At 72.3% G+C, this 83,525-nt stretch carries 78 protein-coding genes and 3 pseudogenes; 39 read left to right on the top strand and 42 right to left on the bottom strand.

The window, feature by feature from the left end; translation table 11 throughout:
• Both AB0A95_RS25800 and AB0A95_RS25795 read right to left on the bottom strand, forming a co-directional pair.
• Window positions 1-329: pseudogene (locus AB0A95_RS25800) on the bottom strand (hypothetical protein); the annotation flags it as partial.
• 745 nt (window positions 330-1,074) lie between these two features.
• A complete protein-coding gene (locus tag AB0A95_RS25795; protein ID WP_357558333.1) occupies window positions 1,075-1,386 on the bottom strand; it encodes a MazG-like family protein in 312 nt (103 codons plus the stop codon).
• Between the two features lie 291 nt (window positions 1,387-1,677).
• Here AB0A95_RS25795 and AB0A95_RS25790 point away from each other — a divergent pair, with 291 nt between their 5' ends.
• Window positions 1,678-3,048, top strand: coding sequence for a hypothetical protein (locus tag AB0A95_RS25790; RefSeq protein ID WP_357558332.1), 1,371 nt, complete (start codon window positions 1,678-1,680; stop codon window positions 3,046-3,048).
• Between the two features lie 58 nt (window positions 3,049-3,106).
• Here AB0A95_RS25790 and AB0A95_RS25785 read toward each other — a convergent pair whose 3' ends face one another.
• Together AB0A95_RS25785 and AB0A95_RS25780 are read right to left on the bottom strand one after the other, a co-directional pair.
• The gene (locus AB0A95_RS25785) at window positions 3,107-3,892 is read right to left on the bottom strand and encodes a hypothetical protein (RefSeq protein WP_357558331.1); all 786 of its coding nucleotides are present in this window, start codon (window positions 3,890-3,892) and stop codon (window positions 3,107-3,109) included.
• 611 nt (window positions 3,893-4,503) lie between these two features.
• A complete protein-coding gene (locus AB0A95_RS25780; protein ID WP_357558330.1) occupies window positions 4,504-4,992 on the bottom strand; it encodes a VOC family protein in 489 nt (162 codons plus the stop codon).
• Between the two features lie 66 nt (window positions 4,993-5,058).
• Here AB0A95_RS25780 and tsaA point away from each other — a divergent pair, with 66 nt between their 5' ends.
• Window positions 5,059-5,481, top strand: coding sequence for a tRNA (N6-threonylcarbamoyladenosine(37)-N6)-methyltransferase TrmO (gene tsaA / locus AB0A95_RS25775; protein WP_357558329.1), 423 nt, complete (start codon window positions 5,059-5,061; stop codon window positions 5,479-5,481).
• Between the two features lie 59 nt (window positions 5,482-5,540).
• Here the strand turns inward: tsaA and AB0A95_RS25770 are convergent, their stop codons facing one another.
• Both AB0A95_RS25770 and AB0A95_RS25765 read right to left on the bottom strand, forming a co-directional pair.
• Window positions 5,541-6,170 carry an MBL fold metallo-hydrolase gene (locus AB0A95_RS25770; protein WP_357558328.1) on the bottom strand — a complete coding sequence of 210 codons (630 nt, stop codon included), beginning with the start codon at window positions 6,168-6,170 and terminating at the stop codon, window positions 5,541-5,543.
• On the bottom strand, window positions 6,170-7,255 hold the full coding sequence (locus tag AB0A95_RS25765; protein ID WP_357558327.1) for an S-(hydroxymethyl)mycothiol dehydrogenase: 1,086 nt from the start codon (window positions 7,253-7,255) through the stop codon (window positions 6,170-6,172). The genes AB0A95_RS25770 and AB0A95_RS25765 overlap by 1 nt, the downstream gene beginning before the upstream one ends.
• A gap of 184 nt (window positions 7,256-7,439) precedes the next feature.
• Here AB0A95_RS25765 and AB0A95_RS25760 point away from each other — a divergent pair, with 184 nt between their 5' ends.
• The 3 genes from AB0A95_RS25760 (at window position 7,440) to AB0A95_RS25750 (ending at window position 10,599) form a co-directional block, all read left to right on the top strand.
• Complete coding sequence (locus AB0A95_RS25760; protein ID WP_357558326.1) at window positions 7,440-7,859, top strand: hypothetical protein; 420 nt, start codon at window positions 7,440-7,442, stop codon at window positions 7,857-7,859.
• Window positions 7,860-7,879: 20 nt separating this feature from the next.
• Window positions 7,880-9,067, top strand: coding sequence for a low temperature requirement protein A (locus tag AB0A95_RS25755; protein WP_357558325.1), 1,188 nt, complete (start codon window positions 7,880-7,882; stop codon window positions 9,065-9,067).
• Between the two features lie 80 nt (window positions 9,068-9,147).
• Window positions 9,148-10,599: a cryptochrome/photolyase family protein gene (locus tag AB0A95_RS25750; RefSeq protein WP_357558324.1), complete on the top strand. Its 1,452-nt coding sequence runs from the start codon at window positions 9,148-9,150 to the stop codon at window positions 10,597-10,599.
• Window positions 10,600-10,611: 12 nt separating this feature from the next.
• On the opposite strand, the gene AB0A95_RS25745 is transcribed toward AB0A95_RS25750, so the two are convergent.
• The 4 genes from AB0A95_RS25745 to AB0A95_RS25730 form a co-directional block, all read right to left on the bottom strand.
• A complete protein-coding gene (locus AB0A95_RS25745) occupies window positions 10,612-11,517 on the bottom strand; it encodes an SDR family NAD(P)-dependent oxidoreductase (protein ID WP_357558323.1) in 906 nt (301 codons plus the stop codon).
• A gap of 23 nt (window positions 11,518-11,540) precedes the next feature.
• On the bottom strand, window positions 11,541-13,046 hold the full coding sequence (locus AB0A95_RS25740) for an NAD(P)/FAD-dependent oxidoreductase (RefSeq protein WP_357558322.1): 1,506 nt from the start codon (window positions 13,044-13,046) through the stop codon (window positions 11,541-11,543).
• 63 nt (window positions 13,047-13,109) lie between these two features.
• Complete coding sequence (locus AB0A95_RS25735; protein ID WP_357558321.1) at window positions 13,110-13,568, bottom strand: hypothetical protein; 459 nt, start codon at window positions 13,566-13,568, stop codon at window positions 13,110-13,112.
• Complete coding sequence (locus AB0A95_RS25730; RefSeq protein WP_357558320.1) at window positions 13,568-14,047, bottom strand: hypothetical protein; 480 nt, start codon at window positions 14,045-14,047, stop codon at window positions 13,568-13,570. Before AB0A95_RS25730 ends, AB0A95_RS25735 begins: the two co-directional genes overlap by 1 nt.
• A gap of 44 nt (window positions 14,048-14,091) precedes the next feature.
• Between AB0A95_RS25730 and AB0A95_RS25725 the strand changes: the two genes are divergently transcribed.
• The 3 genes from AB0A95_RS25725 to AB0A95_RS25715 are packed head-to-tail and all read left to right on the top strand — an operon-like array spanning window position 14,092 to window position 17,163.
• Window positions 14,092-15,081, top strand: coding sequence for a WYL domain-containing protein (locus AB0A95_RS25725; protein ID WP_357558319.1), 990 nt, complete (start codon window positions 14,092-14,094; stop codon window positions 15,079-15,081).
• A 40-nt stretch (window positions 15,082-15,121) separates the two neighbouring features.
• On the top strand, window positions 15,122-15,745 hold the full coding sequence (gene ccmA, locus AB0A95_RS25720) for a heme ABC exporter ATP-binding protein CcmA (protein ID WP_357558318.1): 624 nt from the start codon (window positions 15,122-15,124) through the stop codon (window positions 15,743-15,745).
• Window positions 15,742-17,163: a DUF6297 family protein gene (locus AB0A95_RS25715; protein ID WP_357558317.1), complete on the top strand. Its 1,422-nt coding sequence runs from the start codon at window positions 15,742-15,744 to the stop codon at window positions 17,161-17,163. Before ccmA ends, AB0A95_RS25715 begins: the two co-directional genes overlap by 4 nt.
• 55 nt (window positions 17,164-17,218) lie before the next feature.
• Here AB0A95_RS25715 and AB0A95_RS25710 read toward each other — a convergent pair whose 3' ends face one another.
• The gene (locus tag AB0A95_RS25710; protein ID WP_357558316.1) at window positions 17,219-18,703 is read right to left on the bottom strand and encodes a PLP-dependent aminotransferase family protein; all 1,485 of its coding nucleotides are present in this window, start codon (window positions 18,701-18,703) and stop codon (window positions 17,219-17,221) included.
• Window positions 18,704-18,765: 62 nt separating this feature from the next.
• Here AB0A95_RS25710 and AB0A95_RS25705 point away from each other — a divergent pair, with 62 nt between their 5' ends.
• Window positions 18,766-19,245 carry a LysE family translocator gene (locus AB0A95_RS25705; RefSeq protein WP_357558315.1) on the top strand — a complete coding sequence of 160 codons (480 nt, stop codon included), beginning with the start codon at window positions 18,766-18,768 and terminating at the stop codon, window positions 19,243-19,245.
• Between the two features lie 7 nt (window positions 19,246-19,252).
• Complete coding sequence (locus AB0A95_RS25700) at window positions 19,253-19,993, top strand: phenylalanine--tRNA ligase beta subunit-related protein (protein ID WP_357558314.1); 741 nt, start codon at window positions 19,253-19,255, stop codon at window positions 19,991-19,993.
• A gap of 18 nt (window positions 19,994-20,011) precedes the next feature.
• On the opposite strand, the gene AB0A95_RS25695 is transcribed toward AB0A95_RS25700, so the two are convergent.
• The gene (locus tag AB0A95_RS25695) at window positions 20,012-21,538 is read right to left on the bottom strand and encodes a multicopper oxidase domain-containing protein (RefSeq protein ID WP_357558313.1); all 1,527 of its coding nucleotides are present in this window, start codon (window positions 21,536-21,538) and stop codon (window positions 20,012-20,014) included.
• Between the two features lie 461 nt (window positions 21,539-21,999).
• Here AB0A95_RS25695 and AB0A95_RS25690 point away from each other — a divergent pair, with 461 nt between their 5' ends.
• From AB0A95_RS25690 to AB0A95_RS25680, 3 genes are all read left to right on the top strand, one after another.
• The gene (locus AB0A95_RS25690) at window positions 22,000-23,031 is read left to right on the top strand and encodes a DUF5919 domain-containing protein (protein WP_357558312.1); all 1,032 of its coding nucleotides are present in this window, start codon (window positions 22,000-22,002) and stop codon (window positions 23,029-23,031) included.
• Between the two features lie 74 nt (window positions 23,032-23,105).
• On the top strand, window positions 23,106-23,984 hold the full coding sequence (locus AB0A95_RS25685; RefSeq protein WP_357558311.1) for a pentapeptide repeat-containing protein: 879 nt from the start codon (window positions 23,106-23,108) through the stop codon (window positions 23,982-23,984).
• 149 nt (window positions 23,985-24,133) lie between these two features.
• Complete coding sequence (locus tag AB0A95_RS25680; RefSeq protein ID WP_238648548.1) at window positions 24,134-24,370, top strand: preprotein translocase YidC; 237 nt, start codon at window positions 24,134-24,136, stop codon at window positions 24,368-24,370.
• A gap of 7 nt (window positions 24,371-24,377) precedes the next feature.
• Here AB0A95_RS25680 and rnhA read toward each other — a convergent pair whose 3' ends face one another.
• A complete protein-coding gene (rnhA, locus tag AB0A95_RS25675) occupies window positions 24,378-24,851 on the bottom strand; it encodes a ribonuclease HI (protein ID WP_357078479.1) in 474 nt (157 codons plus the stop codon).
• 172 nt (window positions 24,852-25,023) lie between these two features.
• Entirely contained in the window at window positions 25,024-26,292 is a 1,269-nt protein-coding gene (locus AB0A95_RS25670; RefSeq protein ID WP_357558310.1) for a lycopene cyclase family protein, read from the bottom strand.
• A 398-nt stretch (window positions 26,293-26,690) separates the two neighbouring features.
• On the opposite strand from AB0A95_RS25670, the gene AB0A95_RS25665 reads away from it, so the two are divergent.
• From AB0A95_RS25665 to AB0A95_RS25650, 4 genes are all read left to right on the top strand, one after another.
• Complete coding sequence (locus tag AB0A95_RS25665) at window positions 26,691-27,176, top strand: hypothetical protein (RefSeq protein WP_357558309.1); 486 nt, start codon at window positions 26,691-26,693, stop codon at window positions 27,174-27,176.
• 88 nt (window positions 27,177-27,264) lie between these two features.
• Window positions 27,265-27,876, top strand: coding sequence for a class F sortase (locus AB0A95_RS25660; protein WP_357558308.1), 612 nt, complete (start codon window positions 27,265-27,267; stop codon window positions 27,874-27,876).
• A 111-nt stretch (window positions 27,877-27,987) separates the two neighbouring features.
• Window positions 27,988-29,088 (top strand): magnesium and cobalt transport protein CorA, encoded by a 1,101-nt coding sequence (locus tag AB0A95_RS25655; protein WP_357558307.1) that lies wholly within the window; start codon window positions 27,988-27,990, stop codon window positions 29,086-29,088.
• Between the two features lie 72 nt (window positions 29,089-29,160).
• Window positions 29,161-29,580 (top strand): YchJ family protein, encoded by a 420-nt coding sequence (locus AB0A95_RS25650; RefSeq protein WP_357558306.1) that lies wholly within the window; start codon window positions 29,161-29,163, stop codon window positions 29,578-29,580.
• Between the two features lie 243 nt (window positions 29,581-29,823).
• Here the strand turns inward: AB0A95_RS25650 and AB0A95_RS25645 are convergent, their stop codons facing one another.
• Both AB0A95_RS25645 and AB0A95_RS25640 read right to left on the bottom strand, forming a co-directional pair.
• Entirely contained in the window at window positions 29,824-31,134 is a 1,311-nt protein-coding gene (locus AB0A95_RS25645; RefSeq protein ID WP_357558305.1) for an MFS transporter, read from the bottom strand.
• A 211-nt stretch (window positions 31,135-31,345) separates the two neighbouring features.
• Window positions 31,346-32,389: a hypothetical protein gene (locus AB0A95_RS25640; RefSeq protein WP_357558304.1), complete on the bottom strand. Its 1,044-nt coding sequence runs from the start codon at window positions 32,387-32,389 to the stop codon at window positions 31,346-31,348.
• Window positions 32,390-32,859: 470 nt separating this feature from the next.
• Between AB0A95_RS25640 and AB0A95_RS25635 the strand changes: the two genes are divergently transcribed.
• The 4 genes from AB0A95_RS25635 (at window position 32,860) to AB0A95_RS25620 (ending at window position 37,161) form a co-directional block, all read left to right on the top strand.
• Complete coding sequence (locus AB0A95_RS25635) at window positions 32,860-33,990, top strand: N-acetylmuramoyl-L-alanine amidase (RefSeq protein ID WP_357558303.1); 1,131 nt, start codon at window positions 32,860-32,862, stop codon at window positions 33,988-33,990.
• An 85-nt stretch (window positions 33,991-34,075) separates the two neighbouring features.
• On the top strand, window positions 34,076-35,647 hold the full coding sequence (locus AB0A95_RS25630) for an FMN-binding glutamate synthase family protein (protein WP_357558302.1): 1,572 nt from the start codon (window positions 34,076-34,078) through the stop codon (window positions 35,645-35,647).
• A gap of 315 nt (window positions 35,648-35,962) precedes the next feature.
• Window positions 35,963-36,544 carry an N-acetyltransferase gene (locus AB0A95_RS25625; RefSeq protein ID WP_357558301.1) on the top strand — a complete coding sequence of 194 codons (582 nt, stop codon included), beginning with the start codon at window positions 35,963-35,965 and terminating at the stop codon, window positions 36,542-36,544.
• Window positions 36,541-37,161, top strand: coding sequence for a GNAT family N-acetyltransferase (locus AB0A95_RS25620; RefSeq protein ID WP_357558300.1), 621 nt, complete (start codon window positions 36,541-36,543; stop codon window positions 37,159-37,161). Before AB0A95_RS25625 ends, AB0A95_RS25620 begins: the two co-directional genes overlap by 4 nt.
• Here AB0A95_RS25620 and AB0A95_RS25615 read toward each other — a convergent pair.
• Window positions 37,056-38,030: a WYL domain-containing protein gene (locus AB0A95_RS25615; RefSeq protein ID WP_357558299.1), complete on the bottom strand. Its 975-nt coding sequence runs from the start codon at window positions 38,028-38,030 to the stop codon at window positions 37,056-37,058. The genes AB0A95_RS25620 and AB0A95_RS25615 overlap by 106 nt on opposite strands.
• An 86-nt stretch (window positions 38,031-38,116) precedes the next feature.
• Here AB0A95_RS25615 and AB0A95_RS25610 point away from each other — a divergent pair, with 86 nt between their 5' ends.
• The 3 genes and pseudogenes from AB0A95_RS25610 to AB0A95_RS25600 all read left to right on the top strand — a co-directional run bounded on the left by AB0A95_RS25610 (window position 38,117) and on the right by AB0A95_RS25600 (window position 39,466).
• Window positions 38,117-38,554, top strand: a complete 438-nt coding sequence (locus AB0A95_RS25610; protein WP_357558298.1) for a VOC family protein — start codon at window positions 38,117-38,119, stop codon at window positions 38,552-38,554.
• Between the two features lie 57 nt (window positions 38,555-38,611).
• A pseudogene (locus AB0A95_RS25605) lies at window positions 38,612-38,908 on the top strand (DNA polymerase IV); the annotation flags it as partial.
• Window positions 38,909-39,103: 195 nt separating this feature from the next.
• Window positions 39,104-39,466 (top strand): hypothetical protein, encoded by a 363-nt coding sequence (locus tag AB0A95_RS25600; RefSeq protein WP_357558297.1) that lies wholly within the window; start codon window positions 39,104-39,106, stop codon window positions 39,464-39,466.
• A 40-nt stretch (window positions 39,467-39,506) separates the two neighbouring features.
• Here the strand turns inward: AB0A95_RS25600 and AB0A95_RS25595 are convergent, their stop codons facing one another.
• Window positions 39,507-40,952, bottom strand: coding sequence for a nitrilase-related carbon-nitrogen hydrolase (locus tag AB0A95_RS25595; protein WP_357558296.1), 1,446 nt, complete (start codon window positions 40,950-40,952; stop codon window positions 39,507-39,509).
• A gap of 109 nt (window positions 40,953-41,061) precedes the next feature.
• Here AB0A95_RS25595 and AB0A95_RS25590 point away from each other — a divergent pair, with 109 nt between their 5' ends.
• Together AB0A95_RS25590 and AB0A95_RS25585 are read left to right on the top strand one after the other, a co-directional pair.
• Window positions 41,062-42,213, top strand: coding sequence for a sensor histidine kinase (locus AB0A95_RS25590; protein ID WP_357558295.1), 1,152 nt, complete (start codon window positions 41,062-41,064; stop codon window positions 42,211-42,213).
• The gene (locus AB0A95_RS25585) at window positions 42,213-42,866 is read left to right on the top strand and encodes a response regulator transcription factor (protein WP_357558294.1); all 654 of its coding nucleotides are present in this window, start codon (window positions 42,213-42,215) and stop codon (window positions 42,864-42,866) included. The genes AB0A95_RS25590 and AB0A95_RS25585 overlap by 1 nt, the downstream gene beginning before the upstream one ends.
• Before the next feature lie 59 nt (window positions 42,867-42,925).
• On the opposite strand, the gene htpG is transcribed toward AB0A95_RS25585, so the two are convergent.
• A complete protein-coding gene (gene htpG / locus AB0A95_RS25580; protein ID WP_357558293.1) occupies window positions 42,926-44,854 on the bottom strand; it encodes a molecular chaperone HtpG in 1,929 nt (642 codons plus the stop codon).
• Between the two features lie 149 nt (window positions 44,855-45,003).
• Between htpG and AB0A95_RS25575 the strand changes: the two genes are divergently transcribed.
• On the top strand, window positions 45,004-45,702 hold the full coding sequence (locus tag AB0A95_RS25575; protein ID WP_357558292.1) for an SDR family oxidoreductase: 699 nt from the start codon (window positions 45,004-45,006) through the stop codon (window positions 45,700-45,702).
• A 113-nt stretch (window positions 45,703-45,815) separates the two neighbouring features.
• On the opposite strand, the gene AB0A95_RS25570 is transcribed toward AB0A95_RS25575, so the two are convergent.
• Window positions 45,816-46,322: a hypothetical protein gene (locus tag AB0A95_RS25570; protein ID WP_357558291.1), complete on the bottom strand. Its 507-nt coding sequence runs from the start codon at window positions 46,320-46,322 to the stop codon at window positions 45,816-45,818.
• 135 nt (window positions 46,323-46,457) lie between these two features.
• Complete coding sequence (locus AB0A95_RS25565) at window positions 46,458-47,906, bottom strand: M28 family peptidase (protein WP_357558290.1); 1,449 nt, start codon at window positions 47,904-47,906, stop codon at window positions 46,458-46,460.
• Between the two features lie 203 nt (window positions 47,907-48,109).
• Here AB0A95_RS25565 and AB0A95_RS25560 point away from each other — a divergent pair, with 203 nt between their 5' ends.
• A complete protein-coding gene (locus AB0A95_RS25560) occupies window positions 48,110-50,881 on the top strand; it encodes an ATP-binding protein (protein WP_357558289.1) in 2,772 nt (923 codons plus the stop codon).
• 43 nt (window positions 50,882-50,924) lie between these two features.
• Here AB0A95_RS25560 and AB0A95_RS25555 read toward each other — a convergent pair whose 3' ends face one another.
• Both AB0A95_RS25555 and AB0A95_RS25550 read right to left on the bottom strand, forming a co-directional pair.
• Window positions 50,925-51,680 carry a hypothetical protein gene (locus AB0A95_RS25555; protein WP_357558288.1) on the bottom strand — a complete coding sequence of 252 codons (756 nt, stop codon included), beginning with the start codon at window positions 51,678-51,680 and terminating at the stop codon, window positions 50,925-50,927.
• Entirely contained in the window at window positions 51,677-52,177 is a 501-nt protein-coding gene (locus AB0A95_RS25550) for a SigE family RNA polymerase sigma factor (RefSeq protein ID WP_357558287.1), read from the bottom strand. Before AB0A95_RS25550 ends, AB0A95_RS25555 begins: the two co-directional genes overlap by 4 nt.
• 136 nt (window positions 52,178-52,313) lie before the next feature.
• On the opposite strand from AB0A95_RS25550, the gene AB0A95_RS25545 reads away from it, so the two are divergent.
• Window positions 52,314-53,147, top strand: coding sequence for a DUF3152 domain-containing protein (locus AB0A95_RS25545; protein WP_357558286.1), 834 nt, complete (start codon window positions 52,314-52,316; stop codon window positions 53,145-53,147).
• 25 nt (window positions 53,148-53,172) lie between these two features.
• On the opposite strand, the gene AB0A95_RS25540 is transcribed toward AB0A95_RS25545, so the two are convergent.
• Window positions 53,173-53,901 carry a hypothetical protein gene (locus AB0A95_RS25540; protein WP_357558285.1) on the bottom strand — a complete coding sequence of 243 codons (729 nt, stop codon included), beginning with the start codon at window positions 53,899-53,901 and terminating at the stop codon, window positions 53,173-53,175.
• Between the two features lie 178 nt (window positions 53,902-54,079).
• Window positions 54,080-54,613: pseudogene (locus tag AB0A95_RS25535) on the bottom strand (snapalysin family zinc-dependent metalloprotease); the annotation flags it as partial.
• A 242-nt stretch (window positions 54,614-54,855) separates the two neighbouring features.
• Between AB0A95_RS25535 and AB0A95_RS25530 the strand changes: the two are divergent.
• Window positions 54,856-55,575, top strand: coding sequence for a VOC family protein (locus tag AB0A95_RS25530; protein ID WP_357558284.1), 720 nt, complete (start codon window positions 54,856-54,858; stop codon window positions 55,573-55,575).
• A gap of 14 nt (window positions 55,576-55,589) precedes the next feature.
• Here AB0A95_RS25530 and AB0A95_RS25525 read toward each other — a convergent pair whose 3' ends face one another.
• The 6 genes from AB0A95_RS25525 to AB0A95_RS25500 all read right to left on the bottom strand — a co-directional run bounded on the left by AB0A95_RS25525 (window position 55,590) and on the right by AB0A95_RS25500 (window position 59,210).
• On the bottom strand, window positions 55,590-56,168 hold the full coding sequence (locus AB0A95_RS25525) for a dihydrofolate reductase family protein (RefSeq protein ID WP_357558283.1): 579 nt from the start codon (window positions 56,166-56,168) through the stop codon (window positions 55,590-55,592).
• Window positions 56,165-57,364: an RNA polymerase sigma factor gene (locus AB0A95_RS25520; protein ID WP_357558282.1), complete on the bottom strand. Its 1,200-nt coding sequence runs from the start codon at window positions 57,362-57,364 to the stop codon at window positions 56,165-56,167. Before AB0A95_RS25520 ends, AB0A95_RS25525 begins: the two co-directional genes overlap by 4 nt.
• A gap of 20 nt (window positions 57,365-57,384) precedes the next feature.
• Window positions 57,385-57,738: a YciI family protein gene (locus AB0A95_RS25515; protein ID WP_357558281.1), complete on the bottom strand. Its 354-nt coding sequence runs from the start codon at window positions 57,736-57,738 to the stop codon at window positions 57,385-57,387.
• Window positions 57,739-57,778: 40 nt separating this feature from the next.
• The gene (locus AB0A95_RS25510) at window positions 57,779-58,192 is read right to left on the bottom strand and encodes a DUF6069 family protein (RefSeq protein WP_357558280.1); all 414 of its coding nucleotides are present in this window, start codon (window positions 58,190-58,192) and stop codon (window positions 57,779-57,781) included.
• Between the two features lie 119 nt (window positions 58,193-58,311).
• The gene (locus tag AB0A95_RS25505; RefSeq protein WP_357558279.1) at window positions 58,312-58,623 is read right to left on the bottom strand and encodes a hypothetical protein; all 312 of its coding nucleotides are present in this window, start codon (window positions 58,621-58,623) and stop codon (window positions 58,312-58,314) included.
• A gap of 272 nt (window positions 58,624-58,895) precedes the next feature.
• On the bottom strand, window positions 58,896-59,210 hold the full coding sequence (locus AB0A95_RS25500) for an L-rhamnose mutarotase (protein ID WP_357558278.1): 315 nt from the start codon (window positions 59,208-59,210) through the stop codon (window positions 58,896-58,898).
• A 540-nt stretch (window positions 59,211-59,750) separates the two neighbouring features.
• On the opposite strand from AB0A95_RS25500, the gene AB0A95_RS25495 reads away from it, so the two are divergent.
• The gene (locus tag AB0A95_RS25495) at window positions 59,751-60,932 is read left to right on the top strand and encodes a Cmx/CmrA family chloramphenicol efflux MFS transporter (RefSeq protein WP_357558277.1); all 1,182 of its coding nucleotides are present in this window, start codon (window positions 59,751-59,753) and stop codon (window positions 60,930-60,932) included.
• Window positions 60,933-61,468: 536 nt separating this feature from the next.
• Here AB0A95_RS25495 and AB0A95_RS25490 read toward each other — a convergent pair.
• A complete protein-coding gene (locus AB0A95_RS25490; protein ID WP_357558276.1) occupies window positions 61,469-62,128 on the bottom strand; it encodes a DsbA family oxidoreductase in 660 nt (219 codons plus the stop codon).
• 90 nt (window positions 62,129-62,218) lie between these two features.
• A complete protein-coding gene (locus AB0A95_RS25485; protein WP_357558275.1) occupies window positions 62,219-62,581 on the bottom strand; it encodes an antibiotic biosynthesis monooxygenase in 363 nt (120 codons plus the stop codon).
• Window positions 62,582-62,856: 275 nt separating this feature from the next.
• On the opposite strand from AB0A95_RS25485, the gene AB0A95_RS25480 reads away from it, so the two are divergent.
• The 3 genes from AB0A95_RS25480 to AB0A95_RS25470 all read left to right on the top strand — a co-directional run bounded on the left by AB0A95_RS25480 (window position 62,857) and on the right by AB0A95_RS25470 (window position 65,911).
• Window positions 62,857-63,486, top strand: coding sequence for a TetR/AcrR family transcriptional regulator (locus tag AB0A95_RS25480; protein WP_357558274.1), 630 nt, complete (start codon window positions 62,857-62,859; stop codon window positions 63,484-63,486).
• Between the two features lie 33 nt (window positions 63,487-63,519).
• Window positions 63,520-65,013 (top strand): MFS transporter, encoded by a 1,494-nt coding sequence (locus tag AB0A95_RS25475; protein WP_357558273.1) that lies wholly within the window; start codon window positions 63,520-63,522, stop codon window positions 65,011-65,013.
• 106 nt (window positions 65,014-65,119) lie between these two features.
• Window positions 65,120-65,911, top strand: a complete 792-nt coding sequence (locus tag AB0A95_RS25470) for a maleylpyruvate isomerase family mycothiol-dependent enzyme (RefSeq protein WP_357558272.1) — start codon at window positions 65,120-65,122, stop codon at window positions 65,909-65,911.
• 41 nt (window positions 65,912-65,952) lie between these two features.
• Here AB0A95_RS25470 and AB0A95_RS25465 read toward each other — a convergent pair whose 3' ends face one another.
• Window positions 65,953-67,152 carry an RtcB family protein gene (locus AB0A95_RS25465; protein WP_357558271.1) on the bottom strand — a complete coding sequence of 400 codons (1,200 nt, stop codon included), beginning with the start codon at window positions 67,150-67,152 and terminating at the stop codon, window positions 65,953-65,955.
• Window positions 67,153-67,720: 568 nt separating this feature from the next.
• Between AB0A95_RS25465 and AB0A95_RS25460 the strand changes: the two genes are divergently transcribed.
• Together AB0A95_RS25460 and AB0A95_RS25455 are read left to right on the top strand one after the other, a co-directional pair.
• Entirely contained in the window at window positions 67,721-69,154 is a 1,434-nt protein-coding gene (locus tag AB0A95_RS25460; protein WP_357558270.1) for a glycosyltransferase family 39 protein, read from the top strand.
• A gap of 36 nt (window positions 69,155-69,190) precedes the next feature.
• Complete coding sequence (locus AB0A95_RS25455) at window positions 69,191-70,150, top strand: YafY family protein (protein WP_357558269.1); 960 nt, start codon at window positions 69,191-69,193, stop codon at window positions 70,148-70,150.
• 180 nt (window positions 70,151-70,330) lie between these two features.
• On the opposite strand, the gene AB0A95_RS25450 is transcribed toward AB0A95_RS25455, so the two are convergent.
• A complete protein-coding gene (locus tag AB0A95_RS25450) occupies window positions 70,331-71,638 on the bottom strand; it encodes an RICIN domain-containing protein (protein WP_357558268.1) in 1,308 nt (435 codons plus the stop codon).
• A 155-nt stretch (window positions 71,639-71,793) separates the two neighbouring features.
• Here AB0A95_RS25450 and AB0A95_RS25445 point away from each other — a divergent pair, with 155 nt between their 5' ends.
• Window positions 71,794-72,981 carry a spore photoproduct lyase family protein gene (locus AB0A95_RS25445; RefSeq protein ID WP_357558267.1) on the top strand — a complete coding sequence of 396 codons (1,188 nt, stop codon included), beginning with the start codon at window positions 71,794-71,796 and terminating at the stop codon, window positions 72,979-72,981.
• Window positions 72,982-73,078: 97 nt separating this feature from the next.
• Here AB0A95_RS25445 and AB0A95_RS25440 read toward each other — a convergent pair whose 3' ends face one another.
• The 3 genes from AB0A95_RS25440 to AB0A95_RS25430 form a co-directional block, all read right to left on the bottom strand.
• Window positions 73,079-73,585: a DinB family protein gene (locus AB0A95_RS25440; RefSeq protein WP_357558266.1), complete on the bottom strand. Its 507-nt coding sequence runs from the start codon at window positions 73,583-73,585 to the stop codon at window positions 73,079-73,081.
• Window positions 73,586-73,635: 50 nt separating this feature from the next.
• Window positions 73,636-74,490, bottom strand: a complete 855-nt coding sequence (locus tag AB0A95_RS25435; RefSeq protein WP_357558265.1) for a M15 family metallopeptidase — start codon at window positions 74,488-74,490, stop codon at window positions 73,636-73,638.
• Between the two features lie 67 nt (window positions 74,491-74,557).
• Entirely contained in the window at window positions 74,558-75,526 is a 969-nt protein-coding gene (locus tag AB0A95_RS25430) for an acetylxylan esterase (protein ID WP_357558264.1), read from the bottom strand.
• A 184-nt stretch (window positions 75,527-75,710) separates the two neighbouring features.
• Between AB0A95_RS25430 and AB0A95_RS25425 the strand changes: the two genes are divergently transcribed.
• Window positions 75,711-76,745 carry a LacI family DNA-binding transcriptional regulator gene (locus AB0A95_RS25425; protein ID WP_357558263.1) on the top strand — a complete coding sequence of 345 codons (1,035 nt, stop codon included), beginning with the start codon at window positions 75,711-75,713 and terminating at the stop codon, window positions 76,743-76,745.
• A gap of 120 nt (window positions 76,746-76,865) precedes the next feature.
• Here AB0A95_RS25425 and AB0A95_RS25420 read toward each other — a convergent pair whose 3' ends face one another.
• The 3 genes from AB0A95_RS25420 to AB0A95_RS25410 form a co-directional block, all read right to left on the bottom strand.
• Complete coding sequence (locus AB0A95_RS25420; RefSeq protein WP_357558262.1) at window positions 76,866-77,705, bottom strand: peptidylprolyl isomerase; 840 nt, start codon at window positions 77,703-77,705, stop codon at window positions 76,866-76,868.
• Between the two features lie 121 nt (window positions 77,706-77,826).
• A complete protein-coding gene (locus tag AB0A95_RS25415) occupies window positions 77,827-79,038 on the bottom strand; it encodes a D-alanyl-D-alanine carboxypeptidase (RefSeq protein WP_357558261.1) in 1,212 nt (403 codons plus the stop codon).
• 47 nt (window positions 79,039-79,085) lie between these two features.
• Window positions 79,086-79,814 (bottom strand): MerR family transcriptional regulator, encoded by a 729-nt coding sequence (locus tag AB0A95_RS25410; protein ID WP_357558260.1) that lies wholly within the window; start codon window positions 79,812-79,814, stop codon window positions 79,086-79,088.
• Window positions 79,815-79,980: 166 nt separating this feature from the next.
• Here AB0A95_RS25410 and AB0A95_RS25405 point away from each other — a divergent pair, with 166 nt between their 5' ends.
• Entirely contained in the window at window positions 79,981-82,275 is a 2,295-nt protein-coding gene (locus AB0A95_RS25405; RefSeq protein WP_357558259.1) for an excinuclease ABC subunit UvrA, read from the top strand.
• 218 nt (window positions 82,276-82,493) lie between these two features.
• Here the strand turns inward: AB0A95_RS25405 and AB0A95_RS25400 are convergent, their stop codons facing one another.
• A complete protein-coding gene (locus tag AB0A95_RS25400) occupies window positions 82,494-82,913 on the bottom strand; it encodes a protein-tyrosine phosphatase family protein (protein WP_357558258.1) in 420 nt (139 codons plus the stop codon).
• Window positions 82,914-83,525 lie beyond the last annotated feature (612 nt).

The raw sequence follows: 83,525 nt of genomic DNA, 5'->3' as shown, positions 1-83,525 counted from the left end.
TCGTGGTCGTTGGCGTCGCCGAGGTGGCCGAGGTTCTCCAGCTTCGACTCCTGCAGGCTCGTCGCGATCGAGATCACCGCGGCCCGCTCGGGCAGACCGGCCTTCTTCGTCGCGGCGATGATCGCCTTGGCGTTCGCGGTCTGCTCGTCGTTGAGGGTGATGCGGGACTGGTCGCCCTGCGGCTTCGGCGCGGCGCTCTGCACGGCGGCGGCGGCGGCGGGCTTGGCGTCGACGGGGTTGGCGTGCGCGGCGATCGGACCGGCGAACACACCACCGGCGAACGCGAGACCGGCAACGGACAGCACACTCTTACGCATGATCGTGTTCATGGGGGTAGCTCCTTCGGGGGTAGAACACCCGGGGCGCACCGATCGGGGCAACGGCGACCGCGGGTGTGAGCACCTCGTCCGGCGCTGCACAGACACAAGGGGGAAGGCCTTCAGAGTCGGCGGCCTGCGAGCGGGGGGCTCGCGGCGCCGGGATCCGGGTGTAACGGCCCGGGGGGCCGGGGTCATTCCGGGGGGTGGCCCGCCTGCCGGCACCTGCGTGGAGGCGGTCGGGCGGTCGTTCGTGGGGACTGCAACGACCGGGCCCGGGTCGGCATTCCAACCTGCCGGGCCTGCATCCCACACCCCTGCGGGTCGGGCGTCGGGCCGGTGGTGCTGCGATCGTCAGGGTGTGTAACGACCCCGACCCGGCCACGATTCCGGCCCACGGGTGCGACCGGTCACACGCCAAACACCCCAGAGCGGACAAGCGCGCCCAGCGGCCCCGCCCGTCCCGTCGATCATGACGCTGGCGGGTCCGACAGAGATCAAATCGCCCGTCAACCTCATGATCGACGAGGGTGCCGGGATGATCGACTCGGCTTTCTGAAAACCGGGGTGTCACACCGAGTTGGAGACCGCAACTTCCTGAAAGTCGAGTGGATCAACCACGTCGTCGCGCGGGCGCGCGGACACGACGGGCGCGCGGACGGGCGTCTCGACCCGCTTCGAGCGGCGGGCGCATGGGCGCGGAGCACGCCAGGCCTCGGGGCGCACCGGCACGTTCGCCGGAAGGACCGGAACGTTTTCAGCCGGTGAGGCGGGAGCGCACCTTGGCGGCGCAGGCGTCCAGGACGGTCCGGGCGTCCAGTCCCAGGCTCTCGATGGCCACCAACGCCGTGAACGCCACGTCGGCCAACTCCGCCGCGACGTCCTCGCGGGTGTGCGTGACGCCTTTGCGAGGATTCTGCCCGAGCACACCGACCCAGGCGGCCGACGCCTCCCCCGCCTCCTCGGTCAGTTTGAGGATGCGGCAGGTCAGTTCGGTCTGCCCGGTGCCGTTCGCCGCGTCCAACCAGTTGCGCGACGCCCGGGCCGCCTCCCAGATCAACTCGTCCACGCCGACCAGTCAACCCGACCGGCCCACCGGCTGGGACAACCGGGTACGCCCGCCGGGCAGCGAGGTACGCGAAGGCCGTCACCGGGGGTGGTGGGCGAGACACCGCAGCACGGACAGGGGACGGGCGGGACGTCCGGCAGGGCCTGACCGACCGGACAGGCACGCTTGACCAGCCGGTCAGCATCGCCATTGACACCTGTCGACGGCCGTCCTAGGTTCAGGACGCTACCGGCCGGTAGGCAACCGTCCCGCCTGGTCGCCCCGGGGCGACGTCCGTGATGGGGAGCATCGATGCTGTCCGCACCCGTTCGTACCCTCCGCCGCCTGCTCGCCGCCACCGTGCCGCTGACCCTGGCCGTCGGGTTGGCCGGTGCCGCCCCGGCAGGCGCCACCGATCGGGACCCGGGCGGCGGCCAGCCACTGCCCGGGTACACCATCGAGATCCCGTCGTTGGCCCCGCTGGTCCTGGGCGGCAAACCGACGACGGTACGCCAGGGCGTGCACCGCCACGCCGGCTACCTGATCGAGGTCCCCGCCCGGTGGAACGGCAACCTGGTGCTGTGGGCGCACGGCTACCGCGGTCAGGGCACTGTGCTCTCGCCGGAGTCGCCGGCCTTCGGGTTGCGCGAGCGTCTCCTGGAGCAGGGGTACGCCTGGGCGTCGTCCTCGTACGACCGCAACGGCTTCGACATCCGCTCCGGGGTGCTGGGCACCAGGGATCTCGCCGACCACTTCGGCCGGACGGTGCGCCGGCCACAGCACACCTACCTGGCGGGGGTGTCGATGGGCGGGTACGTCATCGGGCGCTCGCTGGAGCAGTACCCCGGCTACTACGACGGTGCGCTGCCGATGTGCGGGGTGCTCGGTGACCAGACGCTGCTGGACTTCTACCTGGACTACAACCTGGTCGCGCAGGCGCTCGCCGAGGTGCCGGCCCATCCCACTCCGGCCGACTACCTGACCAACGCGGTGCCCCGCATCCAGGTGGCGCTGGGTCTGGCGGGGCTGACTCCCACCGGGCCGGACACCACCACCGAGCGGGGCAGGCAACTGCGGGCGATCACGGTGAACCGTTCGGGCGGCCCTCGTCCCGGTGCGGACGCCGCGTTCGCGGTGTGGAAGGACTTCCTCTTCTCGATCATTGTGCCCACCGGGAGCGGCAACTCCCCCGCCCAGCGGCCCGGTCAGCTCTCCACCAACCTGCTCACCCGCTACACCCCGAACAGCCCGGTCAACGTCAACGCCACAGTGCGGCGGGTCGCCCCGGAGAACGTCGTGCAGCGGCTCCTGCCGACGCTGACCGAGGTGCCGCGGATCGCCGGTCGGCCCAGCGCGCCGGTGCTCAGCCTGCACGGCCTCGGTGACCTGTTCGTGCCGTTCAGCATGGAGCAGGCGTACGCCGCCGACGTGGCACGGCACGGTCGCGGCGGGCTCGTGGTCCAGCGGGCGATCCGGGCCACGCAGCACTGCGAGTTCACCCCGGCCGAGGCCGGCGCCGCCTGGGACGACCTGGTGTCCTGGGTCCGCACCGGCAAGCGCCCGGCCGGTGACACAGTGACGGATCCGGCGGTGGTGGCCCGCCCCGACTACGGCTGCCGGTTCAGTGACCGGGACGCGTACGCCGCCGGGGTCGGCACCCGCCGCCTCTACCCGGCCTGCTGAGCGACGACGACAACGGCCGGCCCCCTGATCGGGAGCCGGCCGGCGGTCGCATCGGGTGTCACCACATCTGCTGGACGATGTCCGCCGCCTGCTCCTCCCACTGCGCGTACGCGTAGGGGAAGGCGGAGACCTGGACGGTCTGCGCGGCGGCGGTCAGCGGCAGGTCCTGCCAGCCGCCGACGTTCTTGAGGGCGGTGAAGAACGCCGTGGCGGCGTACTCCGGGTCGGTGATCTGGTCGGGCGTGCCCCAGCCGGACGACGGACGCTGCTGGAACAGCCCCTGTGAGTCGTGGTCGTTGTACGCGCCGAGGTGGCCGAGGTTGTACAGCTTCGACTCCTGGAGCGAGGTGGCGACGCCGATCACCGCACCCCTGTCGCCGACACCTGTCTTCTTGGCGGTGTCGACGATCGCCCGCGCGTTGGCGAGCTGCGCGTCGTCGAGCGGGATGCGCGACTGTGCGCCTTCGATGCCGTGTGGGATCAGCTGGTCGCGGCTGGGCTTACCGGCCGGCGGCTTGCCGGTGGCGGAGCCGGTGGTCAGCCCCGACTCGACGGGCTGGTCCTCCTGCCGCGCCGGGGTGGCGGCCTTGGCGGTGGCCTTGCCGGTGGCCAGGTCGATGGCGGCCACGGCGCCCTGGTGCGGTCCGGTGGTGACCGGGGCGGCGGCCACGGTCGGTGCGAGCGCCAGACCGCCGAGGGCGGCCACACCCACCGCGCTGAGCGCGGTCTTGCGGTACGAGTCCTTGGCGATGGCGGGGAGCCATCGGGTGTCCTTGGCGATGGCGGGGAGCCATCGGGTGTCCTTGGCGATGGCGGGAAGCCATCGAGTGAAGTCGACCTTCACGATGGTTGCCCTCTCGATCGGGCGGAGCGTTCCGGGGTGAACGCTCCTCGGGAGATGACCGCGGAAGAGGGTTTGGGCTCCGACGGTACGGGGGACACAACCGGGTTCACGTGTCGGGCATTCCGGAAATGCCAGGCGGTCAGCCCGCTGCGGTGCCGGTCACGGGCGCGGAATCGGACATCGCGGGCTCTGCCCCGCATCGGGCAAGGCGGCCGTGACAGAGGGTGTTTTCGGAATCCGGAGGCAATACCTGACAGTCAGCCTTTGCTCTGCTTACCTATACGCACCGGCTACATCCCGTGACGATGCGAGAAGGCTCCGCAGCGGGCACAATGCGCCCATGCGCAGGTCGCGGGGCATGGTGCGTATAGGTAGGCAGAGCAAAGGGGCCAGGTGAGGGTGCGGGGAGGCAGGCGGTTGGCGGCTTGCCGCTACCGTCAGTGAGCCTCTCGGCCTCCGCACCCTGGGTAGTCGCCGTGCGGCTCCCGTGCCGGACGAGAACGCGACGGTGCCCAGCGCCCGTGGGCCGAGGTGGCTGTCACCGAGCCAGAAGGCCGGCCAGGGCCGCTGTCTGCGCCGGGGCGAGAGTGGCGGCCCGGAAGCTGGCCGACTCAGTTGTCGCCGTCACGTCCGGGCTCCGCGTCCCGCGTCCCGACCCCCTGGTCCGGCCTGACGAGTTCCTGGAACACGGTGATGTGCAGGCCGGCGGGGGCGTCGAGGCGGGAGTTGAGTGACTGCCACGGCGTACGCGTCGGCGGCGCGACCTCGCTCGCCCCGGCGGCCACCAGTCGGGTGGTCGTCGCCGCCGTGTCGTCCACCTCGAAGGCCACCCGGATGCGCGGCGCGACCTGCCGACCCACCTCGACCTCGTCGATCAGGCGTTTCTGGGCGGGGTTGGCGATCTCCAGGGTGGCGCGGCCGGCGTCCAGGATCACCACCCGGGCATCCCCCTCGCCGCTGAACGCCGCCTCCTCCGGCAGGCCCAGCGCGTCCCGGAAGAACGCGACGGCGGCCTCGTGGTCGGCGGCCTCCACCACGAGACGCAGCTGACGGACCACGGGCCCGGACGAGTCGGCGGGCACGGACGAGTCGGCGGCCATGAGCGGGATCCTAGCGCCGTGGCGGGGCTAGGTTGGGACAGTCCAGGAGGGAGGGAGGGAGCGAGGATGATGGAGAGCGATGACGCGTACCTGTTGCACCCGGTCGGGCGGGTCGCCTCGTCGTTGACCGATGCGGCGAGCGCCCCACGGCAGGGCGACGAGGGGGCGCCGTCGGCGTGGCTGGTCTTCGACCCGCAGGTCGAGCAGGCCCTGCGTGACCTGCGGGTCGGCGCGGAGGTGCTGGTGTTGACCTGGCTGGACCGGGCCCGCCGCGACGTGCTGGCGGTGCACCCCCGGGGAGACGAGAGCCGGCCGGAGACCGGGGTGTTCAGCACCCGCTCCCCGCACCGGCCCAACCCGATCGGCCTGCACCGGGTGCGGGTGCTCGCAGTGGATGGGCTGCGCGGCGAGGTGGCCGACCTGGAGGCACTCGACGGCACCCCGGTTCTGGACGTCAAACCGGTGCTGGGCGTGACCGACGAGCGCTGAGTTCGTCGACCACGCCCCAACACCTCGGAACGCCAACCCGACCCGGGTGGCCGCAGGAGTCAGTGGCCGCGGGCCAGCCACTCCTGTAGGTGTGGCGCCTCCGCGCCGATCGTCGTGTCGTCACCGTGGCCGGTGTGCACGACCGTCTCCGCCGGCAGCGTGAGCAGGCGGGTGCGGATCGAGGCGACGATGGTGTCGAAGTCGCTGTACGAGCGGCCGGTCGCACCCGGACCACCCGCGAAGAGCGTATCGCCGGTGAACACCACACCGAGGTCCGGGGCGTGGAAGCTGCACGCGCCGGGGCTGTGCCCGGGGGTGTGCAGGACCCGCAGCGCGGTGCCGGCCACCTCGATGATCTGCCCGTCGTGCAGCTCGCCGTGCGGCGGCAGGTGCGGGTGGACCAGGTCCCAGAGGACCCGGTCGGCGGCGTGCAGCAGCACCGGCGCGCCGGTGGCCTCGGCCAGCTCGGGCGCCACCCGGACGTGGTCGTCGTGGGCGTGGGTGGCCAGGATCGCCCGGACCCGCCGGTCACCCACCAGGGCGAGGATCGCGGCCACGTCGTGCGGGGCGTCCAGGATGACGCACTCGCTGTCGTCACCGATCACCCACACGTTGTTGTCCACGTCGAACGTCTGCCCGTCCAGGGAGAACGTGCCGGCGGTGACCGCGCGGTCGACCCGGGCCGTCATCAGAACACCACCACCGAGCGGAGCACGTCGCCGTGGTGCATCCTGTCGAACGCGGTCTCGACCTGGTCGAGCGTGATCTCCTCGGTGACGAACGCGTCCAGGTCGAGTCGGCCCTGTAGGTACAGCTCGGTGAGCATCGGGAAGTCCCGGCTGGGCAGGCAGTCGCCGTACCAGCTGGACTTGAGGGCACCGCCGCGCCCGAAGACGTCCAGCAGCGGCAGCTCCACCCGCATCTGCGGGGTCGGTACGCCGACCAGCACCACCGTGCCGGCCAGGTCCCGGGCGTAGAACGCCTGCTTCCAGGTCTCCGGTCGACCCACCGCGTCGATCACCACGTCGGCGCCGAAGCCGCCGGTGGCGGCCCGGATCGCCTCGACCGGGTCGGTATCGGAGGCGTTGACGGTGTGCGTGGCCCCGAACTTCCGGGCCCAGTCGAGTTTGCGGCTGTCGGTGTCCACCGCGACGATCGTCGTCGCGCCGGCCAGGGCCGCACCGGCGACCGCCGCGTCTCCGACGCCGCCGCAGCCGATCACCGCTACCGAGTCGCCGCGGGTGACGTTGCCGGTGTTCATCGCGGCGCCCAGCCCGGCCATCACCCCGCAGCCGAGCAGACCCACGGCGGCCGGGCGGGCGGCCGGGTCCACCTTCGTGCACTGCCCGGCGTGCACCAGGGTCTTCTCGGCGAACGCGCCGATGCCCAGCGCCGGGGCCAGCTCGGTGCCGTCGGTCAGGGTCATCCGCTGCTTCGCGTTGTGGGTGTTGAAGCAGTACCAGGGGCGACCCCGGCGGCAGGCGCGGCAGACCCCACAGACCGCACGCCAGTTGAGCACCACGAAGTCGCCCGGAGCGACGTCGGTGACGCCCTCGCCCACCTGCTCGACGATGCCCGCCGCCTCGTGGCCGAGCAGGAACGGGTAGTCGTCGTTGATGCCACCCTCGCGGTAGTGCAGGTCGGTGTGGCAGACCCCGCAGGACTGGATCCGGACGATCGCCTCCCCGGGGCCGGGATCGGGCACCACGATGGTGGTGACCTCGACCGGCGCGCCCTTGCTGCGGGAGATGACTCCCCGGACTTCCTGGCTCACTTCGCCTCCTCCTGCTGGTGGTGTGTCGGCAGGGCCGGACGCCGGTGGGCGGGTGTGCCACGGGCTCGGCGTCGGGCCCCGGGGCGAACCTACCGCGACCACCACGGCCAGCCCAGCCGGCCGGGTTATCGCGGGCGCTGCGGGGTACGCGGGCCGCACTCGACAACGGCCAACGGGAGTAGCCATGAAACTCGCGCACCTGCCGCTACGGCTCAGCATCGGCGCGTACTTTCTCAACTCGGGTCTGGGCAAGCGCAACCTGGAGGGTGCCGCCGCGGAGGGCATGCACGGGATGGCGGTCGCCGCCATGCCGCAACTGCGCCAGCTGGACCCACCGCGCTTCGCGAAGCTGCTGTCGTACTCGGAGATCGCGCTCGGGGCCGCGCTGCTCGCGCCGGTCGTCCCGACCCCGCTCGTCGGGTTGGGCCTGACCGCGTTCGGCGCGGGTCTGGTGCAGCTGTACCTGAAGACGCCGGGCATGCGGGAGCCGGGCAGCATCCGCCCCACCCAGCAGGGCGCCGGGCTCGCCAAGGACGTCTGGTTGGTCGGCGCCGGGCTGACCCTGGTGTTGGAGGGGCTGACCCACGGCCGTCGACGCCGGTGAGCCCAGCCTGAGGAGCGGCGGTGACCCACTCTCGTTCGGTGCGGCCGTTCTACCGGCCGATGCGGCCACGTCGCCGGGACGAACGGCACCGCTCGGCCACCCCGTTGGAACTCTTCTTCGACCTCTGTTTCGTGGTGGCGGTGGCGCAGGCGGCCAGCAGCCTGCACCACGACGTCGTCGAGGGTCACCTCCGGCACGCCGCGACCAGCTACGCCATGGTGTTCTTCGCGATCTGGTGGTCGTGGGTGAACTTCACCTGGTTCGCCTCGGCGTACGACACCGACGACGACCTCTACCGGATCACCACGCTGGTGCAGATCTCCGGAGCGTTGATCCTGGCGGCCGGGGTGCCGCGCGCCTTCGCCGACGGCGACTTCGCCGTCATCACCTACGGCTACGTGGTGATGCGGCTGGCCGCCGTCGTGAACTGGACCCGAGCCGCCGCCGGTGACCCCCGGCACCGCACGACGGCACGCCGCTACGGGATCGGCGTGACGGTGGTGCAGCTCGGCTGGCTGCTGCGGCTGGTGCTGCCCGTCGAGTGGAGCGTCGCGACGTTCGTGCTGCTGGTGCTGGCCGACCTGCTGGTGCCGGCGGTGGCCGAACGCCCCGGCATGACGCCCTGGCATCCCGAGCACATCGCCGAGCGGTACGGCCTGTTCACCCTGATCGTGCTCGGTGAGGCGGTCCTGGCCATCTCGATCGCGATCCAGACCGGGCTCGACGCCGGGGAGCACGGCCTCTGGTCGCTCGCGGCGGCTGGCGCGGTCATCGTGTTCGCGCTGTGGTGGCTCTACTTCGACCGGCCGAGCGAGGCGCCCGACCGGCTGCCGTACTCCCTGATCTGGGGTTACGGGCACTATCTGGTCTTCGCCGCGATCGCCGCGATCGGCGCCGGCCTGGGGGTGTCGGTGGACGTCGAGCGGCACCTCGCACACGTCTCCGGGCGCACCGCCGGGTACGCGGTGGCGATCCCGATCGCCGTCTTCCTGCTCACGGTCTGGGTGCTCCAGGTACGTCGCCAGCAGCACGGCCTGGTGTTTGTCGCCTTTCCCGTCGTCGCGCTGCTGGCGCTGTTCGCGCCGCTCGGCCCGGCCCCGGTGCACGTGCTCGCGGCGCTGCTTGTCGCCCTCGTGACGCTCACCGCGCTGAGACGCCGCCGCGACGTCGGGCCGAGCGCGGCGGTGGCCGGGGTCAACCCGACCTGACTCGCCGTGGCGGCCATCCGGCAACCGGCATCGGGCGCGGCAACCGGGCACGGCGGCCGGAGAGTAGGCAGAATCGTGGCATGCCTCGCCGCCGATGGTTGCTGGCCGATCAGCTCGGGCCGCACTTCCTCGACGACCCCGACCAACCGGTGCTCCTGGTGGAGGTCCGGGAACTGTTCCGGCACCGGCCGACGCACCGGCAGAAGGCGCACCTGATCCTGTCCGCGCTGCGCCACCGCGCCGCCGAGCTGGGTGACCGGGCGCTGCTGCTGCGCACCGACACGTTCCGCGAGGCGCTGGCCCAGGTCGGTGACCCGCTGGAGGTGTGCCATCCGCACTCCCGGGCGGCGCTGCGCTTCGCCCGGTCGGTGCCGGGGCTGACAGTGCTGCCACCCCGCGGCTTCATCACCAGCCAGGCCGACTTCGCCGGCTGGGCGGACCGCCCGCGACGCGGCCCGCTGCGGATGACCGACTTCTATCGGCACGCCCGCCGCCGCCACGAGGTGCTGACCGCCGCGACAGGGCCGGGACGCCGGACCCGGGCCGAGACCCGCTCCGGGCCGGTGGCACCACCCCCGCCCCCACCGATCGTCGAAGACGACATCGACGCCCAGGTCCGCCGCGACCTGGACCGGTGGGCCGCCGACGGGGTGCGGTTCGTCGGCCGGGACGGCCCCCGCCGCTACCCGGCCACCCACGACGAGGCGCAGGCCCGGCTCACCCATTTCCTGACCCACCGCCTGCCCGGGTACGGCCGCTACGCCGACGTGATGAGCGTCGACGATCCGGGGCTCGCGCACTCGATGCTGTCGTCCTCGTTCAACCTTGGGCTGCTGCACCCGGAGCCGGCGGTGCGCGCCGCGGAGCAGGCGTGGCGGGCCGGCACGGCCCCGCGTACGGCGGTGGAGCCGTTCATCCGGGGGCTGCTCGGCTGGCGGGAGTTCCTCTGGCAGCTCTACTGGTACTTCGAGCCGCGCTACCGGGGGGCGAACTGGCTGGCCGCGACCGAGCCGATGCCGCAGTGGTTCGCCGAGTTGGACGCCGACGCGGTGGAGGCCCACTGCCTGGCCGACGTCCTCGCGGCGGTCCGGGACACCGCGTGGACGCACCAGACGCCCCGACTGCTGGTGTTGGCGAACTACGCGCTGCAACGCGGCTGGCGTCCCACCGAGGTGGCGGACTGGTTCCAGCGCTGCTTCGTCGACGGCACCCCCTGGGTGATGAACGCGACGGTGATCGGCATGAGCCAGTACGCCGACCTGGCCCGGGTGGACACCCGCCCGTACGCGGTGGACGGCACCGACATCGACGAGATCAGCGACTACTGCACCGGCTGCCGTTACACGCCGGAGCGAGCGCTCGGCGACCTGGCCTGCCCGTACACCGGGGGGTTCGAGAGTTTCCTGCACCGCAACCGGGCCCGGTTGATGACCGATGCGCGGCTCGCCGCCGAGTTGGACCGCCGCGACGGGCCGGAGCACCGCGAGGCGGTGCTGGCCCAGGAGGAGAAGCGGGGCAGCACACCACCGTGACCGCGCCGCCGCTCAGGCCACCTCGCGGGCCGGGTCGGCGTCGCCGGGGCGTTGCGCCGGCACACCGGGGCTGGGCGACGCCGGGCGGGCGACGCCCCGGTTCAGGCCGGCGACCAGGAGCCGGTTGTACGAGGCGGGCAGGGCCCGGGCCAGCAGGTCCGGCAGCTTCGCCGACCAGCCGATCAGCACCCGGCCCCGACGCCGCTCGACGGCGCGCAGGATCACCTCGGCGGCCCGGCTCGGCGCGATGGTGAGCAGCTTCTCGAACTGGGCCCGGCCCGCCGCGTACTCCTCGGGTGCGACGCCACTGCCGATCCGGGCGTTCGCGGTGATCCGGGTGCGGATCCCGCCGGGGTGCACCGAGGTCACCCCGATGCCGTCGTCGACAAGCTCGTGGCGCAGCGCCTCGGTGAAGCCGCGTACCGCGAACTTGCTCGCCGCGTACGCGGTCTGCCCGGCCGGAGCGATCAACCCGAAGAGGCTGGAGACGTTGACCAGGTGCGCGCCCGGCTCCGCCTTCAGGGCGGGCAGCAGCGCGTGGGTCAGCTGCACCACGGCCCGGAAGTTGACGTCGATCACCCAACTGAACTCGTCGAACGTCACCTGGTCGAACCGACCGCCGAGGCCGACGCCGGCGTTGTTCACCAGCAGTCGTACCCGCGGGTGCCGCTCGCCGATCTCGGCGGCGATCCGGGCGGTGGCGTGCACGTCGGCGAGGTCCACCAGGTAGGTGTGCACCCGACGGGCCGGGTGCGCGGCGCGGATCGCGGCGACGACAGTGTCCAGCCGCTCGGCGTCGCGGTCCAGCAGGACCAGGTCGGTGCCCCGGTCAGCGAGGGCGTGCGCCAGCGCCGCGCCGATGCCGCTGGCCGCCCCGGTGACCACGGCTGTCGCGCCGGTGAAGTCGAATCTCCGCACGATGGGTGCTCCTCGGCTGACGGTTACCGACGCGCGGCCGGACGGGTCGGGACGGGACGCGGTGCGGCCTCCGCGGTGGCGCGGGAGAACCGCACACCCTCGTCGGTGAGCCGGCCGTGCCGCATCAGCAGCACGTCGCGGGCGTAGTTCTGGTGCAGCCGCCAGGGCGCGCGCACCCCCTGTCTGGGCAGCGCGTCGACACCGCGCAGCACGTAGGAGGACCGCAGGTCGATAAGCGGCGCCCGCTCGTCGTCGGTGGGCGGCAGCGGGGTGACGACCTGCTGGCCGGTGCGGTCCAGGTGGCGCAGCAGCCGGCAGACGTACCCGGCGACCAGGTCGGCCTTCAGCGTCCACGACGCGTTGGTGTAGCCGACGGTCAGGGCGAAGTTCGGCACCCCGGACACCATCATGCCCTTGTAGGCAACGGTGTTCGCGAAGTCGACGTCGGTGCCGTCCACGCGCAGGCGCAGGCCACCGAGGGCGAGCAGGTTGAGCCCGGTCGCGGTGACCACGATGTCGGCGGGCACCTGGGCGCCGGAGGTGAGCCGGACACCGTGCGCGGTGAAGGTGTCGATCGTGTCGGTCACCACCGACGCGTGGCCGTCGCCCACGGCGGTGAACAGGTCGCCGTCGGGTGCCACACAGAGCCGCTGGTCCCACGGGTCGTAGCGGGGCACGAAGTGCCTGTCGACGTCGTACCCCGCCGGGAGCCGACGCCGCGTGGCCCGGCGCAGCGCCCGCTTGACCAGGCCGGGGGCACGCCGGCTGAGTTGGAAGGTGACGGTGGACAGCAGCACGTTCTTCCACCGCAGCACCGGGTACGCGGCCGCCGCCGGCAGCCGGCGCCGCAACGCGTCGGCCAGCCGGTCACGCGAGGGCAGCGCCATGACGTACGTCGGCGAGCGCTGGAGCATCGTCACGTGGGCGGCCCGCCGGGCCAGCGCCGGCACCAGGGTGACAGCGGTGGCGCCGCTGCCGATGACGATCACCCGCCTGCCGGTGTGGTCGAGGTCGTCGGGCCAGTGCTGCGGGTGCACCAACCGCCCGGTGTACGTGTCGACGCCGGGCAGGGCCGGGGTGTAACCCTCGTCGTAGCGGTAGTAGCCGGTGCAGGCGAACAGGAACGAGCAGGTCAGCACCACCGTCTCGGCGGTGTCGGTGCGCTGGGCGTGCACCGTCCACCGGGCGGTGCCGCTGTCCCATTCGGCGCGCAGCACCCGGTGCCCGAAGCGGATGTGCCGGGGCACGTCGTACTCCCGGGCGGTCTCCCGCACGTACTCGCGGATCGTCGCACCGTCGGCGATGGCCTTCGGGGCGGTCCACGGCTTGAACGAGTAGCCGAGGGTGAACATGTCCGAGTCCGAGCGGATGCCGGGGTAGCGGAACAGGTCCCAGGTGCCGCCGATGGCGTCGCGTGCCTCCAGCACCGCGTACGTCTTGTCCGGGCAGTCGCGGCGCAGGTGGCAGGCCGCGCCGATGCCGGACAGGCCGGCACCGATGATCAGCACGTCGACGTGGTCGGAGGCCATCGCGTTCCTCCATCCGGGCGCGGTGGTCGGACCCTAACACCGCGCCCGGATGGGGGGAAACGACTAGTCGGACGCCTTGGTGAACGTCATGATCCAGTTGGTTTCCCAGGTCTGCTCACCGTCGACCGAGAACGCCTGCTCCCAGCGGGCGGTGGTCGCGCTGATGTCCGACCAGATGAACCGGCACCGCACCGGCCGCCCCTCGTGCTGGTCGTCGGCGTAGAAGCGGCCCACCCCGTCGACGAAGCGGCCCACCATCGGCGGCTGACCCAGCACGCCGTCGACGCTGCTCATCCAGTAGATCGACCACTCCTGTCGGGCCGGGTCGAAGATCCGGACGGTGGCGCCCGCGGAGCCCTTGGTCGGGAAGGTGATCTCGTCGAAGTGGCCGCCGCCGGCGAAGAAGCCGTGCGCGACAGACACCCCCGGAAACTCCTCCCACTCGTCGGAGCCCACCAGCCGCTTGCGCAGCCGCCGGTTCACGACGTTCCAGGTGCCCACAAAGAAGTCGAAGTCGCCCATCAGCGGCCCACCGGCCCTTCCGCTCGCGTGTCGTCGAGATATCCAGCCAGGTTGGGGGTGTCCGGCGCAAGCAGGTGCCGAACCCAGGCGGCCCGCTCGTGCTCCAGCACCGCCAGCTCCCAGACACAGCCGGCGGGACGTCGCCACAGCTCGACGAAGTGGGCCGGGTCGTGGTCCGGGCAGTCCAGCGCCGGCTGCCCGGCCGCGGCGGCGCGGACCTCCAGCGCGTTGTCCCACACCCAGGTGTAGGCCAGCAGGTAGGCGCCGGTGTCCGCGCCCCGGTGCAGCACCACCCACCCGGCGGCCGGGGTGCCGTCGTCGACGATGTCCACCAACAGCAGGGGCAGTTGGTCGTACGCGGCCTTCTCCACCTCGGGCTCGATCGGTTGCTCCGGCTGGTCTATGTGGTAACGCTTGAACTGCCGGCCGTCCACAGTGATCGGTCCGGGCGTACGGAGTTCCTTCTCGCGAAAAGCCATGCCGGGACGGTAGGACGGGTCCCCTGACAACTAGTGTCAGTGAAGTGCGGGCCTCTCGACTTCTTTCCCTCCTGCTGCTGCTCCAGCAGCACGGCCGGCTGACCGCCACCCAGCTCGCCGAGCGGCTGACCGTCTCCCCCCGCACGATCTACCGGGACGTGGAGTCGTTGCACGCCGCCGGCATTCCCCTCTACGGAGAGGCCGGGCACGCCGGCGGCTACCAGCTTGTCGACGGCTGGCGGACCCGGCTGACCGGGCTGACCACCGAGGAGGCCGACCGGCTGTTCCTGGCCGGGTTGCCCGGCCCCGCCGACGAGCTGGGCTACGGCGACGTGGTGGCCGCGCTGCAACTCAAGCTGCACGCCGCGCTCCCCGCTCCGCTGCGCGACCGGGCGACACAGCTTCAACAACGCTTCCACCTGGACACTCCCGGCTGGTACGCCGACGGCGACGCCTCCCCCGAGCTGGCCCGCACGGCCGAGGCGGTCTGGCGGCAGCACCGCGTCGAGGTGCGCTACCGCGGTTGGAACGGCGAGACGACCCGGGTGCTGGAGCCGTACGGCCTGGTGCTCAAGGGCGGCCGCTGGTATGTGGTGGCCGACCAGCCCGGCCGGGGCGCTCCGGCGACGTACCGGGTCAACCAGATCCTCGCGCTGACCCCGCTGCCGCAGGAGTTCGTCCGACCTGCCGACTTCGACCTGCCCGCCTGGTGGCGGGCGCACGTGGTGCGGTTCCGGGCCCGCCTGCACCGCGACGAGGCCACCGTCCGACTCTCCCCCGCCGGTCGGCAACGGCTGCGCGAGATCGGCAGCGATCCGGTGGTGACCGCGATGGACGCCAGTGCCCAGCCGCCGGACGCGCGGGGCTGGGTGACAGCGGTGTTGCCGATCGAGTCGCTCACCCACGCCCACGGCGAGTTGCTGCGCCTCGGCGCCGACGTCGAGGTGCTGACCCCCGTCGCGCTGCGCGAACGCCTGGCCGCCACCGCCGCCGGGCTCGCCGCGCTCTACGCGCCGGCCGACCGCGTGACATAGGTCGCTCAGGTTGGTCGGTGGCACCGCTCTGGGAGACTCTGTGCTCGTGGATGCACTCTCGGTACGGGGACTCAGCCGCAACTTCGGCGACCTGGTCGTGCTCGACGACGTGAGTTTCACGCTCGCGGCCGGCCGGATCGCCGTGGTGCTGGGGCCCAACGGCAGCGGCAAGACCACACTGCTGCGCTGCGTGGTCGGCGCCGACCGGCCGGACGCCGGCGAGGTGCTGGTGCAGGGCCGGCGGGCCGACGAGACCGACCCGCAGGTGCGGGCGCTGGTGGCGGCCGCCCTGGACGACATCGACTTCTTCCCGGACCTGTCCGTGGTCGAGCACCTGGAGCTTGTCGCGTACGCCCACGGGAGCAGCGCCGAGCCGGTCGAGGAGGTGCTCGCCGAGCTGGGTCTGGAGCCGGCCCGCGACCAGCTGCCGGTGACCCTGTCCAGCGGGCAGCGGCGCCGGTTGGCGCTGGCCTCCTGTTTCGTGCGGCCACGCCGGGTGCTGATCCTGGACGAGCCGGAGCAGCGCCTGGATGTGCGCGGACGGCAGTGGCTCGCCGAGCGGCTGCGGCGGGAACGCGACGCCGGCACCGCCGTACTGCTGGCCTCGCACGACCCGGAGCTGATCGACGCGGTGGTCGACGAGCGCATCGAGATCGGCCGGTGACCGCCCCGCCGGCCACGATCGCCGACACGCCGACCGGGGTGCCCACGGCCCGACAACTGCGTACCCACCTGCGCCGGGCCCGCAGCCGACACCACGATCACTCCCTTGGTGACGTGCTGGGCGACGCGTACGTCATCGTCCTGTTCACGGGCATGTACGGCTGGTTCGCGATCAGCGCCAGCCGCGACCTGCTGGACTCCCCCACCGTGGGGCAGGCCGAGCCGGGGGTGCGCTGGTGGCTGGCGGTCGCCGCGCTGCTGGCCGGCGCCGGCCTGGCCTGGCGTGGCCTGCGCGCGCTCGGCCCGCTGCTGGTCACTCCGGCCACGCAGAGTTGGGCGGTCAGCGCGCCGATCGACCGGCGGGCGTGGTTGGCGCCGCGTTTCGTCCTGTTGTTGCTGGGCGCGGCGGCCGGCACCGCGGCGCTCGGGGTGGCCGTGGCGGCGCTCGGGGGCGTCAGCGATCCGACCGCGCTGGGTTGGGCCGCCGCGACCGGCGCGGGGTGGGGTGCGGCGGCGCTGGCACTCAGCGTCGTCGCCCAGAGCAGCCGGGCGGGACGACGGTGGCCGGCGGTGGCCGGAGCGGCGCCGATGGTGGTGGCCGCCGTCCTCACCGCCGGGGTGGTGCTCCTCGGTCATCTCGGTGACGGGCTGCCCCGGCCGGCGGCGACGCCGACCGTCGCGCTGTTCGCCCTCGCGGTGCCCCTCGCCGGCCTGGGCACCATCCGCGCGGTGCGTGCGCTGCCCCGCGTGGACCGGGCCACGCTGACCACCGGCGCACAGTTCGCCAACGCCGCCGCCACGGCCACGATCCTGCTCGACCCGAGCCTGCTCGCCGGCCTGGTGGAGAGCCGCCGGTGGCGTCGGATCGGCCGGGTCCACAGCCGCCGGTTCCTCCCCGGGCCCGGCTGGTGGGCGTTTCTACAGGCCGACGTACGCCGGTTGCGCCGCCACCCGAGCGCCCTGCTGATCTGGGCGACGCTGATCGGGGTGCAGTACGCTGCCGCGCTCGCCCTGCCCGGGTTGGCCGGGGCCGCGCAGGTGGTGTTCGCGTACCTCGCCGCCAACCGGCTGACCGGCGGCCTGCGGTCGGTCAGTCGCTCACCCGGGTTGCGGCGGGCCCTCGGCGGCAGCGACGCCCTGCTGCGGGGCATCCACGTGGTGGTGCCGGCCGTCGGCACGGGGCTGTGGTGGTTGTCGACCCTCCCGACCGTCGAGCCGGGGCCGTCCTGGTTGGCGCCGACGCTGGCGCTCGGAGTGGTGGCCGCCGCGTTCCGGGCCGGCACCCGCCCGCCGATCAACTACGGTGGCGCGACAGTCAACACACCGTTCGGCATGATCCCGGTCGACCTGGTGCGGCAGGGCTCACGCGGGCCGGCGCTGCTCGCCGTGCTGGTGCTGGTTCAGCTGTTCCTGGGCTGAGCCCTCAGCCCGGTCACCCCGCCGGCGAGGAGACGCACGGCGGCGCCGGCGGCGCTCAGGAGGGCCGACGGCGCTCACCGAGCGCGACGGCGATCTGCGCGATGCCCTCGTCGATCTCGGTCGTCGTACGGGCCGCGTAGCCGAGCACGAGGCCCGGCCGGTAGGGACGCTGGCAGTGCCAGGACAGCGGTTGCACCTTCACCCCGCGCGCCAGCGTCGCCTCCGCCAGCTCGGTGTCGACCACAGCGTCGTCCAGCGTGATCATCAGGTGCAGACCGGCCGCCGCGCCGTGCACCGTCGCCGACGGCAACACGCGGGCCAGCGCGGCGATCATGGCGTCCCGCCGGCGGATGTGTCGGCGGCGCAGCAGCCGCAGGTGCCGCTCGAAGGCGCCGGAGGTCAGCAGCTCCGCCAGCACCAGTTGCGGGAGCACTGCGTTGCCCAGGTCGGCGTTGCGCTTGGCGGTCACCACCGCCTCGCGCAGTCGCGGCGGCACGAGCAGCCAGCCGACCCGCAGGGCGGGGGCGAGCAGCTTGGAGACGCTGCCGGCGTAGCAGACCCGCTCGGGCAGCAGACCCCGCAGCGCCGGCACCGGAGGACGGTCGTAGCGGTGCTCGGCGTCGTAGTCGTCCTCGATGATCAGGCCGCCGGCCCGCGCCCAGGCGACGAGTTGGCGGCGGCGGTCACCGTCGAGCACGACGCCGGTCGGGAACTGGTGTGCGGGGGTGAGCATCACGACCGGCACACCGCTGGCCGTCAACTCGTCGACCCGCAGCCCGTCGTCGTCGACGGTGACCGGCGGGGTGGCCATCCCCCAGTTGTTCAGGTGCTGCCGCACGCCGAACGAGCCCGGGTCCTCGACCCCGATCCGGTCGACGCCGGCAGTGGTCAGGGCCTGGGCGAGCAGCCCGAGCGCCTGGGAGACGCCGGCCACGATGATCACCTCGGTGGGGGCGACGCTGATACCCCGGTAGCGGGCCAACCAGGCGGCGACGGCCTGCCGCAGCGCCGGCGTGCCGCACGGATCGCCGTAGCCGAGGTCAGCCGCGGCGAGCCGGCGCAGCACTGTCCGTTCGGCGCGCAGCCAGTCCGCCCGGGGAAAGGCGGTCAGATCGGGTACGCCGGGCGTCAGGTCGATTGACGCGTGCGCCGCGCGTACCGCCTCGAAGATGTCGGTGTCCGGTGCCGGCGGGAAGGTCGCGACAGGTGCCGGCGCGGCGGCCGGGGCGGGTGTGGGCGCGGCCGGCGCGCCGACGACAACCGTTCCGGCCCGGCCCTGACCGCGGACGTGCCCCTCCTCGGCCAGGCGCTGGTACGCCTCGGTGACCACGCCCCGGGAGACACCGAGGTCGGCGGCGAGCACCCGGGTGGGTGGCAATCGTTGGCCGACCGGCACCCGCCCTTCGGCGATGGCCTGCCGCAGCCGGTCGGTCAGCCAGTCGGTGCGCCCGCCCGGCGTCGCGTCCGTGACGCTCAGGTGCAGGAAGTCCGATCCCGCCGATATGGACCCCTCGGACGCCGTTGGTTTGGCTCTGCCCATCGGACCATTGTGGCAGCAGAGTGAGGAGGAGCCAGACCCGTCAACCCCGCCGGAGGACGATCGTGACCATCCCGTTCCTGGTCACCACGCTGATCGTGGTGGTCACCCCCGGCACCGGGGTGTTCTTCACCCTCTCCGCCGGGCTGTCCCGGGGCGCCCGAGCCGGCGTGCTGGCCGCGTCAGCCTGCACGCTGGGCACTGTGCCGCACCTGCTGGCGGCGATGACCGGGCTGGCCGCACTGTTGCAGACCAGCGCCGTCGCGTTCGACATCGTCCGGTACCTCGGTGTCGGTTACCTGCTCTACCTGGCCTGGTCCGCCGCGTTCGTCGGCGACTCCGCGGTGGGCTCGACCCAGGCGATGCTCACCTGCGGCGCGGTGTTCATGCTGCTCACCTTCGTGGTGTTCAGCGGCTACGGCATCTTCGCGGCCCGGCTGCGGGACCGGGTGCTGACCCGACCCCGGGTCACCGACTGGCTGCGTCGATCCGTCGCCGGCACCTTCGTCGCGCTCGGCGTGACGCTCGCCCTCACCCAACGATAGGAGTGCTGTGCAGTTCGAGCATTCGGCGCAGCTTCGCGCCGCGTACCCCGATCTGGTCGCGGGTGTGGTCCACGCCACCGGCATCACCGCCACCGCCGACGTGGTGCCGCGGACGGCCGGCTACCTCGCCGTCGCCCGCGGGCGGTTGGCCGGCGGGGCCGAGAGCGGCTTCCCGGAGATCCAGGCGTGGCGGCGGGCGTACGCGGCGATGGGGTTACGGCCCACCCAGTACCGGTGCGCGTCGGAGGCGCTGTTGCGCCGCCTGCGCCTGGACGGCGAGTTGCCCCGGGTGCATCCGCTCGTCGACCTCTGCAACGCCGTCTCCGCCGCGTACGCCGTCCCGATCGCGGCGTTGGACCTGGACCGGGTCGACGGTGACCTGGTGGTCCGGCCCGCGCGCGGCGACGAGGAGTACCAGACCTTCGCCGGCGACACCGAGCATCCCGAGCCGGGCGAGGTGACCTTCGCCGACACCGCCGGGCGGGCACACGCCAGGCGCTGGACGAACCGGCAGAGCGGGTGGTCCGCCGTGCGGGCCGGCACCTCGTCGGTGCTGATCGTCGCCGAGGCGCTGCACGCCGACGCCGAACCGACGATGAACCGGCTGGTCGCCGCGCTGGTGCGGGAGCTGACCGACGGGTGGTCAGCGCCCACGAGCCACGCGGTGCTGACCGCCACCGCGCCCCGCTTCAACGCCGAGACCTCCGGTGGCGACGTCGGTCAGGCGGTGTCGCCGGGGACGAGGTGACGGTACGCTCCCGACCGATCAGTCATGCTTCCCGTGACCGGTGTGCGTGGGCGGCCGACCCGGCGCCTGGCCCGGATCGACGACGACGAACTGCCCCATCATCCCGGCGTCCTCGTGCCAGAGCAGGTGGCAGTGGTACATGTAGGGCAGGTTCGGGTCGCTGTGGTCGGTGAACCGCAGCACGATCCGCATCGGCCGGTGCGGGGGCAGGAAGATGGTGTCCTTCCATCCGGTCAGCTCGGGCGGCGGCGCCGCGCCGTCCACAGTGAGCAGTTGGAACTGCACGTCGTGGACGTGGAAGTTGTGCGGGGTGCCGTCGGCGTTGAGCACCTCCCAGACCTCGGTGCTGTCCCGGGTGACGGCGAAGTCGATCCGGTCCATCCGCATCGACTGGCCGTTGATGCCCCGCCCTCGCAACTCCAGCCGCCGGGTGGTGACCGCGGCGCCCGCGTCCAGCCGAGCCACCGGCACGAGGTCGTCCGGCACCGGCGGGGCGGGGGCGAGGGTGTCGGCGGCGCGCAGTTGCAGCACGTCGAAGCGGTCGGCGCCGCCGGCCGAGCGCCGGGACAGTCCGCCGATACCCAGGTCGGGCGGTGTGCTGCGCAGGCTCACCCGCTCCCCCGGCCGGACGTCCACCACGATCTCCGCCCGCTCCCCGGGTGAGAGTCGCACCCGGGTCAGCCGGGCCGTGCGGGCCAGCAGCCCTCCGTCGGTGCCGATCAGCGCGAACTGCCGGTTGTCCGAGAGCCCGAAGTCGTACGTCCGGGCGGTGGAGGCGTTGAGCAGGCGCAGGCGCACCCGCTGGGTGCGCACGTCCAGGTAGGGCCCGACGGTGCCGTTGACCAGCAGGGTGTCGCCCAGCACACCGACGCCGGCGAACGCGTTGCGGGTCTTGTCGAACTGGCCGCTGCCGGAGAAGCTGCGATCCTGGACGATCACCGGCACGTCGTCCACCCCATAGGTGCGTGGCAGCGGCAGCGCCGCCTCCCGCTCGTCGTCGAGGATGAACATGCCGGCGAGGCCGCGGTAGACGTGGTCCTCGGTGGCGCCGTGCGGATGCGGGTGATACCAGAGGGTCGCGGCCGGCTGGTCCACCCGCCAGGTGGGTGACCAGGTGGCACCCGGGCGGACGAGTTGGTGCGGGCCACCGTCCATCCGGGCCGGCAGGTGCATGCCGTGCCAGTGCACGTTGGTCTCCTGGCCCAGCGTGTTGGCCACGTTCACCCGCACCTGCTCGCCGCGCCTGGCGCGCAGTGTCGGGCCGAGGAAGGCACCGTTGAACCCGGCGGTGGCCGTCGTCCGCCCGTCGCCACGGAAGTCCCGCCGGCCCTCCTGCGCGACCAGGTCGAAGACGCGCTGGCCCCGGTCGTCCAGGCGGGACTCGGCCAGCGGCGGCACGGCCAGCGGGCGGACGAAGCTCACGGCACCGACGGTGTCGGTGGGGCGCGTCAGCGTCCAGGCCCCCACGGCGAGGCCGGCACCGAGCAGCAGTACGCCGACAAGCACACCGATGAGCACCCGGACCACGGGTCGTCGAGCAGGCACGACATCCACCTCCAGAAGAGTCACTACATGTAGCGTCTCTTCTTATCGGGGTGGCGACCAGCCTGCCGGCCGTCTTTCCGGGGCCGGTCCGGGACATCCCCGAGGGCGGGTCCGAGCCGTCAGCGGTGCGCCGGGCCGCCGCCCGGGACGTCTGTAACGCGAAGTGCTCGGTGGTCAGGGCGGCGAGGAGCGCCTTCTCGCGGTCACCGTCGTCCAACGCGCCTACCCTCCGCAGTCGTCCGACTCGGTTACCGTCACCCTATGAGCGGTGGCGGCGGTTCGGGCGGCGAACCCGGCAGTCCCGAACGGGACAGCGGTCGGCAAAGCCGGCACGTATTCTCCGCATTCCGGTGATCAGCAGGCGGCTGGGCCGGCCGACGGTGGAGGGAGAGCGGATGCCCGGGTGGGCTGGTCGGGGCGGACGGCAACGACGCGCCTTCGCAGTCGGAGGGCCGCTGCTCGTGAGCGCCGCCCTCATGTTGGTGGCGGCCTGGCGCACCACCGGCTTCCTCAGCGACCTGCTGCTCAACCTCGGTGCCAGCGTGGTGCTCGCGGCCATCTCGTACGTCATCTTCGACCCGCTGTTCGAGGAGGCGCGCAAGGCGCGGGTGCAGGAGCACCTGAGCTTCGACCAGCAGGCGTTCGTGACCCGGCTGCACCGCTCCGGCCGCCGCGTGCGCATCCTCGACACCTGGACGATCCTGCTGGAGCAGCGGCACCGTGAGGACACCCTGACCGCGATCCGCGCCGCGCTCGGCAACGGCGCCCAGGTGCAGTTGCTGCTGCTCGACCCGGACTGCACCGCCGCGCAGCAACGCTCCGAGGAGCTGGAACGCCAGCGGGTGGACGTCCCCCGGCAGATCCGCACCAACCTGCGGCACCTGGCCGCCTTCGCCGACGCCCTCGACTCGCGGCTGCGGCAGCGCCTACAGGTCCGGCTCTACGACGCGTCCCCGTCGATCCAGCTCTACCAGTGGGACGGGCGGGCGCTGATCTCGTTCTTCCCGATCGGGAAGCTGTCGTTCAACGTTCCGCAGCTCGAGGTGGACATGGACAGCCCGTGGGGCGGGTTCGTGCACGCCCGGTTCGAGGAGCTGTGGGAGCACGAGCAGGCCACGCTGGACCTGGAGCGGTACTGGTCGGTCACTGTCACGCTGCGCCACGAGGACTCGGACGTGGTCGAGGTGCGGGTGCCGTACGCGACTGTCGACGGGCAGCACTACGTCGACTGCCGCCGGTTCCGGGTGACCGGGCTGGTGACCATGCGGGCCGCCCTGCCACCCCGCGCACCGGGAGCGGCCCCCGCGGTGTTCACGCTGGCCGAGCCGTCCGACGGCGACCACCCGCCGGTCGCCGCCGTGAAACGGCACTTCGACCAGAAGTACGGCCACGGCGACGGGGAACGGGAGATCTACCGTCTGGTGCCGACCTCGGGCAGCCCGCGCCCTCCGGCACCCCGCGCCGCGGCGGCCGGCGACGCACACGGACGGTGACCCCCGCGCACCGGATCGATCGCGCGCGGGAAACAATGGTGGTCCACACCGTGACTGCCAGGAGGACCATCCGCGTGTCGCCCACCCCCGCACCGTCAGCCGGGCCGGCGCAGCTGCGCGCCGACTGCGAACGCTGCTTCGGGCTGTGCTGCGTGGTGCCCGCGTTCGCCGCGTCCGCCGACTTCGCCATCGACAAGCCCGCCGGTCAGCCCTGCCCCCACCTGCGCCGGGACCACCGCTGCGGCATCCACACCGAGCTGCGGCAACGCGGCTTCCCCGGCTGTACGGTGTTCGACTGCTTCGGCGCCGGCCAGCAGGTCGCCCAGGTCACCTTCGGCGGACGGGACTGGCGCGACGCGCCGGAGACGCTGCCGGCGATGGCGCAGGCGTTCGCGGTGCTGCGCCCGCTGCACGAGCTGCTCTGGTTTCTCACCGAGGCGGTGGCGCTGGGCCTGCCCGCCGAGCTGCGCGCCGAGCTGGAACGCGCCCGCACCGAGACCGCCGCACTCACCCAGGCTGACCCGACACACCTGGGCACGGTAGATGTCGACGCGCATCGGGGCCGGGTCAACCCGCTGCTGTCCCGGGCCAGCGACGCGACCCGCCATCCCGGGGGCGCCGACCATCGGGGCGCCCACCTGCTCGGCGCCGACCTGCGCCGGGTCGACCTGCGCCGGGCCAACCTGCGCGGCGCCCTGCTGATCGGCGCCGACCTGCGGGGAGCGGACCTGAGCCTGGCCGACGTCACCGGCGCCGACCTGCGCGGGGCCGACCTGCGCGGCGCGGACCTGCGACGCACGCTCTTCCTGCACCAGACCCAGCTCGACGCCGCCCGGGGCGACACGCACACCGGCCTGCCGGCGACGCGCACCCGGCCGCCGCACTGGACGGCACTGCCCCTCACCCCGGTCCGCCAGCCAACCCGCTCCCCCGCCCGCCGCCGACGCCGCTGACCCCGCCGCCGACGCCCCTGCTAGCCCCAGCGCCGACGCCGCTGACCCCCCGCCGCCGCTCGCCGCCGACGCCGCTGGTCGCGAGGTTTCGGCAGTGATTACGCCGGGTAGCCAGCGCCGACGCGGACCAGCATCGACGGGGGGACGGCGTGGGCTACCGAAAGCGCGACGGTGAGCTGCCGGGCGACCCGCAGCACAGCGAGGACGAGGCCGGCCAGGTGCCGTTGGTGCAGGTCGAGGCGGACACCGAGGTCCCCGCGCCAGCGGACACCGACGTCCGGCCGGACATCGTCACCGAGCCCGACAACTCGGGCGTCGCCGGTGGCTCGTCCGGCAGCAGCGGCGGCGGGTCGAGCATGCCGGGGCACCCGGACGCGACCCGCTGAGCCGGGCTCAGCGGCTGGTCAGCGCGCTGCGGGCCTCGGTCATGCCCTTGTTGGCGAGCCCGTCGGCCCGCTCGTTCTCCGGGTGACCGTTGTGCCCCTTGACCCACAGCCAGGTGACCTCGTGCCGTTCGCAGGCCGCCTCCAGCCGCTGCCACAGGTCGGCGTTCTTCACCGGCTGCTTCGCGGCGGTCCGCCAACCGTTGCGCTTCCACGACGCCAGCCAACTGGTGATGCCGTTGCGCACGTACGTGCTGTCGGTGTGCAACTCCACGGTGACCGGCCGGTTCAGGCTCTCCAACGCCTGGATGGCCGCCATCAGCTCCATCCGGTTGTTGGTGGTCGGCGTGGCCTCACCGCCGCACAACTCCCGCTCGTGGTCGCCGTAGCGCAGCAGCGCACCCCAACCGCCCGGCCCGGGGTTACCGCTGCACGCCCCGTCGGTCCAGATCTGCACGCCCCTGCCGGCCGCCGCGTCCACCATGCCCGGCAACCTACCGGGCGCGGAGGTCCTCCTCCCCGCCCGGGGGGCCGGCACGCCGAGGCCAGGGGTCGACACCCCGAGGCCCCGGACCGACACACCGAGGCGACGACACACCGCGGCCCGGCACCGCCTGTGGCGCCCCACCCCTGGGGCAGTTCGACAGGCACACCGGTCAGGTCAGACGGCCTGCCTCATCCGCCCCGGGCTCCGAGCCCAGCACGTCGCCCACCACCGCGGGCGGGACGGCCGGTGCGGGGCGGGGCGAGCGCAGCCGGTCGCGAACGCGGTGCGCCGTATCGCCGGCGGTCGCGGCGATCATCGGCAGCAGTCGGGTGGAGTTCATGATCGCGACCTCCTCGGCCGGGGTGGTGCCGCCGTCGAGGAAGCGCAGCACCCGCTCGGCCGGATTGCGGTCGAAGAGCCGGTCGAAGAACTCCGGACCGCCCACCCCGCCCCGGTCCAGCGCCCGCAACGCCACCGCGTCCATCCAGCGGTGCCGGCGCGGGTACGCCGCCCGCGGCACCGGCGGTCGGCCTGCCGCGAGGGCACGGGCCACCTGGTCGGCCTGGCGATACATGGCGGAGAAGGTGAAGCCGGTGGACGGGCGGGTCGCGCCGCCAGCCGTGCCGAGCCGGACCACGCGGGGTGACGGTCGGGCCGGGAACGGAGCGTCGGTCATCGGGATCACCCCGTTCTCCACCTCGCGCAGCCGCAGTCCGGCCGGATCGAGCCCGAGCAGGTCCCGGTAGCCGGCGAGCGCCGCGTCGTACCCGGCGTCGGTGAGCAGGTCTGGCGAAAGCTCGGTGTACTCGACGAGGGCGTAGCTGTCGCTGACCGGCAACACGTACCCGAAGGAGACGCCCCGGGGTGGCTGCGGGGTGCGGAAGTCCATCAGCACCGCCCGCGCCGGGTCGAAGACGGGCCGGTCGGCCTCCAACCACCAGCCGCGAAAGTGCTGCAACCAGGTGGTCCGCCCGGCCCGTGCCGGCGGGCGGGGGCGGGAGTCGAGCACCCAGCCGGCCCGTACGGTCCGCCCGTCGCCGACGCGCACCCGCACCCGCGTGCCGTCGTCGGTCACCGTGTCGGCGGGGGCGACCAGCCGGGTGGCGTTCAGCCGGCGCTCGGCCTCGGCAGCCCGGTCGTAGACCGGGCCGGAGCGCAGCATGGCGTACCGCAGCGGGGTGAGGTCCAGGACGCGGCGTCGCGCCGCCGTGGCCACCTCGACCTGCTGCCAGCTCGCGCTGAGCAGCGGATCGAGGTCGGTGTCGGGGTGGCCCCAGAACGCCCAGGTGCGGTCCTGACCGCGCCGCCGGACCGGGTCGACGACGGCGATCCGCAGCCCGTGGACACCATGCCGGTCCAGTGCGGCGAGCAGCAGCGACGCCGCGCCGCCGCCACCGAGCAACGCGAGGTCGACGTCGAGCGGCGCGGAATCGGTCACCGCTTCACGCTGTCACACCGGCGGGCCCGGGCGCGCGCCGCCACCGGATGGGCGGGCCGGGCGCTCAGACCACCGGGGCGGGCGACCGCGTGACCGCACGGCGAGGGAACCTACCAGCGTCTCCCCTGGTCGCACGGGGATTCATCCCGCCGCAGCAGGCGCGGCCGAGCAGGTGCATTTCCGCCGTCGCCGGCAATACCTCGCCATCGACCCAGCCGATTACAGCCCGCAGCTCTCCCGGCCTTCGGGTGGACACGTGACGGCAACGAGGATTTCTCATTTTCACCTGATCGGGGGCCCAACCCACCTAGTGTTGGGCACACCGGTGCTAGTCACGGAGTTGGCCACCCGAACGACGTCCCACGCAGTCAGCGGACGAAAAGTGAGGGAAGACGCGTATGAAGGTCTCAACAGCACTCTGCTCGGCGGCGCTCGGCGTGGGCCTCGGCACGCTCCTGCTGCCGGGCGTCGCACTGGCCGACACCACAGTGTCACCGGCCACCACCCCGGTCGGCGGGACCGTCGTGCTCACCGCGACGACCTGCAACCCGAAGTCGGGTGACGCCCTCTTCCGGGTCACCGGCCCCAACCGCGACCAGAATGTCCGATCCACCACCGCCGCGGCCGGCGGCGGGCTCAGCGCCGAACTCTTCACCGCCGGATTCACCCTGGGCACGTACACGGTGGCGGCGACCTGCGGCGACGGCAGCTCCGCCGGCACCGCGACGTTCACCGTCACTCCGATCGGCGGCGCACCGGCCGGCTCCGGCGGTGACAGCCGCGACACCGGCGCCCTTGCCGCTGGCGGCACGCTGCTCGGCACCGCCCTCGCCGGCGCGGTGGTCCTGATCCGCCGGCGACGTCCGGTGTCCACTGTCGCCTGATCGGCGACCGTTCCATCCCTGAGGACGGGTGCCCGCGCCGGTGACACCGGAGCGGGCACCCCGACGATGCCGTACGGGAGGTGCCCACGTGTGGTGGCGGCGGACCCTACCGGCCGTGGTCGCCCTGCTCGGCGTGACCGGGCTGGGGCTGATCACCGTCGGCCTCACCACCGACCCGACGCGGCCACCACGGCCACCGGCCGACGCGCCGAGACGCACCCGCCCCGCACCGGACCTGGCACCGTTGCCCCGGGCCGCGCCGGTCCGGGTGCACATCCCCGCCATCGGCGTACGCGCGGAGATCATCCCGGTCGGCGCGGACGCCGCCGGGGTGCTGGAGGTGCCGCCACTGGACCGACCCACCCTCGCCGGCTGGTACCGGCACGGGGTCAGCCCCGGCGAGACCGGCAACGCCGTGCTGGTGGGACACGTCGACTCACCAGCCGGCCCGGCGGTCTTCTTCGACCTCGGTCGACTGCGCGGCGGCGAGCAGATTCGGATCACCCGCGCCGACGCGCAGGTCACCACGTTCACCGTCGACGACGTGCGCGCGTACCCGAAGGAGCACTTCCCCACCACGCTCGTCTACGGACCGGCGGACGCCGCCGGACTACGCCTGATCACCTGCGGCGGCCGGTTCGACGCCACGACCGGCAACTACGTCGACAACGTCGTCGTCTTCGCCACCCGCACCGCCTGAGCACGGCCGCCCGCCTGTCGGGTGCCGGACCCCGCTCGGCAGAATGCGGTGACACCATCCCGGGCGGGCACCGCGACCGGGGCGGTGCGCGGGCGACGGGGGAGACACAGAGTGGATCAGCGACCGGTACGGGACCGGGCCGGTCGAGGCGTACGCGCCCTGGCCCGTCGACTGCTCGGCAAGGTCGAGGACGACTCCCCCGCCCCACGACGGTCCAACCCGGACGCGGTCGTCGACTGCGCCGTCTACGTCGACGGTCGGCGCGAGCCCGGCCAGCCGCACTACGCCGACGCGTACGCCCGGGCGCGGCACGGCCGCAGCGCCTTCGTGTGGCTGGGCCTGCACGACCCGGGTCCGGCAGTGCTCGCGGCGGTGGGCCGGACCTTCGACCTCGACGAACTGACAGTCGAGCAGGCGCTGTCCGACGGGCACCGGCCCACCGTGCAGCGGCACGGGTCGGTCACGCTGCTGGTGCTGCGCACCGCCGGGTACGTGGAACACGACGAGCTGACCGACACCTCCGAGGTGATCGACACCGGGGACGTGATGGTGCTGCTCGGAGACCGGTTCGCCATCACCGTGCGGCACGGTGCCGCCGGGGCGCTGCGCAGCGTCCGCGCCGACATCGAGCGCCGTCCCGAACTGTTGGCCGCCGGGCCCTGGGCGGTGGCGTACGCGGTGTGCGCCCGAATGGTCGACTCCTACCTGGAGGTGGCCGGGCACGTGGAGCGGGACCTGGAACGGGTCGAGGAGGCCGTGTTCGCCCGCGATCGCAGCGCCGACATCCAGCACATCTACCAGCTCAAACGGGAGGTGGTGGAGTTCAAACGGGCGGTGCTGCCGTTGCAGGCACCGATGCGGACGCTGCTCGACCCCGACGGCCCACCACGCACCCTGCACCGCTGGTTCGTCGACGTGGACGGTCGACTGAGCCGGGCCGTCGACCGGGTCGCCGCGTACGACGATCTGCTCACCTCGATCGTGCAGTCCCGGCTGGCGCAGCTCGCCGTCGAACAGAACAACGACATGCGCAAGATCGCGGCATGGGCCGCCATCGCGGCCACCCAGACCGGCATCGCCGGCATCTACGGCATGAACTTCGACCACATGCCCGAGCTGGCCTGGCGCTACGGCTACGCCGGAGCCCTGGCCCTGATGGCCGCGGTCGCCCTGGCCCTGCACCGCCTGTTCCGCCGCTCCGGCTGGCTGTAACAAAGCCCCACCCGGGAGCGCGGTGCGGGGTGCGGGAGCGCGGGCAGGTCGGGGTGGGGCAGGATGGGGTGCGTGGGTAAGGGTGCGACACGGCGACGGGCGAACGCGACGACGGGTCCGGCCTGCCCGTGCGGCTCCGGCCAGGCGTACGCCGACTGCTGCGCGCCTGTGCACGGCGGCGACGCGCAGGCACCGACCGCCGAGGCGTTGATGCGCTCCCGTTTCAGCGCCTTCGCCCTGGGTGACACCGGTTACCTGCTGCGCAGCTGGCACTCCTCGACCCGGCCGCAGGTTCTTGACCTGAGCCCGGGGCAGCGCTGGACCCGGCTGGAGATCGTCGACGCCGAGCGGGGTGGGCTGCTCGACACCACCGGCACTGTGACGTTCCACGCCCACTACCGGGATGCCGGCCGGCCCGGCACGATGACCGAACGCAGCCGGTTCGTCCGCGAGGACGGCCGATGGGTCTACCTCGACGGCGACCAGCCCTGACGGCTGTTCTGACGTAGGGTGGCGTCGGCGTCGTCCTACGCCGCACCTCCCTCCCGGCGCTCACGAGCCGTCCGCCGAACCCGCCACCGCGGTCGCCGGCGGGGAGTCGCTCGGGGCGGGGACTGTGAACGGGCCGATGTACCTGCGCGGTTTTCGCGACCTCGACGGCCACCAGTGGTCGTTCCTGCACCTGGCCGGCTGAGGGTGGGCCCGGCGGCGGCCACACCGCCGCCGGACCCCTGGTCAGCAGGGGCCGCTCGCGGTGCCCCCGGTGGGCACGGCCGCGCCGCGCCGCCGGCGGGTCAGCAGCACCAGCCCCACGAGGAGGTACGGCCCGGCCGTCACCGCGAACGCCACGGAGGTGCCGGCCACCGTGGCAAGGAGACCGAAGCCGGCGTACGTCCCGATGATCAGCACGTCGGTGGCCATCCCCGCCAGCGACGTGACGGTGGCGCGGCTGTCGCCGGTGATCCTCGCCTGTAGCCGCGTGTCGGCCAACACGGTGGCCAGTTGCGCCGCTCCGAACGCCACCGCCAGCAACACGAATCCGGCCGGGTGCCGCAGCAGTGCGCCACCGGCCAGCGCTACGCCGACCAGTCCCAGCAGGGCGGCGTAGCCTCGGCGGCTCAGCCGCTCCCCCACCGGGGCGAGCAGCCCGCCCACTGTCACCCCTGCCCAGAGCAGCAGGAGCAGCAGCGGCACGACCTGCGCCCCGACACCGGTCTCCAGGGCCAGCAGCGGGGTGAACTCGTCAAGCGCACCCCAGTCGGCGGCCACCACGGCGACCAGCAGCACGGCGCCCCGCACCGGTGGTCGCGTGCGTACCTGCGCCACACCGGCCCGCAGCGTCTCCCACCAGCCCAGGCCACCACCGTCGTCCTCCCGATCGGCCGGCGTGCCAGCCTGCCCGACGACCGGTGAGCCAGCCGGCTCGACGACCGGTGGGCGCGTCGGCTCGACGACCGGTGGGCGGTGCTCCGGGAGTTGGGTGGCGACCAGCGCGGCGAGCAGGCAGGCGAGCACGCTGGCCACGGCGACCGCCGGGTACCCGCCGGCGGCGAGCACCGGGCCGGCGAGCACGCCGGAGGCCACCACGCCCAACACGCCCGCCGTGCGGGCCCGGCCGAGCACGCGGGCAAACCTGTCGACCGCGCCGAGCCGGTTCAGTTCGGTCCACACCAGCGCCTCCAGTGCGCCGGAGACCAACGCCCCGCCGGCCCCCCAGAGCAGGAAACCGACAGCGAAAGCCGGGTACGACGGCAGCACCACCCAGAGGGCGTACCCGGTGGCGGTCACCAGCGGGGCGAGGCACAGCAGCAGCCGGCGGGACACCACGTCGGCCCACGCGCCGGAGGGCACCTCGAACAGGATGCCGGCCGCCGACCAGATGACGAAGAGCGACGAGACCTGCCCCACCGACAGGCCGGTGTCGGCGAAGAACACCACGTACAGCGGGTAGAGCAGCACGAGGTCACTGAGGAACGCGTACCCGTAGAGGGTGGCCGTCAGCCGGCGGACCGGCGGGTCGGGCACGCGCGAGGCGATGCGGATCATGAGGCCTTCCCGTGGGGGCGGAGACGGACACCGGACGTGCGGTGCCCGTGGTGGCCCACGGTTTCGGCCTACGCCGCGGGATCAATGTCGCCAGGTCATGCCGGCGATGGTAGCCGCGTCCCGCGGCGCGGGCGAGCGTTTTCGGCGTGCCGGGCAGACGGGCCGCGGGGCGGGTCCGGGAGGGACCCCGCCCCGCTGGCATCGCCGTGTGTCAGCGGCGGTGCGGGTCGACCGGCGGGATGACAGTGGTGGTCTCGCTGTCGTCGCTGGTGCGCTGGCCGGGCACAGTGCCGCCGGCACCGGTGCTGATCACCTGCGTCGTGTCGGCGTCACCCCGACCGACCACCTGCGTGGCTTCGGAGTCGACTGCTGGGCTCGACACCCGCGCCCGGTCCAGGTCAGCCGGCCCTGTCACCACCTGCGTGGCCTCCGGATCGGACGGCCGGGTCACCACCTGCGTGGCCTCCGGATCGTTGGCCGCCCTCGACGGCCGGACCGGGTCGGCGGCCTGGTCGCTGGCGGCGGACGGTCGGGCCAACTCTGCCTCGGCGTCGCGGCGGCCGGCCCGGTAGGCGCGGGCGTGCGAGGCGATCAGCTGCGACTCCTGCTCCGCGCGGGTCAGCCACCCCTCCCAACGGCTCTGCATCGGGCGGATCAGGCCACCGCCGACACCGACGACGAGGATCCCGCCCACGGTGGCCAGCACGGCGATGAGCACGGGCGTGGTGACCGCGGTGGCCACCCCGATCTGGTTCAGCGCGGCGATGACGCCGAGGCCGAGGATGAACACCGAGGCGATGTTGGCCAGCACCCGGCCGTAGGACAGACCGCCGAGCGCGCCACTGATGATGTCCTTGACGGCGTTGGCGATGGCGGCGGCGACCACGACGATGACGATCGCGACGAAGGCGCGGGGCAGCCACGAGATCACCGCGGCGAGCAGGTCGGAGATCGGGTTCGGCCCCCAGATGCCGAAGGCGAGCTGGAGGGTGAACAGCAGCACCGCGTAGTAGACGAGCTTCGCGACGATGTCGCTGGCGTCGTACCGGGAACGACTCAACGCCCGACGGATGCCGCCGCGTTCGACGGCGCGGTCGAAGCCCACCCGTTCCAGGACCTTCTCCACGATCTTCAGGACGGCCTTGGCGATCAGCCAACCGGCCACCAGGATCGCCAGGAAGGCGACGGCCTTGGGCAGGAAGAGCATCACCGAGCGGAGGGCGTCGCCCACCGCGTCGCTGACGTTGTCACTCATCTGGTCATTCCTTAAAGGGGGCAGCCACAATGGTCAACCCCGGACCTACCCCCGACCCGACGCGCGGAAACGCCGACCAGGCGGGGTCGCCCGCACGACCGGGCGCTGGTGAGCGATCAGCACGCGGTCGCGTCGATGTGGAGTGCCCCGAGCCCGCCCTCGCCGTCGTGGATCTGCACGTGGTGATGTGGTGTGCGTGCTGCGGTGTTACCTGTCCTCGGTGCTGGGCTGCGTTGTGCCTGGGGAGTCGAACCCCGCGCTGCCCACCGCGCGCCAAGAAGGGTGCCGGGGTTGCAGCCCGGCGGCCAGGCTAGCTGAACGTTGATCCTCTGGCCGACCGGTTTTCCGGCTGTCCGCTCCGCGCGGGGCCCTCTAGCGCGCGGGCGAGTCTTGGCAATATTCTCCGGAGTACGTGCGGCCACTGGAGCTACTTTTCATCCCCCCGCCGTCGGCCGCAGGAGGAGATGTCCATGCACCTCGACCATTCCGAAATGGACCGCCGGACGTTGCTGCGCGCCGGCCTCGGCGTCGCCACTGTCGCCGTCGTCGGCAGCGAACTCGCCTTCCCCGCCGCGGCGCAGGCCGCGCCGGTCACCGACCTGGACTGGATCATCAGCTGCGACGAGTGGGCCGCCCGCCCACCCAAGGACCCGCTGTCGGTGAGCGCCATCGCCACCAACAAGATCATCGTGCATCACATGGCGTTCCCGAACGTCACTGACTACTCCCGCGAGCAGGCGGTGAAGCTGGCCCACGACTGCCAGGACCTGCACATGGACGGCAACGGCTGGTCGGACACCGGCCAGCACTTCACTGTCAGCCGCGGCGGTTACGTGCTGGAGGGCCGCCGGGGCAGCCTGGAACGCCTCGAAGCCGGCGACCGACAGATGGTCTCGGCGCACTGTCCGGGCGAGAACGGCCGGGCCATCGGCATCGAGAACGAGGGCACCTACGTCACCGAGACGCCGCCGAAGGCACTCACCGACTCGCTGGTGAAGCTCTGCGTCGCCGTCTGCCGGCAGTACGGGCTGCACGCCTTCGATATTTTTGGCCACTGGGACTTTCGCACCACCGAGTGCCCGGGCGCGGCGTTCTACCGGCAGTTCCCCGAGTTGCGGCGGCGGGTGCACGCGGCGCTCGGCACCAAGCTGGGTGACGTGCCGGCGCGGCGCTGGCCGGACCTGTGGCGTTTCGTCAACTCCCCCTCGGTCCGGGTCGTGCAGCACCTGCTCGCACACCGGGGCTACACGGTGACGGTCAGCGGCACGTTCGACGCCGCGACAGTGGCGGCCGTGCAGGACTGGCAGGCCCGCAACGGTATTCCGGTGGACGTGGACGCCACCCTCACCACGCCGACCTGGGAGGCCCTGGTCCCGGAGCTCAACCAGCACGCCACCGGCGCGCCGGTCACGGCGGTGCAGGAAATCCTGGCCACCAAGGGGTACGCGGTCACCGTCACCGGGACGTACGACCACGCCACCCGGTCCGCCGTGCAGGACCTACAGGCGCTGCACGGCCTGCCCCGCAACGGCAAGCTCAGCCTGAGCACGTGGTGTGCTGTCGTCGGCGGGTCGGTCCGCGAGTCGTTCCGGCACCACTGAGCCGCGGTGGCGGTGCGGGTGCCTCCCCGCGCCGCCACCAGCGTGTCCCGGTTTGGCGCACAGCCCGGGCGGAAAGAGTGCCGGTATGAGATGGGCCCGTCGAGCCGTACCCGCTGCCGCCGCCGTCGCGGCGCTCGCCGCGCGGGATCTGATCCAGCGCGACCACGCGTTGCTGCGCAACTTCCCGGTGCTCGGCCGCGCCCGCTACCTGCTGGAGGCGATCGGGCCGGAGCTTCGGCAGTACATCGTGGCCGGCAACGACGAGGAACGGCCGTTCACCCGCGACCAGCGCCGCTGGGTGTACGCGTCGGCGAAGCAGGAGAACAACTACTTCGGGTTCGGCACGGACAACGACATCGAGCACACCCGCGGTTATCCGATCATCAAGCACCGCACGTTCGGCCGGGCGGTGCCACCCTCGTCGCCGACCGCCGGGCACGACGTGCGGTTGCCCTGCGCGAAGGTGCTCGGCGCGGCCCGGGGCCGTCCCCGCGCCTTCCGGCCGGAGTCGGTGGTCAACATCTCCGGGATGAGTTTCGGCTCGCTCTCCGGCAACGCCATCGCCGCGCTGAACAAGGGGGCCGCGCTCGCCGGCTGCCTACAGAACACCGGCGAGGGCGGCCTGTCGCCGTACCATCGCAACGGCGGTGAGCTGGTCTTCCAGCTCGGCACTGCGTACTTCGGCTGCCGCGACGAGCACGGCCGGTTCAGCCTGGACCGGCTGAAGGACGTCATCGCCGGCGCACCGGTGCGGGCACTGGAGATCAAGCTGAGCCAGGGCGCCAAGCCGAGCCTCGGTGGGCTGCTGCCCGGGGCGAAGGTGTCCGCCGAGATCGCCGCCACCCGGGGCATCCCCGCCGGGCAGGACTGCGTCAGCCCCTCCCGGCACGCCGAGTTCTCCGACTGCGACAGTCTGCTCGACTGGGTGGAGCTGTTGGCCACCGAGACGGGCCTGCCGGTCGGCATCAAGTCGGCGGTCGGCGACCTGGGCTTCTGGCAGGAGTTGGCGACCCTGATGCGCGACACCGGCCGGGGCGTGGATTTCGTGACGATCGACGGTGGCGAGGGTGGCACCGGCGCCGCGCCGCTGATCTTCAGCGACTCCGTGTCGCTGCCGTTCCAGCAGGGCTTCTCCCGGGTCTACCGGATCTTCGCCGAGCACGATCTGCACGAGCAGGTGGTCTTCGTCGGCGGCGGCAAGCTCGGCCTGCCGGACAACGCCGTCGTGGCGTTCGCGCTCGGCTGCGACATGGTCAACGTGGGTCGGGAGGCGATGCTGTCGATCGGCTGCATCCAGGCGCAGAAGTGCCACACCGACACCTGCCCCACGGGGGTGGCGACGCAGAACGCCTGGCTGTCCCGAGGCCTGGACCCGGCGTTGAAGTCGGTCCGGGCGGCGAACTACCTGCGGACGTTGCGCCGCGACCTGACCAAGGTCGCCGAGGCCTGCGGCGTGGAGCACCCCGGCCTGATCGGCACGGATGCCGTGGAGATCCTGGACGGCCGCACCGGCTCCACCCCACTGCACGAGGTGTACGGCTACCGGCCGGAATGGGGGCTGCCCTCACCCACCGACCAGGCGGAGATCATCCGGCTGATGACCCCCGAGGCGCCCCAGGGCGGCAGCGCCCCGCCCTCGGCCACCGCCGTCGGGTGAGCCGCGGCCCTACCGCGCTGGTCCGAGTGCGGGCCGGTACATGGCCGGCCTGGCCTGAGAGGTGACCCCACCCGGCGCGCGACGTGGGCGGGTCCCGGGGCCATGCCCGACGAGCGATATACCTGTGAGTCACAACAACGACCCACAGGTATATCCCTTCTCCGCGACATGCCCTCCCGGCTGCCGTGCGCCGGTCGACGAGGATCAGGTCACCCGGCAACGCCCGGCGTCGACAGCTCGACGACGGCCCGTCACCGGTGATCGTCGGCGATAAACGCGTAGATTCGCTGTCGGCGACACCCGTATCGTGGCGCGGTGCTGATCAGACGCGAGACGCCCGCCGACGTCGATGCCATCCGGGCGGTACACGCCGCCGCCTTCGCCAAGGCCACGGGCGAGGACGCGGCGGTCGAGGCAACGCCCGGCCAAGCCACGCCCGTCGAGGTAACGCCCGCCCAGGCCACGCCCGTCGAGGCGACGCTTGTCGACGCGCTGCGCGCCGACGAGGCCTGGCTGCCCGCGTACTCCCTGGTGGCGGCCGATTCGGACGGCCGGGTGGTGGGGCACGTGGTGGCCACCCGCGGCCGGGTGGCCGGTGAGCCGGTCGCGTTGGGCCTCGGTCCGCTCGGCGTGCTGCCCGGGTGGCAGCGGCGCGGCGTCGGCAGCGCGTTGATGCACGCGGTGCTCGGCGCGGCCGACGCCCGCGACGAGCCGCTCGTGGTGCTGTTGGGGCACCCCGACTACTACCCGCGCTTCGGGTTCCGGCCCGCCGTCGAGCTGGGCGTCACCCCGCCGCAGCCGTGGGGTCCGCAGTACTTCATGGCCCGACCGATGCATGCCTGGCGCGCGTCGATCCGGGGCGAGTTCCGCTACGCGGGCCCGTTCGAGGACCTGTGATCCCACCGCACATCCGTCGGCGGCGTGCCACCGACCTCGACGGATGTGTCGCAGCGCTCGCGGAGGTGCACCGGGTCGACGCTTACCCGCTGAACTGGCCCGCCGACCCACACCGCTGGCTGCGTGAACCACACCCGGCACGCGCCTGGGTCGCCGTCGCGCCTGACGCCACCGCCACCGCCGAAGACGCCGAACCCGACGCCGACGCCGAAATTGTCGGGCACGTCTCGGTGCGCCGGCTGCCCAGCCCGGCGACCGGGCCGCCGGCCCGACCGACGGCCGAGGTCGCTCGTCTCTTCGTGGCGCCGACCGCCCGAGGGCTGGAGTTGGGCAGCGCACTCCTGGCCCGGGCCCGGCAGTGGGCGAGCGTCCGCGGAATCGATCTGGTGCTCGACGTGACCTGCGGCGACGCCGCGGCCGCCGCCCTCTACGAGCGCACCGGATGGCGGTGCACAGGCGTCAGCGTCGCACAGTGGACCGCCCCGGACGGCAGCCCGGTGTCGCTACGCCACTACGCGCTGCGCTCCGACGCCGCCCCGGCCAGCGCCGCGAGGCGGCGGGCGAGCAGGCCGGCGGCCTCGCGCAGCTCCGCGGGCTCCAGCACCTCCACCTCGTAGTCCAGGCGTGCCAGGTGCGCGGCGAGCCACTCCAGGCTCTCCCCACCGACGACAAGCACGCACCACCCGTCGCGGTCGTCCTCGACCCGCCCCACCTCAGGCGGCACCAACGCCCGCACCCGCTCGGGCGGGGCGTACACCCGCGCCCGGGCCAGATACCGGTACGGCGCCGCGGTCACCGACCGCTGCACGAAGGTGACCGGATCCGGGTGCTCCCGAGCCCGGAAGCGCCAGGTCGTCGCCACCGCCGTGCCCATCCGATCCAGGCGGAACGTGCGCCAGTCGTCGCGGTCGACGTCCCAGGCCATCAGATACCAGCGCCGACCGGTCGTGACCATCCGGACCGGCTCGACAGTGCGCTCACCCTCCCCGCCGTCGCGGGTGGCGTAGGTGAACCGGACCCGTACGGCGTCCCGGCAGGCCCGTGCGAGTGTCACCAGCAGCTCCGCGTCGATAGCGGCCACCGGGCCGACGAGGGTTTCCGTGGACCCGTGCACCGCCCGCACCTCGGCGCGCAGCCGGGACGGCATCACCTGGTCGAGCTTCGCGAGCGCCCGCAGCGCCGCCTCGGCCGCGCCGGTGACAGTGCCGCCCGACGCGATGCGCAGGGAGATCGCTGTCGCTATCGCCTCCTCGTCGTCCAGGAGCAGCGGTGGCAGCCGGGTGCCCGCGCCGAGTTGGTAGCCGCCGCCGACGCCCGACGTCGCGTACACGGGGTAGCCGAGCACTCGCAGACGCTGCACGTCACGGCGCACACATCGGCTGGTGACCCCCAGTTCGGCGGCGAGTTCGGCGGCCGTCCAGGACGGTCGCCGTTGCAGCAGCGCCAGCAACCGAAGGACCCGCTCGGTCGTCGCCTCGACGGTCATGCGCCGATCGTTGCACCGATAGCGGAACGCATCTGTCCGCTATCCGCGAGAGGCTTCAGATCATGACCAGGAAACAGGGAGCTGACATGGCCCGCGACATACAGATCACATTCGACTGCGCCGACCCGGGCGCGCTGGCGACGTTCTGGGCCGAGGCGCTCCGATACCAGGTGCAGGCTCCGCCCGGCGACTTCGAGTCGTGGGATCAGGCGCTGGAGGCGATGGGTGTGCCGCCGGAGCGCCGCAACGACGCGTCGGCGGTGGTCGACCCGGACGGCTCGGGGCCTCGGGTGTTCTTCCAGCGGGTGCCGGAGCCCAAGAAGGTGAAGAATCGCGTCCACCTCGATGTGCGGGCCGCGCCGGGGCTGGAGGGTGACGCCCGGATGGCGGCCCTGGAGGCGGAGGCGGACCGGCTCGTCTCGCACGGTGCCACCCGGCTCGCTCGGCACGAGCCCGCTCCCCCGCTCGGGGCCGGCCACCTCGTCATGGCCGACCCCGAGGGCAACGAGTTCTGTCTCGACTGATCCGACGTTCACCCAGCTCACTGCCGTCCTCGCCGGGCGTCATGCGAACACGTGTACGTGTCGCCCGGCGCCCACATCCTGCATGCCGACCTGGACGCGTTCTACGCGTCGGTCGAGCAGCGTGACGACCCGCGCCTACGCGGCCGGCCGGTGATCGTCGGCGGCGGGGTGGTCCTCGCGGCCAGTTACGAGGCGAAGGCCCGGGGCGTACGCAGTGCGATGGGCAGCCAGCAGGCACGCCGGCTGTGCCCGGACGCGATAGTGGTGCCGCCGCGGATGTCGGCGTACACGGCGGCGAGCCGCGCGGTCTTCGAGATCTTCCGGCAGACCACCGCCCTGGTCGAGGGGTTGACTGCTGCTGGCGCTCACCCGTGCGGTGCTGCTGGGCCGGGAGCCCGGCGTGGAGATGCCGCTGCTGCCGGATTGACCGATCTGCGTGCCGTGTCCCGGCGACGGCTGCGACCGGAGACACATCACAGCAGGTCGGCGGTTTAACCAGCGGCTGACGGGTGACCCTTGTGGGGTACAGCCTGACAAGGGGGGACCAGAATGTCCGACGACGACACCAGCAACCGTCCGAGCCGCCACGTCGAGCGTCCGCACGACGTGACAGATCCTCTGCTGTGGCAGCTGGCGATCGACGTGCTGAGCGCCCACGAGCCGGACGACGAGGGTCACTGCCGCAACCTCCAGTGCGCCGGGCAGTCCTGGCCGTGCGCGGCCCGCAACGGCGCCGAGCAGTCGCTACGGCTGGCCCGCGGCGCCCCCGACTCGGTCGAGACGACAATCGACGACAGCGACGAGGGTGGACCGGGCTGGCCCGGGGAGACCGCGCCGGCATCCCGCTGGGGCTGGAATGCCGGCCCGGTCGCATCGCACCGAGGCCCGAAGGCGTCCGCCTCCGCGGCGTGACGGCGTTTCCTCGGGTACGAACGCTCGGGGCTGATCCGCCTCAGACGAACGAACGCTCGGCCGGTGAACCGGCCGGGCGTTCGCGCGTCGCGGTGATTGCCGCGCGGCGCCGCCGCACCCCACCGACGGCGACGACCAACAAGACCACTGACAACAGCGCGAACCAATCTCCGGTACGCGAGTAGACAGTGCCCCATCCGCCCGTCGGAGCTGCCGCGACCAGCAGCTCCACGTCACCGGCGGTGGTCGTCTCCGCCACCGTTCTGCCGCCGGGGTCGGTGACCGTCAGCCGGCCGAGCCAGGCGGCGCGGACCACTGTGAGCCCGTTCTCCACACCCCGGACCAGGGCCATCCGGCTGTGCAGCCAGCCGTCGGAGGTGAAGTCCAGGGCCGGGACGAGCAGTATCGTGGCACCTCGTGCCCGATACCCCCGGACCAGGCCCGGAAAGTCGAGGTCCTTGCAGATCGCGACACCGAACCGCCCGTCCACGAGCACCTCGTCGTCGCCCGGTGTCATCCAGTCCTCCAGGCCGGGGACCAGGTGCTGTTTGGTGTACGTGGTGATCGTCCCGTCCGGGTTCAGCACCAGCGCGACGTTGCTCGCCGTGCCGGCCCGTCGGAGCACCGCGCCGACGACCACCCGGGCCTCGGTCTGCCCAAGGGCGTCCACGAGCAGGGGAAGGGTCGCGTCCGTCACGGCGAACACCTTCTCCGGCAACACGACGACGCGCGCCCCCCGGTCGGCCAGACCCGCGACCCGCGGACCATAGCGGGTGAGCAGGTCACGGCCGGCCGGTTCGTCGATCGGGAGTCCGTCCTCGGGCTGCCGCAGGGCGACCAGGCCGACGGTCAGCGGCGCGGCCGGGTCGGGGGAACGGCCCAGTGACCAGGCCGACCATCCACCGGCGCCGAGCAGGAGGGCGAGCAGGCAGGCCAGTGCGGGGCGTCGACCGATCCGGGTCGGTCGGGCACCGCCGAGCAGGGCGGCGAGGGCGATCGGCACGGCGAGCAGCAGGTAGGTGACGCCCCAGACGCCGGTGAGCGCGGTCACCTGGATGACCGGGCGGACGTCGGCCTGCGTGTAGGCGAGGCTCCACCAGGCACCGTTCGGGAGCAGGCGCGACGCGGCGTACTCGCCCAGCACCCACACGGACGGCACGCAGAGGACGGCGGCCACTGTTCGTCCGCGCAGCAGCAGTTCCCGGGCGAGCAGGACCGTGCCGCCGGCCAGGGCGAGGCCGAGCAGGGTCACGCCGGCCACCACGGGCACCGGTAGTCGCAGGGTGCCGCTGTAGTACCCCACCAGGCCGAGCTGACCGGTCGACCAGGCGAGGACCGTCGCGCCGAGTGCGGTCCGCGGGCGGACCCGCAGTGCGGCGAGGATCAGCGGAATCGGGGCGAGCCAGGTCAGCGCGGCAACGGGGTGCAGCCCGGTGCCACCGAGCCAGAGCAGGCCACTGAGCAGCGCGGCGACGATCGTCATCATGCGTCGATCGTGCGGCGGGAGCGGGGTGCGCGGATCGCCGTACGAAGCGGGTGTGATCTGGTCCCGTGGAGGGAGGCGCGGGAGCGCCGGGCGGGACGATACTGCCGACGTGAAGCGGTACGTCAATCTCGCCGTCACCGTGGCCGCCGTCTCCGCGACAGTGCTGCCCGCCCTGGCCGGCGGGCCACGCGCCTGGTGGGTGCTGCCGCTCGCGGTCACGTCGTCGGTGCCGGTGCTGTGGCGCGACAACGCGCTGGTGCCGGTGGCCGTCGTCGTGGGCGTCGCCACGACCGTCTCCGCCGCGCTCGGCGCGCCTCCGCTGCTGCCGGTCGGCCCGCTCGTCTGCCTCTACACGTTCGCGGCACGGTCCGCCCTGCCGATCCGCCTGCTGGGCATCGTGCTCACCGCCGCCGGCCTGGTGGTGTCGCTGCTGTTTCCTCACCCGGACGTGGAGGTGCTGCGGTACCTGTCGGTCGCCTACGTCTTCGCGTACGCCCTGGGCACCAGCGCCCGCGCCCGCCGCACCCAGGCCACCGCGCTCGCCGAACGCGATCGTCGGGTCGCCGGTGAACGGGCGGCGGCTGTGCTGCGCGAACGCACCCGCATCGCCCACGACCTGCACGACATCCTCACCCACGCGGTCGGTGTCATGATCGTCCAGGCGGAGGCGGGTCCGCTCCTGGTCCGCCCCCACCCGGAGCGCGCCGACGCCACGTTCGCCACGATCGCCGCCACCGGTCGGGACGCGGTGGTCCAACTCCGCCGCGCGGTCGGCAGCCTGCGCGAGCCCGCCGACCGCCCACTCGACCAGCCGGGTCTGGCCCATCTCGGCGCTCTGGTCGAACGCGTCCGTGCCACCGGGCTGGACGCCGTGCTCACCGTCGCGTCCGAACCCGTCTCCGGTTCGCGGCCCGAGCCGCCGGCGGGGTATGTCGCCGGATCGCTAGTGGAACCGCCCGCGGACGTCGGGGTCGCCGCCTACCGGATCGTGCAGGAGTCCCTGACCAATGTGGTCCGGCATGCCGGGGCCGGGTCGGTCCGTGTCCTGCTGGACCACACGGCCGAGGCCCTGACCGTGTCGATCACCGATGACGGGCACGGCGATCGGGGCTGCGCCGCCGACCGGCCCGGCTACGGGATCGTCGGCATGCGCGAGCGGGCCCAGGCCTGCGGCGGGACCCTGCACACCGGCCCCGCCCCGGACGGCCGCGGCTTCACCGTCACCGCCACCCTCCCCCTGCGGTCACCGGCGGTGGCCTGATGCTGCGCGTCGTGCTCGCCGACGATCAGGACCTGTTCCGGGCCGGGTTCGCGACGATCCTCGGTGCCGAGCCGGATATCGAGGTGGTCGCCGAGGCCGCCGACGGCGTCGCCGCCGTGCGTGCCGCGCTCGACCACCGGCCCGACGTCGTCCTGATGGACATGCGCATGCCCGTCCTCGACGGCGTCGCCGCGACCCGCCAGGTGTGCGCCGGTACGCCGAGCCGGGTCCTGGCCCTGACCATGTTCGACACCGACGACTACCTGTACTCGGCGCTGCGTGCCGGTGCCAGCGGCTTCCTGCTCAAGGACGCCCCACGGGCCGACCTGGTGAACGCGGTACGCGTGGTCGCCGCCGGCGACGCGTTGCTCGCTCCCGCCGTCACCGCACGTGTGATCGGCGAGCTGCACCGGCGCGGTCACCCGGACCCGGCCCTGGCCGCCGCGGTGACCGCCCTGACCGCCCGCGAGACGGACGTGCTGCGCCTGATCGCCGCCGGTCTGTCCAACGCGGAGATCGCCGCCCACCACCACCTGAGCGAGCACACGGTGAAGACGCACGTGGGCAACCTGCTCGCCAAACTGCACCTGCGCGACCGAGCCCAGGCGGTGGTGGTCGCCTACGAGTCGGGCCTGGTGGTCCCGGGTCACTGACCCCTGCGGCCGGCGGGTCCGCTGCGCGGGAGGCCCGCCGGCCGCAGGGGTCGCGCCTGCTACAGGGTGCGCGCCAGACGGTCGGCGAGCGTCCGGGTGAAGCGGGCCGGGTCGGTCAGCTCACCGCCCTCGGCGAGCACCGCCAGGCCGTAGAGCAGCTCGGCGGTCTCGGTCAGGGCGGTGGGGTCACTGCCCTGCTCGTGGGCCTTGCGCAGCCCGGAGACGAGCGGGTGACCCGGGTTGATCTCCAGGATCCGCTTGGTCGCCGGGATCTCGTGCCCCATCGCCCGGTACATCTTCTCCAGGGTCGGGGTGAGGTCCTGGGCGTCGCCGACGACGCAGGCCGGTGAGGTGGTCAGCCGGGACGACAGGCGGACCTCCCGGACACTGTCGGTCAGGGCGGTGCCCAGCCAGTCGAGCAGCGCGGCGAACTCCTGGCGCTGCTGCTCGCGCTCGGCCTCGGCCTGCTGCTTCTCCTCGTCGGTGTCCAGGTCGATCTCGCCCTTGGCGATGGAGCGCAGCGGCCGACCGTCGTACGTGCCGACCCGCTCGACCCACACCTCGTCGACCTGGTCGGTGAGCAGCAGCACCTCGTGGCCCTTGGCCCGGAACGCCTCCAGGTGCGGGGAGTTCTCGATGGCGGCCCGGGACTCGCCGGTGGCGTACCAGATGTCGCTCTGGCCGTCCTTCATCCGCGACACGTAGCCGGCCAGGTCGGTGGGCTCGGCGGGGTCGTTGGTGGAGGCCACCGACAGGATGTCCAGCAGCGTGTCCCGGTTGTCGGTGTCGTCGATCAGCCCTTCCTTGACCACCGCGCCGAACTCGGTCCAGAAGGTGCGGTAGCGCTCGGCGTGGTTGGCCTTCAGGTCCTTGACGGTGGCGAGGACCTTCTTGACCAGGCGGCGGCGGACGATCTGGATCTGCCGGTCCTGCTGGAGGATCTCCCGGGAGATGTTCAGCGACAGGTCGTGCGCGTCGACCACGCCCTTGACGAAGCGCAGGTAGGTCGGGACGAGCGCTTCGCAGTCGTCCATGATGAACACGCGCTTGACGTAGAGCTGGACGCCTCGGCGGCCCTGCGGGGAGAACAGGTCCAGTGGGGCGTGGCTGGGCAGGAACAGCAGCGCCTCGTACTCGAAGGTGCCCTCGCCCTTCATGTGCACGACCTCGAGCGGGTCGGCCCAGTCGTGGCTGACGTGCTTGTAGAACTCGTTGTACTCGCTGGCGTCGACCTCGTCGCGGGGCCGCGCCCAGAGCGCCTTCATCGAGTTGAGGGTCTGCACCTCGCTGGTGGCGGCCTCGCCGTCGGCGCCCGGGCGCTCGACGGTCATCCGGATCGGCCAGGCGATGAAGTCGGAGTATCGCTTGACGATCTCGCGGATGGTCCACTCGGCGGTGTAGTCGTGCAGGTTGTCCTCGGTGTCGACCGGCTTGAGGTGCAGGGTGACAGTGGTGCCCTGCGGCGCCTCGTCGACGGCCTCGATCGAGTAGGTGCCCTCGCCGGTGGACTCCCAGCGGGTGCCGCCGGTCTCGCCGGCCTTGCGGGTCAGCAGGGTGACCCGGTCGGCGACCATGAACGCGGCGTAGAAGCCGACGCCGAACTGGCCGATCAGGTCCTGCTTGGCGTGGGCGTCGGAGGATTCGCGCAGCTGACGCAGCAGCTCGGCGGTGCCGGACTTGGCGATGGTGCCGATCAGCGCGACCACCTCGTCGCGGGTCATCCCGATGCCGTTGTCCCGCACGGTGAGGGTGCGGGCGTCCCGGTCGACATCGAGGGCGACGTGCAGGTCGTCGGTGTCGGCGACGAGGTCCTTGTCGACAAGCGTGGCCAGCCGGAGCTTGTCCAGGGCGTCGGACGCGTTCGAGATGAGCTCCCGCAGGAAGACGTCCTTGTTCGAGTAGATCGAGTGGACCACCAACTGGAGGAGCTGACGCGCCTCCGCCTGGAATTCCAACGTTTCGGCCTGGTTGCTCACACCGTCTCCCATCTCGGCTCGTGCGGAGGTTCGCGGAAAGGATACGAGTCGTCACCCGCCGCGTGGTGACCGCATCCCGTCGTATTCCCGATCGGGACGGGTCGTCCTGGTGAGATGGCTGACTTTGGCAAACAGAAGTCAGGTGGGATAGCGTCGCCGCCATGAAGATCGCAGGAAGTACCGCCCTCGTCACCGGCGCCAACCGCGGCTTCGGCCGGCACCTGGCCGCCGAACTCCTCGCCCGCGGCGCCACCGTCTACGCCGGCGCCCGCAACCCGGACACCGTCGACCTGCCCGGCGTGACGCCGGTGCGCCTGGACATCACCGACCCCGCCTCGGTGGCCGCCGCCGCCAGGCTGGCCGGCGACGTCAACCTCCTGATCAACAACGCCGGCATCGACACCCGGGCCGATCTCCTCGACGGCGACCTGGACCTGCTCCGGCGGGAGTTGGAGACCCACTACATCGGCACGCTGTCGATGGTCAGGGCGTTCGCGCCGGTCCTCACCGGCAACGGCGGCGGGACGATCCTCAACGTGCTCTCCGTGCTGTCCTGGTTCAGTCACCCGATCCACGGGGCCTACAGCGTCGCCAAATCGGCCGAGTGGTCGATGACCAACGGACTGCGCGTCCAGCTCGCCGACCGGGGCGTCCGGGTCGCCGGCCTACACGTGGGCTACCTCGACACCGACATGGCCGCCGACGTCACCGGCCCGAAGTCCGACCCGGCGGCGATCGCCCGCATCGCGGTGGACGGCATCGAGGCCGACGCGTACGAGATCGTCGCCGACGACCTCAGCCGCCAGGTGCAGGCCGGGCTGGCCGGTGGCGTCGCCGCGCTCTACCCGCAGCTTCCCTGACCCGCGACGCCACAGGACCACGTACGGGCCGCCGCCGACTCCCGCGGCGGCGGCCCGTCCCCGGGTACGCGGGCGACCGTCGTCCCCCGCGTACCCGACTCGACGCACGTCGCTCAGCAGCCACCGCAGCCGTAGAAGAGGATGTCCCAGTGGCTGCCCTCCTTGGTGTAGAGGTTGCCGGAGGGGGCGCGGTACTGGTAGCCGAAGCCGGCGATGTAGCCGACGTAGGCGTAGTTCGCCGAGATGTAGTTCTGGATGCAGGTGCTCAACGCGATGTCGAGCTTGTAGCCGTTCCAGTGGCTGTACGTGCCACCCGCGTGCCCGACCTCGGTGCCGGCGGTGACGGTGACCGCGCAGCCGCTGGCCCGCTTGAAGGTGATGATGCCGTCGATGGTGGCCTGCCGCACCCCGTCGAACGAGGTGCAGGTGGGCACGTTGCGGTCGCTACAGCCGCCGCTGGAGGTCCAGGAGATGCCGGCGGCGCGCAGCTGTGAGGTGGCGCTGGAGTGGCTGATGGCGAAGGCCGGGGCGGCCAGGCCCAGCGCGGCGCCGACCGTGGCGAGGGTGGCCACGAGCAGCGTGAGCACGCGGCGGCGCAGGGTGGGTCGGGTGGATGACATGGCACTCCCGTTCGCATGAGGGGTGAAATTTTGCGAATCAGGGGACGGCCTTGAAGGATTTCTACCAGAGATGGACGGGCGTGACCAGATGTCGGGTGGAGGGGACGCTCGCCGCCCGCCTCCACCCGACGCCCGTCAGCTCGCCTGCAACGTCACGTCGTCGATCACGAAGCTGGTCTGCAACGACGAGTCCTCGGTGCCGGTGAACCGCAGCGTCACCGTCTGCCCGGCGAACCCGGCCACGTTGAAGCTGCGCTGGACGTAGCCGGAGGCGGCGTTGAGGTTCGAGTACGTGGCCAGCGTTGTCGAACCCACCTGCACGGTGAGCCGGTCGTACGCCGTGGAGCCGGTGGTCTCGGCCGTGTCGATGTGCAGCCAGAACGACAGCGTGTAGGTGGCGCAGCCGACCGGCAGGGTCACCGACTGGTACAGGCTCTCGGTGCGGGTGCTGCCGTTGCCGTTGAGCCACGCCTTGTACGACCCGGTCCGGGCCGGCTGGCCGCTGGCGTTGGTGATCACACCGGAGGACGCGGTCCACGGCGTGCCGCCGCTCTCGAAGCCGCCGTTGCCGACCACCTGACCGCCGGCGCAGCTCGGGGTGCCCCCGCTGACCGCGAGTTGCCACAGCGCGTACGCGACACCGTCGGCCGCACGGTTCAGCACAGTGGCGCTGACGTTCGCTGTGGTGTCGCAGGCCCGGTGGTAACACGGGTCGTACGCGGAGTTGGCGGTGCCGCCCCACTTGGCCGCCTGGGAGCTGCTCTTGCGGGCGCTGGCGCCGGCCGCGTAGCCCGAGGTGGGGATGCCGGCCTGCTGGAAGTAGTAGTCGTCGGAGCGGCCCTGACCCTCGACGTTCTCCTCCGGCGACAGACCCAACGAGTCCCAGTACGCCTTCAGTGGCGCCGCCGTGGTCGAGTTGACCCGGTTGATGAAGTAGCCGCCGTTGACCGAGCCGACCATGTCGAAGTTGTAGTAGCCCTTGAGGTAGCCGCGCTGGGTGCTGCTGAGCGAGTTGACGTAGAACCGGGAACCGTTGAGCCCCTGCTCCTCGTCGGTCCACCAGGCGAACCGGACCCGTTTCGTCATCGTCGGGTTCTGCGCGGCCAGGACCAGCGCGTTCTCCAGCAGCGTCGCCGAGCCGGTGCCGTTGTCGTTGATCCCGGGGCCGGCCGAGACGCCGTCCAGGTGCGCGCCGAACATGACGACCTGGTCGGCCGGGCCGCCCGGCCACTCCGCGATCAGGTTGTTCGAGGGGTACGTGCAGCTGGAGCAGTACTGCTCGCTGACGGTGTAGCCGGCCGACTGGAGCCTGGTCTTGACGTAGGTGAGCGAGGCGGTGTAGCCGGCCGAGCCGGCCCGGCGGTTGCCGCCGTTGCTGCTGGCGATGGCGTTGAACTGGGTCAGGTGGGCCTGCACGTTGGTGACGGAGATGTCCGGCGCGGCCAACGCGGCGGCGGACGCGGCGATCGGCCGGGTCACTGTCGCGGTGGTGGGCGACGCGGTCACCGGCTGGGCGGCAAGCGTCACCGTCATCCCGGCGAACACGGCGAGCGCGACACCCGCGCTCAGCGTTCTGCCTCTCATGGGGGCTCCTCGGGGTTGGAGAGATACCCGTGAGACTTACAGATGTCTATGTCGCGAGCATCGGTCGTTCGTTTCGAACCGCCACCGCTTCGACGATAGGTACCGGCGTCGGCACAGGTGAGTAGAGGTGTCAGGATGGGTAGGTAACGCCAGCAGGGGTCGTGGGGCCCGGAACGGGGGCTTGCGATGGGGTCGGGTCGAGCGTGACGGGACCCCGCAGCGACCTGTTCACCGGTGGCGGTGACACCGGCCGGTTGATGGCAGAGCTGGACTGGGCACGCACCCCACTCGGCCCGGTGACCGGCTGGCCGCAGAGCCTGCGCGCCGCGGTCCGGATGGTGCTCTCGTCCCGGTACCCGATGCTGCTGCTCTGGGGGGAGAGCTTCTCCCAGCTCTACAACGACGCGTACTCCGAGTTGATCGGCGACAAGCACCCGGCCGCCCTCGGCGACGACGTGCGGGTCACCCTGGCCGAGGGCTGGGACGTCCTCGCCCCGCTCATCGAGCAGGCCACGGCGACCGGGGTGGCCAGCTGGGTCCCCGCCCTGCGGCTGCTGCTGGAACGGGCCGGCTACCGCGAGGAGGCGTACTTCAGCGTCTCGCACGCCCCGGTCCGCGACGACGACGGCCGCACCGTCGGCGTGCTCACCGTGTGCAGCGAGGTCACCGAGCAGGTGGTCGGCGAACGCCGGCTGCGGCTGCTGCGCGACCTGTCCATTCTCGGCGACGGGCGCACCGTCGACGTGCCCGCCACCGGCGCCCGGCTGGCCGACGCGATCGAGGGCCAACCGCTGGACGTGCCGTTCACCGCCATCTACCTGCGCGACGGCACGGTGCTGCGGCGAGTCGCGTGCACGGGCGGCGACCAGGGGTACGCGGGAGCACTGCCGGACACCGTCGAGTTGGCCGACCCCGGCCCGGTCGCGGACGGGTGGGGGCTGGCGGACGCCGCGCGGGGCCGAGCGACACCGGTGCCCGACGTCGCCGACCGGCTGCCACTGCCCGGCGGCCCGTGGGGCGACCCGGTCCGCACGGCGTTGGCGCTGCCGCTGCCCTCGGGCGGTGAGGATCAGCCGCTCGGTGTCCTGCTGGCGGGGGTCAGCCCCAGCCGGGGGCTCGACGAGGCGTACCGGTCCTTCTACCAACTCCTGGCCCAGCAGATCTCCGTGGCGCTGCGCAACGCGCAGGAGTACGAGCAGGAGCGGCGTCGGGTCGAGGCGCTCGCCGAACTGGACCGGGTGAAGACCGACTTCTTCGCCAACGTCAGCCACGAGTTCCGCACCCCGCTGACGCTCATCCTCGGCCCGCTCACCGACGCCCTCGCCGACGCCACCGCGCCGCTGGCGGCGGTGCAGCGGGAGCGGGTGGAGACCTCCTGGCGTAACGCCACCCGACTGTTGACACTTGTCAACAGCCTGCTCACCTTCTCCAGCCTGGAAGCCGGACGGGCCCGCAGCGACGCCCGCGTGGTCGACCTGGCGGCGCTCACCGCCGAGCTGGCCGGCGTGTTCCGGGCCGCCGTCGAGCGGGCCGGGCTGACCCTCGACGTGGTCTGCCCGCCGCTGCCCCGCCCGGTCACCGTCGACCCGGTCAACTGGGAACGCATCGTCACGAACCTGCTGTCCAACGCCCTGAAGTACACGTTCATCGGCCGCATCCGGGTCGCCCTGGAGGCCGACGACGAGGAGGTCCGCCTCACCGTCGCGGACACCGGCATCGGCATCGCCGAACCGGACCTGCCGAAACTCTTCGAACGCTTCCACCGGGTCCGGGGTGCCCGTTCCCGCAGCCACGAGGGCACTGGCATCGGCCTGGCCCTGGCGTACGAGTTGGCCCGGCTGGAGGGTGGTGAGGTGCGGGTGGCGAGCCGGGTGGGTGTCGGCAGCACGTTCACCGTGGCGCTGCCCTGGTCCGCGGCTCGCCGCACGGCGGTGAGCGAGCCGCCGCCGGTCGGACGGGGCGACGCGGCCCGTGCCACCGCCCAGGAGGCGATGGGCTGGCTCACCGAGCCGGGCGACGACCCGACCACACCCGGCGACGCCTCCGGTCCGGCAGTGGACGAGCTGGCCGGGGCGCGGATCCTCGTCGCCGACGACAACGCCGACATGCGGGCGTACCTCAGTCGACTGCTCAGCGGGCAGGGCTGGCGGGTCCGGGCCGTCACCGACGGCCGGCAGGCCCTCGACGAGGTCCACCGCGACCGTCCGGACCTGGTCCTCACCGACGTGATGATGCCGGTGCTGGACGGCTTCGACCTGGTCCGCCGGCTCCGTGCGGACCCGGCGACCCGGTCTCTGCCGGTGCTGGTGCTCTCCGCCCGTGCCGGCGGTCAGGCCAGCGTGGAGGGCCTCACCCTGGGCGCCGACGACTATCTGGTGAAGCCGTTCGCCGCGGCGGAGCTGATCGCCCGGGTCCGGGCCGGCATCCGCCGGGCCCGCCGCCACTCGGCCGTCGCCGCCACCGCACCGACTGTCGACGCGGCGTCGGCGCGGCCCGACCCCCGCAACGCCGTCGCGCCGCCCCGGACGGTCACCGCCGGGCGGGACGCGCCGGTGCTGGCGCAGGCCCCGACCGACCCGAGCGGGCTGGGCGACATCCTGGACGTCGGGTGGACCTACCCGTCCACACCCACCTCGGCGGCGGCCATGCGTCGGGACGTCCGGCTGACGCTTGACGACCTCGACGTCGACCCGGACGTGTTGGAGGATCTTCTGCTCGCCGCGTCCGAGGCGATGAACAACGCGGTCGAGCACGCGCAGCGGCCCAGCCGTCCGGAGGTGCGGGTCCGGCTCCAGGTGGGCGGCGGGCTGATCCGGATCTCGGTGCGCGACTTCGGCACCTGGCGGGACCGCCGCCCGGCGATGGATCGCGGGCGCGGCGCGTTGCTGATGAACGCCTACGGCGACGTGCGGCTGGTCTCCACCGCCGAGGGGACGACGGTGACCATCGAGCGCCGGTTGGACGATCCGGCCTGAGCCAGCCCGGCCCGAGCCGACCCTGCGTGGTCGGGCCTGCGCGTCAGAGGCGGCGGCCGTCGGCGTCGCGGGCCATGATGCCGTCGAGCCGCTCCCCCGGGACCAGCGTGGCCGGCTCGAACCAGAAGATCACCACCTGCTTGTCGAGACTCCACCGGGCCAACCGGGCATCGACCTGCCGACCGTCCACGGTGCCGATGATCCGGACGGCGGGGCCGACGAAGTAGCCGAAGGTGGGCACCGGTTCGGCGGACAGGCTCTCGTCGTAGCCGATCTCGTGGAAACCGGCGCTGCGGTCGGACCCTTCGACGTCGTTGACCAGGATGTCCGTTGTCAGCAGGCCGTCCGGATCCTGGCGACCGGCGGCCAACCCGATGGTCACCCCCGGCTCGCCGGGCACCGACACCCCGACCATGTAGTAGACCCGGCGGTCGGCGCCGTGCCGCACCCCGCTGTCGATCAGCTGGCCCTGCGGCTTCGGGGCCGGGACGTCGCGGACCTTCGTCGGCGGTGGCGTGGGCTTCATCGCGTCCGGCACCATCGGCGAGACACCGGCCGATGACGAACCGACGGCGACCGGCGGTGGGCGCTCGGGGCCGGACGGGTCGCCCGGTCGGGCGACGACCCCCACCACGACGACGGCGGCGACCCCGGCCGCGAGCGTCGCCGCTCCCGCTCCGGCAACCCGCCGACGGGTACGCAGCCGCCGCCCCTCGCGCATCACCAGGTCCAGGTCGAGCATGGTGTCGGGGCGCTCGGTCGCCCGCATGGCGTCGCGGAGCCGTTCCCACTCGCTCATCGACGCGTCTCCTCGTCGGCCGTCCGCGGCGCGGCGGCGCGCAACTTCTCCAGTGCTCGCGAGCTGGTGCTCTTGACCGTGCCCACGGACACGGCGAGTTCCCGGGCCACCTGCGCCTCCGGAAGGTCGAAGTAGTAGCGCAACACGACGATGGCCCGCTCACGAGGGCTGAGCGCGCCCAGGATGCTGATCAACCACCGCCGGGTGGCCACCTCGTCGGCCACGTCGTGACGCCGCTGTTCCGGCACCTCGTCGGTCGGATACTCCCGCATCGGTCGCCGCCACCCGTCGACCAGGTGGTTGACCAGGGTGCGGCGGGCGTACCCGTACGCGTCGTCGTCGTGGACCCGCGACCAGGACGCATAGGTGCGGACCAGTGCGGTCTGCGCGGCGTCCTCGGCCTGGTGGTGGTCGCCGGTCATCAGAAACGCGGCATGCACGAGTCGCGCGGACGCCGCCCTCGCGAACTCGACGAACTCCGCGTCACCCCGCGCCACCGTGAACCCTCCCCGTGCCACCACCGCTAGGGACGGGCGAGACCGGCGAAAGGTTGAGCCACAATCACCTCAACCTTTGGCCGTGGTCACCCGTCTTCTCCTCCGCTGCCGCCGATCGGCACGCGAGGGGAGAGACATGTTGACGAAGGTTACCCGCCGATGGCGTACCGCCTCGGGGGCGTCACTGCTGATGGTGGCGCTGCTCACCGGGTGTGGTCCGACAACCACCCGGCGGGCCGACCCCCTCGCCGCCACGCCGGCGCCCAGCCGGCCGACACCGACGACCACCGCCTCGGGTCGGCCGACCGGAGTCGCCGGTGTCCCACCCAGGTCCGCGTCCGCCGCCCCGGTCGCCTACCCCGCCTCCGGCAGCAACCGCTGGTCGACGGCGTCCGCCGAGGCGGCCCCGGCACACGGGACCGGCGGTCGGTTGTTGCGCTACCGGGTCGCCGTGGAACGCGACATCCGGGGCCTGCCGGTGGGCGACGTCGCCACGGCGATCTCCGCGACGTTGAACGACCCCCGCGGGTGGACGGCCGGCGGGGCGTGGCGGCTGCGCCGGGTGGGTGCCGGTGACCCGACCGACTTCACCATCTACCTGGCGACCCCCGACACCCGTGACACGCTCTGCCAGGACCTGCCAGACGCCTACACCTCGTGCCGCAACGGTGCCCGGGTGGTGCTCAACGTGGCGCGCTGGGTCAAGGGGGTGCCGGGCTACGGCGCGAGCCTGACCACCTACCGGGAGTACATGGTCAACCACGAGGTGGGGCACAAACTCGGGTTCGGTCACGAACGGTGCCCCGGGCGGGGCCAGCCGGCGCCGGTGATGCAGCAGCAGACGTTGGGCCTGCACGGCTGCACGGCGAACGCCTGGCCGTACCCGAAGGGCACGGTCCGCTACAGCGGGCCGGTCGGCGCGTACGACGACGACATCCCACGGCGCGAGGGCGCGTACTCGGCGCCCTGATCCCCGACGACCGGAGGCCGTTGCCTCAGGTGCGGCGACGCTCCTGTTCGAGTCGCTCGTCCAGCCGACCCAGTTCGTAGATGTCGTTGAGGCTGGTCGGCAGCCGCCGGACATTGTCCGGCGCGGCCTCGTGACCCGGCTCGGGGTCGAGACCCGGCTCGGGGTCGAAACCCGGCTCAGGGTCGCGGGCCGGCTCGGGGCCGGGAGACGGCGCGGCGGGGCCGCGAGACAGCACGGGGCCGCGAGACAGCGCGGGCGCGGCGGCCGCCCGACGGCGGCGCAGGAACAGCAGTGCCAGCACCGCGAGGGCGGCGGCGACCAGCAGGGAGTACGCGAGGGGCCACCCGTCGCGAGCGGGGCTGACGAGTACCGGCGAGGCAGCCGAAGCGGGGGTGCCGGCGCCGTCGCGCGGGGGCACGGTGGCCTCGCGGGTGCCCGTGCCCGTGTCCGTGCTGGTGGCGGGGCCGTTCGGGGCGGCGGGGCCCGCCGGTGCGCGGACAGCGACCGACGACCCGACGGGCGCAGGGGTGGCGCTGGGCCCCGGCGGGGTGGGGCGGTCGGTGGCCGTCGGTGACCCGGGCGTGGCCGTCGGGGTGGCGAACGGCGTCGCGCTCGGCGTCGCGCCGTTGCCGAGCAGGTCGTCGACGATCCGGCCGACGCCACCGAGGAGGTCCCCCACCGGGTCCGAGGTGGCCGACGGGGACGGCGCGGGCGCGAGGGCCACTGTCAACATGAGGGCGACGACGGCAGGCACGGGTCCACCTCCGGGGTGTCGGTGTGTCCGGCACCGTACCGCAGGGGGAAAAGGTGTGGGTGACCCCGTCCGGCCGTCGGCGGGGACGCGACCCGCGCGTCCCCGCCGAGGTGTCCCGGATGGTCCGACGGGCAGACCGCCGACCTGGGTGGAGGTCCACCGTCGGTCCGATGTCCTAGGCTCCGGCCCAGGTGTACGTCGTGCTTGCCGGTGCGGCCAGGGTGCCGGCGAACAGCGAGTTCACCCGGCTCGCCTCGGCCGAGCTGGGGTTGGCGTTGCGGCAGGAGACCGGGGCGCTGCTGCCGGACATCAGGTCGGAGCAGAGCCCGGTGCGCCGGTCCGGCAGGCCCAGGATGTGGCCCAGCTCGTGGGCGGCGATGCGGTTGCGGTCGTAGCCCTGGTTGACGGCCGTGCGGCCCATCCAGATCCGGCCCGAGCCGAGGCCGGTCGGCTGCGCGCGGGGCCAGCCGTCGTCGACGTAGATGGTGATGCTGGCCGGGGTGCCGGGCTGGAGCCGGACGGTGCTGACCCGGCTGTTCCAGATCTGCGCGGCCTGGTCGAAGTTGGTGCGGAACTCACCGGTCCGGCTCGCGTCGTAGTAGACGGTGCGTACGGCGGCGGCCGGCGCACCGGTGGTGAGCTGCACCCCGGCTGCCGCCAGGATCGCCACCAGCATGGCCAGCGTCGTCCGTAGCACTTGTCGTCGCAACATCACGCACTCCCCTGCGGTCGTCCGGCGACCATCAGCCAGCCGCCAGTCATCGATATAGGTCAATGCTAGGGCGATGGCTGCCGATGTCCGGCATAGCGGAAGAGTCATACCGGCGCGGTCGACGGACCCACCGGTGTTCACCTGGGTCGGGACTCGGCCGTCATCATCCGGTTGGACGAGCAATGGCGATGATCGGCCTTTTCCATGTGCGACGGACACCTCGCGACGCCTAGGAAGGACCCATGACCAACGAGGTGACCGTTCCCCTGCTGCCCTGCGCGTCCATCGACGACATCGTCACCTTCTACGAGGTTCTCGGCTTCCGCACCACGTACCAGCAACGCAAGCCCAACCCGTACGTGGCGTTGCGACGCGACGATCTGCATCTGCACTTCTTCGAGATGGCCGGTTTCGACCCCGAGCAGTCCTACGGCTCCTGCCTGGTCCTCACCTCGGACATCGCGGAGCTGCACCGGGCATTCGCCGCGGGAATGCGGACCGCGTACGGCAGGGTCCTGGTGTCCGGGACACCGCGGATGACGCGTCCCCGGGCGCGACGAAACTACGACGGCGTGGGCGGGTTCAGCGTCATCGACCCGGGCGGCAATTGGATCCGCGTGGTCCAGAACGTCGCCGAAACGCCCGCGGTGGCGACGGTGCCGCCCGGGCGGCTCGCGAAAGCCCTGGCGAACGCCGTCGTGCAGGGCGACTCCAGGGGTGACGTCCAGCAGGCCATCCGAATCCTCGACAGCGCACTCGCCCGCCCACAATCCGATGACGACCCGGTCGCGCAGGTGGAGGTCCTCGTCTACCGCGCCGAGCTGGCAATGGTGCTGCGCGACCAGGAGACCGCACGGGAGATGCTGGCCCGCGCGGACGCCGTCGTACTCAGTGCCGACGAGACCCGGCGAGCGGCGCCGACGTTCGAAGCCGCAGCCGACCTCTCGGCGGCGATGCGGTAGGCCGACGAGGGCGGTCAGACGTGCGGGGTGGGCCGGTAAACGAGCTCCTGGGTCCGGCCGTCGAGGGTCCGGCTCTCGATCAGCTCCAGGTCGAAGTCGGCCGCACCGGAGAAGATCGGCTCGGTGCCGGTCTTCCCGGTGATCACCGGGAAGACCGTCACCTGGACGAAGTCGACAAGGCCGGCGGCCATCAGCGCCCGGTTCATCGACAGGCTGCCGTGCGAGCGCAGGGGCACGTCGGACTCCTCCCTGAGCCGGGCGACGACATCGACGGCGTCGCCGCGCGCGACAGTCGCGTCCGGCCAGTCGAGGGGCTCCTGCACCGTGTTCGACACCACTGTCGCCGGGAGGGCCCTCATCCGGGTCACCCAGGCGTCGCGGACGTCGGACTCCTCGGTGCTCGCGGCCAGCATCTGCGCGAACTCCCGGTACGTGCGGGCCCCGAAGACCATGCGCTGCTCCGCGCCGTACGTGGCGAGGCGGTGCGCGAGCAGCTCGGGGCCCTGCTTGCCCCAGTAACCACCCCAGTTGCCGCTGGCGCTGCCGAAGCCATCGAGGCTGGAGAAGACGTCGAAAGTGTAGGTGGCGGTCATGATGCGCTCCTGGTGTGGGTGAGTGCGGCACGACGTGTCCGCAGGTGGGCGTGCTCGATGTCGTTGCTGGTCAGTGCCATGGCCTGGTCGTAGGCGGCTCGGGCCTCGTCGTCGCGTCCGAGCCGGACCAGCAACTCGGCTCGGGTGGCGGGCAGCCGGTGGTAGCCCGGGAGGTCGAGGCCCGCCAACTCGGCGAGGGCCACCGCCGGTCCGTGCACCTCGGCGACGGCGACCGCGCGGTTGAGCGCGACGACCGGGGTCGGCGAGAGCGCGAGGAGCTGGTCGTACAGCGCCAGGACCTGTGACCAGTCGGTGGCGGCGCCGTCGGTGTGCACAGCGCCGATCGCGGCCTGAATCTGGTACGGGCCGGGCCGGTTGCGCCGCAGACATCGCCGGACCAGGTCGTGCCCCTCGGCGATGAGCGCCCGGTTCCACAGTGACCGGTCCTGGTCGGCCAGCAACACCAACTCCCCGGTCGGGCCGAGCCGGGCGGGGCGGCGTGCCTCGGTCAGCAGCAGCAGGGCGAGCAGGCCCAGCACCTCGGGTTCGTCGGGCATCAGCGCGGCCAGCTCGCGGGCGAGTCGGATCGCCTCGGTGCACAGGTCCGTTCTGATCAGGGGGCCGGCGGTGGACGCGTAGCCCTCATTGAACATCAGGTAAAGCACGGTGAGCACGTACGGCAGGCGGTCCGGCAGCTCGTGGTCGGCGGGTACCCGGTAGGGGATGCCCGCGTCGCGGATCTTCTTCTTCGCGCGCACGATCCGCTGCGCGATCGTCGACTCCTGGGTCAGGTAGGCCCGGGCGATCTCCGGTACGTCGAGACCGCCGAGCAGGCGAAGCGTGAGGGCGGTCCGGGCGTCCGGGCCGAGCGCCGGGTGGCAGCAGGTGAAGATGAGTCGCAGCTGGTCGTCTTGCACCGGTCCCACCTCTCGGGGCTGGTCCTGGTGGTGCAGCAGCAGGGCCTGGGCGTGCCGGGCCTCCCGGGTCGACTCCCGGCGGAGCCGGTCGATCGCCCGGTTACGGGCGGTGGTCACGATCCAGGCACCCGGGTTCGGCGGCGGGGTCTGCCACTTCTGCACGGCGGTGGCGAAGGCGTCCTGGACCGCCTCCTCGGCGAGGTTGAGGTCACCGAGGAGGCGGGTCAGGGTGGCGACACAGCGGCCGTACTCCGCGCGGTAGATACTCGCCAGGTCCATGTCGGGTGACCGGCTCCCGTTCAGGCCTGGGACAGGTCGTCGAAGGGGCGTACCTCGATCGGGCCGCAGGCCGCCGCGCACTTCTCGGCCCAGGCCAGCGCCTGGTCCAGGTCCGCGCACTTGATGACCCAGAACCCGGCGATGTGCTCCTTCGTCTCGGCGAACGGCCCATCGCTCATGGTGGTGGCGCCGTTCTCGATCCGAACGACTGTGGCGCTGTCCGGTGACCGGAGCCCTCCGGCGAAGACCCAGGCGCCGCTGGCCTGCATCTCGTCGTTGATCCGGCCGGTCTCCCGGAACATGGTCTGCATCTCTTCGTCGGACGGGTCCGGCTCACCCTCGACGACGTGCACGGACAGCAGGTACTGCTTCATGACGATCCTCCGTTGATTCGATGGTGGAATGGGCGGTCGGTCAGGCGGCCAGGCGGCGCGCGACAGCAGGGACAACGATCGCGGCCGCGACGAGGTGAGTGAGCATCAGCAGCGCCCTGGTGGCCGCCCCCGCGTCGACGATCACATCCGGCACCAGCGACAGGACCGTCAGCACCACAGTGGTGCGAACGAACACGCGCCGCGGGTGCCGGGCGAAGCGCGACAGCACCGCGGCGAGGATCACCCCGACCAGCGAGAACGCCGCGGTCAGCACACCGAAGCCCGACACCGGAATCGGCGCGTCGGCCACGTCGAGGCTGATCCCCGCCGCGCGGCCAAGGGCGGCGACGGCCATGGTGGCGGCGCTCGCGGCGACCGTGGCGGCGATACCGGTCCGGATCAGCGCGCCGACGGTCGACGTGGTGGCGGGAGTGGTGGTCGCTGTGCTGGTCATCGTGCCCTCCGGTGGGGTGTGTGGCCCGCCGCGGTGGCGGGCTCTCACCAGAGCTACGAACTGAACCGATCCCGATCGACAGGTACGCCAAATATTTTTCCCCGATGTGGCGAGCGCGCTCAGGAAGGGCGGTAGACGAACAGCGCCCAGAGGAGTGGAACGGCGGCCATCGGCGCCACGCACAGGGCACCGATGCGCACCCAGGACGGCAGGCTGGCTCTGCGGGCCAGAACGACGGCCGCCACGCCGTAGCCGCCCGCCAGTAGCGCGGTCGGCAGTGACGCCCACGGCTCTGGCCCGCACTCCGACCGGTCCTGCACGAAGGGGGGCCGGCACGGCTCGGACGGGGCCATGGCCGTGGCCAGCGTCATGCCCGACAGGCACATGATCGGCAGTAGCGGGACCGCCAACAGCACGAGTGTGACAGCCACCCCGACGCTGGTGCGGCGCCGCGGTGTCGTCCCGCGCTGCTGCCCGTCAGCGCCGCCCCTGCTCCCACGATCGGTCACCGTCGCCCCCGCGATGCCAAGGTGATCCGTTGTCACATGGCCGCTCGGATCCAATCTCGACAATGGCATCGTAGTGCGGTCCCGCACGTCACTCGCCGCGTCGATCATGGAGTTGTGCTGGGCGACAAGGCGACCATTCGCCGCTACATCGGGCACCACAACTCCATGATCGACGCGGTCGACCACTCCGGAAGCTAGGCCTCGTCGGCCAGGTGCCAGATCTCTCGCATCGGGGCCCACCAGTCCCCCGAGCCGGGCTCGGCGATCGACTCCTGACACGGGTCGGTCAGCTTCCACCACTCCTGCGTCTGCGGGTCCGCCGCGATCAGCCGCAGGTCGGCCTCGTAGTCGTCGCCGACGTACTCGTAGTAGCCGAAGAGCAGGTCGCCGTGGAGAAAGATGGTGTAGTTGCGGAAGTTCGCCTCCCGCAGCGTCTGCTCGACGCTCGGCCAGACGTCGGCGTGTAACCGGAGATAGGTTTCCCGCTGCTCCGGGCGGAGTCGGATCACGCAGCCATGACGTTGCACGTCGTGCCCCCTCGTGTGAGCTGGTCGGTTCGAGCTGGCCCGGGGGCCACGGTCAACGACCCCACACCGTCCGCCGGCCGGTGGCCGTGGTGGACGATGCGCGCTGACCACCGGACCAGGCCGTGTGCCGGTCCGAGCGACCGATGATCTCAGCAGCCCGCGTCGAGATCAACACTCCGCCGGTGCGAGGTGTCCACGCGGAGCGACCACGCCACCCAGGCCGTCGTAGGCGATCCGCGTCGACCTGAAGACGCTGCCCAGGTGTTACGGGGCACGAGGTTGACGACGCCCGCTCTGGAACCTGGTTGCATGATGACCGGTGGGTTTGAGTAGTGTTTGCAGCATGTCGAGCCCTGAGGCATCCAAGGTGGGGGCTTGCGGTCACGCCGCCAGCCCCCTTGAACCACTGAGTTCATAGCCCGCTTCCCAGCAGCCTTTGCTGCGTGGGTATGTGCGCGCACCCTTGGGCGCTGGCCGCGGTGACGAGACGTCTCCTCGTTCTCTCTCACCTCGGAGTTCTCGATGCCTCTGCCGCTGTACCTGCTTGCCGTGGCGGTCTTCGCCATGGGCACCTCGGAGTTCGTGCTTGCCGGCCTGGTGCCGGACATCGCCGCAAGCCTCGACGTGTCGGTCGGGGCCGCCGGGCTTCTGACCTCGGCCTTCGCTGTCGGGATGATCGTCGGCGCGCCGCTGATGGCGGCGCTTGCGCGCCGTTGGCCCGCCCGGGCCAGCCTGTTGAGCTTCGTGCTGGTTTTCGCCGTGGCCCACGTCGTGGGCGCCCTCACGACGAGTTTCGCAGTTCTGCTCCTCACCCGCGTGCTCGCGGCCCTGGCCAACGCCGGCTTCCTGGCGGTGGCACTGAGCACCGCGACCACGCTCGTCGCGACTGATCAGAAAGGGCGCGCGCTGGCGGTGCTGCTCTCGGGTACGACGGTGGCCACCATCGCCGGCGTTCCCGGCGGTGCAGTGCTCGGCACGCTGCTTAGCTGGCAGGCGACCTTCTGGGCGATCGCACTGCTCTGCCTCCCCGCTGCCTACGGTGTCATGAAGAGCACCCCAGGCCGTGCCGGAAAGCCCTCTCAGGGCACTCCGGCTGGCTCGTCTCTTCGGTACGAGATCGCCCAGCTCGCGATGCCCCGGCTGATCCTGGCCATGCTGCTCGGTGCCCTGGTCAACGCTGCCACCTTCGCCACGTTCACCTTCCTGGCACCGATCGTGACTGACACCGCCGGCCTGGGCGACCTGTGGGTCTCGGTCGTGCTGGTGCTCTTTGGCGTCGGGTCCTTCGTCGGCGTCACCCTCGCGGGACGGCTCTCCGATCAGCGTCCCCGCATCGTGATCGCAGTCGGTGGCCCGTCGCTGTTGCTCGGCTGGGTCGCGTTGACGACCCTGGCTGCCCAGCCGGTGGCGCTTCTGCTCCTCGTGTTCGTGCAGGGCACGCTCTCCTTCGCAGTGGGCAGCACCCTGATCGCCAGGGTGCTCTACGAAGCAGCAGGCGCCCCCACCATGGGAGGGTCGTATGCGACCGCGGCGCTCAACATCGGGGCCGCTGGCGGCCCCGTCGCTGCGGCAGCGACCCTCGGGACCAATGCCGGCGACCTCGGCCCGGTCTGGATCAGCGGCCTCCTGGTTACGGTCGCACTGCTCATCGCCCTGCCACTCCGGCGATTCATGACACCCCGCGTCGGTCAGACGATCCGATGACCCACGCGAACGCTCCGCTGAGCTTCGAGGGACGACGGCGACTCACTCGCTGGCGTCGCCACGGTGCACTCGGACTCCACGACCGGCCCTCGGCCCGCATGCCAGTGCTACAAACGGCGCAACATCCATGGACAGAACCTCTAGATGATCTATTCCAGGGGTCCGGGGCGTGTGTCAAGGCCGTCTGGACTCCGCCTCGGCTCGACCGAGGACCTTGACACACGCCCTAACCGCCGAACGCCCGTCGGTCGGTCACGTGTCGCGGCGAGTTGAACCTCCGCGGACGACAGGGACCAGATGCTCCCGTACGGGCACGACCTCGGGCCGGCTTCACCCGCGATCGCTGGAGACTTGGCTGCGACACTGACAGTTCGACCTGGTCAGGGACGTCTGCGAGGTGCAGTTCGGCCACGGTCCGCCGCAGGTGCTCCACGGCGCCGGTGACGCCACCTGACCGGCAGTGCTGCGTCGCAGTCGCCCCGGTGGACGGCTCGTTCGACGATGGCATGAATCCGAGGACGGTGCAGGTCATCGTCTCAATCAATCCTTGAGGCGCGTTCTGGCGTCCCGGGCGGGGCGTTCAGGCCGGACTCCAGTAGTCGACGAAGCTGACTGGGAGGCTGGATGCCCGACACTGGACGCCCTCCGTTGATCACCAACGAGGGGACGCTGGTGACGCCGTGGGCGACCGCCTGACGCCGATCGGCTCGGACGTCTTGGGCGTAGTCGTCGCCGGCCAGGACCGCGCGGACCTCGGCGTCAGCGAGTCCCGCATCGCCGCCGAGGCGGCGCAGAACCTTCGGGTCAGCAACGTTGAGCCCGTCGGTGTGGTAGGCGCGCAGCAGCTGTTCCACCATCTGCTCCGCTCGGCCTCGGTCGGCGGCGAGGTGGCACAGTCGGTGCGCGTCGAAGGTGTTGACCGGCCGAGCCCGACGCAGGTCGATCGACAGACCTTCCGCAGCGCCCAGAGCCTCGATTGTGGCTATCCGAGCTGGCGCCTGATCGCCCCACCAACCAGCCATGGCCTCCGCAGCAGTCGGACCCGGGCTCCGGCCCTCCTCGGGTGCGAGCTCATAACTGCGCCAAACGACCCGCACCTTGTCCCGCTCGGTGACGTGCGCCAGCGCGGCGGTCAGGCGTCTCTTGCCGATGTAGCACCACGGGCACAGCACATCGGCGTAGACCTCTACTCTCATGAGCATCCTTCGGTGAGGTGGCTGTCGGCCACCGGCGGCCGCCCCGACTGGCGTTCTCCCATCGAGCGTCCGCCGGTGTGGGCCGCTCGGTCAGGCGTCGAGACGCTGTGGGCCGGGACCGATCTCGCGCACGACGGTGTAGGTCGGAACGCCGCTCATGCGCGCTTCGGCCTTGCCGGACAGACCTTCCAGAGCCTCGCGGATGGCGGCCATCCGGCCCTCACTGTCCGAGGTATCCACGAAGTTGCGGTAGTCCGCCTCGCTAGCCCAACGCACGATGTTGTACACCCGGGTGCCGTCCGTGCTCACGTGGAAGCAGGCGGACTGGTAGCCAGGATAGAAGCGCACCCAGCGCTCCTGGATCTCCGCGAAGACTGCTACCAGCTCCTGTTGCGTATCGGGGCCGTCGACCGTGTAGTCGATTATCGAGTAGAAGGCGGTATCCCTGTCCATGTACACACTCCTCAACATGCGGCAGGCCTGGTGCCATCCTGCAACCTCAACCAGGGTTGAGATCAAGAGCTACTGCGGCACCGATGTCGTGGCGCGTGGACCGCGCCTACAAGATCGCCGGCCGCGCTGATTCCGACCACCTGATTCATCCGACGGACTCCGGGCCGAAACGCAATCGTTTCCCCGCCAGGGTGCGACGCACCTCACGAAAACCTGCACGATCACACCACCGCGAACTAGTGTCAGTACGACATCGTTTCGCGGGGGGTGCGGGCATGCTGGGTGGTCAGCAGGTGGGAGCGGGTGCCGGGGTCCCGGCGGCCCGGGTGCCCCGCTGCACCGAGGGCGACCTGTTCGCCGTGGTCATCGACCTGCTGCGCGAGGTCGGCTTCGACCGGATGACCATCGACGCCGTCGCCGCCCGTGCCCACGTCAGCAAGGCCACCATCTACCGGCGCTGGGACGGCAAGGCCGAGCTGGTCGTCGCCGCCCTGCGCGACCGGCACGTGGGTGTGCACAACCCGCCCGACACCGGCACCCTGCGCGGCGACCTGATCGAGCTGCTGCGCGCCACGGCCGCGATCTGCGTGGCCGACTGCGACCTGATGCAGGCGTTGACCTTCGCCATGCGGACCAACCCCGAGCTGGAACGCCTGGTACGCCACCAGGTGCTGCCGGCCGGGCGGGTGGCCAGCACCGCCATCCTGGTCCGGGCCGCCGCCCGGGGGGAGATCCCGCCGGAGGCCGGCGAACGGGAGCTGTTCCACGATCTCGCGCCCGCGCTCACCATGTCCCGCCTCGTCGCGCACGGCCTGCCCGCCGACGACGCGTTCCTCACCCAGGTCGTCGACCAGGTGCTCATCCCGGTCCTCCGCTACCAACCCGACCGCCCGTCACAGGCCTGACTCACCGACATCCGCAACACGGAAGGCTTCACCATGCCCGGAACCACCTCGACCGCACCTGGCGCACCCGGCGCCGGGGCGTCGACAGGCGCGCCGCACCCGCGGCGCTGGATCGCGTTGGCGGTCATCGCGGTCTCGCAGCTGATGGTCGTCCTGGACGCCACCATCGTGAACATCGCACTGCCGCAGGCCCAGTCCGACCTGGGCATCACCGACGCGAACCGGCAGTGGGTGATCACCGCCTACACGCTGGCCTTCGGCGGGCTGCTGCTGCTCGGCGGCCGGATCGCCGACTACTGGGGCCGCAAGCGCACCTTCCTGGTCGGCATGACCGGTTTCGCGCTCGCCTCCGCCCTGGGTGGCCTGGCCACCACCGGCGGCATGCTCTTCGCCGCCCGCGCGTTGCAGGGCGCGTTCGGCGCGCTGCTCGCCCCGGCCGCGTTGGCGCTGCTCACCGTGCTGTTCACCGAGGCCACCGAGCGGGCCAAGGCGTTCGCGGTGTACGGCGCGATCGCCGGCGGCGGGTCCGCCGTCGGTCTGCTACTCGGCGGGGTGCTCACCGAGTACGCCGACTGGCGCTGGTGCCTGCTCGTCAACATCCCGGTCGCCGCCATCGCCATCGCCTTCGCGATCCCGCTGGTGCCGGAGAGCCGGGCCCACGGCAACACCCGCTACGACGTGCCCGGCGCGGTCGTGGTGACCGCCGGCCTGGTCTCCCTGGTGTACGGCTTCACCAAGGCCGCCGAGGACGGCTGGGACGCCGCCGCGACGCTCGGCTTCATCGCCGCGGGCGTGGTGCTGCTCGCCGTCTTCGTGGTGATCGAGCTGCGCTCCAGCCACCCGCTGCTGCCGCTGCGAATCATCCTGGACCGCAACCGGGGCGGGGCGTTCCTCACCTCCACGCTGATCGGCGCCGGCCTGTTCGGGGCGTTCCTCTTCCTGACCTTCTACTTCCAGGTGGTGTTGCAGTACAAGCCGCTGGAGGCGGGTCTCGCGTCGCTGCCGGTCACCGCCGGTGTGCTGGTCGCCGCGGGTGGTGCCAGCCAGCTGATGCCGCGACTGGGCGCCAAGCCGCTGATGCTCGCCGGTGCCGTGCTCGCCGCAGTGGCCATGCTGGTGCTGACCCAGATCGACGTGGACACCTCGTTCCTCACCCACCTGCTGCCCGCCCAGGTGATCCTGGGCCTGGGGCTGGGCTTCACCTTCGTGCCGCTGTCCAGTCTCGCCCTGGTCGGGGTGCCGGAGCACGACGCCGGTGCGGCCAGCGCGACGCTCAACGCCACCCAGCAGGTCGGTGGTTCGCTGGGCACCGCACTGCTGAACACCTTCTACACCAGCGCGGTCGCCGCGTACCTGGTCGGCCGGGCGCCGAACCCGGTCAACCAGGTCGCGGGCCTGGTGCACGGCTACCGCGTGGCGTTCGCGTGGGGCGCGGTGCTGATCATCCTCGCCGGACTGGCGACCCTGTTCCTGGTGAAGGTGCGCAAGGAGGACATCCCGACCGGCAGCACCGTGCACATGGGCTGAGCCGACCGATGTGGCCGCCGGTCGGACGCCCCGAACGTGGGGGACCGGCCGGCGGCCGTGTCCGGTGCCGTCCCGACCATCGTCGAAAATCCGTTTGAGGAGATCCATGCCGACCCCTGCTGACCAGATCATCACCGCTCTGCGTGCGGGCCACGAGGAGCTTGCCGCGCTCGTCCGCGACCTCAAGGAAGACGACCTGCTCCGCCCGTCGGGAGCCAGCGAGTGGCAGGTGTCGCAGGTGCTGAGCCACCTGGGCAGCGGCGCCGAGATCAACCTGGCGACGCTGGACGCCGCCCGCACCGGCACGCCCGGCCCGGACGGCGACTTCAACCGTGGCGTCTGGGCGCGCTGGGAAGCGATGTCCCCGGCCGAGCACGCCGCCGGGTTCCTGGCCGCCAACGAGCGGCTGGTCGAGGCGTACGAGGCGCTGGACCCCGAGACCCGGGCGTCGATGCGGATCGACCTCGGCTTCCTGCCGGAACCGGTCGACGTGGCCACCGCGGCCCGGTTCCGGCTCAGCGAGCTCGCGCTGCACCAGTGGGACGCGGAGGTGGCGTTCAACCAGTTCGCGGCGGTGACGCCGGATGCGGTGACGCTGCTGCTCGACCACGTCGCCGGCCTGCTGGGCTGGAGCAGCCGTCCGCAGGAGCTGGCCGGGCGGGAGACGACCCTGCTGGTTCGCCTGCACGCACCGGAGCGGACGTTCGGGTTGCGGCTGGGCGAGAAGGTCGAGGTTGTCGACGCGCCGGAGCGGGCCGACGGTGAGCTGACCGCACCCGCCGAGGCGTGGCTGCGGTTGGCGGTCGGCCGGCTCGGGTCCGCGTACACCCCAGAGGGCGTGCGGGTGACCGGCCCGCTCACCCTTGACGACCTGCGCCGGGTCCTCGTCGGGTTCTGAGCGTCACCGCGCGGGCCGGTCAGCCCGGCCCGCGCGGCACGTCAGCCCTTCACGCAGACCACCTGCTTGAGGTGCGCCACCACCTCGACCAGGTCGTCCTGCTGGGCCATCACCTCGGTGATGTCCTTGTACGCGCCGGGGATCTCGTCGACCACCCCGGCGTCCTTGCGGCACTCCACCCCGGCGGTCTGCGTGGCCAGGTCCGCCGTGCTGAACGTCCGCTTGGCCTGCGCCCGCGACATCCGCCGCCCGGCCCCGTGCGAGGCCGAGCAGTACGCGTCCGGGTTACCCCGACCCCGCACGATGTACGACCCGGTGCCCATCGAGCCGGGGATGATGCCCAGGTCGCCCCGGCCGGCCCGGATGGCGCCCTTGCGGGTGACAAGCACCTCCACCCCGTCGTAGCTCTCCTCCGAGACGTAGTTGTGGTGGCACGAGATCGGCTCGTCGTAGCCGACCTGCGGGAAGTGCTCGCGCACCACACCGCAGAGCAGAGCCAGCATGACCGCCCGGTTGCGCCGCGCGTACTCCTGCGCCCACCACAGGTCCCGCCGGTACGCGTCCATCTCCGGGGTGCCGGTGAGGAACACCGCCAGGTCCCGGTCGGGCAGGTCGGCGTTGTGCGGCAGCCCCCGGGCCACCCCGATGTGCCGTTCGGCCAGTTCCTTGCCGATGTTGCGGGACCCGGAGTGCAGCATCAGCCACACCCGGCCCTGGTCGGCACCGCCCTGCTCCAGGCAGACCTCGATGAAGTGGTTGCCCCCACCGAGGGTGCCGAGCTGCCGCCGCGCCCGGGTCTCCAGTTGCGCCACCCGCCGGTCCAGGCCCGCGAAGCGGCCCCAGAAGTCGTCCCAGCCGGCCTGCTCCAGACCACGGATCCGACGCGTGTCGACCGAGTCCTGCCGCTGGGCGAAGCCGACCGGGATGGTGGCCTCGATCGCGGACCGCAGCCCGGCCAGGTCGTCCGGCAGGTCGGCGGCGGTCAGCGAGGTGCGCACCGCCGACATGCCGCAGCCGATGTCGACGCCGACCGCGGCCGGCGAGACGGCCTGCCGCATGGCGATGACCGAGCCGACCGTGGCGCCCTTGCCGAAGTGCACGTCGGGCATGACGGCGACGCCCTGCACCCAGGGCAGCGCGCCGATGTTGCGTAGTTGCCGGGCGGCCTGCGGCTCGATGGCGTACGGGTCGGTCCAGACCCGGACCGGTGCCCGGGTGCCGGCGAGGGGGGTGAATCCCATCGTGGTCTCCTTCTGTCGTGCGGTGACCGATAATGATCAAATCTTGTCCGGCCGGGTCCGGTGGCGGGCGCGGATGGGAAACGGCCGCCCGATCCCGGTGGGATGGGCGGCCGGCGGACGCGTCAGCGTCGGCGTCAGTCGCGCCACCCCGGCTCGTTGCCCCGCAACGCGCCATCGGCACAGGATCTGGCACTGCCGAGCACGGACGCGCCGGCAGGAAGCAGGCGCCGGGCGGCATCGGTGCGGATGCGTCGCGGCACGGCGTACTCCCTCCGGGTGTGCTCGGTCGACCTTGCGTCGACGAGACTAGGAGGGCTACGGCGCGTCCGCAATGGATATCGCCGTTACCGGCCGCCGGCACGCTGTTCACCGTCTGTCCGACTGCGCGACGTGGCGTACTCACCTGGCCCGGCTAGCTTCGCGCGGGCACTGTCCGCGCCCCTGTTCCGGGAGAATCGCCATCACCACCACCTGGCCGTCGCACCGCGGCGGCACCATCGACACCGCAGCGGACCTGACGGGTACGGACGCGGATCGGAAGGCGTACGGCAGGGGGTCTGGCTGGGCGGTGCTGAGCTGGGCGGTGCTGAGCTGGGCGGTGCTGAGCTGGGCGGCCCCCGCGCTGGTGGCGCTGGTGCTGGGCGGGTGGCGGCTGACCGGTCCGGCGCTCTGGGCCGACGAGTTGGCCACCTGGGGCGCTGTCCGGTTGAGCTGGTCGCAGCTGTGGCAACTCGCCGGTTCGGTGGACGCGGTCCTGATGCCCTACTACGCCCTGATGAAGGCGTACACCGCCGTGGCCGGCACGTCCACGGCCGCGTTGCGGCTGCCCTCGGTCGCCGCCGTCACCGTCGCCACGGTGGTGGTGACCGCGCTCGGGCGTCGACTCGGCGGCACCGGGACGGGCCTGTTGGCGGGGCTGCTCTTCGCGATCCTGCCGGTGACCTCCCGGTACGCGCAGGAGGCCCGGTCCTACGCCCTGGTGGTCCTCGGTGCCGCTGTCGCCGTGTGGTTCCTGATCGGCCTGCTGGAGGAGCCCACCCGCCGACGCCTCGCCGGCTACGCCACCGCGGTCGGTCTCGTCGGGCTGCTGCATCCGCTCAACGGTCTGCTGATGCTCGCGGGTCACGCCGTCGCGGTCGGCTGGTGGCAGCTTCCCCGACGTGCCCAGGGCTGGCGGACGGTGCGGCGGTGGGTGGCGGCGGCCGGTGCGGGAGTGCTGCCGGCGCTCACGCTGTCCGTCTGGGGCTGGGGGCAGGCGGCCCAGGTGTCCTGGATCGCGCTTGTCAACCTGGCCGCCCTCCAGGCGTTCCCGGAACGGCTCTTCCACTCCGCGGCCGTCGGCGGACTCGTCCTCGTCCTCGCTGTTCTCGGCGTACGCCGAGCCGCGGCGTCCGTCTGCCTGGCCGGCGCGGCGTTCGTCCCGATGGTGCTGCTGTTGCTCGCCGGCACCCACCTGCACGTCTGGGTGGCCCGCTACGTACTGGTCGTGCTGCCGGCGCTGGCCGTCCTCGCGGCGTCCGCCCTGGCCCAGGTCGGGCGGTCGTCGGCAGTCGTCGCGGTCGGCCTGGCCGTCGTCCTGGCCTTCCCCGCACACGTCGCCGTGCGCGCCCACGCCGGTCACAGCCAGGACTCGTACCGCGTCGCGGCGGTCATCGGTCCCCGCTACCAACCCGGCGACGTCGTGGTGTTTCCGGACAGCCACCCGAGCATCCCCTGGTCGCCACGCGACATCTACGAGCGCTACCTGCCCGCCCCACGCCCCCCGGACGTGCTGCGCGTCGCCCCGCAACGCCGCGACGGCCGGTTCCTGGCAACCGAATGCCCGGACGCCACCTGCCTGGGCACCCCGCCGCGCGTCTGGGTCGTCGGGGCCGATCCCTCGGCCGACCCGCTACGCGACATGGTCCCCGGCAAGCGGGCGCGCATCAGCGCCGGCTACCGGGAGACCCAGCGGTGGCGGTACCCGCTGCTGAGCATCACCCTCCTGGAGCGCACGACCTGAGGGCCGGCTCCGCGACGGTAGGGCAGACTCGCGGGCATGGTGGAGACCTCGGTGCGCCTGCTGCGGCTGCTGACCCTCCTACAGGTTCGCCGGGAGTGGTCCGGCGCGGAGCTGGCCGACCGACTGGCGGTCACCACCCGCACCGTCCGCACCGACGTGGAGCGACTGCGGGTGCTGGGCTACCAGATCGAGTCCCACCCCGGGGTCGCCGGGGGCTACCGGCTCGGTGCCGGATCGGCCCTGCCGCCGCTGCTGCTCGACGACGACGAGGCCGTGGCGGTGGCCGTCGGGCTGCGGGCCGCCGCCGGCGGTTCGGTGACCGGCATCGAGGAGACGTCGCTGCGCGCGCTGGCGAAGCTGGAACAGTCGTTGCCGGCACGGCTGCGGCACCGGGTGGACGCCCTGCGGGCGGCGACGGTCTCGGCCGCGGGCGGCGGCCCCACCGTGGACGCCGACACGATCACCGCCATCTCGACGGCGGTGCACCGGGCGGAGCGGCTGCGGTTCGACTACGCCGGACACGATGGCACGGCCACCGTGCGCGACGTCGAGCCGTACCGACTGGTCTACACCGGGCGGCGCTGGTACCTGCTGGGCTGGGACACCGACCGGGCCGACTGGCGCACCTTCCGCGCCGACCGGATCCAGCCCCGGGTGCCGACCGGCCCGCGCTTCGCACCCCGAGAGCCGCCAGGTGGCGACGCGGTCGCGCACGTGCTGCGCGGCGTCGGCTCCGCCGCCTGGCCGCACCCGGCACGGGTACGCCTGCACGCGTCGGCGGACCAGATGGCGCAGCGGATCCCCAGCACGGCGGGCCTGCTGGAGGCGATCGACGAGCGGACCTGCCTGCTGCACACCGGTGGGGAGTCGCTGGGCAATCTGGCCGCGTTCATCAGCACCCTGGAGGTCGACTTCGACGTGCTCGACCCGCCGGAGCTGCACGCCGTCGTGCGTGCCGTCGCCGCCCGGTTCGGTCGGGCCGCTCAGGTGTCGTAGCGGCCCCGCCGGCACCCCCGGCACCTCCCGGGGACGTGGCCGCTGGCCGCTGGCGACCCCTGTCGGCTTCGGCTCCGCCACCATTGTCAGGTGCCGTGGTGACGGAGCCGAAGTACCCGACCCCTGGTCGTGCCGACCGATGAGGCGGAGCGGCAGACGGGTTCGCCGGGCCGGGCGGGACTAGGACTGCGGCACCAGCCGGAACGACTGCGCCGCGGTGCCGTTGCAGGTGTACTGGGCTAGCTGGACGCTGTCCGCAGTGGACGCCCCGGGCACGTCGAGGCACTTGCCGCTGAGCCGGTTGACCAGGCGGTAGTAGCCGCCGCCCTCGGACTCGGCACGCCACTGTTGGTTGTTGCCGCCGCTGTAGGACCAGAGCTGGATCGGCGCCGAGTCGGCGGTGGAGCGGTCGGTCACGTCGAGCACCTGGGCGGCGTTGTTGCGGTTGTTGACCCGCAGGTAGCCGCCGCTGGTCGGCACGAACTGGTACTGCTGGGCGGCGCTGCTGTTGCACGCGTACTGCTGGATGGCCGTGCCGTTCGCGCTGGCGGCGGCCCGCGCGTCCACGCACTTGCCGTTGCCCCGGTTGACCACTGTGTGCCAGGCCGTCGGTGAGATGCCGTCGCTCGGCGGGGGCGTGGTCGGGGGGACGGTGCTCGCCCCGGCGAGCCAGTGCAGCCCGTCGATCAGCAGCTGGTTCTGCTGGGCGCTGTCGAACGTGGACGACAGCCCGGTGTTGGTGTTGTAGTTCATCGCGTTGTGCCCGAAGTTGGCGTAGATCATCTTGTACTGCCTGTTGCTCCAGACCAGCGGGTAGTAGCCGCCGTACCAGGACTGGGCGGGGTCGGTGCCGACCGGGAAGCTGGACGGGTCGACCGAGGCGAGGATGTCGATGTTGGGGTTCTGCCGCAGGTCGTTGCTCCAGGAGTACCACTCGCTGATCGACGAGGGGAACGTCGCGGGCAGGTTCCGGGTGGCGGGGTGCGTGCGGTTGTCGGCGCGCATGGTGACCCGGGTCGGGAGCCAGGTGTTGGTCCGGAACGAGCCGGAGCCGAGGAAGGTGTTGTAGTACCAACTCCAGCTCGACGGGTTGTCGGTCCAGGCGCTGACGTGGAAGCCCAGCCACGCCCCGCCGTTCTGCATGTACTGCTGGAACGCGGCCCGCTGCGCGGTCGGCGGTGCGTCGTCGAGGAACATGACGACCTTGTACTGGGCCAGGTTCGCGGTGTTCAGCAGGCTCCAGTTGTTGGTGGCCTCCCAGGAGAAGCCGTACTGGGCGGCGGCCTGCGGGAACCAGGCCCGGGCGTCCTTGACGAAGTCGATGTGCGCGGCGTCCCAGGTGCCGTTGTAGAAGGCCAGGACCTTGAACGTCGGCGCGGCCTGCGCACTCCGTGAGGCGTTGACCGCGAGGCCGGCGCTCAGCGCGACGACGAGGGCGACGAACAACGACAGGATTCGTCTGGTACGGGAGGAGAGTTCTGCGATCACCTGATCGTCCCTTCGGTGGGGACGCGCCGCCGCGTCGACCTGGATCTGTTCACAAGGTTTACAGATAGACGAAAGGTTATGCGGTGTCACCGGTGGCGTCAATCGCGAGCCGGCCGATCGGGTGGGATTCCCGCGACAGCGGGTACCCCGGCCGGATGACCAGCCCGGATGCCGTCGACGTCGACCAGCCACTCGCCGTCGACGTGCCCGCCGCACCACACGACGCCAGCGGCGAGTGGGTGCCGACCCGTGACCTCGCCGGGCTCGCACCCGCGGCCCGACCGGCCCACCGCTGGACCCCGCGTCGGGTGGTGGCCACCCCGGCCGCCCTGGACCACCCGCACGGCCAGCGGATCGTCGAGCGGGTGCGGGCACAGGGCATCGAGGTGGAACACCTGCGCTCCAACCGGCTCACCGGGGTACGCGGACCTACCGACCGGGAGACGTACGCGCGGGCCAAGGCCACAATGGCGATCGTGGTGAGCCCACCCTCGCGGCGCACCCTGCAACCCATCGCGCCCAGCGCCGACTGGCGGGTCGACCTCGCCGAGGGCTGCCCGGCACACTGCCAGTACTGCTACCTCGCCGGATCACTGTCCGGCCCACCGGTGACCCGGGTGTACGCGGATCTCGACGACATCCTGGCCGGGCTTGGCGCGTACGCCGGGCGCGGGACGGTGACCAGCCGCAACGCGCGGCGCGCCGACGAGGGCACCACCTTCGAGGCGTCCTGCTACACCGATCCCCTGGCGCTGGAGCACCTGACCGGGAGCTGGCGGCGGGCGGTGCAGCACTTCGCCGACTGGGACGCGCCCGTGCAACTGCGCTGGACCACCAAGTACGCCGACGTGGACACCTTCGTCGGCCTGCCGCACGCCGGCCGCACCCGGGTCCGCTTCAGCGTCAACTGCGCCCCGGTGAGCGAACGCTTCGAGGGCGGCACCGCCCGGGTGCCGCAGCGGCTGGCCGCACTGCGCCGGCTCGCCCTCGACGGCTACCCGGTCGGGCTGACCATCGCCCCGATCATCGCGCTGCCCGACTGGCGGGACCGCTACGGCGAGTTGCTCGACCAGGTCCGCGCGACGGTCGACGGGGTTCCCGAGCTGGACCTGACCGCCGAGCTGATCACCCACCGGTTCACGCCGGGCAGCAAGGAGGTGTTGCTCGGCTGGTACCCGCGCACCCGGCTGGAGATGGACGAGGAGTCGCGCAGCCGCAAGCACGGCAGGTTCGGCGCGGTGAAGTACGTCTACCCGCGCGACACCATGGCCGAGCTGCGCGCCTGGTTCACCGCCGAGCTGGCGACCCGGGTGCCGGCCTGCCGGATCCTCTACTGGACCTGACCCGCAGGGAGCGGTCCCCTCAGCCTCGCCGACAACGCCTCGCGTGGGTGTGACCGCGCGGCGTGCCCACGTCCCACCGGCTTCGCGCACGGCGCCCCTAGACGCCAACGGTGCCGTCGATGCCCTCGCGGAGGAAGTCGGCGTGCCCGTTGTGCCGGGCGTACTCGTGGATCAGGTGCAGCATCACCAGCCGCAGCGACACGGTCTCGCCGGAGCGGACGTTGTGGCCGGTCACGTCGAGCGACGGGGCAGCGCGCTCGATCCGGCGGGCGTGCTCGACCTCACGCTCCCAGGCGGCGAACGCTTCCGCACGGGTGGCCGAGCTGGCGTCGTACGCCTGCTGGAAGTCGCCGGTCTCCGACCAGACCAACGGAATGTCCTCGCCGTCGATGACCCGCCGGAACCAGGCGCGTTCCACCTCCGCCATGTGCCGCACCAGGCCGAGCAGGCTCAGCGTGGATGGCGGCATCGACTGCCGACGTAGCTGCTCGTCGGACAGACCCTCGCATTTGAGGGCCAGGGTCGCCCGATGGAAGTCGAGGAAGGCGCGCAGCGTCTCCCGCTCCTCGCCGGTGACCGGGGGGCCGATCCGTTCGGTGCTCATGACAGCGATCATGCCGTAGGCAGCGGCAGCGGTGCCGCCGGGCCGGGCGGTCAGCCGACCGACGAGCGGGCGACCGGCGCGGCGAAGAACGTGTCCGGGTACGGCTCCTCGCGCAGGCTGTAGTGCCACCACTCCCGGTCGTAGTTGACGAAGCCGGCGTCGGTCATCAACCGCTGCAACAACCGCCGGTTGTCCCGCGGCGACCCGGTGATCCGGGCGTCGGCGGTGTGCGCCCGGGAGTCGAAACAGTCGAAGCCCGTACCCATGTCGATGCTGTTGTCGGCGAAGCGCCGCGCCCGGGGCGCGGTGCAGGCGACGAGCGGCTGCCCGGCCCGGTACGCGGGCTGGCCGGCGGCGGGCTCGTCGACGAGCGTCAGGTCCATGGTGCTGCCGCGGCTGTGCGCGGTGGGTGCCCCGATGTAGCCCTCGGCGAAGAGCCGGTCCTTGGCCACGTCCGGGTAGAACTCGGCCTTGGTCTGCTGCTCGCCGGGGCGCTTCGACCAGGCGACGAAGTCGTCCACCGCCGGCTGCGGGCGGTAGCAGTCGTACACCTTGAGGCTGTGCCCACCGGCCAGCGCGGCGTCCTGCACCCGGCGCAGCGCCTCGGCGGCCTGCCGGGTGAGCAGGCACAGCGGCTCGGCGTAGCCGGTGATCGGGCGGCCGACGAAGTTGTGCGCCGTGGCGTAGCGGATGTCGGCGTGGATGCGTGGGTCCAGGTCGGTCAGCACCACGAACCCCGGCAGCCTCGGCGCGGCGGCGGCGCTGGCGGACGCGGTGGGTGCGGGGCTCGGCGTGGGGCTGGCCGGCGTCGACGGTGGCGCGGCCGGCGTCGGGCGGGGTTCCGGTCGGGAACAACCACCGAGCAGCGCGGCGACCGCGAGCACGACGGCGATGCGGTGGCGCATCAGTCCTGTCTATCAGCCCCGCCCGGCACGGGGTGCCGGATCAGCCAGCCCGGCACGCGGTGCCGGCTCAGCCCCCGGTCAGGTGGTCGCGGAGGAAGACCAGCGCCGCCTCGTCGTCGTCGATCCCGCCGGCCTCGTGGCCGTTGTACCGCCACACCGCCAACTCGGTCGGCCCGGCGTGCGCGTTGAAGGCCGCGTAGACCGTCGACGGGGGCACGATGTCGTCCATCAACGCCACCGAGTACTTCGCCGGGCGGCGGCAGCGCCGGGCGAAGTTGACGCCGTCGACGTACGCGAGGGTGGTCAGCACCCGTTCCTCGGCGTCGCGGTGGATCGCCAGGTAGTCGCGGATCTCCCGGTAGGGGCGGACGGCGGTGGTCACCACCGCGCGTGGGATGTCGCAGAGGAACGGCACGTGCGCGACCACCGCCCGCACCCCGGGTGCCAGCGCACCGGCGGCGAGCGCCAACCCGCCGCCCTGGCTGTGCCCGAGCACCGCCACCCGGGTCGGGTCGACGAGCGGCAGGGTCCGGACGGCGTCCACCGCCCGGACCGCGTCGGTGATCAGCCGCCGGTAGTAGTACGTCTTCGGGTCGGTGAGGCCGCGGGTGGTGACGCCTGGTGCCTCCGGGCCGGCCACGCCGGGGTCCGGGGTGTCGCCTCGGCTCCATCCCGAGCCCTGCCCCCGGGTGTCCATCTGGAGGTGCGCGAACCCGGCCGCCGCCCAGAGCAGGTTCTCCAGCGGGTGCCCGCGCCCGCCGCCGTAGCCGGCGAACTGGACCACAGTGGGCAGTGCCGCGTCGGCGCCGTGGGGCACCCGCAGCCAGGCTCGCACGGTCTGGCCGGCGAACCCCGCGAAGGTCACGTCGAGCACGTCGATGCTCGTCAACTCGGTCGCGACCGGCTCGGCCCGGACCGGCCAACCGGCGTCCCGGGCCTCCGCCAGGGTGTCGGCCCAAAAATCGTCGAAGTCCGCTGGTTCCCGGACGATGCCCCGGTAGTCGCGCAGCTGTTCCTCAGGTAGATCGGTGTACATGCCGCCCTCGGTTCGCCGAACTTCCGGAAAGCTTCCGCAACTTTGCCGAACGCTAGAACCGACCTGGCATGTCGTCAACCCCCGTCGGTGAGGCAAGATGACGCGTGGAACGGACACACCGTTCCGGGATCCTCGGTTGACGACGTCTCGTCGTCGTTCTTCCGGCTCGGTGAAGGAGACGCGGGTGGGCGCGGACGACGGACGCAGGGTGACCATCACCGCGATCGCACGGGAGGCCGGGGTGTCGGTGCCGACCGTGTCACGGGTGCTCAACGGTCGCTCCGATGTCGCCCCGGGCACCCGGGAGCGAGTCGAGGAGTTGCTGCGCCACCACGGCTACCGGCGTCGCACCAGCCGCAGCGTCCGCCGCGCCGGCCTCGTCGACCTGGTCTTCAACGACCTGGACAGCCCCTGGGCCGTGGAGATCATCCGGGGCGTGGAGGATGTCGGGCACGGCGCGGGTGTCGGCACTGTGGTCTCCGCGATCCACCGACAGCCCACCGCCGCCCGGCAGTGGCTCCAGAACCTGCGCACCCGGGCCACCGACGGCGTCATCTTCGTGACCTCGCACCTGAGCCCGCCGCTGCACGCGCAACTGCGCCGCCTCAACGTGCCGGTGGTGGTCGTCGACCCGGCCGGCGTCCCGGCCATGGACGTGCCGACGATCGGTGCCACCAACTGGGCCGGCGGGATGGCCGCGACCGAGCACCTGCTCGCCATCGGGCACCGGCGCATCGGCCTGGTGGCGGGGCCGGCGCACCTGCTGTGCAGCCGGGCCCGGCTCGACGGGTACCGGGCCGGGCTGGAGAGCGCCGGAGTGCCGGTGGACGACGCGCTGATCTACCCGGGCGACTTCTACCACTCCTCCGGGTTCGCCGGCGGGACCGCGCTGCTCGACCTCGCCGATCCGCCGACCGGCATCTTCGCCGCGAGTGACCAGATGGCCTTCGGGGTCTACGAGGCCATCCGGCGCCGAGGGCTGCGGGTGCCCGACGACGTGAGCGTCATCGGCTTCGACGACCTGCCGGAGGCCCGCTGGGCGTCGCCACCGCTGACCACCGTGCGCCAACCGTTGGTCGAGATGGGACGGTTGGCGGCACGGACCGTGCTGCGCCTGGCCCAGGGTGAGGGCATCGACTCGCCGCGGGTGGAACTCGCCACCGAGTTGGTCGTGCGCGACAGCACCGCCCCACCGTCCGGGTCGCCCGGCCCGTCGTGACGGTCGGAACCGGGTCGGAGACCGGGTGGACCAGTTCCGGTCCGATCCCGAAAATTTCGGCTGCCGGGGTGACCCGGCCGGCGCGGTGAGCGACCGGGGGCCGCCCACCGCGCCGCGCGGTCAGTGGTGGTGGTGCGCGCGGACGGCCTTGTTGATGGTCACCGGCAGCGCTGGCGCGCCGTCGACCGGCGCCGGGTCCTCGGCGGTCGGTGCCACTCCCCCGGCGGCGATCCGGTCCAGGGTGGCCAGCCCGGCCGCGTCGACCTCGCCGAAGATCGTGTAGTTCGGCCGCAGCGCCGAGTTGGCGTAGACCAGGAAGAACTGGCTGCCGTTGGTGTCCGGCCCGGCGTTGGCCATGGCCAGCACACCCCGGGCGTACACCCGGCGCTCCCCGGTCGGGTCGGTGGGCGCGGGCGGGAGGCCGGTCGGCAGTTCGTCGCGGTACCGGTACCCCGGGCCGCCCTCGCCGGTGCCGGACGGGTCACCGCACTGCAACACGCTCAGCGTGGGGTACGCGGTGAGCCGGTGGCACGGGGTGCGGTCGTAGAAGCGCTTGCCGACCAGGTGCAGGAAGCTCTGCACTGTGCACGGCGCGGCGGCCCGGTCCAGGGTCAGCCCGATCGGCCCGTGGTTGGTCTTCAGGGTCACCCGCACACTGCCCCGGGCCGGGGTCCGTCGCGGGTCGGGCGGCAGCGGCACCGGCCGGGCCGCGGGCTCGTCAGGTGTCTCCGTGTACGCGCACGGGCCGTGGGTGGTGCGCGGCGGTCGGGTGGTGGCGTCGGCGGCGGTGGACGAGGCGGCGGAAGCGCCAACGGGGGCGGCGGGCGCGGCGACCGCGCTCGCGGACGCCCCGACGACAAGCGCCCCGGCGAGCACTGTCGCTCCCGCGAGGCGGGACAGGGCGGGCAGCGGCCGGCGGGGTGCCGCCACGCCGGGGCGCGGTTCGAGTTCACTCGACACGGTGATCCTCCTGGACTCGTGGTGCCAGAAAGACCGGAGTCTATGGAGGCCCGTGCCCGATGTCGATCCGTCCGGACAGTCAGCGGCTCAGGGCAACCGCCGGTTCTGTGCGGTCAGCGGCTCAGGGCAGCCGGCGGCGGCGCCGCCACAGCAGCCCACCCAGCAGCGCCAGCACCGCCGCGCCGCTCGCCGCGGTCACCCCCCACAACCACCCCGAGCCGGTACGCGCGGGCCCGCTGGCCGCCGCCGGTCGGGGCGCGCCGGGTGCCGCCAGCGCGGACGGCCCCGGCGACGGCGTGGAGGTCAACTCCCCGGCCTCGACCAGCCGGCCGACGGAGGCGTCCCGGGGCAGCGTGAAGCCCCAGTCCAACAGGGCGGCACCCTGCTCCCAGCCGCGCTTCGGCGCCGACTCGGCACCCAACAGGGTCACCACCAGACGCCGCCCGTCACGTTCCGCCGCACCCACGAATGTGTGCCGGGCCAGGTCGGTGAAACCGGTCTTGCCCCCGAGCGCACCCGGGTACCGGTAGATGAGCTGGTCGTCGTTCTGGATCTGGAAACCCTTGGTGCGCTGCGCCGCCTGGGTGGGGATCTCCGCCTGCTCGGTCAACACGTACCGACGGAACGTCGGCTCGGCGAAACAGGCCCTGGCGATCAGCGCCAGGTCGTACGCGCTGGTGAACTGGCCCCTGCCGTCCAGCCCCGACGGGGTGACAGCGTGCGTCTGGAGCGCGCCGAGCCGGTGGGCCTGCTCGTTCATGGCGCGTACGCCGCCGGCCGCGCCGTCCGCCCCACCACCCAGCCGGGCCAGCACGTTCGCGGCCTCGTTGCCGGAGTTGAGCAGCAGACCCAACCAGACCGTCTCGATCGTGTAGCGACCGCCCGCGACCAGGCCCACGGCCGACGAGCCGGGCTCGATGACCATGTCCTCCTCGGTGACGGTGACCGTCTGCTTCGGGTCCAGCCGGGGCAGCATCGTGGCCGCCAGCAGGAGCTTCTGCACGCTGGCCGGCGTGCCGTACTCGTGTGGGCCGCAACCGCCGAGCACCTGGCCGCTGTCCAGGTCGGCGACCAGCCACGACGTGGCCGTGATCGCCGGTGGCGCGGCGGCGGCGGCCGGCACGACAAGGCCTGTCGTGTCCAGCGCCGCGCCGCCGACCACCCGCTGCTCGGGCACGGCCGGCGGGGGCGAGGGCCGGGGCGGGCGCGACATCGCCGGAGCCGGCACCCGTGGGCATCGCACTGGCGGACCGGCGGGCGTTCCCGCGGCGGCGACCGGCGCGGGAGCGAGCAGGATGGCGGACGCCGTGGAGGCCAGCAGCGCAGCTCTCATGTGCCCGACCCTAGTCAACAAGATCGCTCGCCGGGACGGGATGTCCGTCAACCGGCGTCGCCGCGAGCGCGCAGGTAGTCGTGCAGGGCGGCGCTGCCCCGCAGTCGGCGCAGGCTGCGCGCGTGCAGGTCCTGCTCGCGGCGGGCAAGCTCGGCGCGAACCCGCTGCGGGCTGCCGGTGGTCCGCAACTCCCCCAGCACCGCCTCGATGATCTCGAACGGGTACGCGCCTCGGCGCAGCAACGCGATGACCTGCGCGGCGCGTAGTTCCGCGTCGTCGTACACCCGGTAGTTGGTGCCCGGGGTGCGGCGCGGCCGCAGCAGCCCGCGCTGCTCCCACAGACGCAGCTGCGAGGTCCGCACCCCGACCAGGGTGGCGACCTCGCCGATGCGGACGCCGTGGCGGGCCGCGGGCCGGGCCGCCGGCGGGCTGGCCAGCACCGTCTCGAAGGCGCCGAGCACCCGGCGGATCTCGGCGCGTTCCCGGTCCAGCTCGGCATGGCCGCCGTCGAGCGCCGCCAGGGCCGCCGGCAGGTCACCCTGGTGCACCGCGGCCATGACCTCCCGGGTACGGCTCCAGCCGTGCCCCTCGGCCAACCGCCGCGCCACTGTCAGCGCCCGGGCGTGCTCGCTCGTGAAGATCCGGTAACCGCTCGCGGTGCGGCGCACCGGCGGCAGCACCCCCAACTCGACGTAGTTGCGCACCTGCTGCACCGAGATCCCGACGGTGGCCGCCAGGTCCACGGCGCGTAAGCGACCCTCCGGGGCGACGTCCACGCCAGCCACCGTACCGCTTACGACGTGATTTGAGACTTTCCGGGGCGTGTTGCCGGGGCGGGCGCTGCGATCTCGCCAGAAGTCTCTACATGGGGATGAATGAGACAATAGAACCTGCCAGTGCCCGGTGGGAGGTTCTCCCGCCACTACTCCGTGAAGGGTTCGCATGTCGCAGCCAGCATGGTCCGCCGCCGACAGCCACGACATGATCGAGGTACGCGGAGCGCGGGAGAACAATCTCGCCAGCGTCTCGGTCGACATCCCCAAGCGCCGGTTGACCGTCTTCACCGGCGTCTCCGGCTCGGGGAAGTCGTCGCTGGTCTTCGGCACCATCGCCGCCGAGTCCCAGCGCATGATCAACGAGACCTACAGCGCTTTCCTCCAGTCGTTCATGCCGAACCTCAACCGGCCGGACGTCGACTCGCTGCGCAACCTCAGCGCCGCCATCGTCGTCGACCAGGAGCGGATGGGGGTCAACTCCCGCTCCACTGTTGGCACCGCCACCGACGCGTACGCGATGCTGCGGATCCTCTTCAGCCGGCTCGGTGACCCGCAGGTGGGCGGTGCCGGAGCGTTCAGCTTCAACCTGCCCGAGGGCATGTGCACCACCTGCGAGGGGCTGGGACGGGTCTCCGACCTCGACGTACACCAGTTGGTCGACGTCGAGCGTTCCCTCAACGACGGCGCGATCACCGTGCCCAACTTCGCTGTCGGCTCCTGGTACTGGCAGACCATCGTCGGCTCCGGCCTGTTCGACCCGGACGTCAAACTCCAGGACTTCACCCCGCAACAGTGGGACGACCTCCTCCACAAGCCGTCCACGAAGATCAAGGTGGGCAGCAACAACTGGACGTACGAGGGCCTGGCGGTCAAGGTCAAGCGGCTCCTCCTGGCCAAGGACCGCGAGTCGATGCAAGCGCACATCCGTGCCTTCGTCGACCGGGCGGTCACCTTCACCACCTGCGGCGACTGCGGCGGCACCCGACTCAACGCGGCGGCCCTGTCGTCGCGGATCGCCGGGCGCACCATCGCCGACTGCTCGGCCATGCAGATCAGCGACCTGGCCGCGTTCGTCCGAGGCATCGACGACGCCGAGGTGGCACCGCTCGTCGCCAACCTCCGCGACCTGCTGGACTCCCTCGTCGAGATCGGGCTGGGCTACCTCAGCCTGGACCGCGAATCCGCGACCCTGTCCGGCGGCGAGGCGCAACGGGTGAAAATGGTCCGGCACCTCGGCTCCAGCCTGTCCGACGTCACGTACGTCTTCGACGAACCCACCGTCGGCCTGCACCCGCACGACATCGCCCGGATGAACGACCTGCTGCTGCGACTGCGCGACAAGGGCAACACGGTGCTGGTGGTCGAGCACAAGCCGGAAACCATCGCGATCGCCGACCACGTCGTCGACCTCGGACCGGGGGCCGGCAGCGACGGTGGCCGGATCTGCTTCACCGGCGACGTGCCCGCCCTACGCCGCTCCGACACCCTCACCGGCCGGCACCTCGACCACCGGGTGACACTGCGCGAGGCGGTACGCCAACCCACCGGGCAACTCGCCATCCGCCAGGCCGACCTGCACAACCTGCGCGACGTGGACGTGGACATCCCGCTCGGGGTGCTCACCGTGGTCACCGGCGTGGCCGGCTCCGGCAAGAGCTCACTGATCCACGGCTCGCTGCGCGGACGGTCCGGGGTCGTCATCGTGGACCAGTCCCCCATCCGCGGGTCCCGACGCAGCAACCCGGCCACCTACAGCGGCCTGCTCGACCCGATCCGTACCGCCTTCGCCAAGGCCAACGGGGTCAAGGCGGCACTGTTCAGCGCCAACTCCGAGGGCGCCTGCCCAGCCTGCAAGGGAATCGGGCTGATCTACACCGACCTGGCGATGATGGCCGGCGTCGCCAGCGTCTGCGAACGGTGCGAGGGGCGACGCTTCACCGACAAGGTGCTCACGTACACGCTGCGCGGCAAGAACATCAGCGAGGTGCTGGCCATGTCGGTCACCGAGGCGTACGCGTTCTTCCCCGGTGGTCCGGCGCACCTCATCCTCGGTCGGCTGGCCGACGTCGGGCTGGGCTACCTCCGCCTCGGTCAGCCGCTGACCACCCTGTCCGGCGGGGAACGGCAACGACTCAAGCTCGCCATCCACCTGGCGGAGAAGACCACCACCTACGTACTGGACGAACCCACCACCGGCCTGCACCTCGCCGACGTGGACCAACTGCTGGCCCTGCTCGACCGGATGGTCGACGCCGGTAACACGGTGATCGTCATCGAGCACCACCAGGCGGTCATGGCCCACGCGGACTGGCTCATCGACCTCGGCCCGGGCGCCGGCCACGACGGTGGGCGGATCGTCTTCACCGGCACGCCCGCCGACCTGGTCGCCCATGGTGCCACGCTCACCGCCACCCACCTGCGCGAATACGTCAACGAGCCGGCGGTGACCGGCCAGAGGTAAGACCGCCGACCGCCGCGCCGCCGCCGTGCGGTGCGCGTCGCCGTGCGGTGCGCGTCGCCGTGCGGTGCGCGTCGCCGTGCGGTGCGCGTCGCCGTGCGGTGCGCGTCGCCGTGCGGTGCGGTGCGCGGCAGGGCCCGGCGGGGCAGCGCGGGTGCGGCGGCAGGGCGGGGCGGGGCGGGGCGACCCGGCGGCGCGGCGCGGGTGCGGCGCGGTGAAGGTCAGGCGACGCGGCGCAGCCAGCGCCGCTGCCAGGGCGTCTCCACCGCCTTCGGGTGGTAACCCTCGCGGACCCATGCCACTGCCCGCTCGGCCGGTAGGCCGTCGAGGATCGCCAGCGCGGCCAGTGCGGTTCCGGTGCGCCCCACCCCACCACGACAGGCCACCTCGACGCGCGCACCGTCGTGCGCACGCCGCAGCGCCTCCCGCAGCGCGTCGAGGGCATCCGCCCGATCGGTCGGCACCCAGAAATCAGGCCACCGGATCCGCCGATGTGCCCAGGCCGGCTCCGGACCATCCGCCAACAGCAGGGCGAAGTCGGCGGGCGAGGTCGAGGCGGCGATGCGTCGTCCGCGCACTGTCGTCCCGCTGGGGAGTACGAGCAGACCCGACTGCTCGGACCAAGGCTGCGACTCAGTCACCCGAACATTGTGCCGCCGCCATCGGGCAACTGGGTAGAGGTAGAGACAGCGCCGCCCCCGACCGGGTGGGCCGGGGGCGACGCTGGTGTCGGTGTGCAGGTCGCCTCTCGGCGAGTGGCACGACGCGGCTCCAGCCGAACGGTATTCCGCGAGGGCGATATTAGGTGAGGCCCGGGGACACTGAGTCACACCGACACTGTCCACAACCAGCCCGGCGCCCACGTTGTTCCCCACCCCGCCGCTTGGCCGTGCACCACACCCGCGCGCACCAGATCTTGTCCAGTTTCCGTGTCGCGCGAACGGAAACTGTCCATGATCCCCGAGCGACCATCCACGGGCCGGGCCAGTCACCTCCCTGAACACGGGACAGCGCCTCGCGCACCCCCGCCGGACTAGCGGCACCGGCCACCGGAACCGCCGTTGGCCGGCACCCCGGGTTGCGGGTGCCGGCCAGCGGTCGGTCGGTCGGTGTGCGTGCCGTGGGTCAGCTGTTCCAGTACTGGCCGACCAGATCAGCGGCCTGCTGCTCCCACTGGGCGTAGGCGTCGGGGTAGGCGGAGACCTGGACGGTCTGCGCGGCCTCGGTCAACGGCATGTCCTGCCACCCGTCGA

This window comes from Micromonospora sp. NPDC049230 (assembly GCF_040647875.1).
In the GTDB taxonomy this organism is placed as follows: domain Bacteria; phylum Actinomycetota; class Actinomycetes; order Mycobacteriales; family Micromonosporaceae; genus Micromonospora.
Note: the sequence above shows the minus strand (reverse complement) of the source record. Positions and strands in the feature narration are given on the sequence as shown.

Bases quoted from the DNA above. Each gene is read 5' to 3' on its own strand.
- AB0A95_RS25790 (WP_357558332.1), top strand. From the start codon at position 1,678: ATGCTGTCCGCACCCGTTCGTACCCTCCGCCGCCTGCTCGCCGCCACC.
- AB0A95_RS25780 (WP_357558330.1), bottom strand. From the start codon at position 4,992: ATGGCCGCCGACTCGTCCGTGCCCGCCGACTCGTCCGGGCCCGTGGTC.
- tsaA (WP_357558329.1), top strand. From the start codon at position 5,059: ATGATGGAGAGCGATGACGCGTACCTGTTGCACCCGGTCGGGCGGGTC.
- AB0A95_RS25770 (WP_357558328.1), bottom strand. From the start codon at position 6,170: ATGACGGCCCGGGTCGACCGCGCGGTCACCGCCGGCACGTTCTCCCTG.
- AB0A95_RS25760 (WP_357558326.1), top strand. From the start codon at position 7,440: ATGAAACTCGCGCACCTGCCGCTACGGCTCAGCATCGGCGCGTACTTT.
- AB0A95_RS25750 (WP_357558324.1), top strand. From the start codon at position 9,148: ATGCCTCGCCGCCGATGGTTGCTGGCCGATCAGCTCGGGCCGCACTTC.
- AB0A95_RS25740 (WP_357558322.1), bottom strand. From the start codon at position 13,046: ATGGCCTCCGACCACGTCGACGTGCTGATCATCGGTGCCGGCCTGTCC.
- AB0A95_RS25735 (WP_357558321.1), bottom strand. From the start codon at position 13,568: ATGGGCGACTTCGACTTCTTTGTGGGCACCTGGAACGTCGTGAACCGG.
- AB0A95_RS25730 (WP_357558320.1), bottom strand. From the start codon at position 14,047: ATGGCTTTTCGCGAGAAGGAACTCCGTACGCCCGGACCGATCACTGTG.
- AB0A95_RS25710 (WP_357558316.1), bottom strand. From the start codon at position 18,703: ATGGGCAGAGCCAAACCAACGGCGTCCGAGGGGTCCATATCGGCGGGA.
- rnhA (WP_357078479.1), bottom strand. From the start codon at position 24,851: ATGGTGGACGCGGCGGCCGGCAGGGGCGTGCAGATCTGGACCGACGGG.
- AB0A95_RS25665 (WP_357558309.1), top strand. From the start codon at position 26,691: ATGAAGGTCTCAACAGCACTCTGCTCGGCGGCGCTCGGCGTGGGCCTC.
- AB0A95_RS25645 (WP_357558305.1), bottom strand. From the start codon at position 31,134: ATGATCCGCATCGCCTCGCGCGTGCCCGACCCGCCGGTCCGCCGGCTG.
- AB0A95_RS25640 (WP_357558304.1), bottom strand. From the start codon at position 32,389: ATGAGTGACAACGTCAGCGACGCGGTGGGCGACGCCCTCCGCTCGGTG.
- AB0A95_RS25635 (WP_357558303.1), top strand. From the start codon at position 32,860: ATGCACCTCGACCATTCCGAAATGGACCGCCGGACGTTGCTGCGCGCC.
- AB0A95_RS25630 (WP_357558302.1), top strand. From the start codon at position 34,076: ATGAGATGGGCCCGTCGAGCCGTACCCGCTGCCGCCGCCGTCGCGGCG.
- AB0A95_RS25615 (WP_357558299.1), bottom strand. From the start codon at position 38,030: ATGACCGTCGAGGCGACGACCGAGCGGGTCCTTCGGTTGCTGGCGCTG.
- AB0A95_RS25610 (WP_357558298.1), top strand. From the start codon at position 38,117: ATGGCCCGCGACATACAGATCACATTCGACTGCGCCGACCCGGGCGCG.
- AB0A95_RS25600 (WP_357558297.1), top strand. From the start codon at position 39,104: ATGTCCGACGACGACACCAGCAACCGTCCGAGCCGCCACGTCGAGCGT.
- AB0A95_RS25595 (WP_357558296.1), bottom strand. From the start codon at position 40,952: ATGATGACGATCGTCGCCGCGCTGCTCAGTGGCCTGCTCTGGCTCGGT.
- AB0A95_RS25585 (WP_357558294.1), top strand. From the start codon at position 42,213: ATGCTGCGCGTCGTGCTCGCCGACGATCAGGACCTGTTCCGGGCCGGG.
- htpG (WP_357558293.1), bottom strand. From the start codon at position 44,854: ATGGGAGACGGTGTGAGCAACCAGGCCGAAACGTTGGAATTCCAGGCG.
- AB0A95_RS25575 (WP_357558292.1), top strand. From the start codon at position 45,004: ATGAAGATCGCAGGAAGTACCGCCCTCGTCACCGGCGCCAACCGCGGC.
- AB0A95_RS25570 (WP_357558291.1), bottom strand. From the start codon at position 46,322: ATGTCATCCACCCGACCCACCCTGCGCCGCCGCGTGCTCACGCTGCTC.
- AB0A95_RS25565 (WP_357558290.1), bottom strand. From the start codon at position 47,906: ATGAGAGGCAGAACGCTGAGCGCGGGTGTCGCGCTCGCCGTGTTCGCC.
- AB0A95_RS25555 (WP_357558288.1), bottom strand. From the start codon at position 51,680: ATGAGCGAGTGGGAACGGCTCCGCGACGCCATGCGGGCGACCGAGCGC.
- AB0A95_RS25545 (WP_357558286.1), top strand. From the start codon at position 52,314: ATGTTGACGAAGGTTACCCGCCGATGGCGTACCGCCTCGGGGGCGTCA.
- AB0A95_RS25530 (WP_357558284.1), top strand. From the start codon at position 54,856: ATGACCAACGAGGTGACCGTTCCCCTGCTGCCCTGCGCGTCCATCGAC.
- AB0A95_RS25525 (WP_357558283.1), bottom strand. From the start codon at position 56,168: ATGACCGCCACCTACACTTTCGACGTCTTCTCCAGCCTCGATGGCTTC.
- AB0A95_RS25520 (WP_357558282.1), bottom strand. From the start codon at position 57,364: ATGGACCTGGCGAGTATCTACCGCGCGGAGTACGGCCGCTGTGTCGCC.
- AB0A95_RS25515 (WP_357558281.1), bottom strand. From the start codon at position 57,738: ATGAAGCAGTACCTGCTGTCCGTGCACGTCGTCGAGGGTGAGCCGGAC.
- AB0A95_RS25510 (WP_357558280.1), bottom strand. From the start codon at position 58,192: ATGACCAGCACAGCGACCACCACTCCCGCCACCACGTCGACCGTCGGC.
- AB0A95_RS25495 (WP_357558277.1), top strand. From the start codon at position 59,751: ATGCCTCTGCCGCTGTACCTGCTTGCCGTGGCGGTCTTCGCCATGGGC.
- AB0A95_RS25490 (WP_357558276.1), bottom strand. From the start codon at position 62,128: ATGAGAGTAGAGGTCTACGCCGATGTGCTGTGCCCGTGGTGCTACATC.
- AB0A95_RS25485 (WP_357558275.1), bottom strand. From the start codon at position 62,581: ATGGACAGGGATACCGCCTTCTACTCGATAATCGACTACACGGTCGAC.
- AB0A95_RS25480 (WP_357558274.1), top strand. From the start codon at position 62,857: ATGCTGGGTGGTCAGCAGGTGGGAGCGGGTGCCGGGGTCCCGGCGGCC.
- AB0A95_RS25475 (WP_357558273.1), top strand. From the start codon at position 63,520: ATGCCCGGAACCACCTCGACCGCACCTGGCGCACCCGGCGCCGGGGCG.
- AB0A95_RS25470 (WP_357558272.1), top strand. From the start codon at position 65,120: ATGCCGACCCCTGCTGACCAGATCATCACCGCTCTGCGTGCGGGCCAC.
- AB0A95_RS25465 (WP_357558271.1), bottom strand. From the start codon at position 67,152: ATGGGATTCACCCCCCTCGCCGGCACCCGGGCACCGGTCCGGGTCTGG.
- AB0A95_RS25455 (WP_357558269.1), top strand. From the start codon at position 69,191: ATGGTGGAGACCTCGGTGCGCCTGCTGCGGCTGCTGACCCTCCTACAG.
- AB0A95_RS25445 (WP_357558267.1), top strand. From the start codon at position 71,794: ATGACCAGCCCGGATGCCGTCGACGTCGACCAGCCACTCGCCGTCGAC.
- AB0A95_RS25440 (WP_357558266.1), bottom strand. From the start codon at position 73,585: ATGAGCACCGAACGGATCGGCCCCCCGGTCACCGGCGAGGAGCGGGAG.
- AB0A95_RS25435 (WP_357558265.1), bottom strand. From the start codon at position 74,490: ATGCGCCACCGCATCGCCGTCGTGCTCGCGGTCGCCGCGCTGCTCGGT.
- AB0A95_RS25430 (WP_357558264.1), bottom strand. From the start codon at position 75,526: ATGTACACCGATCTACCTGAGGAACAGCTGCGCGACTACCGGGGCATC.
- AB0A95_RS25415 (WP_357558261.1), bottom strand. From the start codon at position 79,038: ATGAGAGCTGCGCTGCTGGCCTCCACGGCGTCCGCCATCCTGCTCGCT.
- AB0A95_RS25405 (WP_357558259.1), top strand. From the start codon at position 79,981: ATGTCGCAGCCAGCATGGTCCGCCGCCGACAGCCACGACATGATCGAG.